Annotated in this window: 119 protein-coding genes and 3 pseudogenes (1 of these 122 cut by a window edge); 60 read left to right on the forward strand and 62 right to left on the reverse strand. The window is 63.0% G+C overall.

What is annotated here, in order from left to right:
• Positions 1-353 precede the first annotated feature (353 nt).
• From hemG to pepQ, 4 genes are read right to left on the reverse strand one after another with little or no spacing between them, the layout of a single operon-like run.
• Positions 354-878, reverse strand: a complete 525-nt coding sequence (gene hemG, locus AB7E19_RS19390; protein WP_029313439.1) for a menaquinone-dependent protoporphyrinogen IX dehydrogenase — start codon at positions 876-878, stop codon at positions 354-356.
• A 7-nt stretch (positions 879-885) separates the two neighbouring features.
• Positions 886-2,343, reverse strand: a complete 1,458-nt coding sequence (locus AB7E19_RS19395) for a TrkH family potassium uptake protein (RefSeq protein WP_045522557.1) — start codon at positions 2,341-2,343, stop codon at positions 886-888.
• 36 nt (positions 2,344-2,379) lie between these two features.
• A complete protein-coding gene (locus AB7E19_RS19400) occupies positions 2,380-2,997 on the reverse strand; it encodes a YigZ family protein (protein ID WP_041212013.1) in 618 nt (205 codons plus the stop codon).
• Positions 2,997-4,319 (reverse strand): Xaa-Pro dipeptidase, encoded by a 1,323-nt coding sequence (gene pepQ, locus AB7E19_RS19405; protein ID WP_128297090.1) that lies wholly within the window; start codon positions 4,317-4,319, stop codon positions 2,997-2,999. Before pepQ ends, AB7E19_RS19400 begins: the two co-directional genes overlap by 1 nt.
• Positions 4,320-4,515: 196 nt before the next feature.
• On the opposite strand from pepQ, the gene AB7E19_RS19410 reads away from it, so the two are divergent.
• The 6 genes from AB7E19_RS19410 to AB7E19_RS19435 all read left to right on the forward strand — a co-directional run bounded on the left by AB7E19_RS19410 (position 4,516) and on the right by AB7E19_RS19435 (position 13,880).
• Positions 4,516-6,453 carry an acetoacetate--CoA ligase gene (locus AB7E19_RS19410; RefSeq protein WP_161653356.1) on the forward strand — a complete coding sequence of 646 codons (1,938 nt, stop codon included), beginning with the start codon at positions 4,516-4,518 and terminating at the stop codon, positions 6,451-6,453.
• Between the two features lie 204 nt (positions 6,454-6,657).
• Positions 6,658-8,805 (forward strand): fatty acid oxidation complex subunit alpha FadB, encoded by a 2,148-nt coding sequence (gene fadB, locus AB7E19_RS19415; protein WP_427936294.1) that lies wholly within the window; start codon positions 6,658-6,660, stop codon positions 8,803-8,805.
• A 21-nt stretch (positions 8,806-8,826) separates the two neighbouring features.
• Positions 8,827-9,990, forward strand: coding sequence for an acetyl-CoA C-acyltransferase FadA (gene fadA, locus AB7E19_RS19420; protein ID WP_010672414.1), 1,164 nt, complete (start codon positions 8,827-8,829; stop codon positions 9,988-9,990).
• Positions 9,991-10,337: 347 nt separating this feature from the next.
• A complete protein-coding gene (locus AB7E19_RS19425; protein ID WP_010672413.1) occupies positions 10,338-11,060 on the forward strand; it encodes a response regulator in 723 nt (240 codons plus the stop codon).
• 114 nt (positions 11,061-11,174) lie between these two features.
• Positions 11,175-12,620 carry an ATP-binding protein gene (locus AB7E19_RS19430; RefSeq protein ID WP_010672412.1) on the forward strand — a complete coding sequence of 482 codons (1,446 nt, stop codon included), beginning with the start codon at positions 11,175-11,177 and terminating at the stop codon, positions 12,618-12,620.
• Positions 12,621-12,623: 3 nt separating this feature from the next.
• The gene (locus AB7E19_RS19435; protein ID WP_045522564.1) at positions 12,624-13,880 is read left to right on the forward strand and encodes an ABC transporter substrate-binding protein; all 1,257 of its coding nucleotides are present in this window, start codon (positions 12,624-12,626) and stop codon (positions 13,878-13,880) included.
• A gap of 44 nt (positions 13,881-13,924) precedes the next feature.
• Here AB7E19_RS19435 and AB7E19_RS19440 read toward each other — a convergent pair whose 3' ends face one another.
• Positions 13,925-14,116, reverse strand: coding sequence for a hypothetical protein (locus AB7E19_RS19440; protein ID WP_010672410.1), 192 nt, complete (start codon positions 14,114-14,116; stop codon positions 13,925-13,927).
• 281 nt (positions 14,117-14,397) lie between these two features.
• On the opposite strand from AB7E19_RS19440, the gene tusA reads away from it, so the two are divergent.
• The 3 genes and pseudogenes from tusA to AB7E19_RS19455 all read left to right on the forward strand — a co-directional run.
• Entirely contained in the window at positions 14,398-14,643 is a 246-nt protein-coding gene (gene tusA / locus AB7E19_RS19445; RefSeq protein ID WP_041214136.1) for a sulfurtransferase TusA, read from the forward strand.
• Positions 14,644-14,661: 18 nt separating this feature from the next.
• Positions 14,662-15,009 carry a RidA family protein gene (locus AB7E19_RS19450; protein ID WP_053288897.1) on the forward strand — a complete coding sequence of 116 codons (348 nt, stop codon included), beginning with the start codon at positions 14,662-14,664 and terminating at the stop codon, positions 15,007-15,009.
• Positions 15,010-15,037: 28 nt separating this feature from the next.
• A pseudogene (locus AB7E19_RS19455) lies at positions 15,038-15,127 on the forward strand (endoribonuclease L-PSP); the annotation flags it as partial.
• 373 nt (positions 15,128-15,500) lie between these two features.
• Here AB7E19_RS19455 and AB7E19_RS19460 read toward each other — a convergent pair.
• Together AB7E19_RS19460 and AB7E19_RS19465 are read right to left on the reverse strand one after the other, a co-directional pair.
• A complete protein-coding gene (locus tag AB7E19_RS19460) occupies positions 15,501-16,157 on the reverse strand; it encodes an OmpA family lipoprotein (RefSeq protein ID WP_010672405.1) in 657 nt (218 codons plus the stop codon).
• Positions 16,158-16,318: 161 nt separating this feature from the next.
• Complete coding sequence (locus AB7E19_RS19465) at positions 16,319-16,561, reverse strand: hypothetical protein (protein ID WP_043156027.1); 243 nt, start codon at positions 16,559-16,561, stop codon at positions 16,319-16,321.
• 423 nt (positions 16,562-16,984) lie between these two features.
• On the opposite strand from AB7E19_RS19465, the gene AB7E19_RS19470 reads away from it, so the two are divergent.
• Positions 16,985-17,545: a cysteine hydrolase family protein gene (locus AB7E19_RS19470; protein WP_104452089.1), complete on the forward strand. Its 561-nt coding sequence runs from the start codon at positions 16,985-16,987 to the stop codon at positions 17,543-17,545.
• Positions 17,546-17,599: 54 nt separating this feature from the next.
• Here AB7E19_RS19470 and AB7E19_RS19475 read toward each other — a convergent pair whose 3' ends face one another.
• Positions 17,600-18,178 (reverse strand): DNA-3-methyladenine glycosylase I, encoded by a 579-nt coding sequence (locus AB7E19_RS19475; RefSeq protein ID WP_052814731.1) that lies wholly within the window; start codon positions 18,176-18,178, stop codon positions 17,600-17,602.
• Positions 18,179-18,365: 187 nt separating this feature from the next.
• Between AB7E19_RS19475 and glyQ the strand changes: the two genes are divergently transcribed.
• Both glyQ and glyS read left to right on the forward strand, forming a co-directional pair.
• Positions 18,366-19,295: a glycine--tRNA ligase subunit alpha gene (glyQ, locus tag AB7E19_RS19480; protein ID WP_010672400.1), complete on the forward strand. Its 930-nt coding sequence runs from the start codon at positions 18,366-18,368 to the stop codon at positions 19,293-19,295.
• A gap of 9 nt (positions 19,296-19,304) precedes the next feature.
• A complete protein-coding gene (gene glyS, locus AB7E19_RS19485; RefSeq protein ID WP_040069876.1) occupies positions 19,305-21,374 on the forward strand; it encodes a glycine--tRNA ligase subunit beta in 2,070 nt (689 codons plus the stop codon).
• A 68-nt stretch (positions 21,375-21,442) separates the two neighbouring features.
• Here glyS and AB7E19_RS19490 read toward each other — a convergent pair whose 3' ends face one another.
• On the reverse strand, positions 21,443-22,342 hold the full coding sequence (locus tag AB7E19_RS19490; RefSeq protein WP_427936301.1) for a hypothetical protein: 900 nt from the start codon (positions 22,340-22,342) through the stop codon (positions 21,443-21,445).
• 472 nt (positions 22,343-22,814) lie between these two features.
• Here AB7E19_RS19490 and AB7E19_RS19495 point away from each other — a divergent pair, with 472 nt between their 5' ends.
• The 3 genes from AB7E19_RS19495 to AB7E19_RS19505 all read left to right on the forward strand — a co-directional run bounded on the left by AB7E19_RS19495 (position 22,815) and on the right by AB7E19_RS19505 (position 25,250).
• The gene (locus AB7E19_RS19495) at positions 22,815-23,579 is read left to right on the forward strand and encodes an EAL domain-containing protein (protein WP_427936303.1); all 765 of its coding nucleotides are present in this window, start codon (positions 22,815-22,817) and stop codon (positions 23,577-23,579) included.
• Positions 23,580-23,733: 154 nt separating this feature from the next.
• Positions 23,734-24,507 (forward strand): hypothetical protein, encoded by a 774-nt coding sequence (locus AB7E19_RS19500; RefSeq protein ID WP_322131796.1) that lies wholly within the window; start codon positions 23,734-23,736, stop codon positions 24,505-24,507.
• Between the two features lie 338 nt (positions 24,508-24,845).
• On the forward strand, positions 24,846-25,250 hold the full coding sequence (locus AB7E19_RS19505; protein ID WP_322131795.1) for a g-type lysozyme inhibitor: 405 nt from the start codon (positions 24,846-24,848) through the stop codon (positions 25,248-25,250).
• A 93-nt stretch (positions 25,251-25,343) separates the two neighbouring features.
• Here the strand turns inward: AB7E19_RS19505 and AB7E19_RS19510 are convergent, their stop codons facing one another.
• The 8 genes from AB7E19_RS19510 to norV all read right to left on the reverse strand — a co-directional run bounded on the left by AB7E19_RS19510 (position 25,344) and on the right by norV (position 34,357).
• The gene (locus AB7E19_RS19510) at positions 25,344-26,564 is read right to left on the reverse strand and encodes an aromatic amino acid transporter (RefSeq protein ID WP_322131794.1); all 1,221 of its coding nucleotides are present in this window, start codon (positions 26,562-26,564) and stop codon (positions 25,344-25,346) included.
• A 198-nt stretch (positions 26,565-26,762) separates the two neighbouring features.
• Complete coding sequence (locus AB7E19_RS19515) at positions 26,763-27,977, reverse strand: aromatic amino acid transporter (protein ID WP_253583859.1); 1,215 nt, start codon at positions 27,975-27,977, stop codon at positions 26,763-26,765.
• A gap of 70 nt (positions 27,978-28,047) precedes the next feature.
• Positions 28,048-29,514 (reverse strand): tryptophanase, encoded by a 1,467-nt coding sequence (gene tnaA / locus AB7E19_RS19520; protein WP_010672391.1) that lies wholly within the window; start codon positions 29,512-29,514, stop codon positions 28,048-28,050.
• 203 nt (positions 29,515-29,717) lie between these two features.
• Complete coding sequence (tnaC, locus tag AB7E19_RS19525; protein WP_069652909.1) at positions 29,718-29,801, reverse strand: tryptophanase leader peptide; 84 nt, start codon at positions 29,799-29,801, stop codon at positions 29,718-29,720.
• Between the two features lie 177 nt (positions 29,802-29,978).
• A complete protein-coding gene (locus AB7E19_RS19530) occupies positions 29,979-31,196 on the reverse strand; it encodes a 4Fe-4S binding protein (protein WP_322131793.1) in 1,218 nt (405 codons plus the stop codon).
• 122 nt (positions 31,197-31,318) lie between these two features.
• Positions 31,319-31,657, reverse strand: a complete 339-nt coding sequence (locus AB7E19_RS19535; RefSeq protein ID WP_114523034.1) for a DUF1971 domain-containing protein — start codon at positions 31,655-31,657, stop codon at positions 31,319-31,321.
• Positions 31,658-31,709: 52 nt separating this feature from the next.
• Complete coding sequence (norW, locus tag AB7E19_RS19540; RefSeq protein ID WP_322131792.1) at positions 31,710-32,876, reverse strand: NADH:flavorubredoxin reductase NorW; 1,167 nt, start codon at positions 32,874-32,876, stop codon at positions 31,710-31,712.
• A complete protein-coding gene (gene norV / locus AB7E19_RS19545; RefSeq protein ID WP_427936308.1) occupies positions 32,873-34,357 on the reverse strand; it encodes an anaerobic nitric oxide reductase flavorubredoxin in 1,485 nt (494 codons plus the stop codon). Before norV ends, norW begins: the two co-directional genes overlap by 4 nt.
• A gap of 170 nt (positions 34,358-34,527) precedes the next feature.
• Here norV and norR point away from each other — a divergent pair, with 170 nt between their 5' ends.
• Positions 34,528-36,054, forward strand: a complete 1,527-nt coding sequence (gene norR, locus AB7E19_RS19550) for a nitric oxide reductase transcriptional regulator NorR (RefSeq protein ID WP_322131774.1) — start codon at positions 34,528-34,530, stop codon at positions 36,052-36,054.
• Positions 36,055-36,137: 83 nt separating this feature from the next.
• On the opposite strand, the gene AB7E19_RS19555 is transcribed toward norR, so the two are convergent.
• Positions 36,138-37,142, reverse strand: a complete 1,005-nt coding sequence (locus AB7E19_RS19555; protein WP_010672385.1) for a substrate-binding domain-containing protein — start codon at positions 37,140-37,142, stop codon at positions 36,138-36,140.
• A gap of 435 nt (positions 37,143-37,577) precedes the next feature.
• On the opposite strand from AB7E19_RS19555, the gene AB7E19_RS19560 reads away from it, so the two are divergent.
• The 5 genes and pseudogenes from AB7E19_RS19560 to AB7E19_RS19580 all read left to right on the forward strand — a co-directional run.
• Positions 37,578-38,699, forward strand: a complete 1,122-nt coding sequence (locus AB7E19_RS19560) for a branched-chain amino acid ABC transporter substrate-binding protein (RefSeq protein WP_039041003.1) — start codon at positions 37,578-37,580, stop codon at positions 38,697-38,699.
• A 66-nt stretch (positions 38,700-38,765) separates the two neighbouring features.
• On the forward strand, positions 38,766-39,692 hold the full coding sequence (livH, locus tag AB7E19_RS19565) for a high-affinity branched-chain amino acid ABC transporter permease LivH (RefSeq protein ID WP_010672383.1): 927 nt from the start codon (positions 38,766-38,768) through the stop codon (positions 39,690-39,692).
• A gap of 82 nt (positions 39,693-39,774) precedes the next feature.
• On the forward strand, positions 39,775-41,043 hold the full coding sequence (locus AB7E19_RS19570; RefSeq protein WP_427936311.1) for a high-affinity branched-chain amino acid ABC transporter permease LivM: 1,269 nt from the start codon (positions 39,775-39,777) through the stop codon (positions 41,041-41,043).
• Complete coding sequence (gene livG / locus AB7E19_RS19575) at positions 41,040-41,813, forward strand: high-affinity branched-chain amino acid ABC transporter ATP-binding protein LivG (protein ID WP_010672381.1); 774 nt, start codon at positions 41,040-41,042, stop codon at positions 41,811-41,813. Before AB7E19_RS19570 ends, livG begins: the two co-directional genes overlap by 4 nt.
• A gap of 10 nt (positions 41,814-41,823) precedes the next feature.
• Positions 41,824-42,375 (forward strand): annotated as a pseudogene (locus AB7E19_RS19580) (ABC transporter ATP-binding protein); the annotation flags it as partial.
• Positions 42,376-42,513: 138 nt separating this feature from the next.
• Here the strand turns inward: AB7E19_RS19580 and AB7E19_RS19585 are convergent.
• Genes AB7E19_RS19585 through AB7E19_RS19695 form a run of 23 tightly spaced genes read right to left on the reverse strand, consistent with a single transcriptional unit; the run spans position 42,514 to position 57,588 of the window.
• A complete protein-coding gene (locus AB7E19_RS19585; protein WP_182963403.1) occupies positions 42,514-42,999 on the reverse strand; it encodes a phage virion morphogenesis protein in 486 nt (161 codons plus the stop codon).
• On the reverse strand, positions 42,996-43,784 hold the full coding sequence (locus AB7E19_RS19590) for a phage minor head protein (RefSeq protein WP_054893695.1): 789 nt from the start codon (positions 43,782-43,784) through the stop codon (positions 42,996-42,998). The genes AB7E19_RS19585 and AB7E19_RS19590 overlap by 4 nt, the downstream gene beginning before the upstream one ends.
• On the reverse strand, positions 43,781-45,391 hold the full coding sequence (locus tag AB7E19_RS19595; protein WP_073652203.1) for a DUF935 domain-containing protein: 1,611 nt from the start codon (positions 45,389-45,391) through the stop codon (positions 43,781-43,783). Before AB7E19_RS19595 ends, AB7E19_RS19590 begins: the two co-directional genes overlap by 4 nt.
• A 9-nt stretch (positions 45,392-45,400) precedes the next feature.
• Positions 45,401-47,089 carry a hypothetical protein gene (locus AB7E19_RS19600; RefSeq protein WP_278856065.1) on the reverse strand — a complete coding sequence of 563 codons (1,689 nt, stop codon included), beginning with the start codon at positions 47,087-47,089 and terminating at the stop codon, positions 45,401-45,403.
• Positions 47,089-47,610: a DUF3486 family protein gene (locus AB7E19_RS19605; protein ID WP_182963405.1), complete on the reverse strand. Its 522-nt coding sequence runs from the start codon at positions 47,608-47,610 to the stop codon at positions 47,089-47,091. The genes AB7E19_RS19600 and AB7E19_RS19605 overlap by 1 nt, the downstream gene beginning before the upstream one ends.
• A 6-nt stretch (positions 47,611-47,616) precedes the next feature.
• Complete coding sequence (locus AB7E19_RS19610; RefSeq protein ID WP_232098392.1) at positions 47,617-47,931, reverse strand: hypothetical protein; 315 nt, start codon at positions 47,929-47,931, stop codon at positions 47,617-47,619.
• A complete protein-coding gene (locus AB7E19_RS19615; protein WP_073652200.1) occupies positions 47,928-48,206 on the reverse strand; it encodes a hypothetical protein in 279 nt (92 codons plus the stop codon). Before AB7E19_RS19615 ends, AB7E19_RS19610 begins: the two co-directional genes overlap by 4 nt.
• The gene (locus AB7E19_RS19620; protein ID WP_197971569.1) at positions 48,203-48,700 is read right to left on the reverse strand and encodes a hypothetical protein; all 498 of its coding nucleotides are present in this window, start codon (positions 48,698-48,700) and stop codon (positions 48,203-48,205) included. Before AB7E19_RS19620 ends, AB7E19_RS19615 begins: the two co-directional genes overlap by 4 nt.
• Positions 48,697-48,939: a hypothetical protein gene (locus AB7E19_RS19625; protein ID WP_182963407.1), complete on the reverse strand. Its 243-nt coding sequence runs from the start codon at positions 48,937-48,939 to the stop codon at positions 48,697-48,699. Before AB7E19_RS19625 ends, AB7E19_RS19620 begins: the two co-directional genes overlap by 4 nt.
• The gene (locus AB7E19_RS19630) at positions 48,936-49,379 is read right to left on the reverse strand and encodes a M15 family metallopeptidase (protein ID WP_182963408.1); all 444 of its coding nucleotides are present in this window, start codon (positions 49,377-49,379) and stop codon (positions 48,936-48,938) included. The genes AB7E19_RS19625 and AB7E19_RS19630 overlap by 4 nt, the downstream gene beginning before the upstream one ends.
• A gap of 45 nt (positions 49,380-49,424) precedes the next feature.
• Positions 49,425-49,790 (reverse strand): Mor transcription activator family protein, encoded by a 366-nt coding sequence (locus tag AB7E19_RS19635; RefSeq protein WP_033965066.1) that lies wholly within the window; start codon positions 49,788-49,790, stop codon positions 49,425-49,427.
• Positions 49,787-50,437 carry a gp16 family protein gene (locus tag AB7E19_RS19640; protein ID WP_182963410.1) on the reverse strand — a complete coding sequence of 217 codons (651 nt, stop codon included), beginning with the start codon at positions 50,435-50,437 and terminating at the stop codon, positions 49,787-49,789. Before AB7E19_RS19640 ends, AB7E19_RS19635 begins: the two co-directional genes overlap by 4 nt.
• A complete protein-coding gene (locus AB7E19_RS19645; RefSeq protein WP_182963411.1) occupies positions 50,434-51,126 on the reverse strand; it encodes a DUF2786 domain-containing protein in 693 nt (230 codons plus the stop codon). Before AB7E19_RS19645 ends, AB7E19_RS19640 begins: the two co-directional genes overlap by 4 nt.
• 1 nt (position 51,127) lies before the next feature.
• Positions 51,128-51,322, reverse strand: a complete 195-nt coding sequence (locus tag AB7E19_RS19650) for a hypothetical protein (protein WP_182963412.1) — start codon at positions 51,320-51,322, stop codon at positions 51,128-51,130.
• A complete protein-coding gene (locus tag AB7E19_RS19655) occupies positions 51,322-51,831 on the reverse strand; it encodes a host-nuclease inhibitor Gam family protein (RefSeq protein WP_182963413.1) in 510 nt (169 codons plus the stop codon). The genes AB7E19_RS19650 and AB7E19_RS19655 overlap by 1 nt, the downstream gene beginning before the upstream one ends.
• The gene (locus AB7E19_RS19660) at positions 51,767-52,207 is read right to left on the reverse strand and encodes a hypothetical protein (RefSeq protein ID WP_052156551.1); all 441 of its coding nucleotides are present in this window, start codon (positions 52,205-52,207) and stop codon (positions 51,767-51,769) included. The genes AB7E19_RS19655 and AB7E19_RS19660 overlap by 65 nt, the downstream gene beginning before the upstream one ends.
• Positions 52,197-52,682 (reverse strand): hypothetical protein, encoded by a 486-nt coding sequence (locus AB7E19_RS19665; protein WP_033965072.1) that lies wholly within the window; start codon positions 52,680-52,682, stop codon positions 52,197-52,199. The genes AB7E19_RS19660 and AB7E19_RS19665 overlap by 11 nt, the downstream gene beginning before the upstream one ends.
• Positions 52,679-53,029, reverse strand: a complete 351-nt coding sequence (locus AB7E19_RS19670) for a hypothetical protein (RefSeq protein WP_052156552.1) — start codon at positions 53,027-53,029, stop codon at positions 52,679-52,681. The genes AB7E19_RS19665 and AB7E19_RS19670 overlap by 4 nt, the downstream gene beginning before the upstream one ends.
• Before the next feature lies 1 nt (position 53,030).
• Positions 53,031-54,284, reverse strand: coding sequence for an AAA family ATPase (locus AB7E19_RS19675; RefSeq protein ID WP_182963415.1), 1,254 nt, complete (start codon positions 54,282-54,284; stop codon positions 53,031-53,033).
• Complete coding sequence (locus AB7E19_RS19680) at positions 54,281-56,110, reverse strand: transposase (RefSeq protein WP_278855957.1); 1,830 nt, start codon at positions 56,108-56,110, stop codon at positions 54,281-54,283. Before AB7E19_RS19680 ends, AB7E19_RS19675 begins: the two co-directional genes overlap by 4 nt.
• Before the next feature lie 16 nt (positions 56,111-56,126).
• Positions 56,127-57,020, reverse strand: coding sequence for a hypothetical protein (locus AB7E19_RS19685; protein ID WP_182963416.1), 894 nt, complete (start codon positions 57,018-57,020; stop codon positions 56,127-56,129).
• Positions 57,021-57,032: 12 nt separating this feature from the next.
• On the reverse strand, positions 57,033-57,338 hold the full coding sequence (locus AB7E19_RS19690) for a helix-turn-helix domain-containing protein (RefSeq protein ID WP_113995593.1): 306 nt from the start codon (positions 57,336-57,338) through the stop codon (positions 57,033-57,035).
• Positions 57,339-57,381: 43 nt separating this feature from the next.
• Positions 57,382-57,588, reverse strand: coding sequence for a hypothetical protein (locus AB7E19_RS19695; RefSeq protein ID WP_052156554.1), 207 nt, complete (start codon positions 57,586-57,588; stop codon positions 57,382-57,384).
• A gap of 94 nt (positions 57,589-57,682) precedes the next feature.
• On the opposite strand from AB7E19_RS19695, the gene AB7E19_RS19700 reads away from it, so the two are divergent.
• The 13 genes from AB7E19_RS19700 to AB7E19_RS19760 all read left to right on the forward strand — a co-directional run bounded on the left by AB7E19_RS19700 (position 57,683) and on the right by AB7E19_RS19760 (position 65,631).
• Complete coding sequence (locus AB7E19_RS19700; protein WP_060444039.1) at positions 57,683-58,102, forward strand: helix-turn-helix domain-containing protein; 420 nt, start codon at positions 57,683-57,685, stop codon at positions 58,100-58,102.
• Positions 58,099-58,485 (forward strand): hypothetical protein, encoded by a 387-nt coding sequence (locus AB7E19_RS19705; protein ID WP_182963417.1) that lies wholly within the window; start codon positions 58,099-58,101, stop codon positions 58,483-58,485. The genes AB7E19_RS19700 and AB7E19_RS19705 overlap by 4 nt, the downstream gene beginning before the upstream one ends.
• 45 nt (positions 58,486-58,530) lie before the next feature.
• Positions 58,531-59,631 carry a phage protease gene (locus tag AB7E19_RS19710; RefSeq protein WP_278855947.1) on the forward strand — a complete coding sequence of 367 codons (1,101 nt, stop codon included), beginning with the start codon at positions 58,531-58,533 and terminating at the stop codon, positions 59,629-59,631.
• Positions 59,632-59,634: 3 nt separating this feature from the next.
• Positions 59,635-60,015: a capsid cement protein gene (locus tag AB7E19_RS19715; protein ID WP_182963419.1), complete on the forward strand. Its 381-nt coding sequence runs from the start codon at positions 59,635-59,637 to the stop codon at positions 60,013-60,015.
• Positions 60,016-60,040: 25 nt separating this feature from the next.
• Entirely contained in the window at positions 60,041-60,970 is a 930-nt protein-coding gene (locus AB7E19_RS19720) for a major capsid protein (RefSeq protein WP_054893686.1), read from the forward strand.
• 10 nt (positions 60,971-60,980) lie between these two features.
• On the forward strand, positions 60,981-61,313 hold the full coding sequence (locus AB7E19_RS19725) for a hypothetical protein (RefSeq protein WP_182963420.1): 333 nt from the start codon (positions 60,981-60,983) through the stop codon (positions 61,311-61,313).
• Positions 61,314-61,315: 2 nt separating this feature from the next.
• Complete coding sequence (locus AB7E19_RS19730; RefSeq protein ID WP_278855942.1) at positions 61,316-61,708, forward strand: Gp49 family protein; 393 nt, start codon at positions 61,316-61,318, stop codon at positions 61,706-61,708.
• Positions 61,709-62,034: 326 nt separating this feature from the next.
• Positions 62,035-62,490 carry a phage protein Gp36 family protein gene (locus AB7E19_RS19735; protein WP_278855940.1) on the forward strand — a complete coding sequence of 152 codons (456 nt, stop codon included), beginning with the start codon at positions 62,035-62,037 and terminating at the stop codon, positions 62,488-62,490.
• Complete coding sequence (locus AB7E19_RS19740) at positions 62,490-63,044, forward strand: Gp37 family protein (protein WP_182963423.1); 555 nt, start codon at positions 62,490-62,492, stop codon at positions 63,042-63,044. Before AB7E19_RS19735 ends, AB7E19_RS19740 begins: the two co-directional genes overlap by 1 nt.
• A 14-nt stretch (positions 63,045-63,058) precedes the next feature.
• Positions 63,059-63,313 carry a hypothetical protein gene (locus AB7E19_RS19745; protein WP_182963880.1) on the forward strand — a complete coding sequence of 85 codons (255 nt, stop codon included), beginning with the start codon at positions 63,059-63,061 and terminating at the stop codon, positions 63,311-63,313.
• A gap of 16 nt (positions 63,314-63,329) precedes the next feature.
• Entirely contained in the window at positions 63,330-64,781 is a 1,452-nt protein-coding gene (locus AB7E19_RS19750; protein ID WP_182963424.1) for a phage tail sheath subtilisin-like domain-containing protein, read from the forward strand.
• Positions 64,782-64,810: 29 nt separating this feature from the next.
• A complete protein-coding gene (locus tag AB7E19_RS19755; protein WP_033965086.1) occupies positions 64,811-65,332 on the forward strand; it encodes a phage major tail tube protein in 522 nt (173 codons plus the stop codon).
• A 2-nt stretch (positions 65,333-65,334) separates the two neighbouring features.
• Complete coding sequence (locus AB7E19_RS19760; RefSeq protein ID WP_182963425.1) at positions 65,335-65,631, forward strand: phage tail assembly protein; 297 nt, start codon at positions 65,335-65,337, stop codon at positions 65,629-65,631.
• A gap of 138 nt (positions 65,632-65,769) precedes the next feature.
• On the opposite strand, the gene AB7E19_RS19765 is transcribed toward AB7E19_RS19760, so the two are convergent.
• Entirely contained in the window at positions 65,770-66,060 is a 291-nt protein-coding gene (locus AB7E19_RS19765; RefSeq protein ID WP_278855926.1) for a hypothetical protein, read from the reverse strand.
• Here AB7E19_RS19765 and AB7E19_RS19770 point away from each other — a divergent pair.
• From AB7E19_RS19770 to AB7E19_RS19865, 20 genes and pseudogenes are all read left to right on the forward strand, one after another.
• The gene (locus tag AB7E19_RS19770; RefSeq protein ID WP_182963426.1) at positions 66,059-69,331 is read left to right on the forward strand and encodes a phage tail tape measure protein; all 3,273 of its coding nucleotides are present in this window, start codon (positions 66,059-66,061) and stop codon (positions 69,329-69,331) included. The genes AB7E19_RS19765 and AB7E19_RS19770 overlap by 2 nt on opposite strands.
• Positions 69,332-69,946 carry a phage tail protein gene (locus tag AB7E19_RS19775; protein ID WP_278855923.1) on the forward strand — a complete coding sequence of 205 codons (615 nt, stop codon included), beginning with the start codon at positions 69,332-69,334 and terminating at the stop codon, positions 69,944-69,946.
• Positions 69,943-70,176, forward strand: coding sequence for a tail protein X (locus tag AB7E19_RS19780; protein ID WP_278855920.1), 234 nt, complete (start codon positions 69,943-69,945; stop codon positions 70,174-70,176). The genes AB7E19_RS19775 and AB7E19_RS19780 overlap by 4 nt, the downstream gene beginning before the upstream one ends.
• Positions 70,173-71,189: a phage late control D family protein gene (locus tag AB7E19_RS19785; protein ID WP_182963838.1), complete on the forward strand. Its 1,017-nt coding sequence runs from the start codon at positions 70,173-70,175 to the stop codon at positions 71,187-71,189. The genes AB7E19_RS19780 and AB7E19_RS19785 overlap by 4 nt, the downstream gene beginning before the upstream one ends.
• On the forward strand, positions 71,186-71,785 hold the full coding sequence (locus AB7E19_RS19790) for a phage baseplate assembly protein V (protein ID WP_182963427.1): 600 nt from the start codon (positions 71,186-71,188) through the stop codon (positions 71,783-71,785). The genes AB7E19_RS19785 and AB7E19_RS19790 overlap by 4 nt, the downstream gene beginning before the upstream one ends.
• A gap of 70 nt (positions 71,786-71,855) precedes the next feature.
• On the forward strand, positions 71,856-72,281 hold the full coding sequence (locus AB7E19_RS19795; protein ID WP_079381551.1) for a GPW/gp25 family protein: 426 nt from the start codon (positions 71,856-71,858) through the stop codon (positions 72,279-72,281).
• Entirely contained in the window at positions 72,278-73,396 is a 1,119-nt protein-coding gene (locus AB7E19_RS19800) for a baseplate assembly protein (RefSeq protein ID WP_278855910.1), read from the forward strand. The genes AB7E19_RS19795 and AB7E19_RS19800 overlap by 4 nt, the downstream gene beginning before the upstream one ends.
• Positions 73,389-74,429: a phage tail protein gene (locus tag AB7E19_RS19805; protein ID WP_182963429.1), complete on the forward strand. Its 1,041-nt coding sequence runs from the start codon at positions 73,389-73,391 to the stop codon at positions 74,427-74,429. The genes AB7E19_RS19800 and AB7E19_RS19805 overlap by 8 nt, the downstream gene beginning before the upstream one ends.
• Positions 74,429-74,872 (forward strand): hypothetical protein, encoded by a 444-nt coding sequence (locus AB7E19_RS19810; RefSeq protein WP_182963430.1) that lies wholly within the window; start codon positions 74,429-74,431, stop codon positions 74,870-74,872. The genes AB7E19_RS19805 and AB7E19_RS19810 overlap by 1 nt, the downstream gene beginning before the upstream one ends.
• 12 nt (positions 74,873-74,884) lie before the next feature.
• Positions 74,885-75,814, forward strand: a complete 930-nt coding sequence (locus tag AB7E19_RS19815) for a hypothetical protein (protein WP_113995577.1) — start codon at positions 74,885-74,887, stop codon at positions 75,812-75,814.
• A gap of 21 nt (positions 75,815-75,835) precedes the next feature.
• Positions 75,836-76,156 carry a hypothetical protein gene (locus AB7E19_RS19820; RefSeq protein ID WP_427936331.1) on the forward strand — a complete coding sequence of 107 codons (321 nt, stop codon included), beginning with the start codon at positions 75,836-75,838 and terminating at the stop codon, positions 76,154-76,156.
• A 16-nt stretch (positions 76,157-76,172) separates the two neighbouring features.
• Positions 76,173-77,267 (forward strand): hypothetical protein, encoded by a 1,095-nt coding sequence (locus AB7E19_RS19825; protein WP_427936333.1) that lies wholly within the window; start codon positions 76,173-76,175, stop codon positions 77,265-77,267.
• A gap of 140 nt (positions 77,268-77,407) precedes the next feature.
• On the forward strand, positions 77,408-77,821 hold the full coding sequence (locus AB7E19_RS19830; protein ID WP_182963434.1) for a four helix bundle protein: 414 nt from the start codon (positions 77,408-77,410) through the stop codon (positions 77,819-77,821).
• Positions 77,822-78,129: 308 nt separating this feature from the next.
• A complete protein-coding gene (locus tag AB7E19_RS19835) occupies positions 78,130-79,161 on the forward strand; it encodes a reverse transcriptase/maturase family protein (protein WP_182963435.1) in 1,032 nt (343 codons plus the stop codon).
• 200 nt (positions 79,162-79,361) lie between these two features.
• A complete protein-coding gene (locus AB7E19_RS19840) occupies positions 79,362-79,565 on the forward strand; it encodes a Com family DNA-binding transcriptional regulator (RefSeq protein ID WP_182963436.1) in 204 nt (67 codons plus the stop codon).
• Positions 79,522-80,346, forward strand: a complete 825-nt coding sequence (locus AB7E19_RS19845; RefSeq protein ID WP_182963437.1) for a DNA adenine methylase — start codon at positions 79,522-79,524, stop codon at positions 80,344-80,346. Before AB7E19_RS19840 ends, AB7E19_RS19845 begins: the two co-directional genes overlap by 44 nt.
• A 59-nt stretch (positions 80,347-80,405) precedes the next feature.
• Complete coding sequence (locus tag AB7E19_RS19850; RefSeq protein ID WP_182963839.1) at positions 80,406-80,597, forward strand: DUF6900 domain-containing protein; 192 nt, start codon at positions 80,406-80,408, stop codon at positions 80,595-80,597.
• A complete protein-coding gene (locus AB7E19_RS19855; RefSeq protein ID WP_182963438.1) occupies positions 80,594-80,824 on the forward strand; it encodes a hypothetical protein in 231 nt (76 codons plus the stop codon). Before AB7E19_RS19850 ends, AB7E19_RS19855 begins: the two co-directional genes overlap by 4 nt.
• Positions 80,825-80,979: 155 nt before the next feature.
• Positions 80,980-81,132 (forward strand): annotated as a pseudogene (locus AB7E19_RS19860) (branched-chain amino acid ABC transporter ATP-binding protein); the annotation flags it as partial.
• A gap of 82 nt (positions 81,133-81,214) precedes the next feature.
• Positions 81,215-82,060: an AraC family transcriptional regulator gene (locus tag AB7E19_RS19865; protein WP_069652902.1), complete on the forward strand. Its 846-nt coding sequence runs from the start codon at positions 81,215-81,217 to the stop codon at positions 82,058-82,060.
• Here the strand turns inward: AB7E19_RS19865 and AB7E19_RS19870 are convergent.
• Positions 82,039-82,632 carry a LysE family translocator gene (locus tag AB7E19_RS19870; RefSeq protein WP_010672378.1) on the reverse strand — a complete coding sequence of 198 codons (594 nt, stop codon included), beginning with the start codon at positions 82,630-82,632 and terminating at the stop codon, positions 82,039-82,041. The two genes, AB7E19_RS19865 and AB7E19_RS19870, sit on opposite strands and share 22 nt — an antisense overlap.
• Before the next feature lie 163 nt (positions 82,633-82,795).
• On the opposite strand from AB7E19_RS19870, the gene glpE reads away from it, so the two are divergent.
• Together glpE and glpG are read left to right on the forward strand one after the other, a co-directional pair.
• Complete coding sequence (glpE, locus tag AB7E19_RS19875; protein ID WP_005307320.1) at positions 82,796-83,119, forward strand: thiosulfate sulfurtransferase GlpE; 324 nt, start codon at positions 82,796-82,798, stop codon at positions 83,117-83,119.
• 29 nt (positions 83,120-83,148) lie between these two features.
• Complete coding sequence (gene glpG / locus AB7E19_RS19880) at positions 83,149-83,982, forward strand: rhomboid family intramembrane serine protease GlpG (protein WP_029313427.1); 834 nt, start codon at positions 83,149-83,151, stop codon at positions 83,980-83,982.
• A 410-nt stretch (positions 83,983-84,392) separates the two neighbouring features.
• On the opposite strand, the gene AB7E19_RS19885 is transcribed toward glpG, so the two are convergent.
• A complete protein-coding gene (locus AB7E19_RS19885) occupies positions 84,393-86,810 on the reverse strand; it encodes a VolA/Pla-1 family phospholipase (protein ID WP_045522594.1) in 2,418 nt (805 codons plus the stop codon).
• Between the two features lie 301 nt (positions 86,811-87,111).
• Between AB7E19_RS19885 and ubiK the strand changes: the two genes are divergently transcribed.
• The gene (gene ubiK, locus AB7E19_RS19890) at positions 87,112-87,369 is read left to right on the forward strand and encodes a ubiquinone biosynthesis accessory factor UbiK (RefSeq protein ID WP_041212039.1); all 258 of its coding nucleotides are present in this window, start codon (positions 87,112-87,114) and stop codon (positions 87,367-87,369) included.
• Between the two features lie 139 nt (positions 87,370-87,508).
• Here ubiK and fre read toward each other — a convergent pair whose 3' ends face one another.
• The 5 genes from fre to trxA form a co-directional block, all read right to left on the reverse strand.
• Complete coding sequence (fre, locus tag AB7E19_RS19895; RefSeq protein ID WP_010672373.1) at positions 87,509-88,207, reverse strand: NAD(P)H-flavin reductase; 699 nt, start codon at positions 88,205-88,207, stop codon at positions 87,509-87,511.
• Positions 88,208-88,362: 155 nt separating this feature from the next.
• On the reverse strand, positions 88,363-89,832 hold the full coding sequence (ubiD, locus tag AB7E19_RS19900; protein ID WP_010672372.1) for a 4-hydroxy-3-polyprenylbenzoate decarboxylase: 1,470 nt from the start codon (positions 89,830-89,832) through the stop codon (positions 88,363-88,365).
• A gap of 33 nt (positions 89,833-89,865) precedes the next feature.
• Positions 89,866-90,873 carry a hypothetical protein gene (locus AB7E19_RS19905; RefSeq protein WP_322131777.1) on the reverse strand — a complete coding sequence of 336 codons (1,008 nt, stop codon included), beginning with the start codon at positions 90,871-90,873 and terminating at the stop codon, positions 89,866-89,868.
• A gap of 106 nt (positions 90,874-90,979) precedes the next feature.
• The gene (gene rho, locus AB7E19_RS19910; protein WP_010672370.1) at positions 90,980-92,245 is read right to left on the reverse strand and encodes a transcription termination factor Rho; all 1,266 of its coding nucleotides are present in this window, start codon (positions 92,243-92,245) and stop codon (positions 90,980-90,982) included.
• Between the two features lie 207 nt (positions 92,246-92,452).
• The gene (gene trxA / locus AB7E19_RS19915) at positions 92,453-92,779 is read right to left on the reverse strand and encodes a thioredoxin TrxA (RefSeq protein WP_010672369.1); all 327 of its coding nucleotides are present in this window, start codon (positions 92,777-92,779) and stop codon (positions 92,453-92,455) included.
• Between the two features lie 113 nt (positions 92,780-92,892).
• Here trxA and rhlB point away from each other — a divergent pair, with 113 nt between their 5' ends.
• The 3 genes from rhlB to AB7E19_RS19930 are packed head-to-tail and all read left to right on the forward strand — an operon-like array spanning position 92,893 to position 95,959.
• Complete coding sequence (gene rhlB / locus AB7E19_RS19920) at positions 92,893-94,182, forward strand: ATP-dependent RNA helicase RhlB (protein ID WP_042879063.1); 1,290 nt, start codon at positions 92,893-92,895, stop codon at positions 94,180-94,182.
• A gap of 13 nt (positions 94,183-94,195) precedes the next feature.
• Positions 94,196-95,686: a guanosine-5'-triphosphate,3'-diphosphate diphosphatase gene (gene gppA, locus AB7E19_RS19925; protein WP_427936341.1), complete on the forward strand. Its 1,491-nt coding sequence runs from the start codon at positions 94,196-94,198 to the stop codon at positions 95,684-95,686.
• A gap of 12 nt (positions 95,687-95,698) precedes the next feature.
• On the forward strand, positions 95,699-95,959 hold the full coding sequence (locus AB7E19_RS19930) for a Rho-binding antiterminator (RefSeq protein WP_261999116.1): 261 nt from the start codon (positions 95,699-95,701) through the stop codon (positions 95,957-95,959).
• A 70-nt stretch (positions 95,960-96,029) separates the two neighbouring features.
• Here AB7E19_RS19930 and AB7E19_RS19935 read toward each other — a convergent pair whose 3' ends face one another.
• The 13 genes from AB7E19_RS19935 to AB7E19_RS19995 all read right to left on the reverse strand — a co-directional run.
• The gene (locus tag AB7E19_RS19935; RefSeq protein WP_233463111.1) at positions 96,030-96,788 is read right to left on the reverse strand and encodes a class I SAM-dependent methyltransferase; all 759 of its coding nucleotides are present in this window, start codon (positions 96,786-96,788) and stop codon (positions 96,030-96,032) included.
• 51 nt (positions 96,789-96,839) lie between these two features.
• Positions 96,840-99,407 (reverse strand): putative bifunctional diguanylate cyclase/phosphodiesterase, encoded by a 2,568-nt coding sequence (locus AB7E19_RS19940; RefSeq protein WP_322131778.1) that lies wholly within the window; start codon positions 99,405-99,407, stop codon positions 96,840-96,842.
• A 234-nt stretch (positions 99,408-99,641) separates the two neighbouring features.
• Positions 99,642-101,684: an oligopeptidase A gene (gene prlC / locus AB7E19_RS19945; protein ID WP_043155404.1), complete on the reverse strand. Its 2,043-nt coding sequence runs from the start codon at positions 101,682-101,684 to the stop codon at positions 99,642-99,644.
• A 221-nt stretch (positions 101,685-101,905) separates the two neighbouring features.
• Complete coding sequence (gene hemB / locus AB7E19_RS19950) at positions 101,906-102,925, reverse strand: porphobilinogen synthase (RefSeq protein WP_039041081.1); 1,020 nt, start codon at positions 102,923-102,925, stop codon at positions 101,906-101,908.
• Positions 102,926-102,928: 3 nt separating this feature from the next.
• The gene (locus AB7E19_RS19955; protein ID WP_223920173.1) at positions 102,929-103,714 is read right to left on the reverse strand and encodes a TatD family hydrolase; all 786 of its coding nucleotides are present in this window, start codon (positions 103,712-103,714) and stop codon (positions 102,929-102,931) included.
• 111 nt (positions 103,715-103,825) lie between these two features.
• Positions 103,826-104,578, reverse strand: coding sequence for a twin-arginine translocase subunit TatC (gene tatC / locus AB7E19_RS19960; RefSeq protein WP_010672360.1), 753 nt, complete (start codon positions 104,576-104,578; stop codon positions 103,826-103,828).
• Complete coding sequence (gene tatB, locus AB7E19_RS19965; protein WP_139737143.1) at positions 104,575-105,030, reverse strand: Sec-independent protein translocase protein TatB; 456 nt, start codon at positions 105,028-105,030, stop codon at positions 104,575-104,577. Before tatB ends, tatC begins: the two co-directional genes overlap by 4 nt.
• Before the next feature lie 3 nt (positions 105,031-105,033).
• Positions 105,034-105,282, reverse strand: coding sequence for a Sec-independent protein translocase subunit TatA (gene tatA / locus AB7E19_RS19970; protein WP_010672358.1), 249 nt, complete (start codon positions 105,280-105,282; stop codon positions 105,034-105,036).
• Positions 105,283-105,321: 39 nt separating this feature from the next.
• Positions 105,322-106,962 (reverse strand): ubiquinone biosynthesis regulatory protein kinase UbiB, encoded by a 1,641-nt coding sequence (gene ubiB, locus AB7E19_RS19975; RefSeq protein ID WP_041212050.1) that lies wholly within the window; start codon positions 106,960-106,962, stop codon positions 105,322-105,324.
• Positions 106,962-107,570, reverse strand: coding sequence for a ubiquinone biosynthesis accessory factor UbiJ (locus tag AB7E19_RS19980; protein WP_029313421.1), 609 nt, complete (start codon positions 107,568-107,570; stop codon positions 106,962-106,964). The genes ubiB and AB7E19_RS19980 overlap by 1 nt, the downstream gene beginning before the upstream one ends.
• An 8-nt stretch (positions 107,571-107,578) precedes the next feature.
• Positions 107,579-108,331, reverse strand: a complete 753-nt coding sequence (gene ubiE / locus AB7E19_RS19985) for a bifunctional demethylmenaquinone methyltransferase/2-methoxy-6-polyprenyl-1,4-benzoquinol methylase UbiE (RefSeq protein ID WP_039041078.1) — start codon at positions 108,329-108,331, stop codon at positions 107,579-107,581.
• A 65-nt stretch (positions 108,332-108,396) separates the two neighbouring features.
• Positions 108,397-108,774 (reverse strand): fluoride efflux transporter CrcB, encoded by a 378-nt coding sequence (gene crcB, locus AB7E19_RS19990; protein WP_227263179.1) that lies wholly within the window; start codon positions 108,772-108,774, stop codon positions 108,397-108,399.
• Positions 108,775-108,861: 87 nt separating this feature from the next.
• Positions 108,862-109,681, reverse strand: partial view of a cytosine deaminase gene (locus AB7E19_RS19995; protein WP_216944862.1) — the 3' portion only. Its footprint extends 446 nt past the window's final position; the window shows 820 of its 1,266 coding nt (coding positions 447-1,266); the start codon falls outside the window, past its right edge — the gene reads right to left on this strand; the stop codon is at positions 108,862-108,864.

Here is a 109,681-nt window from a genome sequence, read left to right on the forward strand (position 1 = left end):
CAAAAATTGTTTTTGATGCTCGATGCTGTGAGTGCCCACACAGATTGCTTGATTCAAATTGTTAAAGAGCGTCACGCTTATCGCGTTGAGGAGGCGCATCTTACGCTCCTCACTTCGAAAGTCAAGCGGTTGTTTTCGCTTTTCTTTCGGCGCCCACTTCGCTAGGAAGCTGGCTCATCAGGTTGGCGTGGTCCGCCGTGCTGGTAGGGGCGCATTATAGGGAGCCGCGCCGGGATGACAAGGGCTATCTTGCGAAAAATAGTCCTTTTTACCGATTTGTGGCTCGAACGCCTACTTATCAAACAAAAAGCCCTACTTACGCAGGGCTCTGGCCGCTCTGAATGACGTCACTGTTACTTTTTTGACCAAAATTCACGGGCAAAGCCGCGCACCTTGTCCCAGTCGGTGAATTCCAGATCCTTGCTGGTATCCGTGCTGCCCCCGGTGATCTTCATGATCAACTGGATGATGCGGGTCTGCCACCAGTTGTAACGGGAGTACTGCAATGCCCCGGCAAACACCCCCAGAGTTTTAGGCTTCCAGGGAGAGAGGCGCAGAAACTTCTTCATGTAGGCGTTGGTCTGCGGCGTCTGCTTCTCGGGCTTGCGTGCCGTCAGGTTCACGCAGAAGAACGCCGCATTGGCTACTTCCAGCTGTTCATGATGTGCGTGTATGAAGCTGAGCAGGCTGGGGTGGAAGTTACCGTAGCGAATGGAAGCGCCAATCAACACCTTGGCATACTTGCTGAGGTTGCACATGGGCAGGGTGTGCAGGTCGTGCATCACCACTTCGCATCCTGATATTTCCTCCAGCATGACATCCACGATTTTCCGCGTTTGCCCGTCCCGGGAAGAATAAAGCACCAAAATCTTGTCCATACCAACCTCAACTACGCCAGAATGCAGGAGTAAACAGTACCAGAAGTGTGAAGATTTCCAATCGACCAAACAACATGGCCACGATTAATATCCACTGTGCAGTGGCCGAGATATTGCCGAAGTTGGCCGACACCTCCCCCAGACCCGGCCCCACGTTGGTGAATGCCGCAGCCACGGCGGAGAAGGCCGTCACTTCGTTCAGCCCCGTCATCAGCAGCAACAGCATGAAGATGAAGAACAGGATGATGTAGGTGGCAAAGTAGCCCCAGACCGCTTCCACGATCCGCTCCGGTACGGCGCGGCGTCCCAGCTTCAAGGTGTAGATGGCCCGCGGATGCACCAGCCGTTTGAGTTCACGCATCCCCTGCAGGAACAAGATCATGAAACGCATCACCTTGATGCCCCCCCCGGTACTGCCGGCGCAGCAGCCGATGAAGGCGGAGAACATCAACAGCATGGGCAGAAAGGAGGGCCACTCCGCATAGCTGGTCGTGCTGTAGCCGGTGGTCGTGCCAAGCGACACCGCCTGGAACAGACCGTGGTTGAGCGCCTCCTGCCAGGTGGCGTAATGACCGTGGAACAGCAGAGAGACGAAACAGATCAACACCAGCACGCACTGGATGCTCAGAAACACTTTGAGCTCCGAGTCCCGCAGATAGCTGCTCACGCGCACCGGCTTGTGGGCAAATACCATGAAGTGAAGCGCGAAGTTGACGCTCGCCAGCAACAGGAACACCACTGTGATCAGGTTGATGGCCGGGCTGTCGAAGAAACCGATGCTGGCGTCGTGGGTCGAGAACCCCCCAACCGACAAGGTGGAGAAGGAGTGGCAGATGGCATCGAACAACGTCATTCCCGCCATCCAGTACGCGAGAGCGCAGAGGGAGGTCAGCAACAGATAGATGAACCAGAGCGCCTTGGCCGTCTCGGCGATGCGCGGGGTCACCTTGTTGTCCTTGACGGGCCCCGGGATCTCGGCGCGATAGAGCTGCATACCCCCGATACCCAGAAGTGGCAGCACGGCCACCGCCAGCACGATGATCCCCATGCCACCGAGCCATTGCAGCAGCTGGCGGTAGAAGAGAAACGCCTTGGGCAGATTGTCCAGCCCGGTCAGCACCGTTGCGCCCGTGGTAGTCAGGCCGGAAAACGACTCGAAAAATGCCTCCGAGACCGACATGTCAGGCGTGTCGCTCATGATGAAGGGGACGGCACCCACGCTCCCCAGCACCACCCAGAACAGCACCACGATGAGGAAGCCTTCCTTGGACCTGAGTTCCTTTTTCTGATGGCGGTTGGGAAACCAGAGCAGGAGGCCGAGCAGGAGGGCTATGACGAAGGAGTTGACGAACTCGGTACCACCGCCATCACGATACCCAAAAGCGACCATCGCGGGCAGCAGCATGGTCGAGCTGAACAGGGCAACCAGCAGACCGACGATACGAATGATGCTCAGAATCTGCATTCCGGCTCCCTCTTCAGACTAAAAGAGCGATGGATTCTAGCCATCTAAGGGACGAAGGGATACCCGACCCTGGGTCCGGTCGGTCAATTCCTGTGCGATACGGGCCCAGAGCGCAGACTCCCACGCTACCTGAAGGGTGACGCTGGCACCATAATCGGCCACCAGCAACTGCCCTTGATGGACAGAGATGAGTGACTCCACGGCCCCCATGTCGGTGTAGTCACACTGGATCACGGAAGAGGTCAGCTGACGCTTGATACAGGTTTCAAGTTGCTTGAGTGCTGCCCCCACACCACCACCATAGGCCTTGACCAGGCCACCGGTCCCCAGCAGCACGCCACCGTAATAGCGCACCACCACGGCGGCGACTTCACCCAGACCGGCCCCCATCAACTGGGCCAGCATGGGTTTGCCCGCCGTGCCCGAGGGTTCGCCATCATCACTGAAACCATAAACCTGGCTGTCTTGCGGGGCGCCGGCGACAAAAGCCCAGCAGTGATGCCGGGCTCCCGGGTGTTGCTGTTTGATCTCGTCTATCCAGGCCTTGGCGGCCTCGACGGTCGGAGTGTGGGCGATGTAGGTAATGAAGCGGCTCTTCTTGATCTCTTCGCTCACCTCCAGCGGGGCTGCCGGTATGGGGTAATCCGTCGCCATCAGAGCCCTGCTTGTCTGGTCAGGTTCTCCACCCCGTTGGCATGCAGCACCACGTTGTCCTCGATGCGAATACCACCATAGGGACGCAGCGCCTCCACCTTGTTCCAGTTGACCCGCTTGCCCTGCTCACCCTGGCGCAGCGGCTCCAGCAGGCTGTCGATGAAGTAGAGGCCGGGCTCTATGGTGAAGACCTGACCCACTTCGATCACCCGGGTGCAGCGCAGATAGGGGAACTGCTCGGGGGCCGCCAGGTGGGTGCCGCGCTCATCCTGCATGAAGCCGCCGGCATCGTGTACCTGCAGGCCGAGGAAGTGGCCGAGACCGTGGGGGAAGAAGACATTGGTCACCCCGGTATGGATCATCTCGTCCACCGACATGTCTACCAGTTCGGTGGCTTGCAGCAGGCGCGCCAGCCTGTGGTGCATCTGCAGGTGCAGCTCGCTGTAGCGGCGGCCCGGCTTGATCTCGTCGATGATCTCCTGTTGCTGTGCATCCAGCGCAGCAATCAGATCGGCGAACTCACCGCGGCGCCAGGCCCAGGTCCGGGTAATGTCGGAGGCATAACCGTGCACGTCCACACCGGCATCGATGAGGAAGGAGTAACGCTCCGCATCCGGCACCCGCTGGGTGGAGAGATGGGTGTAGTGCAGGATGGCCGCATTGCGGTTGATGGCAACAATGTTGCCGTAGGGCGCCTCATTGGCCCCCTGTCCGACCGCCTTCATGTAGGACAGGTTGATCTCGAACTCGCTCGCCCCCGCCATGAAGGAGTCCTTGGCCGCGATGTGGCCGCGCACGCCGATGCGGTTGGCATCGCGAAGACATTCCAGCTCATAGGGCGTCTTGTAGGCACGGTGGTAGTGCAGGTAGTTGAGGACCGCCTCCGGATTGGGCTGGCCCAGTCCCAGCAGCTCGGCCACTTCCAGATGGCCGCCCAGATAGGCCCACTCCTGCTTGTTGGCCGGCAGGTGATCGGCAACCTGCTCCGGGCGAGTCAGGAAGCGAATGTCGAAGAAATCGACCCAGAAGGCGTTGGGCAACTCCGCCACCTTGTGCCAGAAGTCCACCGGCCGGTAGAACAGCAGCACCGGCTTGTTCACCCCGTCCACCAGCAACCAGCAGTGAGGGTTGTCCAGCACCGGCAACCAGGCCTTGAACTGGGGATTCACCTTGAAGGGATAATCCTGGTCATCGAGAAAGATGCGATGAGTCTGGCCGGAGTGAATAGCGAGGCCGCCAAGACCCTGTTGTTGCAGGATGTCGCGGGTACGCTGCTGAAGGGTGTCGAGATGCTGGGCAAAAAGTTGGCTGTAACTGCTCATGGCGTCCTGCTCCGGGCGAATGTGACTTCAGCATAACATCAAGCGAATCAAGGCTCGAGCCACCCGGCTTTCGCTTCGTGAGGTAACGCATAGGTTACAGGCTTTTTGTTATGAAGATAAAACAGACAATTAACAAACAAAGAACAATTCAATACACTGCCCACAGACAGTAGATATCAGCCGTCAGGAACGACTCATGCAAAACCTTTGTCTGTGGACACCGGATCAGGACAGGATGCAGCACTCCAACCTCCACCAGTTCATGGCCGAGGTCAATCACTTCCATGGTCTGCAACTGCGCAGCTATGCCGACCTGTATCAATGGTCGGTGGAGAAGACCACCCGCTTCTGGCCCCTGGTGTGGCAGCACTGCGGCGTCAAGGGCGAGCTTGGCAACATTGTGGCGGAGAACCGCCAGGATATGCAGCGCGCCCGCTGGTTCCCCGACAGCCAGCTCAACTTCGCCGAGAACCTGCTGCGCCGTCAGGATGAGAGCCCGGCCATCATCTCCCGCATCGAAGGGGGTCCAAGCCGGACCCTGAGCTGGCATCAGCTGGCAGATCAGGTCGCCCGCCTGGCCCAGTGGCTTCGCAGCCAGGGCATAGGCCGGGGTGATGTGGTCGCAGCCTACCTGCCCAATATCCCGGAAACCGTGGTAGCCATGCTGGCAACCACCAGCCTCGGCGCGATCTGGACCTCCACCAGTCCCGATTTTGGCGAGGCCAGCGTGGTGGAGCGCTTCGGCCAGACCCGTCCCAGGGTGCTGTTCGCGGTGGATGGCTACCGCTACGGCGGCAAGGCCATCGACATTCAGGACAAGGTGGCCAGCGTCGTCGGTCAGCTCGACAGCATAGAGCAGACGGTGATGATCCCTCTGCTCGGCAACCCGCTGCAGCTTGGTCACAACTGGCAGCAATTGCTGGCAAGCCAGCATGACACCCAGCTCGCCTTCGAGCCCATGGCTTTCAATGACCCGCTCTATATCCTCTACTCCTCCGGCACCACCGGCAAACCCAAGTGCATCGTGCACGGCATTGGCGGCACCCTGCTGCAACACCTGAAAGAGCACCAGTTGCACTGCGACATCAAGCCGGGGGAGCGCATCTTCTACTTCACCACCTGTGGCTGGATGATGTGGAACTGGCTGGTGAGCGCCCTCGCCTCCGGCGCCACCCTGGTGCTCTACGATGGTTCCCCCTTCTACCCGGATGGCAAGGTGCTGTGGGATCTGGCACGGGACGAAGAGGTCGCCCTGTTCGGCACCTCGGCCAAGTATCTCGATGCGCTGCATAAACAGGGTTATGCCCCCATCAAGACCCACGACCTGCCTGCCTTGCGCCTCATCTGCAGCACCGGATCCGTGCTGTCGCCGGAGGGGTTTGACTACGTTTACCAGCAGATAAAGCAGGATGTGCAGCTCAGCTCCATCTCTGGCGGCACCGACATCTGCTCCTGCTTCGTCATCGGCAACCCCTTGAGCCCCGTCTATCGCGGCGAGAGCCAGGGGCGCGGCCTTGGTCTCGCGGTGCAGGTATTCAACGAGGCGGGCCAGCCGGTGCTGGGTGAAAAGGGCGAACTGGTCTGCACCAAGCCTTTCCCGGCCCAGCCCATCTACTTCTGGGGTGACGAGAACGGCGACAAATACCACGCCGCCTACTTCGAGCGGTTCGACAACATCTGGTGCCACGGGGACTGGATCGAGCTGACCCCGACCGGCGGCATTCTGTTCTACGGCCGCTCCGACGCGACCCTCAACCCGGGCGGCGTGCGCATCGGCACCAGCGAGATCTACCGCTATGTGGAACAACTCGACGAGGTGGAAGAGAGCATCGTCATCGGCCAGCAATGGAAACAGGACGAGCGGGTGGTGCTGTTCGTCAAGCTCAAGGCGGGTTGCAAGCTGGACGACGGGCTGCGTGAGCGGATATGCCAGCAGATCAAGCGACACTGCACCGCCCGTCATGTGCCTGCCCGCATCCTGCAGGTGGATGCCATCCCCCGCACCAAGTCCGGCAAGATAGTGGAGCTGGCGGTGCGGGAAGTGGTGCACAATCGGCCCGTCAACAACACCCATGCCCTCGCCGATCCCGAGGTGCTGAACCAGTATCGCAACCGGCCGGAACTGGCTAGCTGATACCACGCTCATCTCCATCGGAGGCGCCGCAAGGCGCCTCTTTTTTGCCCGTTTTGTGATGAAGAGCTTTTACTCGACAACTGTTAAACAAATGTTTTAAATAGGTGTTGAAAATGTCTCCTTTTGGATCAATAGTGAGCCTCGCCCCCTGCTGGGGATAAAGGAGCACCATTCCCCACAGAGTGGGAACAAGGAGACACTCTCATGATCTACCAAGGCGAAACCCTGACGGTCAGCTACCTCGAAGACGGCATTGCCGAGCTGAGGTTCGATGCCCCGGGTTCAGTCAACAAGCTGGATCGCGCTACCCTGCTCTCCCTGAGCGAAGCGATCGCCGCATTACAGCAACAAGCCGATTTGAAGGGTCTGATCCTCACCTCCGGCAAAGACGCTTTCATCGTCGGCGCCGACATCACCGAATTCCTGGAACTGTTCGATCTGCCGCAAGAAGACCTGCTCGGCTGGCTGGAGAAGGCCAACGACATCTTCAGCGCCATCGAAGATCTGCCGGTGCCCACCCTCTCCGCCATCAAGGGCCATGCTCTGGGCGGCGGCTGCGAGACCATTCTCTCCACCGATTTCCGGTTGGCCGACACCACGGCCAAGATCGGCCTGCCCGAGACCAAGCTCGGCATCATGCCGGGCTTTGGCGGCACCGTCCGTCTGCCGCGGGTGATCGGTGCCGACAACGCGCTGGAGTGGATCACCACCGGCAAGGATTACCGTGCCGATGACGCCCTCAAGGTGGGTGCCATCGATGCCGTGGTCGCCCCCGACGCGCTGCACAGCGCCGCCGTGCAGATGATCAAGGACGCGATCAAAGGCAAGCTGGACTGGCAGGGCCGCCGCGCCACCAAGAAGGCCCCGCTGCGCCTCTCCAAACTGGAAGCCATGATGAGCTTCACCACCGCCGCCGGCATGGTTGCCGCCGTGGCGGGCAAACACTATCCGGCCCCCATGGCCGCCGTGAAGACGGTGGAAGCCGCCGCCAGCATGGGCCGTGACGAAGCGCTGGCCGCCGAGGCCGCCACCTTCATCAAGCTGGCGAAAACCGACGTGGCCAAGGCGCTGGTCGGTATCTTCCTCAACGATCAACACATCAAGGCGCTGGCCAAGAAGGCCGCCAAGCAGGCAAACAAGGCCACCGGCCATGCCGCCGTGCTGGGTGCCGGCATCATGGGGGGCGGCATCGCCTACCAGTCTGCCAGCAAAGGCATCCCGGCGGTGATGAAGGACATCAACGAGAAGGCGCTGGCACTTGGCATGAATGAGGCCACCAAGCTGCTCAACGGCCAGCTCGAGCGCGGTCGCATCGACGGCATCAAGATGGGCCAGGTGCTCTCCGCCATCACGCCGACCCTGAGCTATGACAACGTCAAGCATGTGGACGTGGTGGTCGAAGCCGTGGTCGAGAACCCGAAAGTGAAGGCGGCCGTGCTGAGTGAAGTGGAAGGCGTGATCGGCGAAGACTCCGTGCTCGCCAGCAACACCTCCACCATCCCCATCTCCCTGCTGGCCAAGGGACTGAAGCGCCCCGAGAATTTCTGCGGCATGCACTTCTTCAACCCGGTGCACCGCATGCCACTGGTGGAGATCATCCGCGGCGAGCAAACCTCCGATGAAACCATCAACCGCGTGGTGGCCTACGCCGCCGCCATGGGCAAGTCCCCGGTCGTGGTCAACGACTGCCCCGGCTTCTTCGTGAACCGTGTGCTGTTCCCCTACTTCTTCGGCTTCAACAAGCTGGTCGCCGATGGCGCCGACTTCGCCGCCGTCGACAAGGTGATGGAGAAGGAGTTCGGCTGGCCCATGGGCCCCGCCTACCTGCTGGACGTGGTCGGCATCGACACTGGCCACCATGCCGGTGACGTGATGGCGCAGGGCTTCCCGGCACGCATGAGCAAAGAAGGCCGTACCGCCATCGACGTGATGTACGAAGTGAACCGCTTCGGTCAGAAGAACGGCAAGGGCTTCTACGCCTACGAGCAGGACAAGAAGGGCAAGCCGAAGAAGGTGGCCGACGCCGCTGCTTACGAGCTGCTGGCCCCCATCGCCAAGCCGAAACAGGATTTCGACAAGGACGCCATCATCGCCCGCATGATGATCCCGATGATCAACGAGGTGGTGCTCTGTCTGGAAGAGGGCATAGTCGCCACGCCAGCCGAAGCCGACATCGCGCTGGTCTACGGTCTGGGCTTCCCTCCCTTCCGCGGCGGCGTGTTCCGCTATCTGGACACTATCGGTCTGGATCGCTATGTCGCCATGGCCGACCAGTATGCCGACTTGGGCCCGCTCTACCGCGTCAGCGACCGCTTGCGTGAGATGGCCGCCCAGGGCAACACCTTCTACTGATTGCGGAAAGGAGATCCATTCATGAAAGACGTAGTCATTGTCGACTGTATCCGGACCCCCATGGGCCGGTCCAAGGGCGGCGCCTTCCGCAACGTGCGTGCAGAAGACTTGTCCGCGCACCTGATGAAATCCATCCTGCTGCGCAACCCCAACCTCGACCCGAACGAGATCGAGGATATCTACTGGGGCTGCGTGCAGCAGACCCTGGAACAGGGCTTCAACATTGCCCGCAACGCCGCCTTGCTGGCCGGCATTCCCAAGCAGGTGGGGGCGGTCACCGTCAACCGCCTGTGCGGCTCCAGCATGCAGGCGCTGCATGATGCCTCCCGCGCCATTCAGGTAGGTGATGGGGATATCTTCATCATCGGCGGCGTCGAACACATGGGCCACGTGCCCATGAGCCACGGGGTGGACTTCCACCCCGGCATGGCCAAGTCGGTGGCAAAAGCCTCCGGCATGATGGGGCTGACCGCCGAGATGCTCGGCAAGCTGCACGGCATCAGCCGTCAACAGCAGGACGAGTTTGCGGCCCGCTCCCACCGCCGTGCCCACGCCGCCACCGTGGAAGGGCGTTTTGCCAAGGAGATCGTCGGGCTGGAAGGGCACGACGCCAGCGGCGCCCGCTTCTTCTACGACTATGACGAGGTGATCCGCCCCGAGACCACGGTCGAGACGCTGAGCCAGCTGCGCCCGGTGTTCGACCCGGTCAACGGTACCGTCACCGCCGGCACCTCCTCAGCCCTGTCCGATGGCGCCGCCGCCATGCTGGTGATGAGTGCGGACCGTGCAAAGGCCCTCGGCCTCACGCCGCGCGCCAGGGTGCGCGCCATGGCCATCGCCGGCTGTGACGCCGCCATCATGGGTTACGGCCCGGTGCCGGCCACCCAGAAAGCGCTCAAGCGAGCCGGGCTGACCGTCGGCGACATCGACCTCTTCGAGCTGAACGAGGCGTTTGCCGCCCAGTCCCTCCCCTGCGTGAAGGATCTGGGTCTGCAAGACTTGGTGGATGAGAAGGTGAACCTGAACGGTGGCGCCATCGCCCTGGGTCACCCGCTCGGCTGCTCCGGTGCCCGCATCTCCACCACCCTGATCAACCTGATGGAAGAGAAGGATGCCACCCTGGGAGTCGCCACCATGTGCATCGGCCTGGGTCAGGGTATCGCCACCGTGTTCGAACGGGTGTAAGTGAATCGCCCCTGACTGCTCACCGGTCAGGGACGCCGCCTCGGGGCGGCAACAACAGACAGAAGGCGGCCCTGCTTCCCGGCACAGCGGCCCCATCACGAATACCGGGTCGGCCTGCCGACCCTGCTGTCGAGTCTGTGGAACGCGCCACACGGGGTGCGCTCCTGCCGTCGGAATCTGCGTGTTGGCCGGCCCGTTTGGGTCGGCCTTTTTTATTCTTTTCCCGCGATCGGGGCCAATCCTGAGGCTATATTGCCCATAACTTCACATTAGAGGGGGGGCTTGCTTGCTTTTTGCTCCCCCGACAGGTTCAATCTGCACAAAAAAATGGGTGGATGCACATACATATGTCAACGAGCAAACAACTGCTTATCGTCGACGACGATCGGGAGATCCGCGAGCTGCTCAACGAGTACCTGACCCGGGCCGGTTTTGAGGTACTGACCGCGGCCGAAGGGAACGAGATGCGCCAACAACTGGCCCAGCACAGCCCGGACCTCATCATTCTGGACATCATGATGCCCGGCGACGACGGCTTTACCCTCTGCCAGCAGATCCGCCGCGACTCCCAGGTACCCATCATCATGCTGACCGCCGCCTCCGACGAGGCTGACCGGGTGATTGGGCTGGAACTTGGCGCCGACGACTACATCGCCAAGCCGTTCAGCCCGCGCGAACTGCAGGCCCGCATCAAGGCGCTGCTGCGCCGCGCCGAATTCCGCCAGCCGGAGAAAGAAAAGGAACCGAGCCGTCGGCTGCGCTTCGCCGAGTGGACCCTGGACACCCTGAGCCACCAGCTGACCCACGAAGATGGCAGCCTGCTGGATCTCTCCGGCAGCGATGCCCTGCTGCTCGGCATGTTCCTGCAACAGCCCGGCGTGGTCCTGGACCGGGATACCATCTCGGACGCCACCCGCGGTCGCGAGAGCCTGCCCATGGAGCGCGGCATCGATGTGCAGATCAGCCGCCTGCGCCAGAAGCTGGGTGACAACGGCAAGAGCCCGCGCATCATCAAGACCATTCGCGGCAGCGGCTACATGCTGATCGCCGAAGTCCACGAGATCCCGTAACAGACAGACGCTACGGCGAGACCTTGAACGGGCAGAAGAGAGACCCATGACGGGGCAACGGGCAAGGCACAGAGGTAAGCACCCCATGCTGATCGACAAGAGACACACGCTGCCATGACGGGGCAGAAGTTCTGGCGGGCCCTGGTGCCCCGCTCCCTGCTGTCGCGGATGCTGCTGCTGCTGCTGCTCGCCATCCTGCTCTCCCAGACCATCCTCACCGGCATCTGGATGCAGCAGATCCAGAAGCGGGAGCTGGAGGGCATGCTCAGCACCACCCGCAACCTGGCGCTGTCGGCGGCTTCCACCGTCAACTTCTTCAAGTCCCTGCCCCTGCAATACCGCCACATCGCGCTGGATCAGCTGCGCAACATGGGGGGCAGCCGCTTCTTCGTCTCCCTGAACGAGGAAGAGATCCACATCAGCGCCATCCCCGACAGCGAGCGCAAGACGCTGGTGCTCAAAGAGGTGCAGGAGGTGCTCAGCCGCAAGCTCTCCGACGCCATGGCCATCAAGGTGGACTTCTCCCGCCCCGAGGAGCTGCACGTCTTCAACAACGACACCCTGCTGGCGGATCTTCCCTCCTCCTGGGCCCGCTACACCCTGTCCCTGGAGCCCATCAATCCGCCGGTGCTGGTGACCCAGATCGAGATAGAACCGGGGGAGTGGCTCTATCTGGCGGCCCTGCTGCCCGCCCCCTACATGACGCTGGATGACACCGTGATGCCAAGCAACCAGGTGCGTTTCATCGCCCTGATGACGGTCTTCCTCTGCTTCTTCACCTTCATGCTGGTGCGCTGGCAGACCCGCCCCCTGCGTCGCCTCGCCAAGGCAGCGGTCAACCTCGGCAAGGACATCGACCAGCCGTCCCTCAAAGAGGAGGGTGCCTCCGAAATCGTGGCGGCGACCCGCGCCTTCAACATCATGCAGCAGCGCATTCGCCGCTTCATCGACGACAGGGAGCGCCTCTTCAGCTCCATCTCCCACGACCTCAAGACCCCCATCACCCGGCTGCGACTGCGGGTCGAACTGCTGGACGACGAGGTGCAGATCGCCAAGTTCAACAAGGACCTGGACGAGCTGGAGCTGATGGTCAAAGGGGCGCTGCAGACGGTCAAAGAGACGGACATTCACGAGAACCTCGAGCAGATCGACGTCAACGCCCTGCTGGAGCAGATGGCGGAGGCCATGAACCTGCACGAGGATCTGCTCACCATCGAGGGCCACTGCAAGTGGCCCTATCGCGGCAAGCTGCTGGCCCTCAAGCGCTGCATCGGCAACCTGGTGGACAACGGCATCAAGTACGGCCAGAAGGTGCGCATCATCATCATGGATGACGAGGAGATGCTGATCCTCTTCATCATGGACGAGGGGCCCGGTCTGCCGGACGATCAGTTCGAGCGCATCTTCGAGCCCTACTACCGCCTCAGCACCGATGCCGCTGGCACCGGGCTGGGCCTTGGCATCGCCCGCAACATAGCCCACGCCCACGGCGGTGACCTGGTGCTGGAAAATCGCCCCCAGGGCGGCCTGCAGGCCACCCTCTCCCTACCAAGGCAGTAATGTATGAAGTGGTTGTCTTTTTCTGTCATCGCCCTGCTCTCCCTGCCCGTTTGTGCCTCCCAGGTGGAGGTATTGCACTGGTGGACCTCCGGCGGCGAGGCCAGGGCCGTGGAAGTGCTCAAGTCCGAGTGGGCCGAACAGGGCAACCAGTGGAACGACTTCGCGGTACAGGGGGGGGGCGGCAAGAGCGCCATGACGGTGCTCAAGAGCCGGGCCCTGGCGGCAAACCCGCCGGAGGCAGCCCACCTCAAGGGGTTCGAGCTGCACGAGTGGGGCAGCCTGGGCTTTCTGCGCGATCTCACCCCCATGGCCGAGCACCTCGGCTGGTACCCTCAGCTGCCCCCCATGGTGCGCGACACACTCAGCCAGAACGGCGCCCTGATGGCGGTCCCCACCGGCATCCACCGGGTCAACTGGCTGTGGCTCAACCGCAAGGTATTCGAGCAACAGGGGCTCAAGCCCCCCACCGACTGGGCCCAGTTCGTGGCGGTGGCGGACAAGCTCAAGGAGAAGGGCATCACCCCCCTCGCCATCGGTAACGAACCCTGGCAGATCGCGGTGCTGTTCGAAACGGTGGCCCTCGGCGAAGGGGGCAAGACCTTTTATCGCAAGGCCTTCCTCGAACAGGACAGCGCCACCCTGACCGGCCCCGACATGGTGCGGGTGCTGACCCGCTTCCAGCAGTTGCGCGCTTATGTGCCCGAGAAATACGCTGGCCTGAAATGGCACCAGGCCACCAACCTGCTGGAGAGCGGCGGCGCCGCCATGCAGGTGATGGGGGACTGGGTGAAGGGAGAGCTGAGTGCAGGCAACTACCGCCCCGGCGAGGATATCGAGTGCTTGCCAAGCCCGGGCAGCCAGGGGCTGTTCAGCTACAACCTCGACTCCATCGCCATGTTTAAGCAGCGGGATCCCGCCCAGTTGCAGGCCCAGGGCGAGCTGGCCAGGCTGTTGATGACACCGCGCTTCCAGGAAGCGTTCAACCGGGTGAAGGGCTCCATCCCGGCACTCATCAAGCCGGACATGAGCAAGTTCGATCGCTGCGCCATCCGCTCCTATCAGGACTTCCTCCACGCCGAGCAACAGGATAACCTGCTGCCCAGCATGGCGGAGGGGATGGCGGTGCCCACCAACATGCGCCAGGGGATCATGGATGTGCTGAGCAGCTTCTTCAACGACGCCAGGGCCAACCCCGAGCAGACGGCACAGCAGCTGGAGCGCGCCATGCGCTCGACCCGTTCAGGCGCGGAGCAGAAATGACAAAGGCGGACATCGTCCGCCTTTGAGTGCCGAGAGCCAGGCTCTCAGGAGGGATCGTTCTCGTCCTCATCCTCGTCGTAGTAGTCACTGAGCTCGATCCAGAGCCCCAGCCCTATCATCACCATGGAGCCGAACCAGGTACCGGTATTACCGATCGGGCTGCCCAGCACTATCATGGCGAACGACAAGAACCCCATGCCTGCGTAGGCTTGCAATCTGCCGTAGGAGACCTGCATATTCACACCTCCTTGTTGAATATGGTTCAATTTTTATATTACTCATCGAGCGAAGCCTGGGTAGAGCCGGTTCACATTTTGGTAGCATATGCTGCATAACCGCCCCGTGGTTTGATTATTTTTTCGCCGTGAGTATCATTGCTGGCCGAATTGGTTGAAGGTTGATTATTGATGAGTGCTTTATTCTGCGACGCAACGCACGAGTTGGACACAATCGGGCTTCGTTGCCCCGAACCCGTGACGATGGCGCGCAAGAAGGTGCGGCTGAAGGTTGATTATTCATGAGTACTGAATTCTGCAATGCGACCCACGAGCTGGACGCAATCGGGCTTCGTTGCCCCGAACCCGTGATGATGGTTCGCAAGAAAGTGCGGCTGATGGCGGATGGGGAGACCCTGCTGGTCAGCGCCGACGACCCCTCCACCACCCGCGACATTCCCAGCTTCTGCCGCTTCATGGACCATACCCTGGTCGCCAGCGAGACTGAGCAGGCCCCTTACCGCTACCTGATCCGCAAGGGTCAATAACCCTGTACCGGAGCAAACATGACAACTATTACCCGTATCGGGACCACCCAGCGCTGGTCTGATGTGGTCATCCACAACGGCACTCTCTACGTGGTGGAAGTGCCCGCCACCGAGACCGCCGACATCCACCAGCAGACCCGTGAAGTGCTGGAAAGCCTGCAGCGTTTGCTGGAAGCCAACGGTTCCGGCGTCGACAGGATCCTGATGGCCAACATCTATCTCAAGGACATTGAAGACATCGCCGCCTTCAACGCGCTGTGGGATGCCTGGATCCCGGCCGGCACAGCCCCCGTTCGCGCCTGTGTACAGGCCCGTCTGGCCCACGAAGGCTACAGGGTAGAAGTGCAGCTCACAGCAGCTGTCTAAACAAAGCGGGATGCCTGGCTCCCCTGATGCAGACACAGCCCCCGTTCGCGCCTGTGTACAGGCCCGTCTGGCCCACGAAGGCTACAGGGTAGAAGTGCAGCTCACAGCAGCTGTCTAAACAAAGCGGGATGCCTGGCTCCCCTGATGCAGACACCGCCCCGTTCGTGTCTGTGTACAGGCCCGTCTCGCCCACGAAGGCTACAAGGTGGAAGTGCAGCTGACTGCGGCTGTCTAAACAAAGCGGGATGCCTGGCTCCCCTGATGCAGACACCGCCCCCGTGCGCACCTGCATGCAGGCCCGCCTCGCCCACGAAGGCTACAGGGTGGAAGTACAGCTCACTGCCGCTGTCTAAGAGGCGGTTATCCCCTCATCCCCGACCCTTCTCCCGCAAGGGGAGAAGGGGGCAAGGAGCACAGGGCACGCACCGGCGCCAATAGAAAGGCCCCGCCATCGCTGGCGGGGCCTTTTTCATGGCATCGAACCGGGCCGCTTAGGCGGTCGGGGTCAGGGTGATGGTCACCCGACGGTTCTGGGCCTTGCCTTCGGCGGTGCTGTTGCTGGCCACCGGCTGATCCGGGCCCACACCGCTGATGGCGATGCGGCTGCCGGACACGCCCTGGCCGATCAGCTGGGCGGCGACGGCATCGGCGCGATCCCGGGAGAGCTTCATGTTCAGCTCGCGGGAGCCGGTGCTGTCGGTGTGACCGACCACGTTCAGACGGGTCTTGTCGAACTCGGCAACCACCAGGGCCACGCCGGACAGGGTGTTGGCACCGGCGGCTTTCAGCTGGGCGCTGGAGCTGTCGAAGGTGACGTTGTTCGGCATGTTGAGGATCAGCTGATCACCGTTGCGGGTCACGCTGACGCCGGTGCCTTGCAGCTTCTCGCGCAGCTTGGCTTCCTGCACATCCATGTAGTAACCGATACCACCACCCAGGGCCGCACCGGCGGCGACGCCAGTCAGGATGCCCTTTTTGCGGTCGCCCTTGCTGGAGGAGAGCGCCCCCACGGCTGCGCCGGTCGCCGCACCCGCCAACGCGCCCCAGGCGCCCTTGGAGGTCTGGGATTCACCGGTATAGGGGTTGGTGGTACAGCCAGTGATGGCGACGGTCAGGGCAAGTGCAGGAACCAGTTTCTTGAAATGCATGAAAAAACCTCTGAAAAAGAACGACTCTAGCCGATAGCCGCGCATTCTAACCCAGAGAGGCGCCAGAGTGTGACGCGCGCATTGCGAAGATGGGCAGGGGGCAAAACGCCCCCTGCCCCTTGCGACTTACCCGGTGCAGGCCATCTTCGGACGGGCCCGCCTCAATATTTGATATCCCGGGCCTTGTCTCGCCCCTCCTGCTTGTTGTCACGATGCTCCTGGCGGCAGTCGGCATTGCCCACCACCCCCTCACGACACGCCTGTTTCGCGTCACGGGACTCCTGACGGGTATCCTGACGCACATCGCGGGCGTCACGGCGCTCCTGGGCCTGCTTGGTGGCCTGTGCAGGCAGGGCGGCCAGCAAGGCGGTGGCGGCAAGCAGCGCCAATACGGACTTCTTCATGATGGCTCCTTCGCCAGACAACCTGAACCGGTCCGGCGTCTTTCAATGATAGGGGAGGGGCAAGATCCCGGTAGCGCAAACTCGGCCCTCGGGGGCGTCGTTTGTGCAGCCTCGGACCTTCTTGCACAGGGCCGGCTTCCCCTCGTGTTTGCCCTGACGAGCAACGTCATCCCCAGGGTGCAGCCGATCAGGTCGGGGAAGAGAGGGCGAACGGTGCTCAGTGACACGGGACTCCCTCGTGATGGCGATCCCGATGATGAACCCGTGTGACTGTATCCCGGCTGTACCAAGGGGCGACAAGGCTCCCGGCCCGGCGCAACGGAACATGCTCCCGGGGTCTGGAGTGGTTGCCCCCCAGATGCGGGTTGTCTCATAAGAGCCCATGGCCCCAGAGTGGGGGACATTTCTCACGGAGCCATGACCATGTCGTCCCTTTCCCGCCCCGCGCTGCTCATCATCGACATCCAGGTGGGCCTCCTTCACGGCCCGGAAGCCCCCCATGCCGGGGCCGAGACCCTGGCCAACATCAATCGCCTGAGCCAGGCGGCCCGCAGTGCCGCTCTCCCCGTGCTGGCGGTGCGTCACACGGGCCCGGCCGGCAGCCCCATCGCCGCCGGCAGCCCGTTCTGGCAGCTTGCGCCTGAGCTGGTCGTCGGCGAGGCCGATCGGGTGTTCGACAAGCAGCGCCCCAGCGCCTTCCATGGCACCGGCCTCGATGGCTGGCTGAAAGAGGACGGCGTGCAGACCCTGATCATCACCGGCATGAAGACCCAGTACTGCATCGACACCACCTGCCGGGCGGCGGCAGATCTCGGCTACACAGTGGTGCTGGTGAGCGATGCCCACACCTGCATGGACACGCCGCAACTGACCGCCCCCCAGATCATCGCCCATCACAACGCCACCCTGGCCGGCCCCTTCGTGCGGCTGATGAGCAGCGACGAGGTGTGCGAGGCGCTCGGCCGCCCCCTTGAGCCCTGCTGATTCTGAGCAAAAAAGAAGGGAGGCTTGAGCCTCCCTTCTTCGTGCATTTCCCCTTCACGTCGCCGCTGCTTGCTGGCACTCGGCGTGGCAAGGGCAGGTCACCAGATGATCGTTCACCATGCCCACCGCCTGCATGAAGGCGTAGCAGATGGTGCTGCCGACGAAGGTGAAGCCGCGCTTCTTCAGCGCCTTGGACATGGCATCCGACTCCGGTGAGGTCGCCGGAATGTCGCCGTTGCCCTGACGCTGGTTGACGATGGGGGCGCCGCCCACGAAGCCCCACAGATAATCGACGAAGTCGATGCCTTCCGCCTCCAGCGCCAGATAGGCGCGGGCATTTTTGATGATCGATTGCACCTTGAGCCGGTTGCGGATGATGCCGCTGTCCTGCATCAGCCGTTCCACATCCTGCTCGTCGAACTGCACGATGCGCACCGGATCAAAATCCGCATAGGCGCGATGGTAGCTCTCGGTGCGCTTGAGGATGGTGATCCACGACAGCCCCGCCTGTTGACCATCGAGGCAGAGCTTGGCAAACAACTCGCGGGCGTCATACACCGGCCTGCCCCACTGCTTGTCATGGTATTCGATGTATTCCGGGTCTCTGGTCACCCAGGCGCAACGCAGTTCCATTTCCTCTCCCCTGTTTTTCATCGGCCATCGGCAGGCCGCTTGTGTCGGCGACATCATAGGGCAAGCGGCAACATAGCCCCACTAATCCCCTGTAATTTCGCCTATTATCCGACCATGCCAGACGGTATACTCCCTCGGTTCACATTCAGCAAATCTTGCTCTGATTTCATTTCGCGCGAAAAACACTATGCAAAAATTCGATGTCAAAACCTTTCAGGGCCTGATCCTGCAGTTGCAGGACTATTGGTCCCGCCAGGGCTGTACCATCATTCAGCCGCTGGATATGGAAGTGGGTGCCGGTACCTCCCACCCCATGACCTGCCTGCGCGCCCTGGGCCCGGAGCCCATCGCCTGCGCCTACGTACAACCGTCCCGCCGTCCGACTGACGGCCGCTACGGTGAAAACCCGAACCGCCTGCAGCACTACTACCAGTTCCAGGTGATCATCAAGCCCTCCCCCGACAACATTCAGGAACTCTATCTGGGCTCCCTGAAAGAGCTGGGCATGGATCCCGAGATCCATGACATCCGCTTCGTGGAAGACAACTGGGAAAACCCGACGCTGGGTGCCTGGGGTCTGGGCTGGGAAGTGTGGCTGAACGGCATGGAAGTGACCCAGTTCACCTACTTCCAGCAGGTTGGCGGCCTCGAATGCAAGCCGGTCACCGGCGAGATCACCTACGGTCTCGAGCGTCTGGCCATGTACATCCAGGGCGTCGACAGCGTCTACGACCTGGTCTGGTCTGACGGCCCCCTGGGCAAGACCACCTACGGCGACGTGTTCCACCAGAACGAAGTGGAGCAATCCACCTACAACTTCGAACACGCCGACGTGGAGTTCCTGTTCCACTGCTTCGAGCAGTACGAGAAGGAAGCCCAGAATCTGCTGGCACTGGAAAAACCGCTGCCGCTGCCTGCCTACGAGCGCATCCTCAAAGCCGCTCACTCCTTCAACCTGCTGGATGCCCGCAAGGCCATCTCGGTCACCGAGCGTCAGCGCTACATCCTGCGCATTCGCACCCTGACCAAGGCCGTGGCAGAGGCATACTACGCCTCCCGCGAAGCGCTGGGCTTCCCGATGTGCCAACGTGGCAGCAACGAGAACAAGCAAGGTTAAGGAACGGACATGGCACAACATACATTTCTGGTAGAGATCGGTACTGCTGAGCTGCCGCCCAAAGCCCTGCGCTCCCTGGCCGAAGCCTTTGCCGACAACTTCAAAGCCGAACTGACCAAGGCCGATCTGGCCTTCGGCGACGTCGAGTGGTTTGCTTCACCGCGCCGTCTGGCGCTGAAGGTGAGCGAGCTGGCTGGCGAACAGCCGAGCAAGAGCGTCGAGAAGCGCGGCCCGGCCGTGGCGCAGGCGTTCGATGCCGAAGGCAAGCCGACCAAGGCTGCCGAAGGCTGGGCCCGTGGCAACGGCATCACAGTTGAGCAGGCCGAGCGTCTGGTCACCGACAAGGGCGAGTGGCTGGTTCACACCGCCAAGGTTGAAGGTCGTCCGGCCAAAGAATTGCTGGGCGAGCTGGTTAGCCAAGCACTGGCCAAGCTGCCGATCCCGAAGATGATGCGCTGGGGCGACAAGACCATCCAGTTCGTGCGTCCGGTCTTCACCGTGACCCTGCTGCTGGATGGCGAGCTGGTTCCCGCCCACATTCTGGGTATCGACTCTGCCCGCACCATCCGCGGCCACCGCTTTATGGGCGAGAGCGAGTTCACCATCGACAACGCCAGCCAGTACCCGCAGATCCTGCAGGAGCGCGGCATGGTGATTGCCGACTTCATGGCGCGCAAGGCCAAGATCAAGGCTGACGTCGAAGCGGCCGCTGCCGCTTTCGGTGGCGTGGCCGATCTGGACGACGCCCTGCTGGAAGAAGTGACCGCCCTGGTCGAGTGGCCTGTGGTGCTGACCGCCAACTTCGAAGAGAAGTTCCTGGCCGTTCCGGCTGAGGCGCTGGTTCACACCATGAAGGGTGACCAGAAGTACTTCCCGGTCTACGACAAGAACGGCAAGCTGCTGCCGAAGTTCATCTTCGTCACCAACATCGAGTCCAAAGACCCGAGCCAGATCATCAGCGGCAACGAGAAGGTGGTTCGCCCCCGTCTCTCAGACGCCGAGTTCTTCTTCAAGACCGACCTCAAACAGACCCTAGCCTCCCGTCTGCCGCGCCTTGAAACCGTGCTGTTCCAGCAACAGCTGGGCACCGTCAAGGCCAAGGTCGAGCGCATCGAGACCGTCGCCGGCTTTATCGCCGAGCGCATCGGTGCCGATGTGGCTCAGGCCAAGCGTGCCGGTCTGCTCTCCAAGTGTGATCTGATGACCAACATGGTCGGCGAGTTCACCGACACCCAGGGTGTCATGGGGATGCACTACGCCCGTCACGATGGCGAAGACGAAGCGGTGGCCGTGGCCCTCAACGAGCAGTACATGCCGCGCTTTGCCGGTGATGCCCTGCCGTCCGGTCTGGTTGCCTGCGCCGTCGCGCTGGCCGACAAGTTCGACACCCTGGCCGGTATCTTCGGCATCGGCATGCTGCCGAAGGGTGACAAGGACCCGTTCGCTCTGCGTCGCGCCGCCATCGGTGCCCTGCGCATCATGACCGAGAAGCAGCTGGATCTGGATCTGGTTGAACTGGTTGAAGAAGCGGTACGCGTCTACGGCGACAAGCTGACCAACAAAACCGTCGTTACCGACGTGGTCGACTTTATGCTGGGCCGCTTCCGCGCCGCCTATCAGGACGAAGGCATCGGTGCCGACGTGGTGCTGGCCGTACTGGCCCGCCGCCCGACCCGTCCGCTCGACTTCGATCGTCGCGTCAAGGCCGTCAGCCACTTCCGCACGCTGGATGCCGCACTGGCACTGGCTGCCGCCAACAAGCGCGTGAGCAACATTCTGGCCAAGGTCGAAGGCGAACTGCCGACTGCCGTCAAACCGGAACTGCTGGTCGATGCCGCCGAGAAGGCGCTGGCCACCCAGGTTGCCGAACTGCAAGCAGAACTGGCCCCGCTGTTCGCTGCCGGTGACTATCAGGCTGCCCTCACCCGTCTGGCCGCCCTGCGCGAACCGGTCGATACCTTCTTCAACGAAGTCATGGTGATGGCCGACGACGAAGCCCTCAAGGCCAACCGTCTGGCACTGCTGAACAACCTGCGCAACCTGTTCCTGCAAGTCGCGGATATCTCCCTGCTGCAGTGATATTGGTTGGGTGGATTGATATTAAAAACGGCGCCGCGAGGCGCCGTTTTTATAAAAAACCATAAAATCTAAATAGCAGATGAATAATCTTTGAAGTTATTACCTACGAGGACATGCTCTAATACATTAAAGTCAACATGCTCATTAATCAATGGCGCATTAAGCAATCCAACTACATTCAACCAGCAAATTAATGCTGAGTATTTATCTACATGAAACTCAACAAGCTCTCGGTCCCCATAACTAGCTTTATATATGGATAACAAACGACCATAATTATTTAACTCAACATTTATTAATGAGGCACTTTGTTGTAAAAAGCTAGATATAAAACCATCTGGTATATTTGAGTCAGACACATTAAGATTTTTGTTATACTTCTTTCTCAAAGATAAAGTACCTAATGCTGCCAATACACTAATAAAACTTCCTTCTATATAAGCCTTCATTCTTGGCTCAAGTTCATTCAACTCAATGTATTGATTAGGATATAACTGCGGATTAGTATAAATTAAAACATCTAATCTTTCAGAAACTCTAGAAAGTAAGCTATGAACTTCCTCTAATTTCATTGTCGCCTTTTGTACATCTAATTGCTTCTTTTGATAGTAGACTGCAAACGCGGCGCCAAGAAATGTTAAGAAAGAAAAAGTAGTTCCTATTGTGCCACCAATAAAACCACCAAAATTCGACCACGCTTGATCAGATGTAGATAATGAATAGTGTGAGATTGGTGCAAATATATAGATATAGAGAAGTAACGGAGCACTAACCAAAACCAACACACACAACATGACAATAATGAAATTTCGCTTTCCCATAGACTTCGCTCCATATTTTGGCAATGCTAATAATAAAGCTACAGGCTTAATTAGCGAAGAATTATCACCTCGGTAGGTTCGATTAGCCGTCAGGCGTAATCGGACGTTCGCGTAAATTGATTCTCCCGTTCTCACGGCCAGCCGCATTGCACCCGCCCCTGACTCAAAGCAATAACCGAGACGAATGCACCTCGTCCGTCCGATTACACGGCGCTAATCGAACCTGCGGTGCGGTGGCTGGCGCTCTATGGCGGTTGCTCAAGATCGGCCAGTGGCCTTTGTGGGCCCTGATTAGGCCTATTTGTGCCATAGGAGCACACCGCGAGGAGGTATAAGCAAAAATATGTGCATTTTCCGCAATGCCATCGAATCAGCTTATACCGCTTGACCCGACCGGTTCGCGGGCAAGACGTGGCCTTGGAGGATGCCAGCGAGGCCAATCCCGGACAAACAGGCCCACAAGCGGCGGCACCTGACCCGCCATGGCCGCCTGTCGGGCACAACCTCTGATATGCCAGAAGACGGCCAGCCTATCCGGAGGAATAACCTCTGCTGGCGAGAGAGGAGCTGTTATCCTTTGAGGCAATCTCTCGCGACCCCCCGCCTTGAAAGGAACGTCATGGACATACCTGCCACCCCGTCCTCCCCCCTCTGCCAGCAGTGTCATGAGCAGGTGGATCTCGACTTCGATTTCACCATGGCCTTTCAGCCCATCGTCGATTGCAGCCAGCGCACCCTCTTCGGCTACGAGGCGCTGGTGCGGGGGCTCAACAACGAGTCGGCGCAGAGCGTGATCGACCGGGTCAACGACGACAACCGCTACCGCTTCGATCAGCTGTGCCGGATCAAGGCCATCGCGCTGGCAGCCCGCCTCGACATGCGGGGCATGCTGAGCATCAACTTCCTGCCCAACGCGGTCTATCGCCCGGAGCGCTGCATCCGCACCACGTTGCAGGCGGCCCGCGAGCATCTCTTTCCCATCGAGCAGATCATGTTCGAGTTCACCGAGGTGGAACAGGTGCAGGACAACCGCCATATTCGCGGCATCGTCGATCACTATCAGGCCCTGGGCTTCAAGACGGCGATCGACGACTTTGGCGCCGGTTACTCGGGCCTGAGCCTGCTGGCCGATTTTCGCCCCGACATCATCAAACTCGATATGCACCTGCTGCGCGGCATCGACCAGGACCCGATCCGTCAGGCCATCGTTCGCCACTGTCTGGCGCTGTTTACGGAGTTGCAGATCACCCCGCTGGCGGAAGGGGTCGAGACCCGCGACGAGATGGCCTGCCTGCGGGAGATGGGCGTCAGCCTGATGCAGGGCTATCTGTTTGCCCGCCCCGGCTTCGAAACCCTGCCCGAGGTGGATTTCGCCAGCCTGTGAGCGGCGCTGGCCATCTCCCTTGGTTGGCGTTCATTCGGGCAAGGCGGGACGGGAGGATATCCACGGGCGGACGGCAGAAAGCGCTGGACCGGGCAACCCCCTGGGCTAGGATGGGACTGTCACCCTTTGCAACCACCGCTCTGACAGGGACACCATGGCGCAGGTTTCAGGATACCGCTTCTTCGCTCTTTCACTGCTCTTGCTGCTGGCCTTCCAGGTATGGGGGGCGCAAGGCAGGGGCAACATCACACTGGTGAGCTCCCTTGAAACCAGGGAGTCCCCCTATGGTCGCTGGCTCCATCTCATCTATCGGGATGCGTTCGCCCGCCTGGGCTATGACTTCCAGTACCAGGGCTACCCCGGGGGACGGGCCCCCCTGCTGGCAGAGCAGGGACAGGTCGATGGCGAGATCCACCGCGCCGCCAGCTACCAGCAGCAGACCCGCACCCTCCAGCGCGTGCCCGAGCCCCATTTCGCCGTCTCCTATCAGGCCTATGCCCACCAGCCCGGGATCCAGCTGCAGGGGTGGCACAGCCTGCAGGGCACCGGTTATCGGGTCGAGTTTCGCCGTGGCGCCAAGCTGCCGGAGATGATGCTGGGCAAGGTGGTGGCACCGGACCGGCTCTTTGCCATCGCCACCGCCGAGCAGGGGATGGGCAAGCTGCTCAAGGGGCGCAGTGACCTCTATGTGGAGCAGACCCTGATTGCCAGCCAGACCCTGGCCGCCCTGACGCGCCAGGACCCGGGCTATGCCGGCATCTACTCCGCCGGGGTGATGGAGCTGGCCGATTCTTACGTCTATCTGCACGAACGGCATCAGGATCTGCTGGCCCCCCTTGCCAGCGTGATCCGGCAAATGAAGCAGGACGGCACGGTAGCGCGCTATGAGCAGCAGGCCATGGCGGCTGAGGGCACCAGCCAGCCATGACGTCCTCTTTTTCCGCAAGCCCTCCCGCGCCCTGACCATGCAGGAGACCCGGGGCGATCAATTCTGTCGCAGACTCATGGCCGCAGCGGGCACCCTGTTCGTCAACACCACGTTGACAAAAACGCCCCCTGTATCAGGGAACTCGCCATATAAACCCCCATCGACCTTGTGTTCATCTGGCTTGCGGCCAAAAGGCACCATGTCCGTCTGTGCATACCCCAAATCTTGCAACATCCCCCACTCCGACCGCCCCATCATTTCGATGGAGTCGCGTCATCGTTCCGGCATATCTTCCCCTCGAGGCCCGTGCCAGGGCCCGATCACAGGAGCAATAGATAATGAAAAAAGCAGTAACGGCCGCCTTGCTGGCCATGATGATGGCGGCCTCGGTTCAGGCGGCAGACAAGGTGACCACGGTGCCGGTGCACTTCGCCAAAGGCGCGCACAGCGCCAAGGTTGACGGTACCTTCTCCGGTTATGACACCATCAACTACACCCTGGTCGCCAAAGAAGGCCAGACCATGACGGTCGCCATCACCGGCAGCACCAATGCCAACTTCAACGTCTTCGCGCCGGGCGCCATCCCGGGTCAGGCCGAGGCACTGGGCGGCGGCAACGTGGACACAAAATGGCAAGGCACCCTGCCCAAGTCGGGCAAGTACCTGATCCAGGTCTACCAGATGCGCGCCACCGCCCGTAAAGGCGCCAAGGTCCCCCACTCCCTGTCGGTCGGCATTCAGTAACCGACGCCAATATTGCCTGTGTGACAAGCAAGAAGGAGCCCATGAGGCTCCTTCTTTGTCATTGTGTGCTGGCACTGCGGCCCGGGTAACGGCTCAGCCCTTGTAGGCGGGCAGCAGGTCCACCATGTTGAGCAGGTGGAAGGCGGCGGTCAGCACGCCGAACAGGATCACCAGGACGATCATGAAGAGGCCGCCGGGGGCGCGGAAGCCCTCGCCACCTTCTTCGCGCCGGGCCGCCCGCACCTTCCAGGCCAGCAGAGGCGGGATGATGCAGGTCCACAGGGTCGCTACGGCGCCCGCATAGCCGATGGCCACCAGGAAGCCGAACGGGAACAGCAAGGAGAGCACCAGGGGCGGCAGGAAGGTCACCGCCCAGGACTTGGCGCGGCCACCCCGGCTGTTGTCGAACTTGAACAGATCCGCCAGGTAGTCGAACACCCCGAGCCCCACCCCGATGAAGGAGGAGAGGATGGCCGCCATGGAGAAGGCGTTGAGGGCGCTGGCCACCGCCTTGGACTCGATCACCGAACCGAGGGCCTTGAGCAGGGCATCCACGTTGCCCCCCTCTGCGATCACCGAGCCGAACTCGCTGCGGGGCAGGTTGCCAAAGACGCTCACCAGCCAGATGAGGTAAAACGCGAGCGCGATCAGGGTGCCCCCCAGAATGGCGCGGCTGGCACGGCGCTCTTCACCGTAGTAGGCGCGCATGGAGGAGACCGAATGGTGGTAGCCGAACGAGGTGAGCGCCACCGGCAGCATCACCAGGGCATAGGGGGCGTAGCTCACTTCGCTGCCCACCCGGTCGAGCAGCAGATCGAGGCGCACGTTCATCGACAGGCCCGAGATGCCGAAGGCAAAGCTCAGCCCCATCAGGATCACCAGCAACACCGAGATGCGGTCCACCGCCCGGGTGGAGTGCCACACCAGCAGGGAGAAGGCCAGGGTAAAGAGCACGGACGCCCACTGGCTGCCCATCCCCGTCATGCCGTCGATGATGAGACCGGCCGAGGTGATGTAGGCATAGAGCAGGATGCCGCCGACGAAATAAACGCTCAGGTTGTTGAGGGCGTTGACCTTCTCCCCCAGCAGATCCCGGGTCACGGTATCGAAGGAGACGCGCAGGGGATAGCCCCGATAGGACTCCAGCAGCATCCAGCCGGAGACCGTCATCACCACCATGGTCAGTGCCACCGCGAGCATGGACCAGAGGGTCCAGGCGCCCGCCCCCGCACTCGGCAACCCCAGCATGCCGGCCCCCACACAGACGCCGGCAATGATGCATGCCCCGCCCACCAACGATGGTTTCTGTTCCATTACTCCCCCAAACGGATTGTCGACTGGTCACGGCACACCGCCGTGCTTCTCCTGCGTTCGCCACTGCTGGCGCCGGGGGACTTTACCCTGCATGCCTTCGGGTATCAAATCCGGAGGGGAAATGGGGGGAAACGGGCCGGATCCTGCGCCCCATCCGTGGAATATGTTCGGGATGGGGCCAGGTTCAGCACACCAGGGTCAGCCGGTGTAGACGGGCAGCAGACCCGCCATGGCCATCAGGTGGAAGATGGCGGTAAGCACCCCGAAGACGATGACGGCCACCACCATGGGCTGGCCGCCGGGGGCCTTGAACCCCGCCTCGTCCGGGGCCAGCTCCCGGGACTTCTTCGCCAGCAGGGCCGGGATGATGCAGGCCCAGACGGTCGCCGCAGCCCCGGCATAGCCGATGGCCACCACGAAGCCGAACGGGAACATCAGGGAGAGCGCCAGGGGGGGCAGGAAGGTCACCGCCCAGGATTTGGCCCGCCCCCGGCGGCTGTTGTCGAACCGGAACAGATCCGCCAGATAGTCGAACACCCCGAGCCCCACCCCGATGAAGGAGGAGAGGATGGCCGCCATGGAGAAGAGGTTGATGGCCTGGGAGACCTGCCTGGACTCTATCACCGAGGCCAGCGCCCCGAGCAGCACATCCACGTCGCCCCCCTTGGCGATGACGGGGCCGAAGGCGGGACGAGGCAGGTTGCCGAAGATGCTGAGCAGCCACAGCAGATAGAGCGCCAGGGCGATCAGGGTGCCCCCCAGGATCGCCTGCCTGGCTTTCTGCTCCTCGCCGTAATAGGCGCGCATCGATGCCACAGAGTGGTGGTAGCCAAACGAGGTGAGCGCCACCGGCAACATGGCCAGGGCGTAAGGGGCGCGGCCCAGCTCCTCGGCAAAGGAGTTGAACAGCTTGGCGGTGTCGACCTTGCTGGCAAGCCCGGAGACCCCGAACACGAAGCTCAGCACCATAAAGACGATCAGGACGACCGAAATCCTGTCCACCGCCCGGGTCGAATGCCAGACGAACCAGGAGAACACCAGCACGAACAACACCGAGGCCAGCTGGCTATCGATGCCCAGCAGGCCGCCCAGGATGAGACCCGACGAGGTGATGTAGGCATAGAGCAAAATGCCGCCCACGAAATAGACGGTGAGGTTGTTGAAGAGATTGATCCTGTGACCGAGCAGGTCCTTGGTCACCGAGTTGAAGGAGGCGGTCAATGCGTAGGGTTTCAGGGCTTCCAGCAGCATCCAGCCTGAAACCGTCATGACGACCATGGTAAGAATGATGGCGAGGGTTGACCAGCTGGTCCAGGCCCCGGCTCCCGCGCTCGGCAGCCCCAGCATGCCGGCACCGACACAGACGCTGGCAATGATGCAGGCCCCTCCGATGACGGACGGTGTTGATGTCATGTGTGTCACTCCAAATCTTTCACAGAGCAGTGAAAAAAAAGGGCACAGAAAAATCTGTGCCCCTGACTCGTTATGCTTCTATCAATTTTTTCTGCGTCTTGCCGGCTGACGGGTCGTTATGCTCGACCTCTTTCAGTCTGGCGGTGAAGTGACGCAGCACGGCCGGCTCGTAAATGAAGTCCAGCCCCTTCACCCGGTGGGCGTTCTTCTTCACCTCGCCGAAGGCCTCGATGACAAAGTCCATGTGGGTCTGGGTATAGGTGGCACGGGGGATGGTCAGGCGCAGCAGCTCCGCCGGGCAGGGGTGCTGCTTGCCGGTGGCGGGGTCGCGCCCCAGCAGCAGGGAACCTATCTCCACCGCGCGGATGCCGGCGACCTTGTAGAGCTCGCAGGCCAGGGCGTGGGCCGGGAACTGATCCGCCGGGATGTGGGGCAGCAGCTTGCCCGCATCCACGAAGGCCGCATGGCCCCCCGCCTGCTGGCACACCACGCCGATGGCCTCCAGCCCGTCCACCAGGTACTGCACCTGGCCGATGCGATAGGCCAGCCAGTCCTGGCGCATGCCGTCCCGCAGGCCCACCGCCAGACGCTCCATGGCGCCCCCTTCCAGGCCGCCATAGGTCGGGAAGCCCTCCTGCACCACGCACAGGGTGCGGCACTCGGTGTAGACGTCCAGCATGCTGTCATCCTTGAAGCACAGCAGCCCCCCCATCTGCACCATGGCATCCTTCTTCGCCGACATGGCGAGGCCGTCCGCGTACTTGTAGGACTCTCTGGTGATCTCCTCGATGGTCCAGTTCGCGTAGCCGGGCTCCCGCTGCTGGATGAAGTAGGCGTTCTCGGCGAAGCGGGCGGAGTCCATGATGACGGGGATGTCGTACTTTCTGGCGATCTCGTACACCGCCTTCAGGTTGGCAATGGAGACCGGCTGCCCCCCGGCGGAGTTGCAGGTGATGGTGCTGACGATGTAGGGCACGTTGGCGGGGCCCGCCTCCAGGATGGCCTCTTCCAGCTTCACCAGATCGAAGTTGCCTTTGAAGTCGGCGGTGACCGAGGTATCGAACGCCTCCCTGGTGTAGACGTTCTTCGCCACGCAGCAGTTGATCTGGGTGTGGCCCTGGGTGGTGTCGAAGAAGTAGTTGGAGAGGGCCACCATCTTCTTGCGATCCAGCCCCTTCTCCTGCTCCCGCTTCTTGATGAGCACGGGGATGTAAATCTGCTCGGCGCCGCGCCCCTGGTGAGTGGGGATGGTCAGGGAGTAGCCGAAGATCTCCTGCACCGCCTGTTGCAGGGCATAGTAGCTGCGGCTGCCGCTGTAGGCCTCGTCACCGCGCAGCATGGCGGCCTGCATGTCCTGGGTGATGGCGCCGGTGCCACTGTCGGTCAGCAGGTCGATGAAGACGTCTTCGCTGTCCAGCAGGAAGGGGTTCATGCCCGCCCGGACAATGGCCTCTTCCCGATAGGCACGGGTGGTGCGCTTGACCGGCTCGATGACACGAATACGGAAGGGTTCGGGCAGATGCTTGAAGTTTTCCATAATATAAACACCCCAGATTTAAATATTCAAAATGAGTCTCTTCCCCCGCCGAAAATAGAATGTCCGGCAGGTGGGAAATATTGTGAAATGGGTGCACGACATCGCCTCGCCAGAATAAACAGGCGAAGACAGGTGCAGCTATTTCAGTTCAGGAATGGAGGCGGGCTCGTGGCATGGCAGGCATGCCGCGCCACCGCGGGGAATTACAGCGGGAAGAAGAACGCGATCTTATGGTCCAGGGTAAACCACTTGGGATAGCTGACCTTGATATTCATGTTGTTGCTCATCCAATTGATATTAACAACGCCAAATAACAGCACCCATTATGGTGGGGAGCGCTATATGATCAATTGCAATATGAGCAAAGTGGGATGGCGCTAACAATTTGGCGGGGGATTTTTATACAGCTTATTATCGCCAATCCGAAAGATCCCCCCATCATCCACCTTTTGCCCTTTCCCCCCTCAGTGGCTCAGCCAGGGCAGCCGCTGCAACAACTCGTAGCGGTCAGGGATCGGTGTCTGGCTGACCCAGAGATCCAGCAAGCCGTAGGAGAGCAGCGGCAACACCAGCAGCAACAGACAGAGCAGTCCCAGCAGTTGGCGGGGGGCGAGTCGCTGCCCTTGCGTGCCAAGATGCAGGGCATCGGCCCGCTTGGGGCAGGCGGCCACGCAGCTCTGGCAACTGGTGCACTCGAGGCTCTGCACCGCGATGAGCTGGTGCACCTGGATGCGCGAGGGGCAAACCCGGCTGCACTTGTCACAATCGTGGCCCAGGCTTCGCAGGCAGCGGGCCGGGTCGCGGCGAATGCGCAATGGGGTCAGCAGGCCGAGCAGGGCGAACCAGGCGCCATAGGGGCAGAGGTAGCGGCAGAACCCTTGCCGGAAGGTGGCGGTGAGCAGCAGCACCCAGCCAAGGCACAGGCCCGAGATCAGGGTCAGGTTGAAGAAGAAGGCCCCCATCTTCATGTCCGCCGCCTGATGGTAGGGGCTGGCGAGGTAGCCGGGCAGGGCGGCGGCGGGTACCGCCAGCAATATGATGAAGAGCAAAAAGCCGAGCACCAGAAACTTCTGGCCGCGCAACACGGCATCGAGCCAGCGCGGCGGGGTCCACTCCCCCGGCAACAGGCGCGAGCGCAGGCCGTGCAGCCACTCCCCCACCAGCCCGAGCGGGCAGAACCAGGCACAAAACGCCCGACCCAGCAGCAGGGCCGACAGGGAGAGCACCAGCACGGTGACGGTGGCCGCCGGGTGATGGGGGTCCGTCAGCCCCTGCCCGAGCCAGGCCCGCAGCCCGAGACCACCTGCGATGGGCAGGAAACCGTCCACCACGTCGGGGCGCACCAGCCAGGGGGTCATCCCCAGCCCCAACTGTCCGATATGAACAACATATTGAACCGCCACCAACCCCCAACACAGCAGCAATAGCTGCCTGGTGGCCATTCTGAGACGTTGACTGTCTATGTGGGCCAGCATGAGCAGGGGGTGATAGCGCAGCCAGAGCGCCAGGGTCGTGGCCACCAGCCCCAGTGCGAGCCAGAGTACCGAATCCGCCACCAGCAGCCAGAGCGCGGCGGCCAACAGCAGAGAGAGAGTCCAGCCCCAACCGCTGCGGCCCTGCCACAACAACAGAACCAGATAGACCAGACCCGAGGTCATGGTCAGGGCTTCCAACAGGCTCATGCTTCCCTCACAGTGCTCATCCGAATCGAGGGGGCAGGATAACCAACATCTGAGTTGATGATTTTGATCTGCATGGGCAGAGGGGGCATTTGCCCGCTCCGCCCTCTGAGCCTTAAACCCCGTTATTTGCGGCTGTGGAACAGCGGCTGGTCGGATTCTGCCTGCTCGGCCCAGAAGTGGATGTTGAAACGGGCATCCTCCGACAGCTCGACCCTGTGCCAGTACCGGGGCGGGCTGGTGGCAAACTCCCCGGCCCGGATCACCAGGCTCACCTCGGGCTCCTCGGCCTGTTCGTCGGCAAAGCCGTGATAGGTGACGGTGCCCTCCATCACGCAGAGTTGGCCGAACACCCCGGCCGCGGTGTTGTGGTGGGTGAGCAGGGCCTGGGGCACATTCTGGCGGGTGAAGAAGGGGGTGGAGCGGCGCACCACCCAGTGAGACGGGATCAGTTGCATGGCCATATCGGTTCTCCTCGTGTGGCCGGGTCGACCCGGCCGATGCAATGTAAAGGGGTTAACGGGGCAGCTGACGCAGCAGCGGGAAGGCGGCGCTCATCTGGTCGCCCCCCACCACGAAGCCGCACAGCTCGCCTGCTTGGTCGCAGGCCTCGGCCACCATGCCGTGGCTATTCCAGCGGCACTGCCAGGCAAGATCCTCGCCCCGGGTGCGACCGGCCAGTTGCAGCGGGTAGCGCGGCGTCTTCACCTTCACCAACATGGGGGGCAAAGTCAGCGGGGTCGGCGTCCCGAGCAGGGTGCGCGCCAGCGCATTGGCCCCCAGCACGATGGGTTGCAGGAAGGGGAGCAGCTGACCCTGCCACTGGGCGCAATCCCCCAGCGCGAAGATATGGGGGTCGCTGGTCTGCAGCCGATCGTCGACCAGAATGCCACGCTCCACTGCCAGCCCGGCCCCGCGGGCCAGGGCCAGATTCGGCCGCAGGCCGATCGCGGCGATCACCAGATCCTGCTCGCTGATGCGGCCATCGGTCAGGGTCACCCGCCAGCCATCGCCCGGCTGGGCATCTATCCTGGCGAGACCCGTCCCGAACTGCAGGCTGACCCCCTGGCTGCGTAGCGCCTGTTGCAGCGGCTCGGTCAGGGCGGCGGGCAGCAGGGCGCTTAAGGGGCTGTCGGCCAGATCCACCAGCGTCACCTCTTTTCCTGCGCTCGCCATGTCCATCGCCAGCTCGCAGCCGATGAGCCCCGCCCCCAGCACCAGGATGCGGCGGGCCTGGCGCAGTTGCGCCTCGATGGCGGCGAACTCCTGCTGGCTGTTGAGGGTGAACAGGTGTTCGCTGCCCGGCAGATCGGGGCGCGCCGCGCTCGCCCCGGTGGCCAGCACCAGCTTGCCGTAGGGGAATTCCCCCTGCTCGGTCAGCACCAACCGCCTTGCTGGGTCGATGCCATGCACCGGGCAGTGGGGCAGCAGCGCGATGCGCTGCTGCTCGGCAAAGTCGCTGCCGCTCTGGCGGGTCATGGCTGCGGCAGGGCAGCCCCGACTCACCACATGGCTCAAGTCGGGCTTGTTGTACTCGTCGCCGCTGTCGGCGGTGATGAGGCGGATGGGCTGCTCGGCGTCCAGCTTGCGCAGGCTCTTGACCAGCTGCTGGGCAGCGAAGCCGCTGCCGATCACCACTATCTCCCGGCTGATGCCAGCGTCACTCTGCGTTGCTGCGCTCATACACAGGCCTCCACGGCGCAGGGTTCGAATACCTCCTTGCCGATGCCGCAACCCGGGCAGAGGAAGCTGTCAGGTACCTGGGCCCAGGGGGTGCCCGGCGCCACCAGCTGATCCGGCTCACCCAGCGCCGGGTCATAGACCCACTGGCAGACGGTGCAGAGCATGGCCTGATCATCGTCCCATTCGGCGGCGGCCGCTGCGGCTTGCGGCTCAACAGCAGGCATCGCGGGGACGGGTACCACCGCCGCATGAGTAGCGGTGATCGGGCGGGGCGCATCCAGCGGATGCAGCGCCCACTGACGGGCGAGCTGGCGGCCATGCTCGCGGCATTCGGCCAGCGCCGAACCATCCGGGCGCCATTTGGCCTTGAGGGAGATGCTGATGTCGAAACCTGCGTCCATCAATCGGGTCTGGATCCGGTCCACCGCACCGCCGGTCCAGCCGTAGCTGCCGAAGGCCGAGGCGCGCTTGTTGCGAAAACGCAGGCCGGTGATCTCTTCGAGCATGCCCGCCACCTTGGGCATCATGACGTTGTTCATGGTGGAGGAGCCCACCAGTATCCCCTTGGAGCGGAACACCTGGGTCAGGATCTCGTTCTTGTCGTGGCGGGCCACGTTGTAGATCTTCACCGCCACGCCGGGGTCCACCTCGTGGATGCCCTGGGCGATGGCGTCCGCCATCATGCGGGTGTTGTTGGACATGGAGTCGTAGAACAAGGTGATGCGGTCTTCCTGATAGTGGTCGGCCCACTCCAGGTATTTCAGGATGATCTGGGTGGGGTCCTCGCGCCAGACGATGCCGTGGGAGGTGGCCACCATGCTCACTGGCAGGTTGAAGCCCAGCACCTCTTTGATCTTGGCGGTCACCAGGGGGCTGAAGGGGGTGAGGATGTTGGCGTAGTAGCGCTGGCACTGCTCCATCAGCTCGCTCTGATCCACCTCGTCGTTGAACAGGTGCTCGTCGCAGTAGTGCTGGCCGAAGGCGTCGTTGGAGAAGAGCACCGCATCCTCGGTCATGTAGGTCATCATGCTGTCGGGCCAGTGCAGCATGGGGGTCTCGATGAACACCAGCTGCTTGCCGTTGCCGATGTCCAGGCTGTCACCGGTCTTGACCGGGTGGAAGTTCCACTCCGGGTGGTGATGATGGCCGGTGATGGAGTCGATGGCGTTGTGGGTGCAGTAGATGGGGGTGCCGGGGATACGGGTCATCAGCTCGGTCAGGGCGCCGGCGTGATCCTCCTCGGCGTGGTTGATCACCACGTAGTCGATGGCGGCGAGATCGATCTCGGCCGCCAGGTTCTGCACGAACTCCCGGCTGAACTTGTGATCGACGGTGTCGATCAGCACGTTTTTCCCTTCGCGGATGAGGTAGCTGTTGTAGCTGGTGCCCTTGTGGGTCTTGTACTCGGTGCCGTGGAAGTCGCGTACCTCCCAGTCCCGTTGGCCGACCCAGTGGATGTTGTTCTTGACGTGAATGCTCATCAGGCAGTTCCTCGAATGCAATAGTGGATGTTCAACTGAACCAGCTATTGCAGCGGACGTGCCAAATTGTAACCCATTGTTTTTAATGGCTTCGCATATCACTCGTTGTCATTAAGACACCACACCTTTATAGTCAAAATCACAAACATACTGTCATTTGGACAATTATCGTGATCTCGACCGACAGCCTGGCGCGCATCGCCCTCGACCTGCAACTCGGCATCTCCCATCAGGACCGCTTCCACCGCCTGATCCAGAGCGTGCGCAGCCTGCTGAACTCGGATGCCTCGGCCCTGCTGCGCTACGAGGGGGGCCAGTTCATCCCGCTGGCCATCGACGGCCTGATGCAGGACGTGCTGGGGCGCCGCTTCGCCCTCAAGGATCACCCGCGCCTCGAGGCCATCGCCCGCGCCGGGGATGTGGTGCGCTTCCCTGCCGACAGCGCCCTGCCCGACCCCTATGACGGCCTGCTGCCGGATCACGACGACTTCAAGGTGCACGCCTGCGTCGGCCTGCCGCTCTTCTCGGATCAGGCGCTGATCGGCGCCCTGACCATAGACGGCATGAACCCGGCCCAGTTCGACGGCATCAGCGACGAGGAGCTGCGGCTGGTGGGGGCCCTGGCCGCCGCCGCCCTCGACAACGCCCTGCTGCTGGAGCGGCTCGCCCGCCAGAGCAGCGAGCCCCTGGTCCCCGGCACCCGGCCCGGCCCTGAGCAGCCGGAGATGATAGGGCACTCCCCCGCCATGGCCCGGTTGCGCCACGAGATAGACGTGGTGGCAAGCTCTGAGCTGAACGTGCTGATTTTGGGGGAGACCGGGGTCGGCAAGGAGCTGATCGCCAAGGCGGTGCATGGCGGCTCGCCCCGCGCCCATGCCCCCCTGGTCTACCTCAACTGCGCCGCCCTGCCCGAATCCGTGGCCGAGAGCGAGCTGTTCGGCCACGTGAAGGGGGCCTTCACCGGCGCCATCCACAATCGGGCGGGCAAGTTCGAGCTGGCGGACAAGGGCACTCTGTTTCTCGACGAGATAGGGGAGCTGTCGCTGGCGCTGCAGGCCAAGCTGCTGCGGGTGCTGCAATACGGCGATCTGCAGCGGATCGGTGACGACACCCCGCTCAAGGTGAATGTGCGCATCCTGGCGGCCACCAACCGGGATCTGAAACAGGCGGTGGTCGAGGGGCAGTTTCGGGCCGACCTCTACCACCGGCTGAGCGTGTTCCCGATCCACGCCCCGGCACTGCGGGAACGCCCAGGCGACATTCCCCTACTGGCCGGTTACTTTTGCGAGCGCTGCCGGCTCGGCCTGGGGCTGGATCAGCTGCGTATCCAGCCACAAGCGCTGCAACTGCTCGAGCGCCACGACTGGCCCGGCAACGTGCGGGAGCTGGAGCACGCCATCCACCGCGCCGCCGTGCTGGCCAGGGCCGAACAGGGCAGCCCCTCGCCGACCCTGAAACCCCACCACTTCAACCTGGGACCGACGGGCTCATCCCTTCCCGCCGACACCGTCAGCCAGCCCGCCTCTCCGGCCATTACCGGCCTGGGCCTTCGCGCCGCCACCGATCTGTTCCAGCGCCAACTCATCGAGCAGACCCTGACGGCCCATGACGGCAACTGGGCCGCCAGCGCCCGGGCGCTGGATCTGGACGGCGGCAACCTGCACCGCCTCGCCAGGCGGCTCGGTCTCAAGGCCTGACGCCCCCAGATACGAGAGGGGCCCAAAAACAGAAACCCCCTCGCTGGCGAGGGGGTTTCTTGTTCATGGCACCCGTGGCGCCGTCAGCGCAGGGACTTGACCGAGCGGCGGACGATGAGCTCGGGCTGCACCGTCATGGACTCCACTTCCAGCTCCTTGTTGCGGATCCGGCTCACCAGTTGCTGCACCGCCAGCAGGCCGAGCTCGGCCTTGGGGTGGCGGATGGTGGTGAGCGGCGGGCTGGAGAAGCGCGCCATCTCCACGTCGTCATAGCCGATCATGGAGATATCGTCCGGCACCTTGACCCCGGCCTCCCAGGCGGCGCAGATGGCACCGATGGCCATGGGATCGTCGAAGGCAAAGACCGCGGTCGGGCGAGGGGTGAGGGCCAGGATGCGCTGCATGGCATCGAAGCCGCTCTGGCTCTCGTAGTCCCCTTCGAAGATCTGCTCTTCTTTCAGGGTCATCCCCTGTTCAGCCAGGGCATCGCGCACCCCGTCCAGCCGTTGCTGGGTAGTCGGCTTGGCGAGATGGCCGGTGATGCAGACGATGTTGGTGTGGCCCTGCTCCAGCAGATGGCGCACCGCCAGACGCGCGCCGATGCGGGCGTTGTCGTTGATCACGTTGGCGAAATCGCACTCGTTGCCCCAGTCCAGCACCACTTGCGGCACGTTTTTGTGGATACGCAGCATGTCCCTGAACTGGGTGTCGATATCGGTCCCCAGCACCAGCAGACCGTCGACCCGCTTCTCCATCAGCATGCGCAGATAGTGCTGCTGGCGGGGCGGCTGGTTCTCGGTGTTGCACAGGATCAGGCTGTAACCCTGCTCGAAGCAGTAGGCTTCCACCCCCTGTACCACTTCCGCGAAGAAGGGGTTGGCACTGGTGGTCACCAGCATGCCAATGGTCTTGGTCGAATTGATCTTGAGACTGCGCGCCACCGAGTTGGGCGCGTAGTTCAGCTCTGCCACCGCCTCAAGCACTTTCTGGGTTGCGTCTTCGCTGACCCGACGGGTGTGATTGAGTACATGTGAGACGGTGGAGATGGATACGCCTGCGCGCGAGGCGACATCCTTGATAGTTGCCATCTCTGTCTCCTGAATAACAAAGGCGGAACAGTAGCAGATTTCCCGAATAAAGGCTTGGTTTTAACGGGCGCTGCCAGTGAATTATCAATGCTGGCTAATCTATGCGGTCATTTCTTTTTGCGCAAACGGATTTTGGTCAAAATGAGAGCGGACGCAGAATGAAATATCGTCAGTTTTTTACTCTGGAAATTGTCACCATGACAATTTGTTATCTGTATGTTGCACCATCACAGCAACATTAAACTCCAATAAACAGCAATAAACTGCGTGTTAGTTTCACAAAACCCCTCTCGCGCCTGCTCCGGTTAGTATCTTTAACATCTTGTTATTGCCCGGCGAGGAATGATAGAACCTTATCTATCGCCGGGCTGGCGGGACACAGGCTCGGAATGACGTGCATAAAATGAAACAATTCACTGATTAAGGGACGAATCAATGCATAACTTCAGCAAAATGGCAGTCAGAGCAGCGGTTTCTTTGGCTCTGTTTGGATCAGTTTCCATGGCCAATGCGGCCGATACCATCAAGATCGGCATCGCCGGCCCCCTGACCGGCCCGGTCGCCCAGTACGGTGACATGCAGTTCACCGGCGGCAAGATGGCGGTCGAGCAGATCAACAAGGCGGGCGGCATCAAGGGCAAGCAGATCGAAGCCGTCATCTATGACGATGCCTGCGATCCCAAGCAGGCCGTGGCCATCGCCAACAAGGTGATCAACGACGGCGTCAAGTTCGTGGTCGGCCACCTCTGCTCCGACAACACCCTGCCCGCCTCCGACATCTATGAAGATGAAGGGGTCCTGATGGTCACCCCCGCCTCCACCAACCCCAAGATCACCGAGCGCGGTTACCAGCTGACCCTGCGTACCATCGGTCTGGACAGCGACCAGGGCCCGACCGCCGCCAAGTACATCATCGAGCAGGTCAAACCCCAGCGCGTGGCCGTCATCCACGACAAGAAACAGTACGGTGAAGGCATCGCCTCCAGCGTGAAAGCCGCGCTGGACAAGGCCGGCGTCAAGGTCGTTGCCTATGAGGGCATCACCGCCGGCGACAAGGACTTCTCCGCCCTGATCGCCAAGCTGCAAAAAGAGAACGTCGACTTCGTCTACTACGGCGGCTACCACCCCGAGCTGGGTCTGATCCTGCGCCAGGCTGGCGAGAAGGGTCTGAAGGCCAAGTTCATGGGTCCGGAAGGGGTGGGCAACAAGGACATCTCCGCCATCGGCGGCCCGGCTTCCGAAGGCCTGCTGGTGACCCTGCCGAACAAATATGACCTGGTGCCGGCCAACGCCCCCATCGTAGAAGCATTCAAGGCCAAGGGTCAGGACTCCTCCGGTCCGTTCGTCTGGACCACCTACGCCGCCATGCAGGCCCTGGCGGCCGGTATCGCCAAGGCGGGCGAGGATGATCCGGCTGCCGTCGCTGCCGCCATCAAGGCCGCACCGATCGACACCGTGATGGGCCCCCTGACCTGGGCACCGAACGGTGACCTGAAAGGCTTTGAATTCGGTGTGTTCCAGTGGCACGCCGACGGTACCTCCACTCAACTCAAATAATCTGCCGGTCGGGGTGACGTGAGTCACCCCTCCTTTCTTTGCGGGCAAGTACACAGGGAACGCGGTATGTCCGAACACCTTCTTTATCTGGTTCAGCAGTTGCTGAACGGATTGACCATAGGCAGCACCTATGCGTTGATCGCCATCGGCTACACCATGGTCTACGGCATCATCGGCATGATCAACTTCGCCCACGGCGAGGTCTACATGATCGGCTCCTATGTCGCCTTCATGGTGATGGCCGGGCTCATGATGATGGGCATCGACAGCACCGTGCTGCTGCTGGGGGGCGCCTTCCTGGTCAGCATCATCATCACCGGCAGCTATGGCTGGTCCATAGAACGGGTGGCCTATCGTCCGCTGCGGGGCGGCAACCGCCTGATCCCCCTCATCTCCGCCATCGGCATGTCGATCTTCCTGCAGAACATGATGCGGATGGCCCAGGGCTCGCGTGACATCGCCATGCCCACTCTGATCTCCGGGGGCTGGACCCTCGGCGGCGAGGATGGCTTCCAGGCCAGCCTCTCCTACATGCAGCTCATCATCTTCGTGGTGACCTTCGTCACCATGCTGGCGTTGACCCAGTTCATCGGCCGCTCCCGCATGGGGCGTGCCTGCCGAGCCTGTTCCGAAGACATCAAGATGGCCAACCTGTTAGGGATAGACACCCACGTGGTCATCTCCATCACCTTCGTGCTGGGGGCCGCCCTGGCCGCCGTCGCGGGGGTGCTGCTCGGCATGTACTACGGTGTCATCAACCCCTATCTCGGCTTCATGGCGGGCTTGAAGGCCTTCACCGCCGCGGTATTGGGCGGCATCGGCAGCATTCCCGGTGCCGTACTGGGCGGCCTGCTGCTCGGCGTGGTGGAAGCGCTCACCGCGGGCTATCTCAGCACCGAGTACAAGGATGTGATGGCCTTTGCCCTGCTCATCTTCGTGTTGCTCTTCATGCCCACCGGCATCCTGGGTCGTCCGGAGGTCGAGAAGGTATGAAAAACCAATCTATGCATGCCCTCGTGCTGCTGTTCATGACCATCACTGGCATTCTCGGCCGTCCGGAAGTGGAGAAAGTCTGATGAAACGTCAATTTATCCATGCCTGCATCGCCAGCCTGGTGCTGCTGGTGCTCTCCTTCTGGCTGCTCGGCTTCAAGCTGGAGACCGATGGCTCCCGCCTGCTGGTGGTGAGCCGCCTCGATGTGTCACTGGCCTGGCTGCTGGGGGGCGCCACCATCGTTTTCTGGTTCCAGATGCTGCGCGGCCAGATAAGCCGGCTGTTCCAGGCCTCCATCAGCGGCTTCTCCGTCGGCTTCACCAAGCTGGTGCTGCCAAGCCCCGAAGAGGCCCCCAAGCTCTATAACCTCACCGCCGTGCTGGTGCTGCTGTTTGCGGTGAGCTGGCCCCTCATGGCCTCTCGCGGCGCCATCGATCTGGCCACCCTCACCCTGATTTACATCATGCTGGGGCTGGGGCTGAACGTGGTGGTGGGCCTCGCCGGTCTGCTCGACCTCGGCTATGTCGGCTTCTATGCGGTCGGCGCCTACAGCTACGCCCTGCTCAACACCTACTTCGGTCTGAGCTTCTGGGAGTGTCTGCCCATCGCAGGTCTGCTGGCGGCCACCTTCGGCTTCCTGCTCGGGTTCCCGGTGCTGCGGCTGCGGGGGGACTACCTGGCCATCGTCACCCTGGGCTTTGGCGAGATCATCCGCATCCTGCTCAACAACATGACCACCCTGACCGGCGGTCCGAACGGGATCTCCGGCATTCCGAAACCGACTCTGGGGGGGCTCGAGTTCAACCGCACCGTCAAGGATGGGGGCTTTGGCACCTTCCACGACTTCTTCGGCATCGCCTACAACGCCAACCACAAGGTGATCTTCCTCTACCTGATGGCCCTGGTGCTGGTAGTGGCGACCCTGTTCGTCATCAACCGCCTGCTGCGCATGCCGCTCGGCCGTGCCTGGGAGGCGCTGCGGGAAGACGAGATCGCCTGCAAGTCCCTGGGGCTCAACCCCACCATCATCAAGCTGACCGCCTTCACCATAGGCGCCTGCTTCGCGGGCTTTGCCGGCAGCTTCTTCGCCTCGCGCCAGGGCTTCATCAGCCCGGAATCCTTCGTCTTCATCGAGTCGGCCATCGTTCTTGCGATTGTGGTGCTGGGGGGCATGGGATCCCAGATCGGGGTGGTGCTGGCGGCCATCGTGATGACGGTGCTGCCGGAGCTCGCCCGCGAGTTCAACGAATATCGCATGCTGATGTTCGGTCTCTTGATGGTATTCATGATGATCTGGCGGCCGCAGGGACTGCTGCCCATGAGTCGACCCCATATGGAGCTGCGTAAATGAGCAACAATCAACCATTGTTGGATGTCTCAGATCTGTCGATGCGCTTTGGCGGCCTGCTCGCGGTCAACGGCGTCAAGCTGGATGTGGAAAAGGGGGAGGTGATCTCCATCATCGGCCCCAACGGGGCGGGCAAGACCACCATCTTCAACTGCCTGACCGGCTTCTATCGCCCGAGTGGCGGTGTCATTCGCTACAAGGGTGAGGAGATCCAGGGGTTGCCCGGCCACCTCATCGCCCGCAAGGGCATAGTGCGGACTTTCCAGCACGTGCGCCTGTTCAAGGAGATGACAGCGGTGGAAAACCTGCTGGTGGCCCAGCACAGGCATCTCAATACCGGCTTCATCGCCGGCCTGTTCAAGACCCCCTCTTTCCGCCGTGCCGAGAAAGAGGGGCTGGAGCAGTCCGCCTTCTGGCTGGAAAAGGTGGGCCTCAAGGATCTCGCCAACCGCGCCGCGGGCAACCTGGCTTACGGCCAGCAGCGCCGCCTCGAGATCGCCCGCTGCATGGCGACCCGGCCCGAGCTGCTGATGCTGGATGAACCGGCCGCAGGTCTCAACCCCAAGGAGACCGACGAGCTCAACGAGCTCATCTCCAACCTGAGGGACGAGTTCGGGGTCTCGGTGCTGCTGATCGAGCACGACATGAAGCTGGTGATGGAGATCTCCAACCGCATCTTCGTGGTCAACCAGGGCACCCCGCTGGCCCACGGCAAACCGGACGAAATCCGCAGCAATCCGGCGGTGATCAAGGCCTATCTGGGCGAGTCGTAAGGACAAAAAGATGTTAGAACTTCGCAACGTATCGACCCACTACGGCAAAATTCAGGCGCTGCACGACGTCAGCGTCGAGGTGAAAGAGGGGGAAATCGTCACCCTGATCGGCGCCAACGGCGCCGGCAAGACCACTCTGCTGATGACCCTGTGTGGCGAGCCCAAGCCCAGCAGCGGTTCCATCTGGTTCGAGGGGGAGCAGATAGACTCTCTCACCACCGCCCGCATCATGCGCAAGGACATCGCCGTGGTGCCGGAGGGGCGCCGCATCTTCGCCCGCCTCACGGTGGAGGAGAACCTGCTGATGGGGGCCTTCTTCGTCGACAAGGCGGAGCAGCGCGGCCTGCTGGATCAGATATTTACCTTGTTCCCCCGCCTGCACGAGCGGCTGGAGCAGCGGGCAGGCACCATGTCCGGCGGCGAGCAGCAGATGCTGGCCATCGGCCGCGCCCTGATGAGCAAGCCGCGCCTGCTGCTGCTGGATGAACCCTCCCTCGGATTGGCGCCCATCGTCATCCAGCAGATCTTCGACACCATAGAGCAACTGCGCCAGAAGGGGATGATGAACAGAACCACCATATTCCCTAGAGAGAAGGGACGATAAATCCCGGAAGAACCGGGAAATGGCCGGAAGTAACCGGATGGCCCTTGAAAACGTCTTGCAAGAGTTGAAAACGCGGTCGCGGCGCTCGCCGGGCCATCAAATGCCGCCTTCCACGAAGTCGGCCATCATCTCCATCAGCACCGACCGCGCCGTAGGCGTCAGCTCCAGGTCGCTTCCTTCCTTCCTGACCGGCATGTACCCACGGGCTGGAATAGTAACCTTCTGGCCACGCCCGGCCTTGCCGCCGAGCTGCTGGATGGCCGCGTAGGGCTTCGAGACGGACAAACCGGCCCGGCTGGCGTCGTGGAAGGGCTGGACGCTCGGAGCCAGGCCACCAGGAGAGCGTTGCAGCTTCTTGCCCGGCCAGTGGCCAGCCTTCTCGCGTTGCCGGATGGTCGAGAGCGCCAGCGGTTTCCACTTGTCGCCGCCCACTTCGCCTTCGCGCTCGAAGGCTTCCTCGGTGAGCGACAGCACCTCGGCCGCGATACCAGCCATCAGCGGCTCGGGATTCTGGAGGCGTGCCCTGATTTCTGCCAGTTTGGCACTTGCCTGGTCGTTGATCTCGACGTTCATGTCGGTCATGGCTGGCCTCCGTGGTAGTCGGCGGCCGGGTTGTAGTCCCAGCCCGCGTCGGGCTGGAACGGCCTCTCCATGCCCGGCAGCGTCAGGCGCTTGACCTTGATCGTGGAGCCGTCGCGCTGCGGCACGTCCACCTCCTGGATGTGGCCTTCGGCGGACTCGACCTCGTAGCCGTTGCGGCGGACGGCCGAGGCGGTCAGGGGCTGCGCGCGGCACCGGCACTTCCAGCCGTTCGGCGGATAGGCGACCGACCAGCCCGCATCATCGTGGCGGAACACTCGCCCGTGCATGGCTCGGTGGGTCGGCCGTGTGCGGTTGTCCAGCACCGCCACGTAGCGCCAGAAGGGATGCGTGGCCGTGGCCGCCTTCATGCCGCGCCAGCGCCCGGCCTGGAAGGCGGTCTGCATGTTCTGCTCGTAGATCAGCTTCAGGCGACGCGGACTGCCCAGCTCCACCGGGCGGCTGGTGCCGGGATACACGGTGATCTCGCCGGTCTCGTAGTCGATCTCCTTGCCCCACCAGCCCTTTGCTTGCAGCGTCGGGGTGAGCTTGTCGATGAACTGCTGGTAGCTCTCGCCCTTGCTCATGGACTCCACCAGCGCAGAGCGGATGTCCTCTAGCACGTCATAGCCCGCCGAGCGCGCCACGGTGAAGGCGCGCCGGTGCGCCGTCTGCCAGAGGTCGCGCCAGGACTCGCTGACCTGCAAGCCCTTGGAGCGCAGGAACTCGACCGCCTGCTCGGGCGGCATGTTGAAGGCGGCCAGGAGGGTGGACTTGTCGATGCTCACTCGGTCAGCTCCTGCCGCACGGCGTCAGCGCCGAACAGTTCGGACACGAACAGGGCGCGGGCGATGGCTTCGACTAGCAGAGCGTCATCGGTCAGCGGGTTTTCACTGGCCAGCAGCGCCAGTGCGTCCTCGGGGCCGGATGCCCGGCCGAGGGCTTCCAGCGCAGGCTTCAGCCAGGCGGCCGCCTGCGGTTGCAGCACGGCGGACAGTTCCTCCAGCGCGCCATCGAGCACGGCCTGGTCGGGGAACTCGGAACCGGCCGCTGCTTCCTCGCGCAACGCCGCCACCAGTGCGGCCTTGGCGTCGGCCTTCTTGGTCTTGGGGGCGGGCGGCTCCTCCTTGGCCGGAGCGGCGGTGCTGGTGGCCAGGACGGCCTCCTTATCCGAGGTCGGCTGGGGAATCCGCAGCCGTTCGTGTGCCCACTGCGTCGGGATTTGCATACCGATGGCCACCAGCTTCGGCAGTGCGTCGGCGTAGACCTTGATGTCCTCGCCTTCGGTCGTGTCGAACACCAGGCGGGGGCAGCGTCGGAAGTCGGCCCAGCCTTTATTGATGGCCAGAAGCGGGTAGATCAGGTCGCGGGTGAGCGTGCCCGCGAGCTGCTTGCAGTCGCTGTCGCGGATGTCCAGGCGCACTTCGTTGTGGATTTCGGCCACGCCGGAGCCGAGGCCGGTGGCCTCGGTGGTGCTGGTCAATGTGCTGCCCAGGATGGCCTTCGATTGCGTCTGCTCGCACCACTTAATCATCACCTCGAACGGCTTTTCCGAACCCTTCGCGGCCTCCTCGAACTCGATGGCCATCGCCGAGGGGATGACGCCTGCGGCGTTGTGGCCGATGCCCGCGACGGCGCGCCAGAGCGTTGCCTTTTCCTCGGGGCTGGCGTTGCTCGGATACTTGCCGATGCGCAGCGGCAGACCGTAGATGTCGAGGAACTCGGCCAGGTCGCCAACCGAGAAGTGCTTGAACAAGTAGGGCCACACTAGCACGCGGCCCAGGCCGGAGCGCACGGTGTAGCCGGACATGGCCTTGTGGACGTGCATCATCCAGCCAAACGGGCGCAGCGGCACGCCGTCCAGGGAGCTGTCGCGCAGGCGCAGCTCGGTGCGGGTGTCGCGGTCGAAGCGGAACCAGGTCTGCGGGCGGTGGTTGAAACGCACCACCGTCCAGTCGCTTCCAACCCTGTCCCAGTCGTACTCGATAGGCGCGAAACCGTGCCCGATGGCGTCCAGCGCATCGAACATGAGGTCTTCCAGGTCGGTCATGTCCAGCAGCAGCTCCTTGGCATAGGCGCTGGCTTCCTCCTCCTCCTTGCTCGGGTTGCGTGGCGGCACGATGTCCCAGGGCAGCTTGATGACGGCGCGCTTGCGCTTGGACAGTTCGGAGAAAACGTGGCCATCGCGTTCCTCCATGTCGCGGAAAAGCTCATGCTGCGCGATCAAGTCGCCGTTTTCCGCGCGCTCCAGGATGGAGTTCAGGCGTGCGGGTGTCAGGCCGCGCGAGGGATGCTGCGCGACCTCCCGGTGCAGGTTGATAAGTTGCGAGGTCTGCGCCTCATCCAGCGACGCCATGTTGATGGGGTTGCCGTATTGGTCGAGAAGTTTTGCCATTCAGTGCTCCTACCAGCCAGCCATGCGGCCGCCGTATTCAAGATCGGTGTCGGTGTCCATTTCATCGACCTGCGCATCGCGCCGTGGCACTTCCATGTACTCGGCCAGCCATTCATCAACCGGGTTGAGCGCGGCGAACTGCATCAGCGCACCGGCCACCGCGCCGTCGCCGTGCCTGACCAGGTCGGCGTCCTTCAGGTCTTTGCGCTCCAGCTTCGGCACCATCGGAATACCGTCGATGTACTCGACGGCGCGGTGGTCATCCTCCAGCGAGGCGTCGCGCGGCATGGTGATGAAGCCGTCCTCGAACAGCGAGATGTATTTGCCCATCCACTCGCCGTACCAGGAACGCGAGAGCGTGATCTCGTGGACGGGGCCGCCGGTGTAGCCGCCCGTTTTCTCATCGAACACCGCGCGCCCGAACTTGTCGCCGGTGTATTCCATGAGCGTCTGGCCAGGGCCGGAGGCATCGCCCGCGAACGTCCACCGCTTCAGCTCGCCCAGCAGCGCCCAGAGAATCTGCTCCTGCTGCCGGGTCGGGGCGTTGGCCAGCTCCAGGATAAAGGGCACGTCGCGGCGCAGATCGGCCGTGATGCGGGCGGGCGTGATGACCGAGAAGTGACGGTGGCGCGCGAAGTCCATGCCGACAGCCCAGCGCCCGGAAAAGCCGCGCTGGGCTTCGTTGAGTGCAGGCATGAGCGTGGTGGCAATCCACGATGCGGCCCATATCTCGCGCTCCTTTTCTGACCGCTTCGGGAAGTCGTCGCTGAAAACGATGCGGAGCACGGGCCGGATTTCCGGCATTGCCCGTTCAATCCAGACCGAGGGAATAGCCGAACCGTCGCCATCACGCGGAATCACGTCCAGCTCCTCGCGCATGGCTGCCTTGCGCGGGCCATATGCGGCCCGGATGGCGGTGTACCAGTCCCTTTTGCCTTCTTCGGTCGCTGGGATGCCTTTCATGGCACAAACGCGCTCGTAGAGGCCGTTGGCCACGGCGTCATCGAACGTGATGCGGATGCACCTGGCACGCTTCCCGTAGCGCCCGGCACGGACGTCCTGCACCAACTGGTGGAAAGCGTTTTTCTTGCCGCGATGCGATGACCAGACGCGAATGCGGCCGCCCCAAATGAGCAGAGCCGTGGCTGATTCGAGCACCTTGGAAACGTCCTTGTGCAAGGCTGCTTCGTCCAGGTCAACCAGCCCTTGCAAGCCGTGGATGTTTTCCGGCCGAGAAGAAAGCGCCGTGACGCGGAACCCGCTGGCGAAGCGGACGCGGAACGCCTGAATCTCGCGGCTGGTGCCATCGGCCCGCTGGTCAAGGAAGATGTGCTGCTCAATGCGCGTCGCCTGGCCACGCGCCACGATCTGCGAGAACTTGCCGACATAGCCGATGTATTCCAGACCCTTTTCACGGGTGTCGGCCATGTACCACACGTTGCTGCCGCCTGCTTCCTTGGCGGTGGCGGCGGTGATCGTGTCGGTCAGGGCTTGTGCGAACGTGATACCCGTGCGGCGGCCTTTCTCGCACACCGAGATGTCCAAGTCCTGCTGCATCCGAATCCAGTCCGACTGGTGCTTCATCAGCACTCCTTCGGCGAAGGGGTCGAAGTCGGGAGGTATCTGGCGGACGTTCTCCGGCAGCTCGTCCCACTCGACGATGCGCTCGGTATCGGGGAGAGATGCAGGAATACCCATCACATGCCCATCAAGACTTGTTCGCGCCAGAAGCGGGCTTCGTCGGCATTGAGGCCACGGGCCTGGGCAGCGGTGTCAACGCGCGCGGCAGCTTCTTCCAGCGCCTGCTTGCGGGCCTCGGCCTGCCAACGCTTCTGCGCCACGGATGCCTTGCCCAGCTCGGCCACGGCGCGGGCGAGCTTCGGCAGATCGACCGCGTCAGGATCGACGTTCATCTCCATGAGGATGGAAAACATCTTTTCCTGGGTGAGCCGCACCAGGGCATCGTTGACCGCGCCATCGTCATCGGGCGCGGCCTGTACCACGGCACGGGCCTGTTCGGTGACCAGTCGCAGGGTTTTCAGGCGCTCCTCGAACGCCTGGCCGTAGCTGTGCAGGCTGGACTTGCCGATGCTGTAGCCGCGTTTGCCCAGCTCGGCGGCCAGGCGTTCGTACTGGCTGAAGTTGTTCTCCACCAGCGCTTGGTCGAGCCATGCTTTAACAGGCGCTGGGAGCGCCTCCACCTTCGAGCGGCGCGGCATGGCGGCTCACCAGTACTTGGCCGGGCGCGCAATGCCCGGCTCACACGCGACCGTGTACTCGACAACGTCGATGCCGTAGCGGTCGAGCTTGCAGAACCACTGTGGCTGCGAGTCTCGGCCGGTGATCGTGACCAGGTTGCGCTCGGCCAGGTAGTCCAGGTTGCGGCGCAGCTCCAGCGGCGTCAGGTCGGGCAGCATCGGCGTGATCGCCGATAGCACCACCTGTTCGCTGGTGCCCACGGGCTGCGCGGAGTTGAGGGCCAGCAAGATCAGCCAGCGCAGGTTCTCGCGCCGTGCTTTTTCCAGGTCGGGGGTCATCATGACTTCTCCATCAATCTTTCAATACGTGCTCCGATTGCATCCAGCTTGGCGTTGAGCACGGTCTCAAAGCGGATGGCGTCCTCGCGCCGCTGGTATTCCAGCGGCAGCTTGGTCAGCGTTTCGTTGAGCTGGTTTTCCAGCTTGCTCACGCGGTCGTTTTGCTGGTCGATGCGGGCGTCGAGCTGCCGCAGCAGAATCTTCCCGAACGAGGCCAGGGTGCCGATGAAGCCCAGCAACAAGCCGACCAGGTGCCAAAAATCAACTTGAATGGTCATTGCACTTGCTCCTGCTGGCTGACCCACGATTGCAGCGCCTTCAACTGTTCGGCGACTTCGTGATAGGTGGCGTAGTTTTCGACGACGGTGGCGGCAGCGGTTTCAACGCTGGCGGCGGGCGCATCAGCAACTCTGGCGGGGTCGGGAAGCTGGCCTTGGGCGGCGGCGTCGTGGAGCACGCGGAAACCGCCAGGCAAATCGCAGGCAGCAGCAGACGAAACATAGATTGGCACCTCCTTGATGATGTCCTTGCCGCGTTCCTTCACCACCTGGACGCGGTCAACGTATTGCGTCACCACCTGGGTGGTGACTTCGGCTTGGGTGGTTGCGGTCTGCGCAGCGGCCAGCTTCGCGGCTTCGCGTTCGGCGTCCCAGGCCGCCGTGACGCGGCCCTCGCCGTACTGGAACCCGCCGATAGCGGACACGGCAACGATGCCGACCAGGCCCAGCAGCTTCCAGGGCAGCGCGCGGATGACGTCGATGGCGGCGCTCATTGCTTGTCCCCGGCGTTGGCGACGGACGCGGCGATGCTGCCGTACTTGAGCGAGAGGAACTTCGAGGCGGTGACGGCACCGGCCACGCAGGAGAGGTAGGCCCACCACACCTCGGTTTCGGCCTGGCCCACCCAATTCAGCCGCACGAACGAAACGGTGGCGGCGGCGTAGCCGATGTTGGCCCAAATCTTCGTGTGAGAGAGGCGGCCATCGCGGGAGACCAGGTCGATGAGCTTCATGCCGAGGCAACCTCCTGCGGGGTCTTGCCTGCGGCGAGCTGGGCCAGCGACAGGCCGCCCGTGTATTGGAAGTGCGCGTATTCGCGGAACGTCTTCCAGCGGCCAGCCCATTCCAGACCAGCCGCCTCGCCGAGCTGGCCGATGCGCTCCCACAACTTGCCGTCAGCGCCAGTGGTGTTCCACACGGCCTTGCCGTCGCGCAGCGGCACCACGTCGAAGGCGACGCGCCAGTTGTGATAGCTCTGTCCAGGCTTGGCGTTGGTCACGCGCTTGCCGGGGGCGGTTCGGCCCTGGGCGTAGAGCGCAGCTTGGCTCTCCAGGTCGCGGTAGGTGGAGGTGACGAGGATGTCGATGCCCTCCTGCTTGCACGCGGCTAGGAAGGCTTGCGCCCGTGAGCGCACGGGCGGCAGAAGATCGTCTAGGGAGCGAGAATTTTTCATGCCGTCATGATGGCGGCGGCTCCCTGGTGATGCGATTAAAGTGCTTTAGTTTCCGTCCGGCAGCAGTGGCATCTGCCGGGTGCTAAGGTCGCGTTGTCGCGCCCGCTTCACGATGTTTCTCACCTGCATTTCCGTGAGGTTGTACTTGTGCGCGAGCATCTTGTAGTTGTCCCCGTTGAACTCCGACCAGATTTGCTCATCGCGTTGTGACAGCTCATAGGACAAGCCGCGCGGGATGTACTGTTGAACGCCTCCGATCTCCGTGCGGATGGCTTCGGTGATGGTGAACGCAAGCGACGTAGCTTGCGCGATTTCGTGCGTGACCAGCCGGTTGTAGATCACCTGGCCGATCTGTTCGAGCAGTTCCGGGTATCCATCCGGGAAGTGCATCATCGTGCTCTCTGGCTTCATGGTTTCTCCCTCTTATCGAGTGCTGTTTTCAATGCATCCCAAGCAGTTTGCATGGGGTCAAAGGTCTGCCGGGTTTGCGCCAGGCCGACCGTGGAGCGCAGCCCGGTCAGTTCCTCGTCGCTCAATGTGACGCTGCCGGTCTTGATCGCTTCCGATAAGGTTTGAGCCATTTCCCTCACCTGGCCAGGCAGGTAGCGCATGGCCCACTTCTTCAAAGTCTCGATGAGGGCTTCCGTCTGGTTGCCGTTCGTCCATTGCAGTGCGTCCACCTTGGCGATGCGCTTCACATACGCAGCCAGGGCTTCCTCGGATGGGTTCTTCACCGCGCCCAACTGGTGCAGGAACAACCAGAGGGCGCGTACCTTCCGCGCCTCCGGGTATTGCGCCAGGGGACGGCCCGGCCTGCTTTGAGCAGGAGGCCGGGCCGACTTGACCCGCACCTTGAAACCGCTGCGCTTCATGCGCTCCAGGACGCGCTCCAGCTCCGGCACGCTCATGGCCGAGGTGGAGTCCTTCTGCACACTGCCCATGAGCAGCGCGCGGTAGACATCATCGTCCAGGCCCAGCTCGCGCTTGCCCACATGAATGAGACGTATGAGGCGCTGGCGAGCATCCTGGTTAGCGGTGGTGCGGGCGGCGGACTTCATAGGGCCGCTCCCAGCGCCAGGCGCTCATCACCGCCCACGCCGCGATTGAGCTGGGCATCCCGACCAGCCCGATGCCCGGCCTGCATGTCGCCGTAGTCGCGCTCGGAAAGGTTGCGGCCCGCGTTGCGGTTGTGCCCCTGGAAGCTGGTCAGCGCGTGCTTGTGCTCCAGGTAGGCCGTGACGCGGGCCTGTGCAGCCGCGCTACCGGCGAAGTTCTCCACCAGCTCGGTTGCCGTCATTACCCAGCCCTCGCAGAACAGGTCGGCGCGGCGCGTGCGAGTCGTGGTGCAGCGTTTCAGGGCTGTCTTGACATAGTGCGCCCGCGCCCGCTTCGCCTGGCGAAACAACACCTCGAAGGCGTAGCGGGCGATTTCGCCGGACGGTGCCGCGCCCACGAACACCCAGCGCCCGACTGGACGACTGCACGCCAGGAACACCGAGCAGTCGAACGCGGCGGCCACACGGGTGGCCAAGCCGCATTCCCAGCGGGCGGGCTTCTGCGCAGCACCGGCGCGGGTGCTTTCTTCCTGGATGTCGGCGTGCTCGACGTCCAGGTCGCTGATGCCGTGGGCCTGCATCAGCTTCTGCGCCTGGCGCAGCGCGGTGGCGGCTTCGTGCTCATTGCTGGACTTCGCCAGGGCCAGGCACTTCTTGACCTTGGCGATGATCTTGTCGCGTTCGGTGTGCATGTCAGTCCTCCTGTTCCACAGCGGTGTCAACCATGTTTGTTGCAACCTGTTCGACCTGGTCGGCCAGCGCCTCCAGCGTGTTCACGTTGAATTGGTCGATGTCGTCCCAGTCCGACGACATCTTGAGGAGACGTTCGCGGATGGAGCGCAGGGAGCGGCGCTGGTGTCCCGCGAGTTGTTTGGGTGTGAGCGTCATCACGCCACCTCGACCTCGAACGGTTCGATGACGAAGTCCTCGATGCCGGTGACGATGTTGATGCCTGCGATGCCGGAGACGGCCGTAGGGTCGGCAAGCATGGCTTCCTTGTTCGGTTCATCCTTGCTGCGGATGAAGCGGCCCAGGCCCAGCGAGCGCAGGGTCTCCAGCACCTTATCGACACTGCGGATGCTGACGCTGGGCGGACGCTGCCGCCACTTGACCAGGCCGGTGATAAGGTTGGCCTCCTTGCCGCCGCCCGCGAGCAGCTCGGCGCGGTGCGCTTCGCACCAGGTCTGGATGCCACCGGCCAGCGTGTCGATGCGCGTCTTGAGCGCCTCGATCTCGTCCTTGCGCCCGGCGGTGATGGCAGCGATCTGGTCGTTGATCTCGGTCTCCACCCGCGTCAGCTCGCGCTGCGCATCGCCAAGGGCGCGGATGGCTTCAATCGTCAGTTCCTTGCTCTGGCACACCCACTGTGCCGCTTTTGCCTTTTTTCTGGTTGCCATGATGTGGCTCCTTCATTGATAGCGTTTTCTTGAGGTCTTTCATTAACTCGCGGATGCGTGCCAGGTTCTGTTCACGCACTTCCGGCGAGACCGGGGGCGGCGGTAGCTGGCGCGGTGGTGCGCGAGCGCCGATGTTGTCGAGGTAGAGCTTCGGCGGCGGCCAGCGGTCGCAGACGCGGAACAGCACCAGGAAGGCGCGCTCAAGGCGCTCTCGGTCGAGCTGTTCATCCCACCGGCAGCCGTTGTTCCAGATCGCCTCCAGCCACACCTCGGCGGTGCCGACGATGGCGTCTTCTGGCGGAGTGCCCGCCAGGCGCAGGGCCAGCAGCTTCTGCAGGCCGGTGGCGATGACGATGCGGAACCAGTCAGGCACCATGCTTGAAACTCTCCAGCGCCGCGATGCCCGACAGGGTCTTGGACGTGGTCTTGCCGGTGGTCAGGCGCGGCGCACCATCGACCACCAGGTTGTTTACGGCGGGCCGATAGCCGCTGATTACCTCGTAGAGCCAGCCGTGGCCCTTGAGGGGCGTCTTGAGCCGTCCTGCATCGCGCGCGGCCAGCCCTTGTTCAATGGCCCACACCCAGGCTTCCTGTGGGGCTTCAAACACCTGGCCGTTGCGCGTGATGCGCCCTGCCTGGATGTCCGGCAGCACCTCGTTGAGCAGCTTGCCCACGCGCTCCATCGTTAGTTCGCGGGAGTCAGGCCGATGCAGCGCGACATAGCGCACCAGGGCTGCGCCGAGCGTGCCGGAGAGCTTGAAGGCGGCGGCGAGGGCTTCACGCGCGCCTTCGTGGGCGACCAGGGCGTCGAGCGATAGGGTCGCGCCGCAGGACGGGCAGCGTGTTCTCATTGCATCAGTTCCTTCGCCCGTAGCACTTCTTTCCATGCCACGCGAATGCCCTGGTAGTGGATGGAGCAGAGGCGGCTGCCATCTGCCTGGGTTTCGATGGTGCGGCCGTGGCCCAGCTCCAGCAGCGGCTTGAGCTGCTTGGTGCTTCCAGGCGTTACGGTGATGGTCGGCCGGTCGGTTTGGCCGGGGTACAGCGACTCCTGCACCACGCGGTAGCCCATTGCGCGCAACTCGCGGGCGACGCGGTTGACCAGCTCCAGGCGGGAAACAAACTCCTCGGTGAACACTCTGCTCATGACATGCTCCGTATGGGCGATGGGGCGGACGAGATGCAGGACGGCGGTCATGTCACGCCTCCTTGACGATGTCGGCGTCCACCACCGGAGCGCCGAGGTTGGCGGCCACGTTCATGGCGGCGGTGAGCGCGTTGGCGACGGCCAGCGGGTATGCCAGGCTCACGTAGGTTGTGGTCAACTGCGCCGACTTGGCGTTGCCGGTACGGCGAGCGAAGGTCAGGCGTTCGCGCAGCGCGGCGATGCCTTCGGGCGTGATGACCTGGGCCACATCAACGCCGATGCGGGCCAGCTTGAACTTGAGGTACTCGGCCAGGTAGCCGTCCAGCGGCGGCAGCTCGACGATGTCGCACCGCTGGGCGACCTCGCGCACATCGGGGTCGCTCACCGACAAGCGGGCACGCAGCTCTGGCTGTGCGATCAGCACCACGGACAGCATGGGCGAGAGACCGTCTTTGATCTCGGAAAACCGTTTGAGGTGTTTCAGGGTCGCCTTGGGCAAGCAGTGCGCTTCTTCGATCAACAGAAGATGGCGCTGGCCCGCGCGGTGTCCTGCGGTGAGCAGCTTCTTCACCTGGCGGGCGCGGGCTTCCAGGTCACGCGCAGGAGCAACGCCAGGTGCGACGGTGTCGATGATGGCCTGCACGATGGCCGCGCTCTTGAGCGTCTTTCCCTTGGCGTCGTTCTCCTCCATGTAGAGCACGGAGGGTTCGATCACGACCAGGTCGCGGCCTTCGCGCACCAGGCGGTCTTTGAAGTCATCGACCAGCGTGGACTTGCCGCTGCCGCTCTCGCCGACGATGCCGAGCATCCCGCCATGCTTGGCGGTTTGCCAGAGCGTTTCGCGCACGAAGCGGATGTCCTGGCTGATGAAGACGTCGCTGGCCTGCGTGACGTCGTTCTTGAACGGATCGGCGGCCAGGTTGAAGTGCTTGCGGGTGGCCGGGGTTAGGGTTTGTTTTTGCAGCAGCATGTCGGTTTCCTTCTTGGCAGTTGATGAGGAGGCCGCGTCGGACGTAGGCGCGGTGGTGGAACGCTCTGCGGCGTCTCGGTTTTTCGGGGTGCCCGCGCGGTGCTCGAACGCCGTGGCGATGGCTTTCTCGGACGCGCCCAGCCGGGCCAGTTCGACGCGGATGGCTTGGCGCAGAGCGGGCCAGCCCTTGGCAGGCTGGAAGCCCCAATTAAGGATGTCGGCCAGGGTTCCTGCGCTGATGCCCAGCGTGCGGGCGAACTGCGCCTGCGCCACGTTCATGCGCTTGAGCAGCGCTTTGAGCTTGAGGGGCGTGGGTTTACTGTCGGGGTATCTCATCGGAACCTCCGCAGCTCAATCACGCTGCTACCGTGAGTGCCCGTTGCGGCCGGTGCGACGGCCCACTGGTCAGCCCACGATTGCGGCACGTTGCCGTCCGGGAAGGCGGTTTTGACCTGGCTGTAGAGGTCGGTGGGGGCTGCATCGCCCAGGCGCTCCTTGATGGCGCGAACTGCCTCCGGCACGGTGAGCATGATCTGCACCGAGGCGGCCTTGTTCTGGAGCTGCTGCACTTGGGGCGTCTGCACCTCCCCGGCGTTGGGCAACAGGCGACGCGGCAGGTCGGCCTGGCCGAGATGGCTGTGCGCCACCAAGCCCTTTCCATCGTTGAGGTGGCCGAACGGGCGGGCCTGCTCGGCGCGCTTCTTCTCGGCCTCATCCACCGTGGTGCCATCACCCCAGGCAGTAGCGGCCAGCGTGTTCGCGGCGCGTTCGCTGGCGGTCTGCGGCGCGCGGGCGTACTCTTGGCCTGCTACTGGTGCGGACAGGGGCCGCCCGTATTCGTCGAACTCGCGCTCCGGCTCTACTTGCACCAGCAGGGGGTCCGCGCCCAGGCGGTCGATCTCGATGCGGAGCGCGCCCTGCTGCATGAGCAGCGGCGTGACACGCACCTTCTGGCCGTTGCCCAGGAACTCGGCCCAGGGGTTCAGGTCGTAACTGGCGCGCCGCCCCAGCTCGGGGTGAGCGAAGGTGATTTTCAGGTTGCGTACCTGGCGGGTCAGTTCCTGGCCCGCCATGAACCACTGGCACACCTCGCGCGGCGGCATCTGCACCAGTGCGCCGGGGTGACGCATGATGAGCTGCCAGAGGTCGTCGCGCACCATCGGCTGGCCGCTGGCGCGCACCAGGCGGCAATCGACCTTCTCGATGGCGTTGGCGTTGAAGTCGCGTACCCAGCGGGCCGCCGAAGCATTGAGCTGCTCGACGCTCTCCACTGGCTCGAAGCGCAGGCGGGACTCGAAGTGGGTTTCCACCAGGTTGTTGCCCTGCTCGACGCCGCCCTTGCCCCAGGAGTGGCCGGTGGCGTGTGTCTCGTGGTCAACGCCCAGGGCGTCGAGCAGGTTCTTGATGGCGAAGCTGGTGTTGGCGCTGCCCTTGTCCCACAAGAGCATCTTGGGCACGCCGTGCGACATGCGGTCGGCCTGCTGGCCCCAGGTGTAGAGCAGGAACTCGAACAGGCTGTGCTGATTCTCGCCAGCGGCCTCGAAGTAGCGCACGTCGATGGTGCCACTGGCGTGGTCGTAGCGGACGTAACGCCAGACCTTGAGCCGCACCTTGTCCATGCTGGCGGGCTTGTTCTTGTAGAACTCCTCGTCGCGCATGATCGCCTGACCCTTTGGCGTGTAGTAGATGAGGCAGAGCGAGGGGTCGATCTGGTGCAGGTGGTTGGGATGCAGGCTGCGCAGCGTGATGTGGTTGCGGGCGGCGGCCTGCGCCTTGGCGTCCATGCGGGCGGCGCGCAGCAGCGCGTTGACGCGGCCCTCGGAGACGGTTACGTCGATGCCGTTGGTGTGCGCGATGTTCATGGCCACCGCCGTGGGCAGCGTGGCTTTGCCGTTGCCACGGATGCCTTCGCGCTTGGCCGCTGCGATGAAGTGCAGCGTTTCCTTCGGCAGCGCAGTGGTGCCCGCGTCGGCGCGCTTCTTGCGGCCGGTGCGATAGCCTGCATGGGTGCGCAGCCAGGTGTAGACCGTCGAGGGGTTCCGGCCGATGAGGCTGGCAAAGTTATGCACCAGCTCGGTCGCGCAACCATGCGGGGCCGCAGCGATGCGGTCGCGCAAGGCGAATAGCTCTTGCAGCAGGTCTGGAGCGAGTTGATGGGCCATATCGAGTTCCTGCGCTTCAGGCCGCTTCTGGCGCGTATGCGCCCAGCGATTTGTCGAAGGTGGTGCGTTCCTTGGTCAGGCCCGCTTCTGCCCGCGAGAGCGCCTGCTCGTACACCTCGGCGATGTGGGCCAGCGCAGCCTCGTACTTCGGGCGCTGTTCTTCGGGAATGTCCTGCGCGACCTCGAACAACGTGATGCGGCAGGTTTCCAACTCGCTGATGGCCTGGGCGATCTTGCGACCGGCGGCCGCGACCTGGTCGGAAACCGGCTCCAGCGCATCGGGCCAGTCCGTGTCGGCGACCACCTTCTTCTTGAGCTGTACCTGGAGGTTGGTGAGCTTTTTCTGCGTCTTGTCCAGTACAGCGTCCTTGGCTTCAAGATCGCCTTGCAGGCTGCGGATGGCATTCCGTAGTTCGCCCGCGCTCATACGGTCGATGTCGTCGATGTCCTTCAGATTCTCCAGCACGTCATCGTCGTGAGTGACAAGCTCCAGGAAGGCGCTGGCACTTTTCACCTGGGTGCTCAAAAGTGCCAAATTGGCAGATTTCGCCGTTTTGGCAGCAGCCTGCATAAAGCGCGCGGCTGACCTGTAGCTGAAGCCGAGGAACTCCACACGCTTCTCGAACTCGCCGTGCGGCGTCAGCTCGCGCAGCACCAGCAGGCGCTTGCCCAGCTCCAACAGTGATTCCACCGTGCGGCGCTGGTAGAAGCGGATTTCATCTTCCAGGGCACCGATGGTCAGGGAACCTTCGTAGCCGATCTCGGTGGCGATGGCCTGCGCGGCGGCCTCTTGCTTGCTGTGCATGACGGCGAGCTGGTTGGCGGCTGCTGTGGCGGCAGGCAGGCCCGGCAGGTCGGCGTCAGTGACGACTTCGGCGGCGGGTGCGATCTTGGTTGCGGTGCGGGCCATATGTTCTTCTCCTTAGTGATTGGTCAGGCGAGTCTGGATGTTCTCGATGCGCTCGCGGGCGGCGTCGAGGCTGCGGAGGATAGAAACGGCGTGGCGCGCGAACTGCACCGAGGGGCGGATGCGCCCGGTCTCCGGGATGCGTTCGGCAAAACCCTTTTCTTCGAGCGTGGCGACGTAACGGGTGATGGCGCTGGGATCGAGGCCGGTGGCCTTCGATAGATCGGTGGGCGTCATGCCGTTGGCGAAGTGGCCCAGCAGTGCAGCCAGGACATCGAGCACCTTGGCTGCTGTCTGGCTGGTCTTGATTGGTGTGCTCACGATTAAGGTTCTCCTGTGAAAATGATTTGCAGCGTGCGAAAATTCAGGCGGCTCGGTTCGGTTTGAGACCGAGAGCGACAAACACCTGATGCGCCTTGCCGCGTTTGCCCTTGGAGCGACCACGCAGCACCATGAACATGGCGTCGTAGTCCAGCCCCTTGCGGCGGCAGTAGTCGGAGAGCGACTCGCCGCGAGCGTCCAGGTCGGCGCGAAAGGCGGCGATCTTCCGGTCGATTTGGTCTTGGGTCATGGGTTCGGCCTCTGGTGGTTTTGGTTGGTGATGGTGGTGATTATTTACTCGAACGAGTAAAAGATCAAGTGGTTTTTACTCATTTGGAGGTTTAATGACTATCGGATGCAGATTAAAAGAGGAGCGAAAGCGGCTCCGTCTAAACCAGACGGATTTCGCGGCGTTGGCCGGGGTGCAGATCAGCGCCCAGACCAACTACGAGAACGACAAGCGGCAACCGGATGCGAAGTACTTGGCCGCTATCGCGGAGGCCGGAGCTGATGTCGGCTACATCACGACTGGCGTGCGCAAGGGCGAGGAACACACCACGCCAGCAGCGCAGTTGCTGCGGATGAAGGTGTTGGCCAGCTTGCTGGCCGATGAGCTGCACAAGCGCGAGACCGGCTTGTCGGAGGTTGGCTTCCATGAGCTGCTTGATGAGCTATGGCCGGAGTGGAGTGCCGATGCGACGCCAGAACCAGCGGCGCTGCGCGAGCGCATCGCACACGCATTGAGTGCAAGGGGGGTGAAATGAATTTGAGGAGGGTTGTTTTCGCGTTAGCGGTCTGCGTGGGCCTTGTTGCCTGTGGCGAGGATGCTGACGACGTGCCGCCACCAGAGAAGCGGCAGGTGTCGGTGCTGGTGATGGACACCAGCGCGGCAGAGAATCCCGTGCTGAAGTTCCGGGCCGAAGACGTGGCCTTGAGCGACGTGCTCAAGAAAGTCGGGCCATTGACGAAGTCGCAGACCATCGCGTTGCGCTGCGAAGGCGGCTACAACAAGCAGCCGCCGCTGTATTCCCTCGACTTCGACATCGTCCGTGGCAACGGTGGCGCGACTGAGAGCCTGCTGGGCGTTGTGGATACGGCGACCATGCACGAGGTCTGCGTGAAGAAAATGCGGTCGCGCAAAAACTAAAAGCCTTTACTGTCTGCCGCCCATGCCGCTCGGCAAAGTGGCGGCATGGACAAAAGCACCGCACACCGACAAGTAGCAGCGCTGGCCTTCGAGATCGTTCTCGAAGGCCAAGGCGCAACGCGCACCGCTCCTGCTCGGATGCGCGTAATTCCTGATGGGCACTTCGATGCCCTCGACGGCCGCCCCGGCAACATGGACGGGGTCAAGGCCAAGACGTGGTTCCTTGACGCGACGGCCGCCGCTGCGGTTGACGCCAACTTCAAGGCGGGCGGCGTCAAGCTCCCCATCGACTACGAACACCAGACCCTCAAGGCCGCAGAGAACGGGCAACCCGCGCCCGCTGCTGGCTGGATTACCGCGCTGGAGTATTCGCCCGGCGTGGGGATGCTCGCGCATGTGAGCTGGACGGCCGCTGGCCGCGCACACCTGGAGGGCGAGGAGTACCTCTACATCTCGCCCATCCTAATCTTCGACGCCGAGACCGGCATGGTGCTCGGCCTGCATAGCGTCGCTCTCACCAACAAGCCCGCGCTCGGCGCGCTGGGCGAGATCACTGCGCTCACCAACGATTCTCTACGCCGACTGCCCGGCTCTGGCAGGACTACCAACGAGGAACCCATCATGGAAAAAACCAAGGTGCTGGTGGCCCTGGGATTGCCCCTGGACACCGGCGACGACACCGCGCTCGCGCAGCTCTCCACGCTGGTGCAGAAAGCCCGCGACCAGGAGCAGCAGATCGCGGCGCTGAAGGCCAACCAGTTCGACCCGGCCAAGCACATCCCGCTGGATGAGCACCAGAAGCTCACCACCGAGCTGGCCGCGCTTAAGTCCACCAGCGACAAGGCCGAGCACGAACGCCTGATGACCGCCGCGCTGTCCGACGCGCGCATCCTGCCGCCCAACGAAGCCTACTGGCGCACGCAGCCGCTGGCGGCGCTGCAAGCCTTCCTCAAGGAAGCCAAGCCGCTGGCCGCGCTCAAGGGCACGCAGACCGGCGGCACCCCGCCTGCGGGCGGCGGCGACCTGGACGTGAAGGACTCCAACGCCATCGCCCAGGCCGCGTTGAAGTACCAGCAGGAACAGGCCCAGGCCGGTGTCACCGTTTCCACGGCTGCGGCCGTGGCCCACGTCACGAAAGGAGCGTAAGCAATGGGCAACCCCACCCTCATCAAGAACTACACCGCCGAGGGCGACATTGCGGCCTACCGCATCGTCAAGTTCGGCGCGGCCGATGGCGGCGTGGCGCAGGCTGCGGCCAGCACCGACCTGGTCATCGGCGTGAACGCGGAGCTGCCCGTGGTTGCGGGCGAGCGCGTGGACGTGGTTCGCGCCGGTCTCGCGGACGTGGAGTTCGGCGGCACCGTGGCGCGCGGCCAGCCGGTCGCGGCGGACGCCGACGGCAAGGCCGTGGTCGCCGCGCCTGCGGCGAACGTCAACGCCCACATCATCGGTTTCGCCGAGGTCAGCGCGGTCGCTGGCGACATCGCCCCGGTGTTGCTCGCGCGCGGCGTGTTCCAGGGCGCTGCCTAACCCTCATCACACATAGGAGATTCACATGGCAATTCGCCCGTTTCCCATCGACCCGAAGCTGACCGCCATCGCCATCGCGTACCGCAACCCGGACGTGGTGCTGATCGCCGACAGCGTCCTGCCGCGCACGCCGACCTCGCAGGAGTTCAAGTGGCTGGAATACGACCTGGCGCAAGGCTTCACCGTCCCCGACACCCGCGTGGGCCGCAAGTCGGTGCCCAACGAAGTCGAGTTCAAGGCCGAGGAGCGCACCGACAAGGTGGAAGACCACGGCCTCGACGACATCGTGCCGAACGAGGACGTCGAAGCCGACAACCAGGGCGTCGATCCGCTCGGCACGTCCACGGCCTACCTGACCAACCTGGTGAACCTGGGCCGTGAGCAGCGCGTCGCTTCCAAGGTGTTCAACCCGGCCAGCTTCTCGGCCAACAACCAGGCCACGCTGTCAGGCACTAGCCAGTGGTCGCACGATTCGTCCGACCCGGTGGCCTCCATCGGCGACGCGCTCGACTCGCCGATCATCCGCCCGAACATCGCCGTGTTCGGCCAGCAGACCTGGACGAAGCTGCGCCGCCACAAGCTGATCGTGCAGGCCATCAAGGGCACGGCGCAGGGCGCGGGCATGGTGTCGCGCCAGGAGTTCGCCGAGTTCTTCGAGCTGCAAGAAGTGCTGGTCGGCGCGGGCTTCGTGAACCAGGCCAAGAAGGGCCAGGCCGCGACCATGTCGCGCGTGTGGGGCAAGCACGCGGCCTTCCTGTACCGCGACCGCGCCGCAGGCCCGCAGGCTGGCGTGACCTACGGCTTCACCGCCGCTTGGGGCAACAAGATCGCGGGCAGCATCGACGAACCGAAGATCGGCCTGACTGGCTCCCAGCGCGTGCGCTCCGGCGAGCGTGTTAAGGAAGTCATCTGCGCCCGCGACCTGGGCTACTTCTTCCAGAACGCCGTGGCGTAAGGGGGCGACGATGGCAAAGAAGGAACCCGTCCAGTTGCCGGAAGGTGAAGGCGACAAGCCGCAGGCCGAAGCCGCACAAGCCGAAGCCGTGCAGGCCGAAGCCGTGCAGGCCGACACTGCGCAAGCCGATACCGCGCAGACCAGCGCGCAACCGGAAGGCCAGACCCAGGCCGAGCAGAAGGTGAAGCCCGCGCAGGGCGATGCCAAGACAGTCCGGCCCATCGTGCGCGTCGAGCACGATGGCCAGGTCTATGAACCCGGCAGCGATGCCACGTTCGAGGTCGGCGGCAAGCAACTGCAATCCTTGCTCGACGCGAAGGCGGTCGAGATCGTGGAGGTATGAACATGGAATCCACTCAAGTGAACGGCCCGCGTGTCACACCGGGCGATGTCGAAGCGGAAATCGTCAGCGAGTTCTGCTTCACCGCTGCCGATGGCGTGCTCGGCGAATCCCAGCTCGGTACCGCGCCTGCGTCGTGGGTTGGCCTGGAGCGTGTGACGTTCGCCGTGCTGACGTTGCGCAACGGCACCAAGGTGGTCGGCATCAATTACGGTGCTATCGACCCGGCACAGCATAGTGCCGAGCGTGGCCGCACCGAGGCCCGCAAGGACGCCGTGAGCAAGGTCTACGAGTTGCTGGGCTTCCGCCTGCGTGACGAATTGGCCCGCCCTGTGCTGACCGAGGCCGATGCGCTGGCCGACCTCAACGGCACGCCGCGCCCCAGCCGGGCAAGCTGATCTTCCTGCCTCAACGCCACCTGGCCTTCTCCCTGGCAGTTTGCCCGCGTCGTATCCCGGCGCGGGCTTTTTTTCGGTGGCGCGCTATGCGGCCCTACAAGCCCGCCGTACCCCTGTGGTGCCCCCGTTGTATAGGCTAGGGCGTTTGAGCGCCAGCGAATCGTTCGCAAACGGCCGTGTGCCCTTCTTGATGGCCTACGACTGGCCGCAGGGTGCAGCGGTGGGGACAAACCCTCCGAAACCGGCCTCCTGCCGCCTGCCCACCACCGGACAAAAACTAAAGACCTTTACTGTCTCCGTGGCGGTGCGCTCGGCAAAGTGGCGACATGGACTACGCCACCTTTACTCAACTCACCGAGCGATACGCCGAGCGCGACCTGCGGCTTATCACCGACCCTGATGCGCAGGCTCTGGATGCAGGCCGCGCCGAGCAGGCGTTGGCTGATGCCGCCGCCGAGATCGACGCTTGGCTCGACCGCCGCTACGTGCTGCCCCTGGTAAGCATCGACGGTGAGCCGATGGCCGCGCCGGTGGTGCTGGTGCGCTGCGCGTGCGACATCGCCATCTACCGGCTGCAAACGCTGCGGCCTGCCGACGACATCAAGGATGCCCGCCAACGCTACGAAGACGTGGTGAAGCTGCTCAAGGCCATCGGCTGCGGCGACGTTTCCCTGCCTGGTGCGAAGCTGCGCGCTGACGTGGCCGACAACCCTGCATCGCAATCGGCCGGTATGCCGCAGTTCGGCCAGCCGCCGTCGCTGTTCGGACGGAGGAACCGCTGATGAGCACGGTCGGCGATCTGGAAAACGCCATCGTGGCCCGCCTGTCGGCGGCGCTCACATTGCCGGGCCAGGCGCATCCGAAGGTGGATGTGCGTGCCTGGCCGGAGCGCCCGCGCGACTACCGAATGTCCCATCCGCACGGCGCTGCGCTGGTCATCTATCGCGGCAGCAAGTTCACGCACCGTGCGACCGCCGGGCAACTGGTGACCTACGAGGACGAGTTCGAGATGGGGTTGGTCTCCCGCACGTTGCGCGAAGCCAATGTGCCAGGTTCGGCGGAGGCCGCCCTGGGCGTCGGCATCTATGACCTGCTCGAAACCTGCCGTGAAGCACTCATGGGGTGGGTACCGCAGTTCGCTTCAGGCCAGGTGCGAGTCATCAGCGTCGAGTTCGACGACTACGTCGAGGGTACGTGGGGCTACAGCCTGCGTTTTGCCATTCCCATGACCACCGTGGCCAACCGACCCCGCCCGCCTGGGCCGTGGGGCGTCACCAACGAGGACGCCGCACCGGCGCTTTCCGAATCCGCTGTGCAGCTACCTGAAACCACTTAAACGAAGGAGTGCTTATGTCTCGCTATCTATACACCGGCCCCGATTCCGCCGTGACGCTCAAGGTGAGCGACGGCAAGGGCAACCTCAATGATCAGGACGTGCTGCTCTGGAACAGCCAGGAGGTCGAGCTGCCCGCCGATCACGATCTGGTGCGCGTGCTGGTGCAGAAGGGCCGCCTCACGCCGGTGCCGACCACGCCGGTGCAGGTCGAACAGCCCGCCACTACTGAACCCACGGCCGCACCCGAGAAGTCGGGCAAGACCAAGTAACTGAAAGGAGATTCCAATGGCTGCAAATTTTCTGCACGGCGTCGAGACCATCGAGATCGACAGCGGCCCACGCCCCGTCAAGCTGGTGAAGACCGCCGTGGTCGGCATCGTCGGCACGGCGGCGGCCGGGGCAGTAAACACGCCCATCCTCGTCACCAGCGAAAGCGACTTCGCGCAATTCGGCCAGGACATTCCCGGCAGCACCATCCTCAAGGCGCTCAACCGCATCTACAAGCAGAAGGGCACGGTCGCCATCGTTATCAACGTGCTCGACCCGGCCACGCACAAAACCACGCTTGCTGCCCCGGAAACCGTGACTGTTGACCAGGACGGCAAGTTCTCGCTGGGTCATGCTGCCGTGGTGGGTGCCATCACGCTGACCAACTCGGCAGGCTCTACCACCTACGTCAAAGACACCGACTACTCGTTTGACCCGGCGACCGGCACCGGCCAGCGCATCAGCTCCGGTAGTATTCCTGCGGGTACCGTAGCCGCTCCCACCACGCTGAAGGCGTCGTATACCTACGCGAATCCGACGCTGGTGCAGCCGTCGGACATCATCGGCACCATCAACGGGGCTGGCCAGCGCACGGGAATGAAGGCGTTCCGCGACAGCTACCAGCTTTTCGGGTACTACCCGAAGATCATCATCGCGCCGGTGTTCAGCACCCTCAACTCGGTGGCCACCGAACTCGGTGCGCTGATGAACAGCATTCGCGCCTTTGGCTTCGTGACCGCCCCCATCGGCACCACGTTCCAGCAGGCGATCACCGGGCGTGGGCCATCCGGCAGCATCAACTTCAACACCAGCTCGCGCCGCATCGGCCTGTGCTTCCCGCATGTGAAGGACTACGACACGGCGACCGACACCGAAGTGCTGGCCGACCTGGCGACTTATGCCGCTGGCGCGCTCTCGCGCAAAGACCAGGAGAACGGCTACTGGTGGTCGCCCTCGAACACCGAGCTGCTCGGTGTGACCGGCGTGGAAACGCCCATCGACGCGATGATTAACGACCCGAACAGCGAGGCGAACCTGCTGAACGAGGCGGGCATCATCACGGTGTTCAACAGCTACGGCACGGGCATCCGCTTGTGGGGCAACCGCAGTGCGGCCTTCCCCAGCGAGACGCATCCCAAGAACTTCATCAACGTGCTGCGCACGGCGGACGTGATTGCGGAGAGCCTGGAGTACTACACGCTCCAGTACATCGACCGCCCACTGGACAACGCGCTGATTGACGCCATCGTCGAGAGCTGCAACGCCTTCATGCGCAAGCTCAAGGCAGACGGCGCAATCATCGACGGCAAAGTGTGGTTCGACCCGGCGGACAACGAAACCACGGAACTGGCTGCGGGCCACGTCACGTTCACCTACGACTTCATGCCGCCGACGCCTGCCGAGCGCGTGACCTACAAGTCCATCGTGAACATCGACTACCTCAACCAGTTGGGCACGAAGTCCTCCTGAACATCCAACCAATCTGAAAGGAGCCAATCGTGGCCGGTATTCAAGTAAACACGCTCAACAACGCGAACATCTACATCGACGGCAACAGCCTGTTGGGCCAGGCCGAGGAGTTCAAGCTCCCGGTGGTGAAGTTCAAGATGGCCGAGCACAAGGCCGTGGGCATGGTCGGCGCGATCAAGCTGCCCAGCGGCTTCGAGGCGCTGGAAGGCGAGATCAAGTGGAACTCGTTCTACGCCAACGTGTGGCCCAAGCTGCTCGACCCGTTCACCCCGGTTCAGCTTCAGGCGCGCGGCAGCCTGGAAACCTACACCAGTCAAGGCCGCACCCAACAGGTGCCCTACGTGGTGTTTCTCACCGCCTCGTTTTACGAGGTGCCGACCGGCGACTTCAAGCAGAACGACAAGGCCGAGTTCAGCAGCAAGTTCTACGCGACCTACATCAAGCAGCAGGTCAATGGCGCGGATGTGCTGGAAGTCGATGCGATGGCCAACATCTACAAGGTCGGCGGCGTTGACAAACTCGACCTGTACCGCACCAACATCGGAGGCTGACCATGAGCGATACCACGAAGAACACCGCAGCACCCACCAATCCCGCGAGCGTGGATCTGGCAATGCCGCTGGCCACTCCCAACGGCGAGGTCAAGACCATCAGCTTCCGGCGCGGCAAGGCCAAGGACATGGTGGCAGCGCAGCGCATCGAATCCGACCCGGCCCGGCGCGAGTTGGTGCTGATGGCGATGCTGTCCGAGCAGAAGCTCACCGTCGAAGACATCGAGGAGCTGGACTTGGCCGACCTGGCCATCGTCCAGGCGGCATTTCAAAGTCTGTGGATGCCCCGCGCTACCTGATGAAACCTTGTGGGAGGCGTGCGGACTGCTCGCCAAGTGGTTCCGCTTCCAGCCTTCGGAGATCTACGAGCTGGAGTGGTGGGACTTTGAGAAGTGGGTGGGCCTGGCGGTGAAGCAGGCCGAGGCCGCCGCAGCGGCTTACCGGACGTAGCCGAGGCGGCGGGCCAGCCAGGCGAACGGAGTGGGAACCAGCAAAGCCAACCAGCGCAGCGGGAGGCAGAGCACCAGACCCAGGACGTAGCCGATGATTCCGCCGCCGATGGTTCCAGGGATGGAGGTCAACAGAAGGCCGAGCACCGTACCCAAGAACGCCAGCAGGTAGCCAACCACCCCGGAGCATTGCGCCCAGGGCAGCGTCATAGCGTCAGCGGTATCGCGTTCCGCTTGAGCGCCTGCTTCCTGCCACGATTTTTGGAGCCAGTCTTTCATGTCGAAGTCGTTAACCCTCGGAATTGTCTTTTCTTCGATGGGGGCCGGTGCTGTTGCCACCACCATCGGGACTGTGGTAGGCCACCTCGGCAGTATAGAAAAAAAGGTGGTAGAGGCCAAATCCAGGATGAAGGAACTTGGCCTGGAAACCGTGGACGCCTTCGCCGTACAGAAGAAGGAACTGCAACAGGCCAAGGAACAGCTCCAGGCGCACCAGACTGCTACCACGTCCTTGGGCCGCTCCGTGGCGATGGCCCGTATCGAACAGGAAGCAGCTACCGAGTCGCTGCAAGCCTATCGTACCGAACTGGCCGGACAGACCGGCCGAGCCACCGATGAGCAGCGCGTCAAGCTCAAGACGCTACGCGAGCAGGTCAGCCAGGCCGATAGGAACCTCAAGGAGCTGACCAAGGAGTTCAAAGAAGCCCGCGACAAGGGCCAGGGCATGACCGAGGGTGTGATGCGTCAGACCGAGCGCCTGCAACGGCTGCGCACGGCCCTGGAACAGAATGGCGTGTCTACGCGCAACCTGTCTGAACATCGCCGCCGCATTACCCAGGCCATGCGCAACGAGCAGGCCACGGTGGACAGGCTGACCACCCGCTACGAGAGGCTTAAGGCAGCGCAGAACGCGCAGCAGCAAGCCCGCGCTGACCTGAACTCGCGCTGGGGCGATGCGATGGCGGCCTACGGCACCGCGCGGGCGCTGGGTGCGCCCGTGGGGGCGTTCATCCGCCAGGACGATGCGCTCAACTCGCTCCAGGTCGCCATGATGGACAAGAACGGCCAGGTGGGCGGTACCTACGACGCGCTCAAGCGCCAGGCCATCGAGCTGGGCAACCTGCTGCCGGGCACCACGGCGGACTTCGTCGGCACCGCCCGCGCGCTCATGGAGCAAGGCGTGGCGGTCGAGTCGGTGATGGGTGGCGGCCTGAAGGCGGCTTCGTACCTGTCGGTTGTGCTGCGGATGCCAACCGAAGAAGCCGGTGAGATGGCGGCCAAGCTGCGCGAAGCCTACAAGCTCTCCGACGACGAGTTGACGAAGATGGCTGACTCCATGCAGCGGGCCAAGTTCGCCTTCGGTATGAAGCCGTCCGACCTCATGGCCGCCAGCGCCTACCAGGCGCCCATGCTCAACCAGCTTGGTATCTCCGGCATCGACAACACCAACAAGATGTTGGCCATCCAGGGCATGGCCGCGCAGGTCGGCCTGGAAGGTTCCTCGTTCGGTACTAACTTCTCGATGATGCTCTCGCGGCTGGCCAAGGGGCCGCAGATGATCGAGGACGCCAAGAAAGGCATGAAAGGCCACGCCAAGGGGCTGATGGAGGACGCGGGGATCACCTTCGACTTCTTCGACAAGAAGGGAAATTTCGCGGGCCTCGACCACATGGTCACGGAGCTGGAGAAGCTAAAGACCATCAAGGACAAGCTGGGCGACAAGGCGGCGATGGAAGTGGCCGAGGCCATGTTCGGCGCGGAAGCGGGCCGCCCGGCCATGATTCTGGCCGAGCAAGGCATGGCGGGGTTCCGCGCTGCGCAGGAGCGCATGGCGCAGCAGGCCAGTCTGCAACAGCGTATCGAACGCACCACACAAAGCAGCAAGAACACAATCGAAGCCTTGGGCGGTTCGCTGGAGAACCTGGGCGCAGCCCTGGCCGGGCCAGTGGTGCAGGCGCTGCACCCACTCATCAATGTGCTGAACACCGCTACCGGCTGGCTGACAGAGTTTGCCGACAGCAACCCGCGCGCTACCAAGGCGTTGGGCTTCCTGGTGCTTGGCCTGGGCGCAGCGATCACCACCTTCTTCGCGTTGGGTGTGGCCATGTCCTTCGGTCGCGTGCTGGTCTCCGGCCTCCAGGTCTTCTCACTCATGACCCGCATCGGCGGCGGCGCGGCCTGGCTGGGTGGCGTGCTGCGCGGGCCGTTGCTGGGTGCGCTGGGTGTGGCGAGGGTTGCCGTGATCGCGCTGGGCCGCGCCATGCTGATGAACCCCATCGGCCTCATCATCACCGGCATCGCGGCCGGTGCGTACCTGGTCTATCGTTACTGGACGCCGATTAAGGGCTTTTTCCTTGGCCTATGGAGCGGCATCAGGTCGGGTTTCGTGAGTGCTTGGAACGGCGTCACGTCGATTTTCACCGGCATCTGGAACCAGATCACCAGCGCCTTCTCTGGCGGCATCGCGGGCGTAGGCAAACTGATCGTGAACTGGTCGCCGATGGGACTTTTCTATAAAGCGTTTTCCGGCGTGCTGTCCTGGTTCGGCGTTGACCTGCCGAAGAACTTCACCGACTTCGGCACGAACATCATTAGCGGGCTGACCAACGGCATCAAATCGGCCATTGGAGGGGCGGTCACAGCCATCGGCGACTTCGCCTCCGGCCTCAAGTCGAAGTTCACCAATCTGCTGGGCATCCAGTCACCGTCCAGGGTATTCATGGGCTTCGGCGGCAACATCGGCGAGGGCGCGGCGCTGGGCATTCTGAAATCCGTGCCGGGCGTCCAAGGCGCTGCGGGCAGGCTGGCCGGGATGGCGCTGGCCGGTGCGGTCGCCGCGAGCAACACCGCCGTCGCGGGGGTGAACAGCTCCATCCAGACGCGCCAGCCGATTGAACCGCCTCGCCTGGAAGCTCCGGCCGCGCAGGCGTTGCGCCCGGTCGCGCCTGCCGCCATGCCGCGCGTCGAGCTGCCGCGCATGGGTGTCCCGCGGCTGGACGTGCCCGAGCAGCCGCGCCAGGTTGCCTCGCCAGCGGCTGTGCAGCCTGTCGCGCCCGTGGTGGTGCAGCAGGCCCGCCAGCCCGCTCCGGCCGCAGTGCTGCCGCCGGTGGTTGCCTTGCCGCCGATGCCGCGTATCGAGATGCCGCGCCTGGCGCTGCCGGGGCCGAACCTGGCCGCGTCGCCGGTGGCCAGGCTGGTCGCGTCGGTGGTGATGCCGCAGGCCAGTGCGCCCGGCCCGGTACGTGTCGATCTGCCGAGCCTGGCGTCGCCCATGCAAACGGCGCAGCCTGCCTTGCCTACGTCCATGCAGCGGGTTGGCGAAGTGAGCCAGGCTGTGTCCCGCCGCGAGAGCGCGGCCGGAGCAGCGACTGCGGCCGCACCTGGCCAGGGGATGACGATTCACTTCTCGCCCAACATCACCGTGGGCGGCGGCGACAGCAATGGCAGCGACGTGCGCGGCCAGGTGCAGGAGAGCCTGAAGCTCTCCATGCGCGAACTGGAACAGATGATTCGGCGCTTGCAGGCCGAGCAACAACGGAGGGCGTTCTAAATGGCGATCATGACGCCGGTAGGCAATTTCGGCATGGGCACGGTGGCCCAGATCATCCATGAGCTGACGCGCACGCGCGGCGGCGTGTCGCAGCACGCGCTGCTGGGGGAAATCACCTTCGACCTCATCACTTACTTCGAGGGCATGGAGGCGAACTTCTCGGCGAACTACGTGGAGCACGCGCTCATTGAAGGCAAGCCACGCCTGCAATGGGTGGGCGACAACCTGGACGAAGTGAGTTGGAGCCTGGTGTTCCATGCCGGGTTCTGCGACCCGGAGCTGGAGATGCTCAAACTGCGCGGCGCAATCACGCGCCATGAGGCGTTGCCGCTGGTGTTCGCCAACGGCGATTACAAAGGCTGGTTTGTTCCTACCGATGTGCGTGTGACCACCCGGCAGGTGATGCGCGACGGTACCCTGATCTGGCTGGAGGCCGAGCTGACGCTGCGCGAGTACGTGCGCCCGGTGGTGTTGGTCGAGGAAACCTCCAAGCAGGAACCAGTGGCCACCGAGAGGCCTGACCCGAACGGCCAAGTGAAGAAGCCCGCGCAGACGGTCAACCGTGCGCCCGCGTCCAGGCCCGCCAGCGCGCCGCCAACCAGGAGCGCACGATGACGGCCATCGACTGCATCGAGCACATCACCCAGGCGGGCGAACGCTGGGACACGTTGGCCTGGCGCTACTACGGCGATCCACTGGCCTACAGCCGCATCATCGCCGCCAACCCAGCGCTGGACATCAGCGCCACTTTGCCTTCGGGCGTGGTGGTGCTGGTGCCGGTACTGCCGCTGACCGAATCCAGCCAAGCATTGCAGGATGAGGAGCTGCCGCCGTGGAAAAGATGAAGGTAGCCACGCCCAAGGTGATTGTGCTCTACGAGAGCAAGGACATTACCGCCCACGTCGCGCCCGCGCTGATCGAGCTGGCCTACACCGACTTCATGGAAGGCGAAAGCGACTCCGTCGACCTGGCGCTGGAGGACGCCGAGCGCCGCTGGCAGGATGCCTGGTATCCACAGCATGGGGACGTGGTGCAGGTGCAGATCGGCTATGCCGGAGAGCCGCTGCTGCCCTGCGGCGAGTTTGAGGTGGACGAGGTCGAACTGGATGGCCCCCCGGACGTGATCCGCATTAAGGCGCTGGCCGCTGGCGTGAAGCGCAGCGTGCGGACACGCAACGGCCGGGCATACGAGAACACTACGCTGGGCGACGTGGCCAAAACCGTGGCCCAGCGCAACAAGCTCAAACTGACCGGCAAGATTGAGCCGGTGAAGATCGCGCGCGTCACGCAGGTTTACGAAACCGATCTGACCTTCCTCAAGCGCGTGGCCGAGAGCTACGGCTACTCGTTCTCGGTACGTGGCGACAAGCTCTGCTTCTTCAAACGGTCGGAACTCAAGGCGGCGGAACCCACCCTGGTGATCCGCCGCCAGGACGTGACCAGCTATCGTTTCCAGGACAAGGTGCGTGGAGTGGTGGCGGCGGCCACGGCCTCCTACCACGACCCCAAGACCAAGCAGGTCAAGAAGGCCACGGTGAAGGACGTCGAGGCCAAGGGCAACCAGCATAGTGCCGATGAGCTGAAGCTCAACGTGCGAGCCGAGAATGAACAGCAGGCGCGGCTCAAGGCCGACGCGGCGCTGGATAGGGCCAACGAAGACCAGACCGGCGCAACCCTGGCCATGCCCGGCCAGGTGAAGCTGATGTCCGGGGTGAATGTGCGGCTGGAAGGCTTCGGCAAGATGGATGGCAAGTACACCATCACGCAGGCACGGCATCGCGTGTCTCGCAGCTCCGGTTATGGCACTGAAGTCGATCTCAAGCGCGTGCGCGACCCGAAGCAAGGAGCGATGGCATGAACATGGCCACTGGCGGCGCGCGCTACAAGCAGGGCATCGTGGCCGAGTCCCGACCGGGGTTTGCCCGTGTGCGCTTCGATGACGTGGACGGCCTGGTCACGGCCTGGCTTCCGCTACTGCATCCCAAGACCCTCGCCGACAAGGTGGTGTGGACGCTGGACGTGGGCGAGCATGTCGGCTGCATCCTGGATGAGTTCATGGAGGACGGCTGCATCCTCGGCGCAATCTACTCTGACGCCGACGCGCCGCCGGTGAGCAGCCCGGACAAGTTCCGGCTCCAGTTCAAGGATGGCGGCTCGGTTGAGTACGACCGCAGCAACGGGGCCATGAACATCGTCTGCAAAGGTGTTGCAAACCTGGTCGCCGATGGTGACGTCACCGTGAAGGCTCCCTCGGTTATGCTGGACACGCCGCAAACCACCTGCACCGGCCAGCTCACGGTCGAGGGGATGCTCACCTACAAAGGCGGCATGGCGGGCAGTGGCGGCAGTGGTGCGGCGGCCACCATCCAGGGCAATGTCCAGGTGGACGGCAACATCGACGCATCGGGCAGCATCATGGATGCCGGTGGTAACTCCAACCACCACTCGCACTGACCCGGCCAGGCCCGGCAGAAACTAAAGCCCTTTAATCGCGGCAAAGGGCTGCGCTGGCGACCATACGGGCATGGTTGCCATCGTCCCCGCTACTTCTCGCCCTGCATTCTTCCAGCCCGCTCTGTCGGGTGCGACTGCGGGCCACCCTTCCGGCCTTGCGAGTGATCGCCTGGGCGAAGTCGTGACGGGCGTGGCCGACATCAATCAGTGCATCTACATCATCCTGACCACGCCGAAAGGGAGCGACCCGCATCGCCCCACCTTTGGCAGCGAGCTGCACCTCTACCTCGACTATCCCATCGACAGCGCCCGCCCGCACTTCGTGCGTGAAGTGGTGGATGCCCTGGCGATATGGGAGCCGCGCATCAAGGTGATGCGCGTGCCGGTCACGAAGGAAGGCGATGCGGGTCTGCTGGTCGGAGTCGAGTGGGTGTTCGCCGACAGCGTGGAGGCCGAGATGTTCTCCACGCGCGTACCCATGAGGAAGGTGCTATGAGCCTGCTTGACCGACAACTGCCGGAGCCGGACTTCATCGAGCGCGACCCTGCGAAGATCACGCGGGAGATGATCGCCACCTATGAGTCGCTCACAGGCAAGACGCTATACCCGGCGCAGGTGGAACGCCTACTGATCGACCTGATCGCGTACCGCGAGAGCCTGGTGCGCGAGGCGTTCCAGGACGGAGCAAAGCTCAACCTAGTGCGCTACAGCCGGGGCGTGATTCTGGACAACATCGGCGAGAACGTGGGCGTGCAGCGCGTTGCGGCGGTCGCTGCCAGCGTGAAGCTGCGCTTCACCTTCTCGCCCGCGCCGAACATCGCCACCGTGCTGCCGCAGGGAACTGAGGTGGAAGGCGGCGGCGTGTCCTTCGCCACCGCGCAGGCCGTGAGCGTGGCCGCAGGCGCGGCGAAGGTAGAAGTGCTGGCTACCTGCACCCAGGCGGGCGTGGTCGGCAATGGCTTCGTGCCTGGCCAGATCAAGACGCTGGTGGGAACGCCCTCGGGCCTGGTCGTGACCAGCGTCGAGAACATCACCACCTCGGAGGGCGGCGCGGACGAGGAAAGCGACGAGCGCCTGCGCGAGCGCATCGTGGCCGCCCCGGAGACCTTCAGCGTTGCCGGTTCGGTGGAGGCGTACCGCTTCCATGCCATGTCGGCCCACCCGGACATCGTGGACGTGGCCGTCATCTCGCACATTCCCGGCGACGTGACGCTGTATCCGCTGACTAGTTCCGGCTTGCCGGGCGAGACCATTAAGGCGGCCGTGCTGGCGACGTGCAGCGGCGAAAAGGTGCGCCCGCTCAACGACCAGGTCATGGTCGCCGACCCGGTTCCGGTGAACTACGCCATCGACGTGCGCGTGGTGCTGACCCGAACGGCCGATGCGGCGCTGGCCCAGGCCCAAGTCGAGCAGGCCGCGCTGGACTTCCGCGACAACCGGGTGCAGTTCGGCACATCCATCGTGCGTTCGCAGCTCATCGACGCGCTGCACGTCTATGGCGTGTATTCCATCACGCCCGTGCAGCCTGTGGCCGACCTCGACCTGGAGAAGTGGGAGTGGCCGCGCTGCACCAGCATCAAGGTCACGGTGACGGGAGTGGCGCATGGCTGACTTCGAGAAGCCCTCGCTGCTGCCGCCCGCGCTTGCGGTTGACCTGTCCATGCGGGCGCTGGAGGTGCTGATCGCGCGCCTGGTCGAACTCGACCTGGCTCCCACGCTGGTCTATGACTTCGAGCATGTCACCGAGTCGGCGCTACCGCACCTGGGCGAGCAGTTCCACGTCATGGGTGCGGAGGGCTGGCGGCTGGCCACGACGCCGGAGCAACGGCGGGCGCTGCTGGCGCGAGCCGTTGCGCTGCATCGGCACAAGGGCACGCCCTGGAGCATCCGTGAGGCGCTCAAGTCGGTGGGCTTCAACGACCTGGAGATAGCGGAGCGCCTGCCGTCCAACCGCTACGACGGTGCAATCGCGTACAGCGGCGCGGAAGCCTACGCCGCCTACGGCTGGGCGCAGTTCCGCGTCATCGCCGACGCGGGCGACGAGCAACCCATCACTTCGGCGCAGACCGCGCTCATCGTCGAGACCATCAACGCCTGGAAGCCCGCGCGCAGCCACCTGGTGGATGTGCGCTACCGCGCCAGCGAGACCGAGCAGGTGGACGTGGCCGAGGTCGAGCAGCACCAGGGCGTCATGACCCATGACGACCAGCACCGATGGGGAAAGCACTTTTATGACGGCGCGCTGGCCTACGACCAGGGCGCTACCCACCTCTGGAACGGTGCGCTGCGCTTCAACGGCGCGGCCCTGCACAACGGCTTCTCGGCCACGGCCGAGGGTGCCCGCTACGAGGGCGAACGCGAGGAAGAAAGCCTGGAAGCCTCGCTCGGCTTCTTCGACCAGCAGACGCGCTGCCCGGTGTTCGCGGGCGAGCTGGACTACAGCGGCATGGCTGACTTCGGGGCATCGGCTCCGGTGGCCGAGGACTTGCCCATGCCTATCACGTTGCGCCGCCACCGGCGCTTCGACGGCCGCCTGGCGTACAGCGCCCACCGTTTCGACGGTTCGCAGCGGTACGCCGGGCAATTCACCCACTTCGGCAACTCGGCGTACAGCGGCGATGTTGTCACCCTGTTGGAGGCGTAATGGAAATAAAGATCAAGGAAGGCGTTCCGCTGGCCGGGCACTTCCACCTTGACGTGTACCGCTCCGGTGTCCTGGTTGCGGTCATCGACGAGGAGAACCTCATCGTCAACGGTGCCAAGAACCAGCTCGCCCGCTTGGTCGGCGGCGCGGGCACGAACCGGCATATCACGCAGATCGGTTTCGGCATTGGCCAGACCGTCGCCGCGCCGGGCCAGACGGCGCTGACCTCGCCCTACATCAAGGCTATCGGCAGCGTGGAGTACCCCGCGACCGGCCAGGTGCGCTTCAACTGGAGCCTGTCCACGGCCGAGCTGAACGGCGTGGCCATCACCGAGTTCGGGCTGATCTGCGCGGACGGCACGTTGTTCTCGCGCAAGCAGCGCAAACCCATCGAGAAGGAGTCCGACCTGTCGCTGACCGGCTCCTGGACGATTCTTTTCTAAGGAGACCGATTCATGGCAAACGTGACTGAAACCTCGACCTGGGAAGGCGGTATCTACCAGATCGAAACCACCGACCCCGTGCTGGGTGGCCCCAATGGCATCGCCAACGTGCAGGCCAAGCAGCTCGCCAACCGCACCAAGTTCCTCAAGGAGCGTGCCGACCAAGTCGATGCGGCCAAGGGCGGCCGCGCCAACCTCAAGGAGCGCCTGGACGCCATTGAGGCGGCCACCGAGGCGCTCGGGCCGGATGCCCAGGACGCAACCCTGGCCGCCATCAAGTTCGCCATCGACCAGGCGAATGTGGCCAATCAGGGCGTGCGCGCGCTGCACCAATTCGCGCAGCAGGAAGGCGTGCTGGAGATCAGCAACCGGGGCGTGGTCAGCGGCTGCACTGTGACGAAGTCCACCACGGCCGCGCGCAACCTGCATATCTCGACTGGTACCTGCTTTGCACAGGGCCGAAAGTTTGCAGTGGCGGACGGTAACAATGCGGCCTCGGTGCCTAGCAATACCGGCTCGGGTGCCGTGACCGTGTTCGCCTATCTGTTCCAGGATGCCAGCGGCCTGTGGCGGCTGGCCGTGACGTCCATTGGCCAGGCCGTGCCGGACGGGTGCATCCGCCTCTACAACCTCACCGTGCCCGCCGGGTCGACGGATGCCACTGACCCCAACTTGGCGGCCGTCACGCTCACGGACGTGCGCCGCGTCGAGGCCGGGTTCCCGATCCTGCTGGACAACCCTGCCTCGGCATCGCCGCAGCTCGCTGCGCTGCCGGATTCGGCCTACCACGTCACCTTCGACGTGCTCTCGGCCAGCGGTGCGCCTGCCGAGGCTAAGAGCCTGGTGGTGGCCAGCCGCGCCCGCAACGGTTTCACCGTGCGGCTTGCCGCCGCTGCCGACAACGTGGTGGCCCGCTGGCGGGTCAGCCGCCTCAACGCCTAAACCCCTGAAAGGAGATCATCCATGCCACAAATCATCTTGAAGCAGTCGGGTCAGAACTCGGCCGACTTCTCCACCAACGGTGCTGTCATCACGGTCGCCGGTGTCGTCGTCAACTGCGAGGCCCGCGAGGAGGACGTCACGCAGACCATCGAAATCCGCCAGCACGAAGGCGTGGCCCAGGAGGGCGGCGAAGGCGAGTTCCTGGCGCAGATCGAAATCCCGGCCCGCCGCTATGTGGATGAAGAAGGCCCACTCGGCGAGGACGAGCAGCCGACCATCGTGCGCAGCCCCGTGCCGTTCGACCCCAACCGCGTCGCACTGACGCTGTGGCCCACCAACTGACCTAGGAGCACCACCCATGACTATCTTCATCAAAGACGACCTGCGCGCGAGCGTGGAAGCGGCCACGGGCGGCCTCGTCACCGTGCTCTACACGGCGGCCGGGCATCCGAGCTATATGAACGTGATCCCCAAGTTCAACTTGCAGGACATCGACCCGGCGCTGGGCACCGGGGTGCATCCGGCTTTCATCGTCAACGGTGTGGAAAAAAGCGAGCTGTTCATTGGCCAGCATATCGGCTGCGTGAAGGACAGCAACCTGCTGTCCTTCCCCGGCGCGGTGCCGCAGGTCAGCGCCAACTTCGACACCTTCAGGACGTGGGCAGCAAACAACGGCCCCGGCTGGCACATGATGACCAACGCGGAGTGGGCCGCCATCGCACTCTGGTGCTGGAAGAACGGCACGATGCCGCGTGGCAACAACCAGTACGGCCGCGACATCGGATCGCCGTGGGAAACGGCTCGGCGTGTCGATGGGGGCAATATTGGCGAGGCTGTCGGGAACGGACGCACTTACACCGGCTCCGGCCCGGCATCGTGGCGTCACAACGGTCAGGCCAACGGTATTGCTGACCTCAACGGCAACGTGTGGGAATGGTCTGCTGGTTTGCGCCTCAACAACGGAGAAATCCAGGTGCTGGCCAATAACGATGCAGCCGACAACACCAAAGACCAGAGCCGCACCTCGACGCTCTGGAAGGCGATCAAGGCGTCGGATGGTTCGCTGGTTGCGCCGGGTACGGCGGGTACTTTGAAGTATGACGCTTCGGGTGCCAACGGCACGGGTGGCAATGTGCTGTCCGACACCGTGACCAACCGCTCTGGCAATGTGGACGAAGATGACTATGTGAATGGCACCAGTCAGGTGTTTGAGAGCATGGGCGTGAAGAACGGCCTGACGGTGCCTGCCATTGCCAAGGCTTTGTGCCTTTATCCGGCTGTGGAGGGCTTGGGTGCTGACAATTTCTGGATGCGCAACCACGGCGAGCGTCTGCCTCTGGCCGGTGGCAACTATAACTTTGGTGCCTCGGCTGGGGTGTTCGCGCGCAATCTCTACAATGCGCGAACGAATGTTGTCAGCGGCGTCGGCGCTCGCCCGGCCTATGTTCTTTGAAAGGGGGGTGCGGTAGCACCCACCAGCAGCGCAACAGTATGTGATGGGTCTCCCGGTCGCGTTAGCGACCGGGCGATTTTTTTTTAGGGGGTGATGCGATAAAATCGCAAGCGGATTTTGATTGGGGAGGCGGGGCAGGAATGGCGGTTGATCGGGAGGCGCAATTAGTGCGGAAGTTCGTGGAGTTTGCAAAGCTCATGAACGTGTACCTAAATCACTTCCCTCGTCATGAGCGTTATGCCCTCTCGAACAGAATCCGCAACGCCGCCTATGAGGTCTACGACTTGATCGTGGAAGGTCAGAAGCGGTACCACAAGAAGACGTCTCTCACGCAACTTGATATCGCCCATGAGCAATTGCGGATGCAGTTGTTTCTGGCCTATGAATTGGGCTATTTCAAGTTCACGGACGGACGCACCGAAGGTAATGCGGCAGAAGTAGAAGCGAAGCGCTGGCAGGCGATAAGCAAGCTGGTGGATGAGCTGGGCCGCATGATCGGAGGTTGGATACGCCATGAGCTGGCCGAATCGAAAGATGCAGGACAGCAGAAATGACCAATCCATTGTGGTTTAAGGGCGGCCTACGATCACGTCTGCCTCTGGCCGGTGGCAACTATAACAATGGTGCCTCGGCTGGGGTGTTCGCGCGCAATCTCAACAATGCACGAACGAATGTTAACAGCAACGTCGGCGCTCGCCCGGACTGCGGCTTCTTCCTCAAACCTCGAATGGGGATAGTGGAGCCATAGGGATAGGTCGTCCTGCTTGCCCGCGCTGCGGGCGGCGAACTCGTAGTCACTCCGCGCTTTTTGGTAGGGGCATCCCGAAGACCAGCGCGGAGTTTTTTTTGGATTGGAGGGGCAATGAAACGGCACGGGAACCTGTTCGAGCAGACCTTCACCCGCGAGGCACTGTTCAACGCCTACGTCGAGGCCAGGCGCGGCAAACGCCTGCGCAAAGCCTGCTTCTGGTTCGACATCCGCGCCGGGGCCGTGCTCGACTGGCTGCACCGCCGTCTGCAGGATGGCAGCTACGAGGTTCGCGGCTATAAGCGGTTCCTGGTGCATGAACCCAAGACCCGCGAAATCTGCGCCCCGTGGTTCGGAGACATTGTGGTGCAGCACGCCATCTACGCTGTCATCCGCCCGCTCTTTGAGCGCACGTTCATCGACCAGTCCTACGCCTGCCGGATTGGCAAGGGCACGCATAAGGCTTCCGAGTACGCGATGGAGGCGCTGCGTAAAAGCCGCCCCGACAGCTACACCCTCAAGCTCGACATCAGGAAATTCTTTTACCGCATCGACCGGGGCATCCTGCGCCAGCTCATCGAGCGCAAGATCAAGGACAAGCGCCTGGTGGACGTGATGATGAAGTTCGCCGAGCTGCCCGAGCCGTTGGGCATTCCCATCGGCAACCTACTTTCGCAGATTTATGCGCTGGTCTATCTCAATGCCCTCGACCACTTCGTGAAGCGCGAGCTGAAGGTGAGGCTCTACTGCCGCTACGTGGACGACTTCATCCTGTTCGACCTCGACCGGGAACAGTGCCTGGAATACAAAGCACGCATCGAAGCGTTCCTGCACGACGAGCTGCACCTGGAGCTGTCGAAGTGGACGATGGCCAAAACCAAGCGCGGGGTGAACTTCGTGGGCTACCGCACCTGGCGGCGGGCCAAGTTCATCCGCAAATACAGCCTGTTCAAGTTCCGGCGGGCGGCCAAGCGGGGGAAGGCGGACAGCGTCATATCGCTGCTGGGCCATGCCAAGCATTCGCACTCGCTGGGGTTCATGTGGCGCACCATCCGCGAGGTCAATCCCGACCTGGTGCGCAAGCTGCCGCCGAAGGTGAGGCGCTTCTATCCAGCCAGGCCGCCCTTGCCGACAAAGCAAAACTAAAACGCTTGAATGGCGGCGGGTGGGGAAAAGCCGGATGCTACCGGCTGAAAAAGACGGGCGACCCCACCCGGTGCTGGAACACCGGACGGAACCCCAATCAAGCAGCACAAGCCTGCAAGACCGGCTAAGGCCCGCCACCCGGTACCAGGCGGTTCTAGCCTACCAGAATCTGCAAATGATTTGCAGAAAATGCTTGTTCCATGAAAGAGATTCGCTGTGCTGCTTGCTCCCGCAAGTTGGGAGAGGGGGTGTTCACCCGCCTTGTAATTAAGTGCCCGCGTTGCCGGGCGCTCAACGTCTTGAAGGCCGAGAGCCTCCCACCAGAACGCCGTCGAGCGTCCAGCATTGAAAGGATGCCCGATGGAAGGCTCCAAGAAAGCGAGGGCGCAGGCCCACTTCGATGACGTCCAGGCGGTGCCGCTTGTCCCCTGGGTGGGCGGCAAGCGCCGCCTGGCTCCGCATATTCTCCCGCTCCTGCCGGAGCACACCTGCTACGTCGAGCCGTTCGCTGGTGCGGCGGGCCTGTTCTTCTGCAAGCCGCCCAGCAAGGTCGAGGTGCTCAACGATGTGAATGGCGACCTGGTCTGCCTGTACCGCGTAGTGCAGCACCATTTGGACGAGTTCATGCGGCAGTTCCGCTGGTCGCTCACCAGCCGCCAGATGTACGCCTGGCTCCGGGAAACGAAGCCAGACACCCTCACGGACATCCAGCGGGCGGCGCGCTTCTTCTACCTCCAAAAGCTGGCCTTCGGCGGCAAGGTGGACGGCCAGACCTACGGTACGTCCACCACTGCCCCGATGCGCCTGAACCTCCTGCGGCTGGAGGAGGACTTGAGCGCGGCGCACCTGCGACTGCACCAGGTCAATATCGAAAACCTGGACTGGCATGCCTGCATTACGCGCTACGACCGCGAGCACACCCTGTTCTTCTGCGACCCTCCGTACTACGGCACTGAAGGCTATGGCGTCGAGTTCGGTCTGGAACAGTACGACCGCATGGCCGAGCTACTGCGCACGATGAAGGGCAAGGCGGCCGTCACCGTGAACGACATCCCGGCCATGCGCCAGGCGTTCAAGGGGCTGACGATGAAAAGCCTGGCCATCCGCTACACGCTCGGCAAGTCCGGGGCTGGGCGGCAGGAGCGCGGCGAACTGCTGGTGATGAATTACAAGCCAGGCGGTTGACTGTTCGGCCAGGTAGAGCGGTACTGGTGCCATCGCAACGCAAGGAGAACTACATGGCCATGCCAACCCTTTCACCCGCCGCCCAGGAGCATCTCCTGGCCATCGCCACCACCACGCTGGGCCTGGAAACCTTGGAGACGAGGAACTCGGACAGCCTGGACTTCCACGACCTGGCGGTCTGGTCGGTCAAGACGGCCCTGGAAGCTGCCTACCTGGCAGGAATGGTTGACCACCACCGGAGGGCTGCATGATGACGCCCATTGAGCAGAGCCTGACCGACTACCTCGGCGGCTACACCCGCAACAACCCTGCCTGCCGGGCGCACATCATGAGCTACCCGGACTGGCAGCGGATGGCCAGGTTGGAGCTTGATCGCCGCGCAGCCAGCCTGCTGTCGGTGCTGCCGGATGAAGAACTCCGGGCCATCGCCGAGGGCCAGGTCAACCTGCCCGAGCTGGCCAGGAACCTGCCCACCTGACCATCACCCACCCGGAACGAAGAAGGCCGCCCATGAGGCGGCCTTCTCGTTTGTGCGCGCTGGGCGCTTCTGCAATTCTCTTTCAACCTTTGACGCCCTACGGGCGGGGCGTTTATCGCGGCTCCGAGGCCGCAGTTATCGCGGCGCGCTTCAGGATGACCATCTTCCTGGTGGAGCAGAACGCGAACCAGGCGCTCAAGCTGGCGGATCGCGGCTATGTGCTGGAGAACGGCCGGGTGGTGCTGCAAGACACGGGAGAGGCCCTGCTGGCCAACCCCGCCGTCCGCCAGGCCTATCTCGGCGGCTGAGGATGCAGCAACCATCGTCACCCTTCCCCTGCCACGCTCCCCGAGCCCGGCAGGGGAACAGCCCCCCGCCGAGGAGCACATTGTGAGCCGTGCGCGGGCGACGCAGGATCAGCACCACTTCTGGCACGATCCCGCCCTGCCCTTCATCGAGGCGCGGGCGGTGCAGGATGGCCGGCGCGTCTGCTATGACAAGCACAGCCACCCCCACTTCTCCATCGGTGCCATCACCGGCGGCCACAGCCACTACCTCAACCAGCGCAGCCTGCAAGAGGTCGGCCGCGGCAGCCTGGTGCTGATGAACCCGGAAGAGGTGCATGCCTGCAATCCCGTCGCTGACCAGCCCTGGTCCTATCTGATGTTCTACATCGACAACCTCTGGTTGCAGCGCCAGCAGGAGGAGGCCGGGCTCGGAAACGCGTTTCGCCCCTTCGACATGACCGCAAGCCGGGATCCCCTGCTCTACCAGGGGCTCTGCCGGCTTCACCGGCAACTGGTGGAGGAGCCGGATCCCCTGGCTCGCGAAGTGGCCTGCCACCTCTTCAGCCGCCAGCTTCTGGCCAGGCTCACCCCAGCCAAGTGGGATGACCGCCCTCCCCGGCACCTGCAGCGAGCCGCCGAGCTGATGCAGGACGAGAGTGCCTGCGCCCTCACCCTGGCACAGCTGAGTGCGGTGGCCGGGCTTACCCCTTCCCACTTCGTGCGCGCCTTCAGCCGCCACTACGGCATGACGCCCCACGCCTACCTGCTCGATCAGCGCATTCGCCACGCCCGCACCCTGCTGCGCCAGGGGCAGCCCCTGGCGGAAGTGGCCCTTGCCAGCGGTTTTGCCGATCAGGCCCACTTCCAGCGCCAGTTCAAACGCCGGGTGGCCGCCACCCCGGGCCAGTACAGAGCGCAGCTCGCCCCTCAGGACGAGCGCACCAGATAGGCGGCGCTGAGCAGCAGCAAGAGCGCCATGGCCCGATTGAACCAGCGCAACCGGCGGGGAGAGACCAGCCACCCCTGCAATCGGCTGCCCGCATAGGCCCAGCAGGCGATGGAGCCGAGGCAGATCACCAGATAGATGCCGGTAAAGAGGGCGATCTGGCTCATGCCGCCCGCGATCCCATAGGCTCCCATCCCCATGCTGGCGGCGAGCCAGGCCTTGGGATTGAGCCACTGCATCAAGGCCCCGTACCAGAAGGCGGGGGGCACGCCCTCCACTTCCTCCACCTCGCCGCTGTCCACCAGCAACTGCCAGGCCATCCAGCCGAGAAAAAGCACGCCGCCCCAGTGAATGGCCCCCAGCGCCACAGGCCAGCGGGACAGGGCGCCGCCAAGACCCAGCCCCATCAGCAGGAGCAGCAGGATGAAGCCGAGGGTGGCCCCCACCACGTGGCGCAGGCTGGCCGTGAAACCGTACCGGGCGCCGGTGCCAAGGGCGACCAGATTGACCGGCCCCGGGGAGATGGACATGGCCAGGGCAAACCCGGCCATGGATAACAGCAGACTGAATTCCATGGATGATGCTCGTTCAATTGAGGGAAGTCCGAGCCTACCCGGCCCGGGCGGCCCGATATTGAAGAAAATTGCGATCCCCTGGATGCCGCCTCCATTGCACACTTAGCGCAAACCGCCGCTTGCGGTAAACTGCCCTTCAACCCTCCATTTTCAGGACATCTCAATGGACCAGTTTGCCCATATCAGCGCCCATGATGCCCACCAGAAGCTGAGCGCAGGCGAAGCCCGTCTCGTGGACATTCGCGATCCCCAATCCTTCGAGACGGCCCACGCGGTCGGCGCCTTCCACCTCACCAACGGCACCCTGGTTCGCTTTATGAACGAGGTGGACTTCGATACCCCCGTCATCGTGATGTGCTATCACGGCAACAGCAGCCAGGGGGCGGCCCAGTACCTGCTGCAACAGGGCTATGACGAGGTCTATAGCCTGGATGGCGGTTTCGAGGCCTGGCGCAGGGAGTTCCCCATCCAGGCGGGGGACGCATGACAGAGGCGGGTCGCTCCTCTTCGACCGGCATGATCCAGCTGCTGGTGCTGGGCGACGCCCGCATGGCCCAGGCGCTGGTGGATTATCTCGCTACCCTGGGCATTCCGTGCGAGCTGACCCAGTCCGAGCTCGGCGTCTCGGTCTGGCTGGCGGACGAACGGCGCCTCGCCCAGGCCCAGCAGGAGGTCAAACGCTTCCTGAGCGAACCCAATCATCCCCGCTACATGGAGGCCTCCTGGCAATCCGGCCATGCCGATGCCCGGATCGACTACAGCAAGGGGATGACGGATCCGGTCACCGACTTCCTCCACCAGGCGGGCCCCCTGACCCTGGTGGTCATCATCGCCTGCCTAGCCATCTACGCTCTGGATGCCATCGGCCTGCCCATCTTCGACGAGCTCGCCTTCCACCCCACCCTGGCCCAGTTCACCGACTGGCAGGCCTGGCGCTACGTCACCCCGGCCTTCATCCACTTCTCGGTGCTGCACCTGGTGTTCAACCTGTTGTGGTGGTGGTATCTCGGTGGCCAGATAGAGCAGCGCCTCGGCAGCGGCAAGCTGTTCATCCTGCTTATCGTCGGGGCTGCCCTGCCCAATATCGCCGAGTTCTTTGTCAGCGGCCCGCGCTTTGGCGGCCTCTCCGGGGTGGTCTATGCCCTGCTCGGCTACAGCTGGCTGCGAACCAGGCTGCAACCGGATTGCGGCCTTGCCATGCCGCCAGCCCTGATGGGCTTCATGCTGGTCTGGCTGGTGCTCGGCTTCCTGGACATGCTCGGCACCCCCACCGCCAACATGGCCCATTTGGTCGGCCTGCTGGTCGGTCTTGCCCAAGGCTGGCTGGACAGGCACCACAGGCCGGGGTGAGGCCTGGTTGCCGGCAACGGCTCGGCAACCAAAGCGACCACCAACATGGCTCACCTGGCGGGCCTGCTGATCGGCCTTGCCCAAGGCTGGCTGGACAGGCGCCATCGGCCAGGGTGAGGCCTGGTTGTCGGCAACTGCTCGGTAACCAAAGCGACCACCAACATGGCTCACCTGGCGGGTCTGCTGAGCGGCCTTGCCCAAGGCTGGCTGGACAGGCACCACAGGCCGGGGTGAGGCCTGGTTGCCGGCAACGGCTCGGCAACCAAAGCGACCACCAACATGGCTCACCTGGCGGGTCTGCTGGTCGGCCTTGCCCAAGGCTGGCTGGACAGGCACCACAGGCCAGCCTGAGCCGATTTGCCATAAAAAAACGCCGCCCCAAGGGGCGGCGTTTTTATTGGTCGGCCGGCTTACTGCTTGAGCAGGCTGCCGTCGGTCACCTTGACCGCGGTACCGCCGCTTGCGAAGAAGCTGCCGAACTGGGTCTGCATCTCGGTGGTGACGGCGCCGGTCGGATCGAAGTTCTCGTCCGGTGCCAGCAGCGAGCTGTGCCCCCCGGCCACGAAGCGGGCCGCTCTGTGGTTGGCGGCGCCGGTGGCGGTCAGCGGTTGCAGGGCCAGGACCTTGAACAGCGGCTCGGTGCCACCCAGCGGGGCGGTAGCGATGCTGTTCGGGATCACCCGATCCGACAGGCTCAGGGCGCCGTCGCCGACGATTTCGGTGGCAAACAGCGGGAAGTCCGCCGCGATGCCGCTCCCCAGGTTGATGGGGTCTGCCGAATCCAGCACCGACTGCGCCGCGAAACTGTAGCTCTGCAGGGTGCTGGCCGCCGTGGCCTGGGTGGCCGCATCCTGGCTCGGCAGGAACTCGTTGACGAAGCAGGTCGGCACCGCCGTCTTGCAGTTCGGGGCGTAGGCGGTGAAGGCTGCCTTCAGGGCCGCACTGCCAGCGGTCAGCACGCTCATCTGGATGGTCGGGCCGAAAGTCGGCGAGTTCAGCAACAGCGGCGCTATGCCGCCACCCGGCATGGCCAGGCCGCCAGTGTCGAACTTGAACAGGGCGTCTGCCGTCGGGTTGCCAACAGACTGGTTGGCCACCGCCAGCAGGTTGGCCCCCGCGATGGCACCCAGAGAGTGACCCAGGAAGTGTACCTTGAGGCTGCCTGCTGTGCCGATGGCGCCCTTGGCATTGGCCAGCCCCACCGCCAGACGCAGGCCCAGCAGATCCGCCACGCTCTGTTTCAGGTTGTCGCGGGCCACGGTCAGGTAGCTCAGGTTCAGGTAGGGGGTCGGGTTGTCGGAGGTGGTCACCGAGTCCATGCTGCCGGTCAGGGCGAAGCCGCGTTCACCGTGCAACGGATGATCGATCACCACCACGGCCACGTTCTTGCTCGCCTGGGCACCGGCACCAATCTGGCCAAGGGCCAGCGCATAGGCGTTCTCCTTCACGGAGGTGACGCCGTGCTGATAGATGATCACGTCGGTGATGTTCGCCAGCGGTGCGGCGGCGAAGATCCGCATCGGGACGGACTGCACCTCTTCCAGTGCCGGCAGCGGGTTGAAGCGCCCGATGTTCATCTCGGGATCCAGCGCCTTGCCGCCGGAGGTGAGGGTCACCCCGATCAGCTTGCTCGCCTCCGCCAGCAGCTCGGCCTGACGGCTCGGATCGGCGATGAGTTCGCCCAGCAAGGCCGGATCCACACCCGCCCCCACCAGGCCGCCGATCACTTCGGTATCCTGGGCCTTCAGGGCGTTCGCGATGGCGTAGAGGCTGGGGATAGCACCGTGCCAGGACTGGGTCTTCGCCTTGTCCCAGGAGCCGGCGGTGGCCGGGGAGGAGAGGAAGTAGGGCAGCTTGACGGTGCCGCTGTAGACGGTAGTACCCAAGGCCAGATTGTGGAGTGGAGTGCCGTCACCAAAAGCGGCGGCAATCGCATCCTTCTGCTCCTGGGGCAGGAAGTTCTCGGCGTCCAGCTGGGTCAGGAAGGGGCTGCCGCCGCTCACCGACAGGGTATAGGTGCCAGGCAGGCTGGTATTGCCCAAGGCGTCCTGCTTCCACAGGGCGGCAGCGTCCAGGGTCGGGCTCTTGAGCACGGATGCGGCCGCCCCTTTCACCGCCACCAGCACGTCGGCGCCGGACTGGGTACCGAACCAGTCGGAGAAGATCACGTGGTCGCTAGTGATGCCGGTGGCAGCCTTGAACAGCCCTTCCTGCAGCGCAATCAGGCCGCTGATGGTCTGCTCCTGGGCGTTGCTGCCGGTGCTGGTCTTGTAGTTGCTGTAGTCGCTACCCGGTCGCAGGGGGGCACCCGTGCTGTCTTTGAGGGTATCGGTCGCCACTATCATGTAGTAGGAAGAGGGGTTGAGCGGCTTGAGCGGCACCAGATTCAGCTTGCCGGTCGTCTCGGCCACCACGAAGTCCACCCCGTAGGTCAGCACCTTTTTCACGCCGCTCGGACGCAGGGCCGCACTGTCAAACTCCAGCTCCATCAGGTAGAGGGGGGCCACGGAGGCTGCGAATTCAGCAGCGGCCGGCGCCTTGACCTGGATGCCGGAGGCCGTCACCGGCACTATCTGGATCGCCTGGGTAGTCGACCAGCCATCCAGGGTGGAGAGGGCGGACACCGGGTTGGAGAGATCCGCCGTTTCCGTGGAGAATTTCAGGGTACCGTCGGTCGCACGGGCTGCCAGGGCGCTGGGTCGGACTGCATTGGAGCCGCTCAGCAGATAATCGAGATAGCTTGAGGTATCGCCTGTGTTGTCGTCACTGCCACCACAACCGCTCAGCAGCGCACTGACGACGGCCGCGTAAATTAGCTTTTTCTTCATATCCTTATCTCTTTTATGTTGTTATCCATGATGAGCCTGACGGGGTAGGGTTCAAACCCGACCGAATCATATTAACAGCAACGCAACAATTAATAAGCCTCTGGTCAGTCATCTGATCTGATTTTTTTGTGTACACCATCAAGGAATTGGAATTGATTCCCGGTGCCACAGGGTAGCAGCCAGGGTACATCAACCAGACCCGACCAGAGCCCGATGGGATCCATGGCGCAAAAAGCCGCCCCGATCTCGGCAAAGGGGACGATTTGTCGGTAGAATGGCGCCATTGCTTAAGGAGACCCCCATGATCGACCCGAAAAAACTGGAAGAGATCGCCAAACAGATACACAACGCCCTGCCCCCCGGCATTCGCAGCATGGGTGAAGAGGTGGAGAAAAAGACCCGTCAGGTCTTGCAGGCTCAGCTCAACAAGCTGGATCTGGTGAGCCGCGAGGAGTTCGACGTGCAGACCAAGGTGCTGCTGCGCACCCGGGAGAAGCTGACCGCCCTCGAGACCAAGCTGGCCCAGCTCGAGCAGCAGCTTGCTGCCAAGGGCGAATGATCCGGCGTGACCCGCCGTAGATAGCACAAACCCCAGCCAGGCTGGGGTTTGTCGTTTTTATGGGGACAACGAGTTTCTCATCCCCCCTTCTCTCGCAAGACGATAAGGGGGCAGATCGACGCTCTGCGGTTGGCCGTGGTCAGATAAACTCGTAGGCATCGCCGAAGATGCGCTCGGGCTCGGCGCCCAGCACCTTGAACTCTTCCCGCGCGGCACCGGCCATCTCGAAGCGGCCCGCCACATAGATGTCGTAGTCATGCAGGCTGACGAAGTCATCCATGATGGCCTTGTGCACCAGCCCGGTCCTGCCGGTCCAGTCGCTCTCGGGCTCCTGCACCACGGGAATGAAGGTCAGCGGCGCGTAGTCGCGCTCCCACTGCTGCATCTGCTCCAGCTCGTAGAGCCAGTGCGCCTGGCGTACGCCCCAGTAGAGGAACACCGGACGCTTGCTGCCGCTGCCGATCAGGTATTCCAGGATGGCGCGGGCATAGGAGAAGCCGGTGCCTCCCGCCATCAGGATCAGCGGTCGGGGGGATTCGTCGCGCAGGAACGCCTTGCCGGCGGCCAACTCGACCTCGATCTCTCCCTGCTCGCGCATGCGGGCCAGCACCTGACCGGCATAGGCATTCTCGGGAGTGGCACCGATCTGCAGCTCCAGCACGCCGGAGCGGGTCGGCGAGTTGGCGATGGAGAAGGGGCGCTTGTCCGAATCGCTCATCACCACCAGCAGATACTGGCCCGGCTTGAAGCTCACCTCCTGCTGCGGCGCCAGCGCCACGTGCCAGATGGTGTCGACATATTCGCGCAGTTCCTCTACGCGGCACTTGATACGTTGCATTCTTGTCCTTGTGAGGGGCCTGCCCGGCCCGCTTCGCTCATGGTTTCACTGTTTTTATGGCGACCAGTTGGTGGTCAGGTCCGTCGAGCATACCCAATTCGGCACGGCAATACCGCACTTTTGCGTCACAATGGCCGCGCCGCATCGGAGATCCCTCAGTCGAGGATCTTCAGCTCGTCCCAGATGGCATCGATCTTCTGCTTTACCGCCTCGTCCTGGACGATGGGCTGACCCCACTCCCGGTTGCTCTCCCCCGGCCACTTGTTGGTGGCATCCAGCCCCATCTTGGAGCCGAGCCCGGAGACCGGCGAGGCGAAGTCCAGGTAGTCGATGGGGGTGTGCTCGATCAGGGTGGTGTCCCGAGCCGGGTCCATCCGGGTGGTGATGGCCCAGATCACGTCCTTCCAGTCGCGGGCGTTGATGTCGTCATCGCAGACGATCACGAACTTGGTGTACATGAACTGGCGCAGGAAGGACCAGACTCCCAGCATCACCCGCTTGGCGTGGCCAGGGTAACGCTTCTTGATGGTCACCACCGCCATCCGGTAGGAGCACCCCTCCGGCGGCAGGTAGAAATCCACTATCTCGGGAAACTGCTTCTGCAACAGCGGCACGAACACCTCGTTGAGCGCCACCCCGAGCACCGCCGGCTCATCGGGCGGACGGCCGGTGTAGGTGCTGTGGTAGATGGCATCCCGGCGCATGGTCATGTGGGTGATGGTGAAGACCGGGAACTCGTCCACTTCGTTGTAGTAGCCGGTGTGATCGCCGTAAGGCCCTTCGGGGGCCATCTCCCCCGGCTCCAGATAGCCTTCCAGCACGATCTCGGCGCTGGCGGGCACTTCCAGATCGCAGCTCAGCGCCTTCACCACCTCGGTACGGCTGCCCCGCAGCAGACCGGCAAAGGCGTATTCGGAGAGGCTGTCCGGCACCGGCGTCACCGCGCCCAGGATGGTCGCCGGATCGGCGCCCAGCGCCACCGCCACCGGGAAGCGTTCGCCCGGGTGGGCCTCCTGCCACTCGCGAAAATCGATGGCGCCGCCCCGGTGATCCAGCCAGCGCATGATCAGCTTGTTCTTGCCGATCTTCTGCTGGCGATAGATGCCGAGGTTCTGCCGCTTCTTGTAGGGACCGCGGGTGATGGTCAGCCCCCAGGTGACCAGGGGCGCCACATCCCCGGGCCAGCAGTGCTGGATGGGGATCTGATCCAGATCCACCGCGTCCCCTTCCAGCACCACCTGCTGACAGGGGGCCGAAGAGAGCCGCTTGGTCGGCATGTTGAGCACCTGCTTGAAGATGGGCAGCTTCTCCATCAGCTCCTTGAGCCCGCGAGGCGGCTCCGGCTCTTTCAGGTAGGAGAGCCAGGTCCCCACCTGGCGCAGGGCGCTGACGTTGGGCTGGCCCATGCCCATGGCAACCCGGTCCGGCGTGCCGAACAGGTTGGTCAACACCGGCATGGTGTAGCCCTTGGGATTCTCAAACAGCAGAGCCGGGCCCCCCGCACGCAGGGTACGGTCGCTGATCTCGGTCATCTCCAGATAGGGGTCTATCTCGCGACTGATGCGCCTGAGCTGTCCGTTTTGTTCCAACTGCGCGATAAAATCACGCAAGTCCTTGTATTTCATGCAAGTACCCCAGCGGGATCAGGTGGTCCCGCATTATAACCCTGGCGGCGTATCCGGTGTACCCGTATCGGACCTCATGACGGACGAGGCGTGTCGCCGCTCCTGAAGCGTCAGCCGGTTTGCCAATTGACCCAGGAGCCTGGGCTCGTCCATCTGCAGCAACAGGCCGGCCACCAGCCCGCCATACTGGTGCTTGCCGAGTTCGGCCAGGAGGAACTGCTGGGCCCCGTCCGGCAAGGGGGAGAGGCGGCTGAGCTGGTGCAGGGCGGGGACCATCAGGCGGCTGTTCTGGCTGGCGGCGATCAGCAGATCGCTCGCCTCCTGCCCTGAATAAAAGCGGGAAATGGTGTGTAGCGCAGTCAGGCTATCGTGATCCACTGGCTGACGCCACAGCTTGAGGTAGAGTGCCGTCTCCCCGGTCTGTTCGATGAAGTGCAGCAGCAACTGGTTGTCCGGCAGGAAGAGATTGAGGGCGGCAAGCCGCTGCGCCTCTCGGCGCAGCACGGATACCGGCTGCCGATCGAGCACCGCCAGCAGGGCCTGCTGCTGCTGTGTCAGCTCGGGATTGCGGCTGTAGTAGACCTGCTTGAAGTCGAAGCGATCCTGCTCCAGCAACTGGCGATAGTTGTCCTGCCAAGCCAGCTGCTGCCAGTGGCTCAGCACCAGCCGGGCCTCGGCGGGGAAGTCGTAGGCGGGTAGCTGCACCAGGAAACCGTCCACCTTCCCTTCCACCAGCCATTGTGGCGCCTTGGCCGCTTGTGCCCGCACCCAGGCCAGCAGCGCCGGGCTCGGTGCGCCCGATGACTTGAGCTCACCCAGCAACTGGAACAACAGGAACTCCCGCTGCCCCACCGACAGGGTCTCGAGCAACGAGTCCATGGCATCAAACTGCCCGAGCGCCATACGGCCGTCCAGGTACGCCCGATGCCCCTCCAGTCCCTCGTCCGCCACCAGGGGAGCCTGCAATTGCGGCGGGGAATCGGCATGCGCCGGGGCCGCCAGCCACAACCAACCCATCCATATGAACAACACCAGCTTCATGACGTCCCTTTCCTTGTGACATCGAGGCTTCATACTACTAAGCCAGCCGTGAAATAGATAAACAAAAACCGCGACCTGGGCCGCGGTTTTGTCATTGAAGAGGCTGTTACTTCTGTTGACGCTTCATGGAGTCGAAAAACTCGTCGTTGGTCTTGGTCGCAGCCAGCTTGTCGATGAGGAACTCGATGCTGTCGATCTCGCCCATGGGGTGAATGATCTTGCGCAGGATCCACATCTTCTGCAGCTCGTCCGGTGCGGTCAGCAGCTCTTCCTTGCGGGTGCCGGAGCGGGTGATGTCGATGGCCGGGTAGACGCGCTTCTCGGCAATCTTGCGCGAGAGGTGCAGTTCCATGTTGCCGGTACCCTTGAACTCTTCGTAGATGACTTCATCCATCTTGGAGCCGGTATCGATCAGCGCGGTGGCGATGATGGTCAGGCTGCCGCCCTCTTCGACGTTGCGCGCCGCACCGAAGAAACGCTTCGGACGGTGCAGGGCGTTGGCGTCCACACCACCGGTCAGCACCTTGCCGGAAGACGGGATGACGGTGTTGTAGGCGCGGGCCAGACGGGTGATGGAGTCCAGCAGGATCACCACGTCCTTCTTGTGCTCGACCAGACGCTTGGCCTTCTCGATCACCATTTCGGCGACCTGGACGTGACGGGAGGCCGGCTCGTCAAAGGTGGAGGCGATCACTTCGCCCTTCACCATCCGCTGCATCTCGGTCACTTCTTCCGGACGCTCGTCAATCAGCAGCACAATCAGCTCACAATCCGGGTGGTTGTAGGCGATGCTCTGGGCGATGTTCTGCAGCAGCATGGTCTTACCGGCCTTGGGCGGTGCAACGATGAGACCGCGCTGGCCCTTGCCGATCGGGGATGCCAGATCCAGTACACGGGCGGTGATGTCTTCGGTGGAACCGTTGCCACGCTCCATGCGCAGACGCTCGTTGGCGTGCAGGGGCGTGAGGTTTTCAAACAGGATCTTGTTGCGGGAGTTTTCCGGACGGTCGTAGTTGACGTCGTTGACCTTGAGCAGGGCGAAATAGCGCTCGCCCTCTTTCGGCGGCCGGATCTTGCCGGAAATGGTATCGCCGGTACGCAGGTTGAAGCGGCGTATCTGGCTCGGGGAAACATAGATGTCATCCGGACCAGCGAGATAAGAGCCGTCTGCACTGCGCAGGAAACCGAAACCGTCGGTCAGGATTTCCAGCACACCGTCGCCAAAGATATCCTCGCCGCCCTTGGCGTGCGCCTTGAGGATTGCAAAGATAATGTCTTTCTTGTGCGCCCGAGCCAGATTTTCCAACCCCATGGATTCGCCAAGCTGGACCAGCTCGGACACAGGAGTGTTCTTAAGTTCAGTCAGATTCATAGTGGTGAAAGTCTGTAAGCAAGGATTGAAATGAGGAGACAGTCTGCTGGATTGATGCTGATCGGATTTGACTTGCCAGGCTGGTAGTTAAGCAAAGAGTCAGGCAAAAAGGTTAGCAAACGAGCGATAAACTAGCACCAATCAGGGTGAGCGTCTAGGTGATAAAACACAAGGAGCGCATTATTGCAATGCGCTCCTTCTTGAATATTACAGGTTGCCGTCCAGGAACTCTTTCAGTTGGGTCTTGGACAGGGCGCCGACCTTGGTCGCTGCCACTTCACCATTCTTGAACAGCAGCAGGGTCGGGATACCACGAATGCCGTACTTGGGCGGAGTGTCGGCGTTATGATCGATGTTCAATTTCGCCACGGTCACGCGACCTTCATATTCCTGAGCAACTTCGTTCAGGATCGGGGCAATCATCTTGCACGGTCCACACCATTCGGCCCAGAAATCGACCAGAACAGGGCTGTCGGCGTTGATTACATCGGCCTCGAAGCTGGCATCGCTCAGCTGAACAATCTTGTCACTCATCTCCAACTCCAGTCAGTAATTAAGGCTTTATTGATGGTTCAACAAAGGCAATAGTTGCCCTATTTGAAATGATCCTGTTTATTATTGCAAGCCTAACCTGATAACCTACCGCCATGAGCAAAACACATCTAACGACCGAAAAATTCGCCCAAATGGGCCTCGAACCCGAAGTTCTGGCTGGTCTGGAATCAAAGGGATTTCACTATTGTACGCCCATCCAGGCACTGTCCCTGCCCCTGCTGGTTGAAGGTCATGACCTCGCCGGTCAGGCCCAGACGGGGACCGGCAAAACCCTGGCTTTCCTGGCGGCGACATTCAACTATTTGCTGACCCATCCGCTGACCAGGCCGCGCCTCGTCAACCAGCCCCGCGCCATCATCATGGCCCCGACCCGGGAGCTGGCCGTCCAGATCTATAACGATGCAGAGAGCATGTCCGCCTCCACCGGGCTCAAGCTCGGTCTCGCCTATGGTGGCGAAGGCTACGACAAGCAGCTGGCCGTGCTGGAACAGGGCGTCGACATCCTGATCGGCACCACGGGTCGCATCATCGACTACTTCAAGTCCAAGGTCATTGATCTCGGCAACATCCAGGTCGTGGTACTGGACGAAGCGGATCGCATGTTCGATCTGGGCTTCATCAAGGACATCCGTTTCCTGTTCCGCCGCATGCCCCCCGCCACCGAGCGTCTGAGCATGCTGTTCTCCGCCACCCTCTCCCTGCGGGTGCAGGAGCTGGCCTATGAACACATGAACCACCCGGAACATGTGCAGGTCGAACCGGAACAGATGACCGGCGTGCGCATCAAGGAGGAGCTCTTCTACCCCTCCAACGAAGACAAGATGTTGCTGCTGCTCTCCCTGATGGAAGAGGAGTGGCCCGAGAAAGCCATCGTCTTCGCCAACACCAAGCACGTCTGTGAAGACGTTCACGCCTGGCTGGAGAACGACGGCCACCGCGTCGGCCTGCTGACCGGCGACGTGCCGCAGAAGAAGCGGATGAAGATCCTGGAAGAGTTCACCAAGGGCACCCTGGATATCCTGGTCGCCACCGACGTGGCTGCCCGTGGTCTGCACATCCCCGACGTGACCCACGTCTTCAACTACGACCTGCCCGACGATGCCGAAGACTATGTCCACCGCATCGGTCGTACCGGTCGCGCAGGCAAAAGCGGTCACTCCATCAGCCTGGCCTGTGAAGACTATGCCTTCAACCTGCCGGCCATCGAGGAGTACATCCACCACCCCATCCCGGTCAGCAAGTATGACCGCGAGGCGCTGCTGGATGACGTCACCGCGCCGAAACGGGTGTTCCGCAACCGCCAGCCGGTGAACCGCAACATGCGGGATCGCCAGGGCGGTGGCAACAGCAACAACCGTCGTCGCCCCCCCCGCAAGAACTGAGGGATCGGCCAAGTTGCACAACTCGCCTCTCTATGCCGCCATCGACCTCGGCTCCAACAGCTTTCACATGCTGGTGGTGCGCGAGGTCGCCGGTGCCCTGCGCACCGTCACCAAGGTCAAGCGCAAGGTACGCCTCGCCGCCGGCCTCGATGCCGATTTTCGCCTCAACCGTGCCGCCATGGAGCGGGGCTGGGACTGTCTGCGCCTCTTCTCCGAACAGTTGCAGGACATCCCGTCCGACAACATCCGGGTAGTGGGCACCGCCACCCTGCGCCTGGCCACCAACGTCGATGAGTTCATCAGCGAAGCGGAACGGGTGCTCAACCACAGCATCGAGATCATCTCGGGCGAGGAAGAAGCCAAGACCATCTATGAAGGTGTCTCCTGGACGTCGGCAGGGGAAGGCAATCGGCTGGTAATCGACATCGGCGGCGCCAGCACCGAGCTGGTGATCGGCGAGCAGAGCGAAGCCAAGCTGCTCAACAGCCTGCACATGGGCTGCGTCACCTGGCTCAACAACCACTTCGGTGATGGCGAGCTCTCCGAGACGCGCTTCAACCAGGCCATTGCCGCCGCCAAGGAGGTACTGGAGAAAGTGGCTGCGGACTACCGTGTCCTCGGCTGGCGCACCTGCGTCGGCGCCTCCGGCACCGTCCAGGCGCTGCAGGAAATCATGCTGGCCCAGGGCAAGAGCGAGCGGGTCACCCTGCCCAAGCTGCAAGAGCTGATGGGTCAGGCCATCGCCTGCGGCAGACTCGATCAGTTGCAGCTCGAAGGGCTGGCGGCCGAACGGCTGACCGTGTTCCCCTCCGGTCTCGCCATCCTGATCGCCATCTTCGAGACCCTCGACATCGAGAGCATGACCCTGGCGGGCGGTGCCCTGCGTGAAGGACTCATCTACGGCCTGCTCGGCAACAATCACGACTGTGATGCCCGGGATCGCACCGCCGACAGCCTGATCAGCCGCTACCAGCTCGACAAGGAGCACGCCGAGCGGGTCCGCGACACCGCCATCGAGGCGTTCACCCAGTTGCAGCCGGCCTGGCGCCTCTCCAAGCGCTACGGCCGCCCGATCCTGCGCTACGCGGCCCTGCTGCACGAAATCGGTCTGTACATCGAGTACAAGAAGGCGCCGCAGCACGCCGCCTACATCATCGACAACATCGACATGCCGGGCTTCACCCCCGCGCAGAAGAAGCTGCTGTCGGCCCTGCTGTTCAACCAGCGGGATGAATTCAAGCTGGAGCCGCTGGAGAAACAGGGCGCCGTCACCGGTCGCCAGGCGATCCGGCTGGCCCGCATCCTGCGCATCTCCCTCATCCTCTGCATGCGCCGGACCCAGGGCACTGTGCCCAGGTTCATGCTGCAAGCCGATGAAGATGCCCTGACCCTGACCCTGCCCAAGGGGTGGCTGGACGAGCACTACCTGCGCGCCAGCGAGCTGCGCCTCGAGGTGGAGCGCCAGCAGAAGATGGGCTGGTCCACCCGGCTGCTGGAAGCCTGAGGCGCACACCCCATGGCCGATTACCAACCCGTCAGCTGTGACCTGTACGACTGGCTGGAGATCGCCGCCAGCTGGCAGCTGCCCGTCACGATCATCGACCGGGATGGACGAGCCTGGGCGGACAGGATCCGTACCATAGAAGCCAGCGACGGAGTGGAATATCTGCTGCTGGAGAGCGCTGAGCGCCTCAGCCTGGCGGACCTGGCGACCCTGGAACTCGTCTGGCAAGGGGAAGAAAAGCGGATCCACTTCGCCCCACCCCGCAGCCAATGAATAGCAAGAGGGCCAACCTGATCAGGTTGGCCCTCTTCGTTTGACGCTCAAACTCCCTGCCAGTCGCCACTCAACTCGCCAGCGCCGCCATCACATAGACGTCGAAGCGGTTGCTCTTTGTCTCGATGGCCATGCTGGGCTTGTGCTCGTTGAGCCAGCCCGCATAGTCGGGCCGCTTCACCACCACCCGCTTGTCAGCCATCCTGAGCGCCGCCGGCAGCAGGGCATCCGCGTCGAGATCCGCCCCCACCAGGGACTGGAACACCCGCATCTCTTTTTTCACCAGCGCCGACTTCTGCTTGTGGGGGAACATGGGATCCAGGTAGATGACCTCCGGCCGCTCGGTCAGCGCCAGCAGGGTCTCCACCGCCGGGCCTTGCAGCAGTTGCATCCGCTCGCGCACCCAGGGGCCTATCTCGGGATCCTGCCCCGCCCGGGTCAGACCGTCCTGGAGCAGGGCAGCCACCACGGGGCTGCGCTCGATCAGGGTCACCTTGCAGCCGAGGGAGGCGAGCACGAAGGCATCGCGCCCGAGCCCGGCGGTGGCATCCACCACGGTCGGCATGGCTCCCGACTTCAATCCCACCGCCTTGGCGATGGACTGGCCGCGCCCGCCACCGAACTTGCGCCTGTGGGCCACCGCCCCTTCCACGAAGTCCACATAGACGGCCCCCAGCTTGGGTTCGTCCAGTTTGCGCAGCTCCAACCGCGATGCGGTCAGCACCAGGGCGAAGGGAGCGGGAAACGCCACGTCGGCAAGGCGCTGGCGCAGGGCGTCGAGCTCGCCATCGCGGGCGGGCACTTCACTGAAAACCTGAATATGGGGCATAACATGGACTCATCACGGCGCAGAAGCCGGCATGATAGCAGAAGCGGGGGGTCAGCTCACCGTGGTCAGATTCGCCAGGTTCATTCCCTGACGGTTGAGACTCAGGTACTCGGTCAGATCGTCGAAGGGCAGCGGGCGGCTGAGCAGATACCCCTGGGTGAAGGCGCACCCCTTCTGGCAGAGGAAGTTGAGCTGCTCCCGGGTCTCCACCCCTTCGATCACCACCTGCATGCCGAGGTTGTGCACGATGTTGATGATGCCGTCGAGCAGCAGGCGGTCCTGCTCGTTGAAGGGAATATGGCGCACGAAGGAGCGATCGATCTTCACCAGATCCACCGGGAAGGTACGCAGGTAGTTCAGTGCCGAGTAGCCGGTGCCGAAGTCGTCGATGGCCAGCTTGCAGCCCGCCTCGCGCAGAGCATCGATCCGCACCCTGTGCTGATCGCTGGTCTCCATCAGCAGAGATTCGGTGATCTCGATGATGATGTCCGCCGGATCCAGCTCGAAGTGGCGGATCACCCTGAGCCACTCGTTGGCCTCCGGGTCTATGGTCTGGAACTCCAGGGTGGAGCGGTTGATGGACATCTGCAGATCCGGGAAGCCGGACTGCTGCAATCTGGCCAGATCCCGGCAAGACTGCCACAGCACCAGGGCACCCAGCCCCTGGATGAGCCCCGCCTCTTCCGCCAGCGGGATGAAATCCGCCGGTGAGACCTGACCCCAGTGGGGGTGATACCAGCGCACCAGGGCCTCCAGCTTGGCGACCCGGCCGCTGCGGTTGTCCCAGATGGGCTGGTAGGCCATGGTCAGCTGGCCCAGCTTGATGGCCTCCGCCAGATCGTGCTGCATCTGGTGGCGCTGGCTCACCTCTTCCCGCATGGAGGCGTTGTAGGTGCCGAGGGGGCGTCCCTGGCGCTTGGCGACGAACAGGGCCTGCTCGGCATTGCGCAAGAGCTCGTCGCTGTCGCCGCCGTCATTGGGACAGAGGGTGATCCCCAGGGTGGCGGTCACATAGAGGTGCTGGTTGGCCAGCATGAAGGGACGGGCAAAACCGCCGATCACCTGCTTGGCAAACACCTCGGCCTGACGGCGGTTGACGATGCCGGGCACCAGGAAGGCAAACTCGTCGCCGCCGATGCGGGCCACCAGGTCCTCGGTGCGCACCCGGCTCACCAGCCGATCCGATACTTCCCGCAGCAGGGCGTCGCCCACATGGTGATCCATGCTGTTGTTGACCGCCTTGAAGTTGTTGAGGTCGAGCACCATGAGGGCGAAGCGCTCCCCCCGCTCGCAGAAGCGGGCCAGACAGCGACCGAACAGCCAGCGGTTGGGCAGGCCGGTGAGGTTGTCGTAGTTGGCCTGGGCGGCGATCTTCTGCTCCGCCAGCTTGGTCTGGGAAAGATCGCTGAAGATGGCGATGTACTGACTGATCTTGCCCCCTTCCCGCACGGCGCTGATCATCAGCTGCTGGGGATAAAGCTTGCCGTTCTTGCGCTTGTTCCACACCTCCCCACGCCAGATCCCCACCCGCTCCAGGGCGTGGTACATGTCCGCATAGAAGGTCTGATCGTGCAGTCCGGACTTGAGCATGCTGGGCCGCTGGCCACACGCCTCCTCCTCGCTGTAACCGGTGATCTTCTCGAAGGCCGGATTGACCGAGATGATGCGACTGTCGGCATCGCACACCAGAATGGCTTCGGAGAGGTTGTCATAGACCCGGTGGGAGAGCTTGAGCTGCTCCGCATGGCGCCTGATGGGATCGATGTTCTCCAGCACCACCATGAGATAGTCGGGGTGCATCTGCTCGTTGCGGATCAGGGTCACCGTCACCCGCCCCCACAGGACGGTCCCATCCCGATGGAGATAACGCTTCTCCTGAGTAAACGCGGGACGCTCTCCCCGCTTGAGGGCGTCGTAGAGCGCAATGCTGGTCTGCCAGTCGTCCGGATGGTTGATTTCGGCGACGGTGAGCTGTTGCAGCTCCTCCTGGCTGTAGCCGAGCATCTTCTCGATGGCCGGGTTCACCCAGAGGATCTTGCCGCCCAGATCCACCTTGCCGATGCCCACGGGCGCATGGGACATCATGGTGTCCAGGAAGTGGTGATGTTCCGGTTGCGCCGGCTGCTCCTGGCTCTGGCGCTGCTGATACATCAGCGCCAGTTCACGACCGGCGAGCGGGGCCAGCAGACGCAGCAGGCCCACTATCTTCTCCATTCTCGGCATGGCCCGCTTGAACATGACGCTGCACAGGCCGATGGTCTCTCCCTCGGCGTTCTTGAGCGCGACGCCGGCATAGGCTCTCACCTCGCAGCGCTCCAGCACGGCGGCGTGGGGGAACAGCTGGCGGGTGCGATCACTGAACCAGGCTTCACCCTGTTGCATGGCGATCTCGCCCGGAGTGTCGGCGAGGGGGAAGCTGTAGGAGTTGATGTCGAGGGAGGCGGGATAGGCGGCATGCACGGTAAAGAACAGACCCGCCTGATCCTTGCCGGACACCAGGACGAAGTCAGCCCCCACCGCGTTGGCGATTTCACTCACAAAGGCATCAAAATATCCCTGACCACTCGAATGAGACAGGCTGGAGATGATTTGATAGACAGACTCGAGTGCTCGCCTCATGGCAAGGTTCTTTCTCTCCCTGGAAGGTAGAACCCGACTCTACTGAAGAGGCGGGGACAGTGCAAACATGCACTCCGCAAGATATTAAAAAGGCTTGGAAAAAGGGACCAAAAGGTCCCTTTTTCTATCAAAAATCACGTTTCGATCCCACTATGCCGCAAATGTGTACCTGCTTGAAGCTCCCGCAGTGGCGCGGCAGCTCATCCAATCGAGGCTCACTGTGGCGGCGGGACCTCACGCGGCGATACCGCTGTGACGCAGCAGCGCATCCACCTGGGGCTCCCGGCCACGGAAGGCACGGAACAGCTCCATCGGCTCCCTGGAGCCGCCCTTTTCCAGAATGTTCTTCAGGAAGGAGTGGCCCGTGGCCGGGTTGAAGATCCCCTCCTCCTCGAAGCGGGAGAAGGCGTCGGCAGAGAGTACCTCGGCCCACTTGTAGCTGTAGTAGCCCGCCGCGTAGCCGCCCGCGAAGATGTGGGAGAAGCTGTGCTGGAAGCGGTTGAACGCCGGAGGCGTCATCACGGCGACCTGGCTGCGCACCTCATCCAGCAGCGCAGGGATCTGATCCGCTCTGGTCGGGTCAAAGGTCTGGTGCAGACGGAAGTCGAACAGGGCGAACTCCAGCTGGCGCAGCATCTGCATCGCCGCCTGGAAGTTGCGGGCGGTCAGCATCTTCTCCAGCAGATCGGCGGGCAGCGGCTCCCCGGTCTCGTAATGGCCGGAGATGAAGGCCAGCGCCTCGGATTCCCAGCACCAGTTCTCGAGGAACTGGCTCGGCAGCTCCACCGCATCCCAGGCCACGCCGTTGATGCCAGCCACGCCGGCCACATCGATGCGGGTCAGCATGTGGTGAATGCCGTGGCCGAACTCGTGGAACAGGGTGACCACTTCGTTGTGGGTAAACAGGGCCGGCTTGCCGTCCACCGGGCCGTTGAAGTTGCAGGTCAGGTAGGCCACCGGCTTTTGCAGGGAGCCGTCCTGACGGTAGCGGCGACCCAGGCAGACATCCATCCAGGCGCCGCCCTGCTTGTGCTCGCGGGCATAGAGATCCAGGTAGAAGCTGCCGCGCAGCTCGTCATCGGCGTCAAAGATGTCGTAGAAGCGCACATCCGGGTGCCAGGTGTCGATGCCGAGACGCTCGCGCACCTTCATGCCAAACACCCGCTTGACCACCTCGAACAGCCCCTTCACGACCCGACCGGCGGGGAAATAAGGACGCAACTGCTCATCAGATACCGAAAACTTGTGCTGTTTGAGCTTTTCTGCGTAATAGGCAAGATCCCAGGCCGCCAGTTCGTCCTGACCGTGCTGCTCGGCGGCAAAGGCGCGGATCTCCTCCAGCTCCGCCTTGCCTTGGGGCAGGGACTTGGCAGCCAGGTCGGTGAGGAACTCCACCACCTGCTCCGGCTTGTCCGCCATCTTGGTCGCGAGGGAGAGTTCGGCATAGTTGGCAAAGCCCAGCAGTCGGGCCAGCTCCCGGCGCAGGGTGAGCAACTCGGTCATGATGGCGGAGTTGTCCCACTTGCCAGCGTTGGGGCCCTGGTCGGAGGCGCGGGTGGTGAAGGCCTCATACAGCTCGGCACGCAGGGCGCGGCTGTCGGCATACATCATCACCGGCAGGTAGGAGGGGATGTCCAGGGTGAACAGCCACCCCTCCTTGCCCTTGAGTTCGGCCATCTGGCGCGCGGCAGCCTGGGCGCTCGCGGGCAGACCAGCCAGCTCGGCCTCGTCGGTCACCAGCTTGTGCCAGCCCTGGGTCGCGTCCAGCACGTTGTTGCTGAAACGGGAGGCGAGCTCCGAGAGGCGGGCCTGGATCTCGCCGTAACGCTGCTGCGCCTCGGCAGGCAGACCGATGCCGGAGAGGCGGAAATCGCGCAGGGTGTTCAGGATCTCCTTGCGCTGGGCATCATCCAGCCGGGGGAAGTCATCGCTCTCGGAGAGGGCCAGATAGGCTTGATAGAGCCCTTCATGCTGACCGACATAGGTCTGGAATTCGGAAAGCAGCGGCAGGCAGGCATCGTGAGCCGCCCGCAGCGCCTCGCTGTTCTGCACGGCGTTGAGGTGGCTGATGGGGGACCAGATCCGGGAGAGGCGGTCGTTGACCTCTTCCAGCGGGGCGATCAGGCTGTCCCAGGTGTGAGGCTCCTTCTGGGCCAGCACATCCTCAATCTTCTGTTTGCAATCGGCGATGGCCTGCGTCACGGCAGGTTGCACCTGATCGGGCTGGATCTGGCTGAAGGGAGGCAGCGAGTCCATTGTCAGCAAAGGGTTAGTCATCTGCGGTACCTCTAAATGCTCTGCAGCCCCTGCCGTCCAGAAGCCTGCTTGGACCATCTAAGATGTAGGCAGAAACCCCATTTATCAAGCCTTTGCCGCCAAGAGACGGGCTTGTTGCCCACTTTTTCAGGCATTTTGTTCATAAAACCAGCACTTCATCTGCCAGAGACGACAATGCCGGCCCGAGGGCCGGCATTGTTAGGGCATGGACACTCCCCGCCTCAGCGTCGGGCGTCCTCTTTCAACCACTGGGCGACCCGCTTGGCGAAGTAGGTGAGGATGCCATCGGCCCCGGCCCGCTTGAAGCAGAGCAGGGATTCCATCACGCACTCTTTCTCCTTGAGCCAGCCATTCTGGATCGCCGCCATGTGCATGGCGTACTCGCCGCTCACCTGATAGGCGAAGGTCGGCACGCCGAACTGATCCTTCACCCGGCGGATGATGTCCAGGTAGGGCATGCCCGGCTTGACCATGACGCTGTCCGCCCCTTCGGCGATGTCGAGGGCCACCTCGTGCAGGGCTTCGTTGCCGTTGGCCGGATCCATCTGGTAGGTGGCCTTGTTGCTCTTGCCGAGGTTGGCGGCGGAGCCCACCGCATCGCGGAACGGGCCGTAGTAGTGGGAGGCGTACTTGGCGGAGTAGGCCATGATCTGCACGTTGACGAAGCCGTTCTCCTCCAGCGCCGCGCGGATGGCACCGATGCGGCCGTCCATCATGTCGGACGGTGCCACCATGTCGGCCCCGGCGGCGGCATGGGAGAGCGCCTGCTTCACCAGGATCTCGGTGGTGATGTCGTTCTGCACATAGCCTTCGTCATCGATGATGCCGTCCTGGCCATGGGTGGTGAAGGGGTCGAGCGCCACATCGGTGATGACCCCGAGCTCCGGGAAGCGAGCCTTGAGGGCACGGGTCGCCCGCTGGGCCAGGGCATCCGGGTTGTAGGCCTCTTCCGCCATCAGACTCTTTCTCTCCAGCGGCGTCACCGGGAACAGGGCCACCGCCGGCACACCCAGGGCCACCAGTTCGGCGGCCTCTTCGAGCAGCAGATCGATGGAGAGCCTGTCCACCCCCGGCATGGAGGCAACGGCCTCTCGCTGACCCTCCCCCTCCAGCACGAACACGGGATAGATGAGATCGTCGACGGTCAGTACGTTCTCGCGCACCAGGCGGCGGCTGAAGTCATGTTTGCGCACCCGGCGCAGGCGACGGCCCGGGAAGGCCCCCGGAAGAGTTGTGGCCATGAATCACTCCAAAAGCGGAAGTTGGAAGAATGCGGCGGAGGTGGCCCGGGTATGGGCCAGCAAGGCCTCGGGCGCTTCACCACGGCAGGCCGCCACCACCTGGGCGATGTGCGGCAAAAAAGCGGGTTCGTTGCGTTTGGGCCTGGGTTTCAGATCCCGCGGCACCAGGTAGGGGGCGTCCGTCTCTATCATCAGGCGACCCGCCGGAATGCGGGCCACCTGCTCGCGCAGCAGCTGGCCACGGCGCTCGTCACAGAGCCAGCCGGTCACCCCGATATGCAGCCCCAGCGCCAGGCACTCGTCCAGCTCGGCGTCGGAGCCGGTGAAGCAGTGCAGCACGGCCCCCGGCAGGCGGGGCAACCAGGGGCGCAGGATCTCGACGAATTTGTCATGGGCATCGCGGCAGTGCAGAAACACCGACATCCCGAGCTCGGCGGCGAGCGCCAGCTGGGCGTCAAACACCGCATCCTGCACCGGGCGGGGGGAGAAGTCCCGGTTGTAGTCGAGACCGCACTCGCCGATGGCCACCACCTGGGGCAGGGCCGCCAGTTCCCGCAGGGCGGGCAGGGTCGCCTCATCGACGCTTTTGGCATCGTGGGGATGTACCCCGGCGGTGGAGAAGCAGTAACCGGGCCAGCGGGCGGCCAATGCGGCACTTTCGCGGCTGCCGGCCAGATCGGTGCCGGTCAGGATCAGGGCTTCCACCCCGGCGGCGCGCGCGCGTTCCACCAGGTCGGCTTGTTCGCCTGCGAACTGGCTGCTGGTCAGGTTCAAACCGATGTCGATCATGGAGTCAGGGGTTCCGGACAAACGAGGTGCATATCAGGCATTTGAAAACCATCTACTCGATGGGGCCTTACCATACGCCTCGAACGGATGCATGAAAAGAGGAAGGGAGCCTCAGCTCCCCTCTTCCGTTTGTTGCTGCTCTTCGTCCTCTTTCTTCACGTAGAAGCGGGCGAAGAACAGACCTATCTCCCACAGGCCCCACATGGGGATCGCGAGCAGGGTCTGGGAGAAGACATCGGGCGGCGTCAGCAACATACCGACCACGAAGACCCCGACGATGACGTAGGGGCGCTTCTCCTTCAGGCTCCTGGGGGTGGTCACCCCGGTCCAGCAGAGCAGTATGGTGGCCACCGGGATCTCGAACGCCACCCCGAACGCGAAGAACAGGGTCAGCACGAAGTCCAGGTAGCTGGCGATGTCGGTCGCCACCGTCACCCCGGCGGGGGCGGTACTGGTGAAGAAGCCGAACACCAGGGGGAACACCACGTAGTAGGCGAACGCCATCCCCGCATAGAACAGCACGGCGCTGGAGGCCACCAGGGGCAGGATCAGCCGCCGTTCGTGCTGGTACAGACCGGGTGCGATGAAAGCCCAGGCCTGATAGAGCAGATAGGGGATCGCCACGAAGAAGGAGACCACCAGGGTCAGCTTGATGGGCGTGATGAAGGGCGTCGCCACATCCGTCGCTATCATGCTGGTGCCTGCCGGCAACTGGCTGAGCAGCGGCTGGGCCACGAAGTCGTAGATGTTGTTGGAGAAGTAGATGAGCGCGATGAACACCAGCAGGATGGCGGAGATCGCGCGCAGCAGACGGGTTCTCAGCTCCACCAGATGGCTGATGAGGGGCTGTTCTGCCTGACTCATGGCTTACCCTCCCCTTTGGCTGTGGACTCGCTGGCGGGCACAGGCTCGCTCTCTCGCTGGCTGTTGACCGGTGGCACCTCTGGGGTGGGCGCCGGGGCCGCCACCGGAGTGGCTGGCTCAGCCTGGGCGGGCTCCCGAGGCGGGCGGATCTCGTTCTCCCCCTGATAGGGACGATTCACCGACTGGGCGGCCGCTTTCAACTGCTCGATGGACTCCTGCAGCTCGGGGCTCAGGTTGTTCATCTGCAACCGTTCGGCCTTCTTCAGATCGTTGTGCAGATCCTGCAACTTGAGCTCCTGTTCCAGCTCGGCCTTGACCGAGTTGGCGGTGCTGCGGATCAGCCTTATCCAGTGGCTGGCGGTGCGGATCGCGACCGGCAACCGCTCGGGACCCAGCACCACCAGGGCGACGACGCCGATGACGACCAGTTCCCAAAAACCGATGTCGAACATGGCTTAGGCCTGATCTTTGTCTTTCTGCTTGGCGGCTTCGGCGTTGCTGGCCGTCTCGTTCAACTGCTTGGTCGGGAACTCGGCATCTTTCTGCTCGGGTTTGGTGTCGGCCGGCTCATCGGAGAGCGCCTTCTTGAACCCCTTGACCGCCGCGCCCAGATCGCCGCCGATACCGCGCAATTTCTTGGTGCCGAACAACAGCACGACGATGACTGCGATGATCAACAACTGCCAAATACTGATACCACCCATGACTTTCTCTCCGGATAGGCGCCCGATGGCGCAGGTTATTTAATGGGAACGGGTTCGCAACCAACCCAGCAGCCAGCATAACCCGGCGCCGGCGAGGCTGATTTGTCCCCACTCAATGTGTTGTTTCTGGGTCAGCAAGAATACACCCGCGAGCAGCAGGCTGGCTCCAACCCCTAAGAGGTAGCGGGCCTGCCCCTGACGGCGACTGTGGCGACGGAAATCGGCAAACATCTGGTCGAAGTGGTGCTGCTGATGGCGGGCCTGACGCAGGGTCTCATAGACCAGCTCCGGCAGCTCCGGCAGTTTCTCCGCCCAGAACGGCGCCTTCTCCTTGATGGCATTCCACACCGCCTTGGGGCCGACCTGCTCGTGCATCCAGTTTTCCAGATAGGGCTTGGCGGTCTGCCACAAATCCAGCTGGGGATAGAGCTGGCGACCCAGCCCTTCCACATAGAGCAGGGTCTTTTGCAGCAGCACCAGTTGCGGCTGCACCTGCATGTTGAAGCGACGGGCGGTGTTGAACAGATTGAGCAGCACGTGGCCGAAGGAGATCTCGGAGAGCGGTTTCTCGAAGATGGGCTCCAGCACGGTGCGGATGGCGAACTCGAACTCGTCCACCTTGGTATCGGGCGGTACCCAGCCAGACTCCACGTGCAGCTCGGCCACACGGCGGTAGTCGCGGTTGAAGAAGGCGAGGAAGTTCTCCGCCAGGTAGCGCTTGTCTTCCCGGTTGAGGGTGCCGACGATGCCGCAGTCGATGCCGATCCAGAGCGGATTCTCGGGGTGTTCGAAAGAGACGAAGATGTTGCCCGGGTGCATGTCGGCGTGGAAGAAGCTGTCACGGAACACCTGGGTGAAGAACACTTCCACTCCGCGCTCGGCCAGCAGCTTCATGTTGGTGCCGTTGGCTTCCAGCGCGGCAATGTCGGAGACCGGAATGCCGTAGATACGCTCCATCACCAGCACCTGCTCACGGCAATGGTCCGTGAACACCTCGGGCACATAGAGCGCCTCGGAACCGGTGAAGTTGCGGCGCAGCTGGATGGCGTTGGCCGCTTCGCGCATCAGGTTGAGCTCGTCGAGTATGGTCTTGCGATACTCCTCCACCACCTCGACGGGGCGCAGTCGGCCGCTCTGGGGCACGAAACGGGCCACCAGACGGGCCAGGGCCTGCATCAGGCGCAGGTCGGCCTCGATGACCGGCTCGATATCGGGACGGATCACCTTGATGACGATCTCGCGGCCGTTCTCCTTCAACCGGGCGGTGTGCACCTGGGCGATGGAGGCGGATGCCAGCGGCGTCTCGTCGAACTCATCGAACAGGGTCTCGACGGGGCAACCCAGGCTCTCTTCTATCTGGCGACGGGCGGCCTGACCACAGAAGGGAGGCACCCTGTCCTGCAGCAGGGCCAGCTCTTCGGCAATGTCGGGGGGCAGCAGGTCTCGGCGGGTCGAGAGCATCTGGCCGAACTTGATGAAGATGGGGCCCAGGGCCTCGAAGGCGAGGCGAATACGGGCGCCACGGCTCATGCCTTGTTGCTTGTTCTTGAGCCAGAACAGACTGCGACGGGCCAGACGGCCAGGCCAGGGCTGATAACGGGCGGGCACCAGCTCGTCGATGCCCTGTTCCAGCAGGATGCTGACGATGCGATAGAGGCGTTTGAACTCCTTCGGGGTCATCAGCTCACCTGCTGTTCGAGGCGGGCAAGCCGCAACTCGATCGCCTTCATCTGTTGGGCCAGCTCTTCGACATCGTCATTGAAGCTCGCCACTTCCAGCGGACCCGGGGCAAGCCTCGCCTCCTCGGTCAGATACTCAGCCACTTGACGCTGGGAACGGCACAACTCTCGCCCCACAAAACGGCGAGCCTGACGGGCACCACTGCACAGGGTGTGGGCCACCACATCGCCGGTGTAGCGGGACAGCTCCTCTTCCCAGTCGATATCGAGCTCGCCAAGCAGGGCGCTGAATGCCTGCACCAGCTGGGGGTCACCGCTCAGGTCCAGCTTCTCCTCGCGGATGTAGCGGGTCAGGGCGGAAGGCTCCTTGAGCAGGCCGAGGGCAGTCAGGGAGAGGCTCAGCACCGCATCCGCCTCCCCTTCAAACCTGGCCAGCACATCCAGACGGCGCTCTGAGAAGACAAACCAGAGCGGCTTGAGCTCGCGCAGCTCCAGTTTGAGTACCTTGCCCGTCAGCTTGCGCAGCCGCTCCGGGCTCTGTTTGTCCAGGGCCAGCAACTGGTTGAGGCTGGTTTCGATCACCGCGGTGACCATGGCATCCATCGGCATAGGCGACCTTAAAACTTGTAACCGCGGTGCAGGGCGACCACGCCCTGGGTCAGGTTGTAGAACTCGACCTGTTCGAACCCGACATTCTCCATCATGCCTGCCAGGGTCTGCTGATCCGGGTGCATGCGGATCGATTCCGCCAGGTATTTGTAACTTTCGCTGTCGTTCGCGACGATTTCGCCCATTTTCGGCAGCAATTTGAAGGAGTAGAGATCATAAAGTTTGGCGATCACTTCGCTCACCGGCTTGGAGAACTCCAGCACCAGCAGGCGGCCACCCGGCTTGAGCACCCGGAACATGGAGGCAAGCGCCTTGTCCTTGTCGGTGACGTTGCGCAGGCCGAAGCCGATGGTGATGACGTCGAAATGGTTGTCAGGGAACGGGAGCGCCTCGGCATTGGCCTGTACGTAGGAGACGTTGTTGGCCACCCCCAGGTTGCGCAGCTTGTCGCGGCCCACCTTGAGCATGGAGTCGTTGATGTCCGCCAGGACCACCTGGCCGGTCTCACCCACGATGCGGGAGAACTTGGCGGTCAGATCCCCTGTGCCGCCAGCCAGATCCAGCACCTTCTGTCCTTTGCGGACACCGGAGCAGTCGATGGTGAAGCGCTTCCAGAGGCGATGGATGCCGAACGACATCAGATCGTTCATCAGATCGTACTTGGCCGCTACCGAATGAAAGACACCGGCGACCAGGGTTTCCTTCTCGGTCGCTGCCACGGTTTTATAGCCAAAATGCGTAGTAGTAGTCTGTTCCGACATCCCTCAAATACCCATAGAGCAAAGAATGGCCGCCAGTTTACCAGAGCCGATGGCGTGCGGACACCTCAAACCCGGCTTGCGACCAACTGCATCCCCAGCACGACCATGGCCAGACAGAGGGACAGATTGAGACCGATATTGAGCAGCGCCTTCAGATAGGCCCCTTGCTGGGCCAGCACGACCGTATCGAGGGCAAAGGAGGAGAAGGTGGTCAGGGCACCGAGGACACCCACCATCAGCAATGGCTTCATCGGGTGTTCCACCACGTGACCATGGCTGATCAGGGCATAGGCAATCCCCATGATGAAGGAACCCACCACGTTGACCACCAGGGTGCCATAGGGAAAGTGGCGTCCCAGCAGCCATGCCATCAGCTCGGCGATGCCAAAGCGCAGGCAGGCACCGAAGGCGCCCCCGACAGCGACAAATAACCAGGTTTGCATCAAGCAGTCTCCAAGATTGTCAGGTTGGCATTATGCAAAATCTCGACAGCAGGGGACAGCCGGGCAATTAATCGACCCGGCAAGACCCTAGCGGCGAAAGTCTACCCGTTCTGGATTCACAAGATGGAGGGTCGTCTCGGCCGGGCGAGTATCGGCGATGACTCTGCCATGACGGATGGAATAACGTACCGGCACCTGGCGGCGCACCGCATCGAAACCATTCTCTGCAGGAAGGATCAGCAGATTGGCGGGCTTGCCCACCTCGATGCCGTAGCGATCCTGCACGTTCAGGGTGCGGGCACTGTGACAGCTGATCAGCTTGAGACTGTCGTTGATCTGTTCGTAGCCCATGATCTGGCAGACATGCAGCCCCATATGCAGCACCTGCAACATGTTGGCCGTGCCCATGGGATACCAGGGATCGAACACGTCGTCGTGGCCGAAGCAGACGTTGATGTTCGCCTCCAGCATCTCCTTCACCCGGGTGATGCCACGACGCTTGGGATAGGTATCGAAGCGCCCCTGCAGGTGAATGTTCACCAGCGGATTGGCGACGAAGTTGATGTCCGCCATCCTGAGCAGCCTGAATAGCCGCGACGCATAGGCTCCGTTGTAGGAGTGCATGGCGGTGGTGTGGCTGGCGGTTACCCTATGGCCAATATCGCGCTCGTAGGCCAGGGTTGCCAGTGTCTCGATAAAACGGGACTGTTCGTCATCGATTTCGTCGCAATGCACATCCACCAGAACCTGATATTTCTCCGCAAGATCGAAGACGTAGTGCAGACTTTCGACCCCGTACTCCCGGGTAAACTCGAAATGGGGGATGGCACCGATCACGTCGGCCCCCAGCTTGAGAGCCTCTTCCAGCAATGCCTTGCCGTTGGGGTAGGAGAGGATCCCCTCCTGT

The sequence above is a fragment of the Aeromonas sp. genome (assembly GCF_050252055.1).
In the GTDB taxonomy this organism is placed as follows: Bacteria; Pseudomonadota; Gammaproteobacteria; order Enterobacterales; family Aeromonadaceae; genus Aeromonas; species Aeromonas caviae.

Excerpts from the sequence above, each read along its gene's own strand:
- hemG (WP_029313439.1), bottom strand. The coding sequence starts at position 878 with ATGGACAAGATTTTGGTGCTTTATTCTTCCCGGGACGGGCAAACGCGG.
- AB7E19_RS19395 (WP_045522557.1), bottom strand. The coding sequence starts at position 2,343 with ATGCAGATTCTGAGCATCATTCGTATCGTCGGTCTGCTGGTTGCCCTG.
- AB7E19_RS19400 (WP_041212013.1), bottom strand. The coding sequence starts at position 2,997 with ATGGCGACGGATTACCCCATACCGGCAGCCCCGCTGGAGGTGAGCGAA.
- pepQ (WP_128297090.1), bottom strand. The coding sequence starts at position 4,319 with ATGAGCAGTTACAGCCAACTTTTTGCCCAGCATCTCGACACCCTTCAG.
- AB7E19_RS19410 (WP_161653356.1), top strand. The coding sequence starts at position 4,516 with ATGCAAAACCTTTGTCTGTGGACACCGGATCAGGACAGGATGCAGCAC.
- fadB (WP_427936294.1), top strand. The coding sequence starts at position 6,658 with ATGATCTACCAAGGCGAAACCCTGACGGTCAGCTACCTCGAAGACGGC.
- fadA (WP_010672414.1), top strand. The coding sequence starts at position 8,827 with ATGAAAGACGTAGTCATTGTCGACTGTATCCGGACCCCCATGGGCCGG.
- AB7E19_RS19425 (WP_010672413.1), top strand. The coding sequence starts at position 10,338 with ATGTCAACGAGCAAACAACTGCTTATCGTCGACGACGATCGGGAGATC.
- AB7E19_RS19430 (WP_010672412.1), top strand. The coding sequence starts at position 11,175 with ATGACGGGGCAGAAGTTCTGGCGGGCCCTGGTGCCCCGCTCCCTGCTG.
- AB7E19_RS19435 (WP_045522564.1), top strand. The coding sequence starts at position 12,624 with ATGAAGTGGTTGTCTTTTTCTGTCATCGCCCTGCTCTCCCTGCCCGTT.
- AB7E19_RS19440 (WP_010672410.1), bottom strand. The coding sequence starts at position 14,116 with ATGCAGGTCTCCTACGGCAGATTGCAAGCCTACGCAGGCATGGGGTTC.
- tusA (WP_041214136.1), top strand. The coding sequence starts at position 14,398 with ATGAGTACTGAATTCTGCAATGCGACCCACGAGCTGGACGCAATCGGG.
- AB7E19_RS19450 (WP_053288897.1), top strand. The coding sequence starts at position 14,662 with ATGACAACTATTACCCGTATCGGGACCACCCAGCGCTGGTCTGATGTG.
- AB7E19_RS19460 (WP_010672405.1), bottom strand. The coding sequence starts at position 16,157 with ATGCATTTCAAGAAACTGGTTCCTGCACTTGCCCTGACCGTCGCCATC.
- AB7E19_RS19465 (WP_043156027.1), bottom strand. The coding sequence starts at position 16,561 with ATGAAGAAGTCCGTATTGGCGCTGCTTGCCGCCACCGCCTTGCTGGCC.
- AB7E19_RS19470 (WP_104452089.1), top strand. The coding sequence starts at position 16,985 with ATGTCGTCCCTTTCCCGCCCCGCGCTGCTCATCATCGACATCCAGGTG.
- AB7E19_RS19475 (WP_052814731.1), bottom strand. The coding sequence starts at position 18,178 with ATGGAACTGCGTTGCGCCTGGGTGACCAGAGACCCGGAATACATCGAA.
- glyQ (WP_010672400.1), top strand. The coding sequence starts at position 18,366 with ATGCAAAAATTCGATGTCAAAACCTTTCAGGGCCTGATCCTGCAGTTG.
- glyS (WP_040069876.1), top strand. The coding sequence starts at position 19,305 with ATGGCACAACATACATTTCTGGTAGAGATCGGTACTGCTGAGCTGCCG.
- AB7E19_RS19490 (WP_427936301.1), bottom strand. The coding sequence starts at position 22,342 with ATGCGGCTGGCCGTGAGAACGGGAGAATCAATTTACGCGAACGTCCGA.
- AB7E19_RS19495 (WP_427936303.1), top strand. The coding sequence starts at position 22,815 with ATGGACATACCTGCCACCCCGTCCTCCCCCCTCTGCCAGCAGTGTCAT.
- AB7E19_RS19500 (WP_322131796.1), top strand. The coding sequence starts at position 23,734 with ATGGCGCAGGTTTCAGGATACCGCTTCTTCGCTCTTTCACTGCTCTTG.
- AB7E19_RS19505 (WP_322131795.1), top strand. The coding sequence starts at position 24,846 with ATGAAAAAAGCAGTAACGGCCGCCTTGCTGGCCATGATGATGGCGGCC.
- AB7E19_RS19510 (WP_322131794.1), bottom strand. The coding sequence starts at position 26,564 with ATGGAACAGAAACCATCGTTGGTGGGCGGGGCATGCATCATTGCCGGC.
- AB7E19_RS19515 (WP_253583859.1), bottom strand. The coding sequence starts at position 27,977 with ATGACATCAACACCGTCCGTCATCGGAGGGGCCTGCATCATTGCCAGC.
- tnaA (WP_010672391.1), bottom strand. The coding sequence starts at position 29,514 with ATGGAAAACTTCAAGCATCTGCCCGAACCCTTCCGTATTCGTGTCATC.
- tnaC (WP_069652909.1), bottom strand. The coding sequence starts at position 29,801 with ATGAGCAACAACATGAATATCAAGGTCAGCTATCCCAAGTGGTTTACC.
- AB7E19_RS19530 (WP_322131793.1), bottom strand. The coding sequence starts at position 31,196 with ATGAGCCTGTTGGAAGCCCTGACCATGACCTCGGGTCTGGTCTATCTG.
- AB7E19_RS19535 (WP_114523034.1), bottom strand. The coding sequence starts at position 31,657 with ATGGCCATGCAACTGATCCCGTCTCACTGGGTGGTGCGCCGCTCCACC.
- norW (WP_322131792.1), bottom strand. The coding sequence starts at position 32,876 with ATGAGCGCAGCAACGCAGAGTGACGCTGGCATCAGCCGGGAGATAGTG.
- norV (WP_427936308.1), bottom strand. The coding sequence starts at position 34,357 with ATGAGCATTCACGTCAAGAACAACATCCACTGGGTCGGCCAACGGGAC.
- AB7E19_RS19555 (WP_010672385.1), bottom strand. The coding sequence starts at position 37,142 with ATGGCAACTATCAAGGATGTCGCCTCGCGCGCAGGCGTATCCATCTCC.
- AB7E19_RS19560 (WP_039041003.1), top strand. The coding sequence starts at position 37,578 with ATGCATAACTTCAGCAAAATGGCAGTCAGAGCAGCGGTTTCTTTGGCT.
- livH (WP_010672383.1), top strand. The coding sequence starts at position 38,766 with ATGTCCGAACACCTTCTTTATCTGGTTCAGCAGTTGCTGAACGGATTG.
- AB7E19_RS19570 (WP_427936311.1), top strand. The coding sequence starts at position 39,775 with ATGAAACGTCAATTTATCCATGCCTGCATCGCCAGCCTGGTGCTGCTG.
- livG (WP_010672381.1), top strand. The coding sequence starts at position 41,040 with ATGAGCAACAATCAACCATTGTTGGATGTCTCAGATCTGTCGATGCGC.
- AB7E19_RS19585 (WP_182963403.1), bottom strand. The coding sequence starts at position 42,999 with ATGACCGACATGAACGTCGAGATCAACGACCAGGCAAGTGCCAAACTG.
- AB7E19_RS19595 (WP_073652203.1), bottom strand. The coding sequence starts at position 45,391 with ATGGCAAAACTTCTCGACCAATACGGCAACCCCATCAACATGGCGTCG.
- AB7E19_RS19600 (WP_278856065.1), bottom strand. The coding sequence starts at position 47,089 with ATGGGTATTCCTGCATCTCTCCCCGATACCGAGCGCATCGTCGAGTGG.
- AB7E19_RS19605 (WP_182963405.1), bottom strand. The coding sequence starts at position 47,610 with ATGCCGCGCCGCTCGAAGGTGGAGGCGCTCCCAGCGCCTGTTAAAGCA.
- AB7E19_RS19610 (WP_232098392.1), bottom strand. The coding sequence starts at position 47,931 with ATGATGACCCCCGACCTGGAAAAAGCACGGCGCGAGAACCTGCGCTGG.
- AB7E19_RS19615 (WP_073652200.1), bottom strand. The coding sequence starts at position 48,206 with ATGACCATTCAAGTTGATTTTTGGCACCTGGTCGGCTTGTTGCTGGGC.
- AB7E19_RS19620 (WP_197971569.1), bottom strand. The coding sequence starts at position 48,700 with ATGAGCGCCGCCATCGACGTCATCCGCGCGCTGCCCTGGAAGCTGCTG.
- AB7E19_RS19625 (WP_182963407.1), bottom strand. The coding sequence starts at position 48,939 with ATGAAGCTCATCGACCTGGTCTCCCGCGATGGCCGCCTCTCTCACACG.
- AB7E19_RS19630 (WP_182963408.1), bottom strand. The coding sequence starts at position 49,379 with ATGAAAAATTCTCGCTCCCTAGACGATCTTCTGCCGCCCGTGCGCTCA.
- AB7E19_RS19635 (WP_033965066.1), bottom strand. The coding sequence starts at position 49,790 with ATGAAGCCAGAGAGCACGATGATGCACTTCCCGGATGGATACCCGGAA.
- AB7E19_RS19640 (WP_182963410.1), bottom strand. The coding sequence starts at position 50,437 with ATGAAGTCCGCCGCCCGCACCACCGCTAACCAGGATGCTCGCCAGCGC.
- AB7E19_RS19645 (WP_182963411.1), bottom strand. The coding sequence starts at position 51,126 with ATGCACACCGAACGCGACAAGATCATCGCCAAGGTCAAGAAGTGCCTG.
- AB7E19_RS19650 (WP_182963412.1), bottom strand. The coding sequence starts at position 51,322 with ATGACGCTCACACCCAAACAACTCGCGGGACACCAGCGCCGCTCCCTG.
- AB7E19_RS19655 (WP_182963413.1), bottom strand. The coding sequence starts at position 51,831 with ATGGCAACCAGAAAAAAGGCAAAAGCGGCACAGTGGGTGTGCCAGAGC.
- AB7E19_RS19660 (WP_052156551.1), bottom strand. The coding sequence starts at position 52,207 with ATGGTGCCTGACTGGTTCCGCATCGTCATCGCCACCGGCCTGCAGAAG.
- AB7E19_RS19665 (WP_033965072.1), bottom strand. The coding sequence starts at position 52,682 with ATGAGAACACGCTGCCCGTCCTGCGGCGCGACCCTATCGCTCGACGCC.
- AB7E19_RS19670 (WP_052156552.1), bottom strand. The coding sequence starts at position 53,029 with ATGACCGCCGTCCTGCATCTCGTCCGCCCCATCGCCCATACGGAGCAT.
- AB7E19_RS19675 (WP_182963415.1), bottom strand. The coding sequence starts at position 54,284 with ATGAGATACCCCGACAGTAAACCCACGCCCCTCAAGCTCAAAGCGCTG.
- AB7E19_RS19680 (WP_278855957.1), bottom strand. The coding sequence starts at position 56,110 with ATGGCCCATCAACTCGCTCCAGACCTGCTGCAAGAGCTATTCGCCTTG.
- AB7E19_RS19685 (WP_182963416.1), bottom strand. The coding sequence starts at position 57,020 with ATGGCCCGCACCGCAACCAAGATCGCACCCGCCGCCGAAGTCGTCACT.
- AB7E19_RS19695 (WP_052156554.1), bottom strand. The coding sequence starts at position 57,588 with ATGACCCAAGACCAAATCGACCGGAAGATCGCCGCCTTTCGCGCCGAC.
- AB7E19_RS19700 (WP_060444039.1), top strand. The coding sequence starts at position 57,683 with ATGACTATCGGATGCAGATTAAAAGAGGAGCGAAAGCGGCTCCGTCTA.
- AB7E19_RS19705 (WP_182963417.1), top strand. The coding sequence starts at position 58,099 with ATGAATTTGAGGAGGGTTGTTTTCGCGTTAGCGGTCTGCGTGGGCCTT.
- AB7E19_RS19710 (WP_278855947.1), top strand. The coding sequence starts at position 58,531 with ATGGACAAAAGCACCGCACACCGACAAGTAGCAGCGCTGGCCTTCGAG.
- AB7E19_RS19715 (WP_182963419.1), top strand. The coding sequence starts at position 59,635 with ATGGGCAACCCCACCCTCATCAAGAACTACACCGCCGAGGGCGACATT.
- AB7E19_RS19720 (WP_054893686.1), top strand. The coding sequence starts at position 60,041 with ATGGCAATTCGCCCGTTTCCCATCGACCCGAAGCTGACCGCCATCGCC.
- AB7E19_RS19725 (WP_182963420.1), top strand. The coding sequence starts at position 60,981 with ATGGCAAAGAAGGAACCCGTCCAGTTGCCGGAAGGTGAAGGCGACAAG.
- AB7E19_RS19730 (WP_278855942.1), top strand. The coding sequence starts at position 61,316 with ATGGAATCCACTCAAGTGAACGGCCCGCGTGTCACACCGGGCGATGTC.
- AB7E19_RS19735 (WP_278855940.1), top strand. The coding sequence starts at position 62,035 with ATGGACTACGCCACCTTTACTCAACTCACCGAGCGATACGCCGAGCGC.
- AB7E19_RS19740 (WP_182963423.1), top strand. The coding sequence starts at position 62,490 with ATGAGCACGGTCGGCGATCTGGAAAACGCCATCGTGGCCCGCCTGTCG.
- AB7E19_RS19745 (WP_182963880.1), top strand. The coding sequence starts at position 63,059 with ATGTCTCGCTATCTATACACCGGCCCCGATTCCGCCGTGACGCTCAAG.
- AB7E19_RS19750 (WP_182963424.1), top strand. The coding sequence starts at position 63,330 with ATGGCTGCAAATTTTCTGCACGGCGTCGAGACCATCGAGATCGACAGC.
- AB7E19_RS19760 (WP_182963425.1), top strand. The coding sequence starts at position 65,335 with ATGAGCGATACCACGAAGAACACCGCAGCACCCACCAATCCCGCGAGC.
- AB7E19_RS19770 (WP_182963426.1), top strand. The coding sequence starts at position 66,059 with ATGTCGAAGTCGTTAACCCTCGGAATTGTCTTTTCTTCGATGGGGGCC.
- AB7E19_RS19765 (WP_278855926.1), bottom strand. The coding sequence starts at position 66,060 with ATGAAAGACTGGCTCCAAAAATCGTGGCAGGAAGCAGGCGCTCAAGCG.
- AB7E19_RS19775 (WP_278855923.1), top strand. The coding sequence starts at position 69,332 with ATGGCGATCATGACGCCGGTAGGCAATTTCGGCATGGGCACGGTGGCC.
- AB7E19_RS19780 (WP_278855920.1), top strand. The coding sequence starts at position 69,943 with ATGACGGCCATCGACTGCATCGAGCACATCACCCAGGCGGGCGAACGC.
- AB7E19_RS19785 (WP_182963838.1), top strand. The coding sequence starts at position 70,173 with ATGAAGGTAGCCACGCCCAAGGTGATTGTGCTCTACGAGAGCAAGGAC.
- AB7E19_RS19790 (WP_182963427.1), top strand. The coding sequence starts at position 71,186 with ATGAACATGGCCACTGGCGGCGCGCGCTACAAGCAGGGCATCGTGGCC.
- AB7E19_RS19795 (WP_079381551.1), top strand. The coding sequence starts at position 71,856 with ATGGTTGCCATCGTCCCCGCTACTTCTCGCCCTGCATTCTTCCAGCCC.
- AB7E19_RS19800 (WP_278855910.1), top strand. The coding sequence starts at position 72,278 with ATGAGCCTGCTTGACCGACAACTGCCGGAGCCGGACTTCATCGAGCGC.
- AB7E19_RS19805 (WP_182963429.1), top strand. The coding sequence starts at position 73,389 with ATGGCTGACTTCGAGAAGCCCTCGCTGCTGCCGCCCGCGCTTGCGGTT.
- AB7E19_RS19810 (WP_182963430.1), top strand. The coding sequence starts at position 74,429 with ATGGAAATAAAGATCAAGGAAGGCGTTCCGCTGGCCGGGCACTTCCAC.
- AB7E19_RS19815 (WP_113995577.1), top strand. The coding sequence starts at position 74,885 with ATGGCAAACGTGACTGAAACCTCGACCTGGGAAGGCGGTATCTACCAG.
- AB7E19_RS19820 (WP_427936331.1), top strand. The coding sequence starts at position 75,836 with ATGCCACAAATCATCTTGAAGCAGTCGGGTCAGAACTCGGCCGACTTC.
- AB7E19_RS19825 (WP_427936333.1), top strand. The coding sequence starts at position 76,173 with ATGACTATCTTCATCAAAGACGACCTGCGCGCGAGCGTGGAAGCGGCC.
- AB7E19_RS19830 (WP_182963434.1), top strand. The coding sequence starts at position 77,408 with ATGGCGGTTGATCGGGAGGCGCAATTAGTGCGGAAGTTCGTGGAGTTT.
- AB7E19_RS19835 (WP_182963435.1), top strand. The coding sequence starts at position 78,130 with ATGAAACGGCACGGGAACCTGTTCGAGCAGACCTTCACCCGCGAGGCA.
- AB7E19_RS19840 (WP_182963436.1), top strand. The coding sequence starts at position 79,362 with ATGAAAGAGATTCGCTGTGCTGCTTGCTCCCGCAAGTTGGGAGAGGGG.
- AB7E19_RS19845 (WP_182963437.1), top strand. The coding sequence starts at position 79,522 with ATGGAAGGCTCCAAGAAAGCGAGGGCGCAGGCCCACTTCGATGACGTC.
- AB7E19_RS19850 (WP_182963839.1), top strand. The coding sequence starts at position 80,406 with ATGCCAACCCTTTCACCCGCCGCCCAGGAGCATCTCCTGGCCATCGCC.
- AB7E19_RS19855 (WP_182963438.1), top strand. The coding sequence starts at position 80,594 with ATGATGACGCCCATTGAGCAGAGCCTGACCGACTACCTCGGCGGCTAC.
- AB7E19_RS19870 (WP_010672378.1), bottom strand. The coding sequence starts at position 82,632 with ATGGAATTCAGTCTGCTGTTATCCATGGCCGGGTTTGCCCTGGCCATG.
- glpE (WP_005307320.1), top strand. The coding sequence starts at position 82,796 with ATGGACCAGTTTGCCCATATCAGCGCCCATGATGCCCACCAGAAGCTG.
- glpG (WP_029313427.1), top strand. The coding sequence starts at position 83,149 with ATGATCCAGCTGCTGGTGCTGGGCGACGCCCGCATGGCCCAGGCGCTG.
- AB7E19_RS19885 (WP_045522594.1), bottom strand. The coding sequence starts at position 86,810 with ATGAAGAAAAAGCTAATTTACGCGGCCGTCGTCAGTGCGCTGCTGAGC.
- ubiK (WP_041212039.1), top strand. The coding sequence starts at position 87,112 with ATGATCGACCCGAAAAAACTGGAAGAGATCGCCAAACAGATACACAAC.
- fre (WP_010672373.1), bottom strand. The coding sequence starts at position 88,207 with ATGCAACGTATCAAGTGCCGCGTAGAGGAACTGCGCGAATATGTCGAC.
- ubiD (WP_010672372.1), bottom strand. The coding sequence starts at position 89,832 with ATGAAATACAAGGACTTGCGTGATTTTATCGCGCAGTTGGAACAAAAC.
- AB7E19_RS19905 (WP_322131777.1), bottom strand. The coding sequence starts at position 90,873 with ATGAAGCTGGTGTTGTTCATATGGATGGGTTGGTTGTGGCTGGCGGCC.
- rho (WP_010672370.1), bottom strand. The coding sequence starts at position 92,245 with ATGAATCTGACTGAACTTAAGAACACTCCTGTGTCCGAGCTGGTCCAG.
- trxA (WP_010672369.1), bottom strand. The coding sequence starts at position 92,779 with ATGAGTGACAAGATTGTTCAGCTGAGCGATGCCAGCTTCGAGGCCGAT.
- rhlB (WP_042879063.1), top strand. The coding sequence starts at position 92,893 with ATGAGCAAAACACATCTAACGACCGAAAAATTCGCCCAAATGGGCCTC.
- AB7E19_RS19930 (WP_261999116.1), top strand. The coding sequence starts at position 95,699 with ATGGCCGATTACCAACCCGTCAGCTGTGACCTGTACGACTGGCTGGAG.
- AB7E19_RS19935 (WP_233463111.1), bottom strand. The coding sequence starts at position 96,788 with ATGCCCCATATTCAGGTTTTCAGTGAAGTGCCCGCCCGCGATGGCGAG.
- AB7E19_RS19940 (WP_322131778.1), bottom strand. The coding sequence starts at position 99,407 with ATGAGGCGAGCACTCGAGTCTGTCTATCAAATCATCTCCAGCCTGTCT.
- prlC (WP_043155404.1), bottom strand. The coding sequence starts at position 101,684 with ATGACTAACCCTTTGCTGACAATGGACTCGCTGCCTCCCTTCAGCCAG.
- hemB (WP_039041081.1), bottom strand. The coding sequence starts at position 102,925 with ATGGCCACAACTCTTCCGGGGGCCTTCCCGGGCCGTCGCCTGCGCCGG.
- AB7E19_RS19955 (WP_223920173.1), bottom strand. The coding sequence starts at position 103,714 with ATGATCGACATCGGTTTGAACCTGACCAGCAGCCAGTTCGCAGGCGAA.
- tatC (WP_010672360.1), bottom strand. The coding sequence starts at position 104,578 with ATGAGTCAGGCAGAACAGCCCCTCATCAGCCATCTGGTGGAGCTGAGA.
- tatB (WP_139737143.1), bottom strand. The coding sequence starts at position 105,030 with ATGTTCGACATCGGTTTTTGGGAACTGGTCGTCATCGGCGTCGTCGCC.
- tatA (WP_010672358.1), bottom strand. The coding sequence starts at position 105,282 with ATGGGTGGTATCAGTATTTGGCAGTTGTTGATCATCGCAGTCATCGTC.
- ubiB (WP_041212050.1), bottom strand. The coding sequence starts at position 106,962 with ATGACCCCGAAGGAGTTCAAACGCCTCTATCGCATCGTCAGCATCCTG.
- AB7E19_RS19980 (WP_029313421.1), bottom strand. The coding sequence starts at position 107,570 with ATGCCGATGGATGCCATGGTCACCGCGGTGATCGAAACCAGCCTCAAC.
- ubiE (WP_039041078.1), bottom strand. The coding sequence starts at position 108,331 with ATGTCGGAACAGACTACTACTACGCATTTTGGCTATAAAACCGTGGCA.
- crcB (WP_227263179.1), bottom strand. The coding sequence starts at position 108,774 with ATGCAAACCTGGTTATTTGTCGCTGTCGGGGGCGCCTTCGGTGCCTGC.